The organism is Sphingomonas sp. PP-CE-1A-559, from assembly GCF_004340965.1.
Lineage (GTDB): Bacteria > Pseudomonadota > Alphaproteobacteria > Sphingomonadales > Sphingomonadaceae > Sphingomonas.
Window position 1 is genome coordinate 171,782 of record NZ_SLYA01000001.1, and the last position, 115,343, is coordinate 287,124.

At 64.9% G+C, this 115,343-nt stretch carries 83 protein-coding genes and 2 tRNA genes (2 of these 85 running past the window's edge); 46 read left to right on the plus strand and 39 right to left on the minus strand.

All coding sequences use genetic code 11. The features are described from left to right. The 5 genes from glgA to C8J42_RS00760 form a co-directional block, all read right to left on the minus strand. Positions 1 to 94, minus strand: partial view of a glycogen synthase GlgA gene (gene glgA / locus C8J42_RS00740; RefSeq protein WP_133018561.1) — the 5' end (the start) only. The gene continues 1,352 nt to the left of window position 1, outside the view; 94 of the gene's 1,446 nt are visible here — the first part of the coding sequence; its start codon is at positions 92 to 94; its stop codon lies beyond the left edge, outside the window. Positions 95 to 251: 157 nt separating this feature from the next. Continuing rightward, positions 252 to 1,514, minus strand: coding sequence for a glucose-1-phosphate adenylyltransferase (gene glgC / locus C8J42_RS00745; protein WP_082441369.1), 1,263 nt, complete (start codon positions 1,512 to 1,514; stop codon positions 252 to 254). A gap of 86 nt (positions 1,515 to 1,600) precedes the next feature. Continuing rightward, positions 1,601 to 3,763, minus strand: coding sequence for a 1,4-alpha-glucan branching protein GlgB (glgB, locus tag C8J42_RS00750; protein ID WP_133018562.1), 2,163 nt, complete (start codon positions 3,761 to 3,763; stop codon positions 1,601 to 1,603). After that, the gene (locus C8J42_RS00755) at positions 3,760 to 6,156 is read right to left on the minus strand and encodes a glycogen/starch/alpha-glucan phosphorylase (RefSeq protein ID WP_207897065.1); all 2,397 of its coding nucleotides are present in this window, start codon (positions 6,154 to 6,156) and stop codon (positions 3,760 to 3,762) included. The genes glgB and C8J42_RS00755 overlap by 4 nt, the downstream gene beginning before the upstream one ends. 185 nt (positions 6,157 to 6,341) lie before the next feature. Continuing rightward, a tRNA-Tyr gene (locus C8J42_RS00760) sits at positions 6,342 to 6,428 on the minus strand. Between the two features lie 161 nt (positions 6,429 to 6,589). Here C8J42_RS00760 and rlmB point away from each other — a divergent pair. Next, positions 6,590 to 7,333 (plus strand): 23S rRNA (guanosine(2251)-2'-O)-methyltransferase RlmB, encoded by a 744-nt coding sequence (rlmB, locus tag C8J42_RS00765; RefSeq protein WP_056055070.1) that lies wholly within the window; start codon positions 6,590 to 6,592, stop codon positions 7,331 to 7,333. 164 nt (positions 7,334 to 7,497) lie between these two features. On the opposite strand, the gene C8J42_RS00770 is transcribed toward rlmB, so the two are convergent. Continuing rightward, on the minus strand, positions 7,498 to 7,815 hold the full coding sequence (locus tag C8J42_RS00770; RefSeq protein WP_056055072.1) for a 2Fe-2S iron-sulfur cluster-binding protein: 318 nt from the start codon (positions 7,813 to 7,815) through the stop codon (positions 7,498 to 7,500). Between the two features lie 60 nt (positions 7,816 to 7,875). Here C8J42_RS00770 and C8J42_RS00775 point away from each other — a divergent pair, with 60 nt between their 5' ends. Further along, entirely contained in the window at positions 7,876 to 8,499 is a 624-nt protein-coding gene (locus C8J42_RS00775; protein ID WP_133018564.1) for a DNA-3-methyladenine glycosylase, read from the plus strand. A gap of 317 nt (positions 8,500 to 8,816) precedes the next feature. Continuing rightward, on the plus strand, positions 8,817 to 10,133 hold the full coding sequence (locus C8J42_RS00780; protein ID WP_133018565.1) for an Nramp family divalent metal transporter: 1,317 nt from the start codon (positions 8,817 to 8,819) through the stop codon (positions 10,131 to 10,133). A 62-nt stretch (positions 10,134 to 10,195) separates the two neighbouring features. On the opposite strand, the gene C8J42_RS00785 is transcribed toward C8J42_RS00780, so the two are convergent. Continuing rightward, positions 10,196 to 10,642, minus strand: coding sequence for a hypothetical protein (locus tag C8J42_RS00785; RefSeq protein ID WP_120299454.1), 447 nt, complete (start codon positions 10,640 to 10,642; stop codon positions 10,196 to 10,198). A 121-nt stretch (positions 10,643 to 10,763) separates the two neighbouring features. On the opposite strand from C8J42_RS00785, the gene C8J42_RS00790 reads away from it, so the two are divergent. Then, the gene (locus C8J42_RS00790) at positions 10,764 to 11,411 is read left to right on the plus strand and encodes a hypothetical protein (RefSeq protein ID WP_133018566.1); all 648 of its coding nucleotides are present in this window, start codon (positions 10,764 to 10,766) and stop codon (positions 11,409 to 11,411) included. Positions 11,412 to 11,417: 6 nt separating this feature from the next. Here the strand turns inward: C8J42_RS00790 and C8J42_RS00795 are convergent, their stop codons facing one another. Then, positions 11,418 to 12,383: a cation diffusion facilitator family transporter gene (locus tag C8J42_RS00795; RefSeq protein ID WP_133018567.1), complete on the minus strand. Its 966-nt coding sequence runs from the start codon at positions 12,381 to 12,383 to the stop codon at positions 11,418 to 11,420. Between the two features lie 340 nt (positions 12,384 to 12,723). Continuing rightward, positions 12,724 to 15,303 (minus strand): DNA mismatch repair protein MutS, encoded by a 2,580-nt coding sequence (gene mutS, locus C8J42_RS00800; protein WP_133019168.1) that lies wholly within the window; start codon positions 15,301 to 15,303, stop codon positions 12,724 to 12,726. Positions 15,304 to 15,590: 287 nt separating this feature from the next. Here mutS and C8J42_RS00805 point away from each other — a divergent pair, with 287 nt between their 5' ends. Beyond that, positions 15,591 to 17,846: an NADP-dependent malic enzyme gene (locus C8J42_RS00805; RefSeq protein WP_133018568.1), complete on the plus strand. Its 2,256-nt coding sequence runs from the start codon at positions 15,591 to 15,593 to the stop codon at positions 17,844 to 17,846. 165 nt (positions 17,847 to 18,011) lie between these two features. Here the strand turns inward: C8J42_RS00805 and C8J42_RS00810 are convergent, their stop codons facing one another. Then, positions 18,012 to 18,800, minus strand: a complete 789-nt coding sequence (locus C8J42_RS00810; protein WP_133018569.1) for an SDR family NAD(P)-dependent oxidoreductase — start codon at positions 18,798 to 18,800, stop codon at positions 18,012 to 18,014. Between the two features lie 131 nt (positions 18,801 to 18,931). On the opposite strand from C8J42_RS00810, the gene C8J42_RS00815 reads away from it, so the two are divergent. From C8J42_RS00815 to C8J42_RS00830, 4 genes are all read left to right on the plus strand, one after another. Further along, positions 18,932 to 19,759 carry an SDR family NAD(P)-dependent oxidoreductase gene (locus C8J42_RS00815; protein ID WP_133018570.1) on the plus strand — a complete coding sequence of 276 codons (828 nt, stop codon included), beginning with the start codon at positions 18,932 to 18,934 and terminating at the stop codon, positions 19,757 to 19,759. A 10-nt stretch (positions 19,760 to 19,769) separates the two neighbouring features. Continuing rightward, a complete protein-coding gene (locus C8J42_RS00820; RefSeq protein ID WP_243643974.1) occupies positions 19,770 to 21,218 on the plus strand; it encodes an MFS transporter in 1,449 nt (482 codons plus the stop codon). 204 nt (positions 21,219 to 21,422) lie between these two features. Continuing rightward, positions 21,423 to 23,303: a M1 family metallopeptidase gene (locus C8J42_RS00825; RefSeq protein WP_133018571.1), complete on the plus strand. Its 1,881-nt coding sequence runs from the start codon at positions 21,423 to 21,425 to the stop codon at positions 23,301 to 23,303. Positions 23,304 to 23,440: 137 nt separating this feature from the next. Continuing rightward, complete coding sequence (locus C8J42_RS00830; protein ID WP_133018572.1) at positions 23,441 to 24,058, plus strand: CHAP domain-containing protein; 618 nt, start codon at positions 23,441 to 23,443, stop codon at positions 24,056 to 24,058. A gap of 374 nt (positions 24,059 to 24,432) precedes the next feature. On the opposite strand, the gene msrB is transcribed toward C8J42_RS00830, so the two are convergent. The 4 genes from msrB to C8J42_RS00850 all read right to left on the minus strand — a co-directional run bounded on the left by msrB (position 24,433) and on the right by C8J42_RS00850 (position 28,521). After that, complete coding sequence (gene msrB / locus C8J42_RS00835; protein WP_207897041.1) at positions 24,433 to 24,921, minus strand: peptide-methionine (R)-S-oxide reductase MsrB; 489 nt, start codon at positions 24,919 to 24,921, stop codon at positions 24,433 to 24,435. A gap of 61 nt (positions 24,922 to 24,982) precedes the next feature. Next, positions 24,983 to 26,221 carry a cytochrome P450 gene (locus tag C8J42_RS00840; RefSeq protein WP_133018574.1) on the minus strand — a complete coding sequence of 413 codons (1,239 nt, stop codon included), beginning with the start codon at positions 26,219 to 26,221 and terminating at the stop codon, positions 24,983 to 24,985. Between the two features lie 141 nt (positions 26,222 to 26,362). Further along, positions 26,363 to 27,598, minus strand: a complete 1,236-nt coding sequence (locus C8J42_RS00845; RefSeq protein ID WP_133018575.1) for an ABC transporter permease — start codon at positions 27,596 to 27,598, stop codon at positions 26,363 to 26,365. Further along, positions 27,595 to 28,521, minus strand: a complete 927-nt coding sequence (locus C8J42_RS00850; RefSeq protein WP_133018576.1) for an ATP-binding cassette domain-containing protein — start codon at positions 28,519 to 28,521, stop codon at positions 27,595 to 27,597. The genes C8J42_RS00845 and C8J42_RS00850 overlap by 4 nt, the downstream gene beginning before the upstream one ends. Positions 28,522 to 28,565: 44 nt before the next feature. On the opposite strand from C8J42_RS00850, the gene queG reads away from it, so the two are divergent. The 10 genes from queG to C8J42_RS00900 all read left to right on the plus strand — a co-directional run bounded on the left by queG (position 28,566) and on the right by C8J42_RS00900 (position 40,098). Then, complete coding sequence (queG, locus tag C8J42_RS00855; protein WP_133018577.1) at positions 28,566 to 29,744, plus strand: tRNA epoxyqueuosine(34) reductase QueG; 1,179 nt, start codon at positions 28,566 to 28,568, stop codon at positions 29,742 to 29,744. 179 nt (positions 29,745 to 29,923) lie between these two features. Next, complete coding sequence (locus C8J42_RS00860) at positions 29,924 to 30,619, plus strand: hypothetical protein (protein WP_133018578.1); 696 nt, start codon at positions 29,924 to 29,926, stop codon at positions 30,617 to 30,619. Beyond that, positions 30,616 to 31,305 carry a terminase family protein gene (locus tag C8J42_RS00865; protein WP_347812394.1) on the plus strand — a complete coding sequence of 230 codons (690 nt, stop codon included), beginning with the start codon at positions 30,616 to 30,618 and terminating at the stop codon, positions 31,303 to 31,305. Before C8J42_RS00860 ends, C8J42_RS00865 begins: the two co-directional genes overlap by 4 nt. Before the next feature lie 170 nt (positions 31,306 to 31,475). Beyond that, the gene (locus C8J42_RS00870) at positions 31,476 to 33,437 is read left to right on the plus strand and encodes a DUF2460 domain-containing protein (RefSeq protein ID WP_133018579.1); all 1,962 of its coding nucleotides are present in this window, start codon (positions 31,476 to 31,478) and stop codon (positions 33,435 to 33,437) included. 175 nt (positions 33,438 to 33,612) lie between these two features. After that, positions 33,613 to 34,410 carry a DUF2163 domain-containing protein gene (locus C8J42_RS00875; RefSeq protein WP_243643975.1) on the plus strand — a complete coding sequence of 266 codons (798 nt, stop codon included), beginning with the start codon at positions 33,613 to 33,615 and terminating at the stop codon, positions 34,408 to 34,410. Continuing rightward, positions 34,407 to 34,778, plus strand: a complete 372-nt coding sequence (locus C8J42_RS00880; protein ID WP_133018581.1) for a peptidoglycan endopeptidase — start codon at positions 34,407 to 34,409, stop codon at positions 34,776 to 34,778. The genes C8J42_RS00875 and C8J42_RS00880 overlap by 4 nt, the downstream gene beginning before the upstream one ends. A gap of 1 nt (position 34,779) precedes the next feature. After that, positions 34,780 to 36,945 carry a phage tail protein gene (locus C8J42_RS00885; RefSeq protein ID WP_133018582.1) on the plus strand — a complete coding sequence of 722 codons (2,166 nt, stop codon included), beginning with the start codon at positions 34,780 to 34,782 and terminating at the stop codon, positions 36,943 to 36,945. Between the two features lie 22 nt (positions 36,946 to 36,967). Beyond that, a complete protein-coding gene (locus C8J42_RS00890; RefSeq protein WP_133018583.1) occupies positions 36,968 to 37,471 on the plus strand; it encodes a DUF2793 domain-containing protein in 504 nt (167 codons plus the stop codon). 119 nt (positions 37,472 to 37,590) lie between these two features. Then, positions 37,591 to 38,712, plus strand: a complete 1,122-nt coding sequence (locus C8J42_RS00895) for an OmpA family protein (protein ID WP_056060954.1) — start codon at positions 37,591 to 37,593, stop codon at positions 38,710 to 38,712. A gap of 567 nt (positions 38,713 to 39,279) precedes the next feature. Beyond that, on the plus strand, positions 39,280 to 40,098 hold the full coding sequence (locus C8J42_RS00900) for a shikimate 5-dehydrogenase (RefSeq protein WP_133019171.1): 819 nt from the start codon (positions 39,280 to 39,282) through the stop codon (positions 40,096 to 40,098). A gap of 5 nt (positions 40,099 to 40,103) precedes the next feature. Here C8J42_RS00900 and C8J42_RS00905 read toward each other — a convergent pair whose 3' ends face one another. After that, entirely contained in the window at positions 40,104 to 40,841 is a 738-nt protein-coding gene (locus tag C8J42_RS00905) for a folate-binding protein (protein ID WP_243643977.1), read from the minus strand. Positions 40,842 to 40,974: 133 nt separating this feature from the next. On the opposite strand from C8J42_RS00905, the gene pyrC reads away from it, so the two are divergent. Next, positions 40,975 to 42,024: a dihydroorotase gene (gene pyrC, locus C8J42_RS00910; RefSeq protein WP_133018584.1), complete on the plus strand. Its 1,050-nt coding sequence runs from the start codon at positions 40,975 to 40,977 to the stop codon at positions 42,022 to 42,024. Between the two features lie 109 nt (positions 42,025 to 42,133). Here the strand turns inward: pyrC and C8J42_RS00915 are convergent, their stop codons facing one another. Further along, positions 42,134 to 42,481: a hypothetical protein gene (locus C8J42_RS00915; RefSeq protein ID WP_133018585.1), complete on the minus strand. Its 348-nt coding sequence runs from the start codon at positions 42,479 to 42,481 to the stop codon at positions 42,134 to 42,136. 182 nt (positions 42,482 to 42,663) lie between these two features. Next, a complete protein-coding gene (locus tag C8J42_RS00920) occupies positions 42,664 to 43,467 on the minus strand; it encodes a DUF1134 domain-containing protein (RefSeq protein ID WP_243643980.1) in 804 nt (267 codons plus the stop codon). Positions 43,468 to 43,734: 267 nt separating this feature from the next. On the opposite strand from C8J42_RS00920, the gene C8J42_RS00925 reads away from it, so the two are divergent. The 3 genes from C8J42_RS00925 to C8J42_RS00940 all read left to right on the plus strand — a co-directional run bounded on the left by C8J42_RS00925 (position 43,735) and on the right by C8J42_RS00940 (position 47,750). Continuing rightward, positions 43,735 to 43,827: transfer RNA gene (locus C8J42_RS00925), tRNA-Ser, on the plus strand. A 1,465-nt stretch (positions 43,828 to 45,292) separates the two neighbouring features. After that, the gene (locus C8J42_RS00935; protein WP_133018588.1) at positions 45,293 to 46,210 is read left to right on the plus strand and encodes a XamI family restriction endonuclease; all 918 of its coding nucleotides are present in this window, start codon (positions 45,293 to 45,295) and stop codon (positions 46,208 to 46,210) included. A gap of 517 nt (positions 46,211 to 46,727) precedes the next feature. Further along, a complete protein-coding gene (locus tag C8J42_RS00940; protein WP_133018589.1) occupies positions 46,728 to 47,750 on the plus strand; it encodes a hypothetical protein in 1,023 nt (340 codons plus the stop codon). Between the two features lie 125 nt (positions 47,751 to 47,875). On the opposite strand, the gene C8J42_RS00945 is transcribed toward C8J42_RS00940, so the two are convergent. Together C8J42_RS00945 and C8J42_RS00955 are read right to left on the minus strand one after the other, a co-directional pair. Then, positions 47,876 to 48,478 carry a GIY-YIG nuclease family protein gene (locus C8J42_RS00945; RefSeq protein ID WP_133018590.1) on the minus strand — a complete coding sequence of 201 codons (603 nt, stop codon included), beginning with the start codon at positions 48,476 to 48,478 and terminating at the stop codon, positions 47,876 to 47,878. Between the two features lie 1,135 nt (positions 48,479 to 49,613). Beyond that, the gene (locus C8J42_RS00955; protein ID WP_133018591.1) at positions 49,614 to 49,793 is read right to left on the minus strand and encodes a hypothetical protein; all 180 of its coding nucleotides are present in this window, start codon (positions 49,791 to 49,793) and stop codon (positions 49,614 to 49,616) included. Between the two features lie 239 nt (positions 49,794 to 50,032). On the opposite strand from C8J42_RS00955, the gene C8J42_RS00960 reads away from it, so the two are divergent. From C8J42_RS00960 to C8J42_RS00975, 4 genes are all read left to right on the plus strand, one after another. After that, entirely contained in the window at positions 50,033 to 51,145 is a 1,113-nt protein-coding gene (locus tag C8J42_RS00960) for a ParA family protein (RefSeq protein WP_133018592.1), read from the plus strand. Positions 51,146 to 51,670: 525 nt separating this feature from the next. Continuing rightward, positions 51,671 to 51,946: a recombinase family protein gene (locus C8J42_RS20410; RefSeq protein ID WP_347812395.1), complete on the plus strand. Its 276-nt coding sequence runs from the start codon at positions 51,671 to 51,673 to the stop codon at positions 51,944 to 51,946. A gap of 963 nt (positions 51,947 to 52,909) precedes the next feature. Further along, positions 52,910 to 53,452, plus strand: a complete 543-nt coding sequence (locus tag C8J42_RS00970) for a recombinase family protein (protein WP_133018593.1) — start codon at positions 52,910 to 52,912, stop codon at positions 53,450 to 53,452. Positions 53,453 to 53,550: 98 nt separating this feature from the next. Beyond that, positions 53,551 to 54,474, plus strand: a complete 924-nt coding sequence (locus C8J42_RS00975) for a hypothetical protein (RefSeq protein WP_133018594.1) — start codon at positions 53,551 to 53,553, stop codon at positions 54,472 to 54,474. A gap of 344 nt (positions 54,475 to 54,818) precedes the next feature. Here C8J42_RS00975 and C8J42_RS00980 read toward each other — a convergent pair whose 3' ends face one another. The 4 genes from C8J42_RS00980 to C8J42_RS00995 all read right to left on the minus strand — a co-directional run bounded on the left by C8J42_RS00980 (position 54,819) and on the right by C8J42_RS00995 (position 58,534). Beyond that, the gene (locus tag C8J42_RS00980) at positions 54,819 to 56,207 is read right to left on the minus strand and encodes a hypothetical protein (protein WP_133018595.1); all 1,389 of its coding nucleotides are present in this window, start codon (positions 56,205 to 56,207) and stop codon (positions 54,819 to 54,821) included. A 340-nt stretch (positions 56,208 to 56,547) separates the two neighbouring features. After that, complete coding sequence (locus C8J42_RS00985; RefSeq protein WP_133018596.1) at positions 56,548 to 56,913, minus strand: hypothetical protein; 366 nt, start codon at positions 56,911 to 56,913, stop codon at positions 56,548 to 56,550. Next, a complete protein-coding gene (locus tag C8J42_RS00990; protein WP_133018597.1) occupies positions 56,913 to 57,104 on the minus strand; it encodes an AlpA family transcriptional regulator in 192 nt (63 codons plus the stop codon). The genes C8J42_RS00985 and C8J42_RS00990 overlap by 1 nt, the downstream gene beginning before the upstream one ends. Before the next feature lie 254 nt (positions 57,105 to 57,358). Beyond that, positions 57,359 to 58,534, minus strand: coding sequence for an integrase arm-type DNA-binding domain-containing protein (locus tag C8J42_RS00995; protein WP_133018598.1), 1,176 nt, complete (start codon positions 58,532 to 58,534; stop codon positions 57,359 to 57,361). Positions 58,535 to 59,395: 861 nt separating this feature from the next. Between C8J42_RS00995 and C8J42_RS01000 the strand changes: the two genes are divergently transcribed. From C8J42_RS01000 to C8J42_RS01020, 5 genes are all read left to right on the plus strand, one after another. Continuing rightward, complete coding sequence (locus C8J42_RS01000; RefSeq protein WP_133018599.1) at positions 59,396 to 60,571, plus strand: M48 family metalloprotease; 1,176 nt, start codon at positions 59,396 to 59,398, stop codon at positions 60,569 to 60,571. After that, complete coding sequence (locus tag C8J42_RS01005; protein WP_133018600.1) at positions 60,568 to 66,024, plus strand: AAA domain-containing protein; 5,457 nt, start codon at positions 60,568 to 60,570, stop codon at positions 66,022 to 66,024. The genes C8J42_RS01000 and C8J42_RS01005 overlap by 4 nt, the downstream gene beginning before the upstream one ends. A gap of 160 nt (positions 66,025 to 66,184) precedes the next feature. Further along, positions 66,185 to 66,859, plus strand: coding sequence for a response regulator transcription factor (locus C8J42_RS01010; protein ID WP_133018601.1), 675 nt, complete (start codon positions 66,185 to 66,187; stop codon positions 66,857 to 66,859). Further along, complete coding sequence (locus C8J42_RS01015) at positions 66,856 to 68,175, plus strand: HAMP domain-containing sensor histidine kinase (RefSeq protein WP_207897042.1); 1,320 nt, start codon at positions 66,856 to 66,858, stop codon at positions 68,173 to 68,175. The genes C8J42_RS01010 and C8J42_RS01015 overlap by 4 nt, the downstream gene beginning before the upstream one ends. 109 nt (positions 68,176 to 68,284) lie before the next feature. Beyond that, positions 68,285 to 68,566, plus strand: coding sequence for a hypothetical protein (locus tag C8J42_RS01020; protein ID WP_165895395.1), 282 nt, complete (start codon positions 68,285 to 68,287; stop codon positions 68,564 to 68,566). Positions 68,567 to 68,723: 157 nt separating this feature from the next. Here C8J42_RS01020 and C8J42_RS01025 read toward each other — a convergent pair whose 3' ends face one another. Further along, positions 68,724 to 69,377, minus strand: a complete 654-nt coding sequence (locus tag C8J42_RS01025) for an outer membrane beta-barrel protein (RefSeq protein ID WP_133018603.1) — start codon at positions 69,375 to 69,377, stop codon at positions 68,724 to 68,726. 67 nt (positions 69,378 to 69,444) lie between these two features. On the opposite strand from C8J42_RS01025, the gene C8J42_RS19970 reads away from it, so the two are divergent. Then, positions 69,445 to 69,597 carry a hypothetical protein gene (locus C8J42_RS19970; RefSeq protein WP_165895396.1) on the plus strand — a complete coding sequence of 51 codons (153 nt, stop codon included), beginning with the start codon at positions 69,445 to 69,447 and terminating at the stop codon, positions 69,595 to 69,597. A 13-nt stretch (positions 69,598 to 69,610) separates the two neighbouring features. Here the strand turns inward: C8J42_RS19970 and C8J42_RS01030 are convergent, their stop codons facing one another. From C8J42_RS01030 to C8J42_RS01045, 4 genes are read right to left on the minus strand one after another with little or no spacing between them, the layout of a single operon-like run. Next, entirely contained in the window at positions 69,611 to 72,841 is a 3,231-nt protein-coding gene (locus tag C8J42_RS01030) for a CusA/CzcA family heavy metal efflux RND transporter (RefSeq protein ID WP_133018604.1), read from the minus strand. 3 nt (positions 72,842 to 72,844) lie between these two features. After that, positions 72,845 to 73,999: an efflux RND transporter periplasmic adaptor subunit gene (locus C8J42_RS01035; protein ID WP_133018605.1), complete on the minus strand. Its 1,155-nt coding sequence runs from the start codon at positions 73,997 to 73,999 to the stop codon at positions 72,845 to 72,847. Next, positions 73,996 to 75,258, minus strand: a complete 1,263-nt coding sequence (locus tag C8J42_RS01040; RefSeq protein ID WP_133018606.1) for a TolC family protein — start codon at positions 75,256 to 75,258, stop codon at positions 73,996 to 73,998. The genes C8J42_RS01035 and C8J42_RS01040 overlap by 4 nt, the downstream gene beginning before the upstream one ends. 55 nt (positions 75,259 to 75,313) lie before the next feature. Next, positions 75,314 to 75,613, minus strand: a complete 300-nt coding sequence (locus tag C8J42_RS01045) for a hypothetical protein (RefSeq protein ID WP_165895397.1) — start codon at positions 75,611 to 75,613, stop codon at positions 75,314 to 75,316. A 277-nt stretch (positions 75,614 to 75,890) separates the two neighbouring features. Between C8J42_RS01045 and C8J42_RS01050 the strand changes: the two genes are divergently transcribed. From C8J42_RS01050 to uxuA, 5 genes are all read left to right on the plus strand, one after another. Next, a complete protein-coding gene (locus tag C8J42_RS01050) occupies positions 75,891 to 76,643 on the plus strand; it encodes a dienelactone hydrolase family protein (protein WP_133018608.1) in 753 nt (250 codons plus the stop codon). 510 nt (positions 76,644 to 77,153) lie between these two features. Next, positions 77,154 to 80,351, plus strand: a complete 3,198-nt coding sequence (locus C8J42_RS01055) for a TonB-dependent receptor (protein WP_133018609.1) — start codon at positions 77,154 to 77,156, stop codon at positions 80,349 to 80,351. Between the two features lie 252 nt (positions 80,352 to 80,603). After that, on the plus strand, positions 80,604 to 83,222 hold the full coding sequence (locus C8J42_RS01060) for a glycosyl hydrolase 115 family protein (protein ID WP_243643983.1): 2,619 nt from the start codon (positions 80,604 to 80,606) through the stop codon (positions 83,220 to 83,222). Between the two features lie 132 nt (positions 83,223 to 83,354). After that, complete coding sequence (locus tag C8J42_RS01065) at positions 83,355 to 84,125, plus strand: FadR/GntR family transcriptional regulator (protein ID WP_133019175.1); 771 nt, start codon at positions 83,355 to 83,357, stop codon at positions 84,123 to 84,125. 108 nt (positions 84,126 to 84,233) lie between these two features. After that, complete coding sequence (gene uxuA / locus C8J42_RS01070; protein WP_133018610.1) at positions 84,234 to 85,406, plus strand: mannonate dehydratase; 1,173 nt, start codon at positions 84,234 to 84,236, stop codon at positions 85,404 to 85,406. Positions 85,407 to 85,415: 9 nt separating this feature from the next. Here the strand turns inward: uxuA and C8J42_RS01075 are convergent, their stop codons facing one another. The 6 genes from C8J42_RS01075 to C8J42_RS01100 form a co-directional block, all read right to left on the minus strand. Then, on the minus strand, positions 85,416 to 86,216 hold the full coding sequence (locus tag C8J42_RS01075; RefSeq protein WP_120299426.1) for a FadR/GntR family transcriptional regulator: 801 nt from the start codon (positions 86,214 to 86,216) through the stop codon (positions 85,416 to 85,418). 431 nt (positions 86,217 to 86,647) lie between these two features. Continuing rightward, positions 86,648 to 87,958 carry a xylose isomerase gene (gene xylA / locus C8J42_RS01080; protein ID WP_133018611.1) on the minus strand — a complete coding sequence of 437 codons (1,311 nt, stop codon included), beginning with the start codon at positions 87,956 to 87,958 and terminating at the stop codon, positions 86,648 to 86,650. A gap of 6 nt (positions 87,959 to 87,964) precedes the next feature. Then, positions 87,965 to 89,410 carry a xylulokinase gene (gene xylB / locus C8J42_RS01085; protein ID WP_133018612.1) on the minus strand — a complete coding sequence of 482 codons (1,446 nt, stop codon included), beginning with the start codon at positions 89,408 to 89,410 and terminating at the stop codon, positions 87,965 to 87,967. Continuing rightward, complete coding sequence (locus tag C8J42_RS01090) at positions 89,410 to 90,546, minus strand: glycoside hydrolase family 43 protein (RefSeq protein WP_133018613.1); 1,137 nt, start codon at positions 90,544 to 90,546, stop codon at positions 89,410 to 89,412. Before C8J42_RS01090 ends, xylB begins: the two co-directional genes overlap by 1 nt. Positions 90,547 to 90,696: 150 nt before the next feature. Continuing rightward, the gene (locus C8J42_RS01095) at positions 90,697 to 92,340 is read right to left on the minus strand and encodes a glycoside hydrolase family 43 protein (RefSeq protein WP_133018614.1); all 1,644 of its coding nucleotides are present in this window, start codon (positions 92,338 to 92,340) and stop codon (positions 90,697 to 90,699) included. Between the two features lie 8 nt (positions 92,341 to 92,348). Next, a complete protein-coding gene (locus C8J42_RS01100) occupies positions 92,349 to 94,910 on the minus strand; it encodes a glycoside hydrolase family 9 protein (RefSeq protein ID WP_133018615.1) in 2,562 nt (853 codons plus the stop codon). Between the two features lie 218 nt (positions 94,911 to 95,128). Here C8J42_RS01100 and C8J42_RS01105 point away from each other — a divergent pair, with 218 nt between their 5' ends. The 8 genes from C8J42_RS01105 (at position 95,129) to C8J42_RS01140 (ending at position 106,681) form a co-directional block, all read left to right on the plus strand. Then, complete coding sequence (locus tag C8J42_RS01105; RefSeq protein WP_133018616.1) at positions 95,129 to 96,784, plus strand: carboxylesterase family protein; 1,656 nt, start codon at positions 95,129 to 95,131, stop codon at positions 96,782 to 96,784. A 34-nt stretch (positions 96,785 to 96,818) separates the two neighbouring features. Continuing rightward, positions 96,819 to 97,739 carry an alpha/beta hydrolase gene (locus C8J42_RS01110; protein ID WP_243643987.1) on the plus strand — a complete coding sequence of 307 codons (921 nt, stop codon included), beginning with the start codon at positions 96,819 to 96,821 and terminating at the stop codon, positions 97,737 to 97,739. 22 nt (positions 97,740 to 97,761) lie between these two features. Continuing rightward, the gene (locus C8J42_RS01115; RefSeq protein WP_133018618.1) at positions 97,762 to 98,487 is read left to right on the plus strand and encodes an acetylxylan esterase; all 726 of its coding nucleotides are present in this window, start codon (positions 97,762 to 97,764) and stop codon (positions 98,485 to 98,487) included. A gap of 13 nt (positions 98,488 to 98,500) precedes the next feature. Then, on the plus strand, positions 98,501 to 99,952 hold the full coding sequence (locus tag C8J42_RS01120) for a family 43 glycosylhydrolase (protein ID WP_207897043.1): 1,452 nt from the start codon (positions 98,501 to 98,503) through the stop codon (positions 99,950 to 99,952). Positions 99,953 to 100,163: 211 nt separating this feature from the next. Then, positions 100,164 to 101,678, plus strand: a complete 1,515-nt coding sequence (locus tag C8J42_RS01125; RefSeq protein WP_243644105.1) for an alpha-L-arabinofuranosidase C-terminal domain-containing protein — start codon at positions 100,164 to 100,166, stop codon at positions 101,676 to 101,678. Positions 101,679 to 101,685: 7 nt separating this feature from the next. After that, positions 101,686 to 104,040, plus strand: a complete 2,355-nt coding sequence (locus C8J42_RS01130) for a glycoside hydrolase family 95 protein (RefSeq protein WP_133018620.1) — start codon at positions 101,686 to 101,688, stop codon at positions 104,038 to 104,040. Between the two features lie 20 nt (positions 104,041 to 104,060). Further along, the gene (locus tag C8J42_RS01135) at positions 104,061 to 105,119 is read left to right on the plus strand and encodes an alpha/beta hydrolase-fold protein (RefSeq protein ID WP_347812396.1); all 1,059 of its coding nucleotides are present in this window, start codon (positions 104,061 to 104,063) and stop codon (positions 105,117 to 105,119) included. Next, the gene (locus tag C8J42_RS01140) at positions 105,116 to 106,681 is read left to right on the plus strand and encodes a glycoside hydrolase 43 family protein (RefSeq protein WP_133018621.1); all 1,566 of its coding nucleotides are present in this window, start codon (positions 105,116 to 105,118) and stop codon (positions 106,679 to 106,681) included. The genes C8J42_RS01135 and C8J42_RS01140 overlap by 4 nt, the downstream gene beginning before the upstream one ends. Positions 106,682 to 106,988: 307 nt before the next feature. Here the strand turns inward: C8J42_RS01140 and C8J42_RS01145 are convergent, their stop codons facing one another. The 5 genes from C8J42_RS01145 to C8J42_RS01165 form a co-directional block, all read right to left on the minus strand. Next, entirely contained in the window at positions 106,989 to 108,896 is a 1,908-nt protein-coding gene (locus C8J42_RS01145; protein ID WP_347812397.1) for an NPCBM/NEW2 domain-containing protein, read from the minus strand. Continuing rightward, complete coding sequence (locus C8J42_RS01150; RefSeq protein ID WP_133018622.1) at positions 108,893 to 111,565, minus strand: glycoside hydrolase family 3 C-terminal domain-containing protein; 2,673 nt, start codon at positions 111,563 to 111,565, stop codon at positions 108,893 to 108,895. The genes C8J42_RS01145 and C8J42_RS01150 overlap by 4 nt, the downstream gene beginning before the upstream one ends. Before the next feature lie 64 nt (positions 111,566 to 111,629). After that, positions 111,630 to 113,582 (minus strand): sialate O-acetylesterase, encoded by a 1,953-nt coding sequence (locus C8J42_RS01155; RefSeq protein WP_133018623.1) that lies wholly within the window; start codon positions 113,580 to 113,582, stop codon positions 111,630 to 111,632. A 16-nt stretch (positions 113,583 to 113,598) separates the two neighbouring features. Further along, entirely contained in the window at positions 113,599 to 115,140 is a 1,542-nt protein-coding gene (locus C8J42_RS01160; RefSeq protein WP_133018624.1) for a tryptophan halogenase family protein, read from the minus strand. Between the two features lie 63 nt (positions 115,141 to 115,203). Continuing rightward, positions 115,204 to 115,343, minus strand: the final stretch of a protein-coding gene (locus tag C8J42_RS01165) for a TonB-dependent receptor (protein ID WP_207897066.1). Its footprint extends 2,854 nt past the window's final position; the window shows 140 of its 2,994 coding nt (coding positions 2,855–2,994); its start codon lies beyond the right edge, outside the window — the gene reads right to left on this strand; the stop codon is at positions 115,204 to 115,206.

Below are 115,343 nucleotides of genomic sequence, written 5' to 3' on the forward strand. Positions count from 1 at the left end.
GCGCGAGCGCGGCCGGGAGCGCGCCGACGACGTCTGCGAGACCGCCGGTTTTTATGAGGGGGTAGGCTTCGGAGGCGACGGACAGGACGCGCATTATCTTGGCGCTCCGGTTGGTATGGGGCGGCTGCACCCCTCCCTGGAAGGGAGGGGCCGGGGGTGGGTCGGTGTGGGGCGTGCGAGCCGACTGCCAACGGGCCGACCCACCCCCAACCCCTCCCTTTCAGGGAGGGGGGCAGGTATCGCCAAGCGCATCACGCGGTGAGCCGGTCGATCATGGATTTGGTTACCAGCACCACGCCGTTGTCGGTGCGGCGGAAGCGTTGGGCGTCGGATTCTGCGTCCTCGCCTACGATCAGGCCGTCGGGGATTTCGACGCCGCGATCGACCACCACCTTCGACAGGCGCGCGCCGCGGCCGATCACGCAGTGCGGGAGGATCACCGCTTGATCCAGCATCGAATAGCTGTGCGCGCGCGTGCCGGTGAAGATCAGGCTGCGGTGGATCGAGGAGCCGGAGATGATGCAATCGCCCGACACGAGGCTCGACACAGCCTCGCCGCGGCGGCCGTCGTCGGCGTGGACGAACTTCGCGGGTGGCGTGACCTCCGAATAGGTCCAGAGCGGCCAGCTGCGGTCGTAGAGGTCGAGCTTGGGCACCACGTCGGTGAGATCGATATTCGCCTCCCAATACGCGTCGACCGTGCCGACGTCGCGCCAATAGGCCTCGACCTCGAGCCCCGAGCGGACGCAGCTGTCCGAGAAGCGATGCGCGACCGCCTTGCCGTTTTTAACGAGGTACGGGATGATGTCCTTGCCGAAATCGCGCGACGATCCGGGGGTTGCGGCGTCGCGACGAAGCTCCTCGAACAGCAGCTTGGTCGTGAAGACGTAGATCCCCATCGACGCCAGCGCGATGTCCGGATTGCCGGGGATTGCGGGCGGATCGGCGGGCTTCTCAACGAACGCGGTGACGTTGTCGTGCTCGTCCACGGCCATCACGCCGAAGCCGACCGCCTCCATCCGTGGCACTTCGAGGCAGGCGATGGTGACGTCCGCGCCGGTCTCGCAATGCTGTTGCAGGATCAGTTCGTAATCCATCTTGTAGATGTGATCGCCCGCCAGGATGACCATGTATTCGGGCGCGTGGCTCTCGATGATGTCGATGTTCTGGTAGACCGCGTCGGCGGTGCCCTCGTACCATTGGAACTCGCTGATCCGCTGCGACGCGGGCAGGATGTCGAAGCTCTCGTTGCGTTCCGAGCGGAGGAAGTTCCAGCCGCTCTGGAGATGGCGGATCAGCGAATGTGCCTTGTACTGCGTCGCGACGCCGATCCGGCGGATGCCCGAGTTGATCGCGTTGGACAGCGCGAAATCGATGATGCGCGCCTTGCCGCCGAAATACACCGCGGGTTTCGCGCGCGTATCGGTCAGCTCCATCAGGCGACTGCCGCGGCCGCCGGCCAGCACATACGCCATCGCGTCGCGCGCCAATGGCTGTCCCCGCCGTTCCACCATGTCAGTCTCTCCCTAAGTTCGGTTGTATAACGCCCTGTTACCCGGGGCTTGTTCCGTCGTTGCGCTAGATCGGTCTTCGAACTCGATCAGCCTTCGTATTCGAGCATGATCGTCGCGAGCGGCGGCAGCGTGACCCAGGCCGCGCCGTCCTTCGCGACGACGCCGCCGAGATTGCCGAGCCCGCTGCCCCAATAGTCGTGCGCGTCGCTGTTGATGATCTCGCACCAGCGGCCGTCGAGCGGCAGCGGTACGCGGTAGGGCGCGCGCGCGATCGGCGTCATGTTGGCGACGATCGCGATCGGCTTCGCGCCGGGGGCCTTGCGCAACCACGCGAACACCGAATTGGCGGCATCGTCGGCGACCAGCCATTCGAAGCCCTCCGCCTCGCAATCGCGCGCGTGCAGCGCCGGCTTCTCGCGGTAGACGGTGTTGAGGTCGCGGACGAGGTTGCGGATGCCCTCATGGCTGCGCGCGTTGCGCAGATCCCAGTCGAGCGCGCGCGCTTCCGACCATTCGCGACGCTGCGCGAATTCCTGCCCCATGAAGAGCAGCTTCTTGCCCGGATAGCCCCACATGAACGCGTAATAGGCGCGCAGATTGGCGAATTGCTGCCAGTCGTCGCCGGGCATCTTGGTCAGCAGCGAGCCCTTGCCGTGGACGACCTCGTCATGGCTGAGCGGCAGGACGAAATTCTCGCTGAACGCGTAGACGAGGCCGAAATTGATCTCGCCATGATGGTGTTTCCGGTGCAGCGGATCGCGCGCCATGTACTGGAGCGTGTCGTGCATGAAGCCCATGTTCCACTTGAACCCGAACCCGAGCCCACCGCTCTTGCCGTCGTCGCTCACAGGTGCGGAGACGCCCGGCCACGAGGTCGATTCCTCGGCGATCGTGAAGACGCCGGGGTGCTGGCCGTAGATCTCGCGGTTCATGTCGCGGAGGAACGCGACGGCCTCCCAGTTCTCGCGGCCGCCCTGCTCGTTGGGGATCCATTCGCCGGCCTTGCGCGAATAATCGCGGTACAGCATCGACGCGACCGCATCCACGCGCAGGCCGTCGATATGATAGCGCTCGGCCCAGAACAGCGCGTTATTGACGAGGAACGACGTCACTTCGCGGCGCCCGAAATTGTAGATCGCGGTGTTCCAGTCGGGGTGGAAGCCGAGCCGCGGGTCCTCGTGCTCGTACAGCGCAGTGCCGTCGAACTTCGCGAGGCCGAACGCGTCGGTCGGGAAATGCGCAGGCACCCAGTCGAGCAACACGCCGATCCCGGCGAGATGCGCGCCATCGACGAACCGCGCGAACCCTTCGACGTCGCCGAAGCGCGCGGACGGCGCGTAGAGGCCGGTGGTCTGGTAGCCCCAGCTCGGGTCGTACGGGTGTTCGCTGATCGGTAGGAATTCGATGTGCGTGAAGCCCATCTCGACCACATACGGGATCAGGCGGTCGGCGAGCGCGTCCCAGGTGAGGAACCAGCCGTCGGCATCGCGGTCCCACGATCCGGCGTGGACCTCATAAATGCTGATTGGCACACGGCGCGGATCGACCGAGGCCCAGTGCTTGCGGTGATCGGTGTCGGCCCAGTCGTGCGCGAGTTTCCGTGTGATCGAGGCGTTGGCGGGGCGGAGTTCGGCCGCGAACGCGAACGGGTCGGCCTTGAGTGGTTGCAGCTGGCCGTCCGGGCCGACGATCTCGAACTTGTACGCGCGGTATTCGGCGATGTCGGGGATGAAGATCTCCCATACGCCGACGTCGCCGCGCTTGCGCATCGCGTGGCGGCGGCCGTCCCAGTCGTTGAAGTCGCCGACCACCGACACGCGCTGCGCATTGGGGGCCCAGAGCGCGAAGTGGACGCCGTGCGCGCCTTCGTGCTCGATGAGGTGCGCGCCCATCTTGTCGTGAAGGCGGCGGTGCGTTCCCTCCGCCATCAGCAGGTCGTCGATCGGGCCGAGTACGGGGCCGAAGCTATAGGGGTCGGTGACCCACCACGAGATGTCGCCCGCCTCCGCATGATACTTCACCGGCTGTTGCGTGCCGTCAATCGGGCCCTCGAACAGGCCGCGATCGTCGATGCGGGGGAGCGTGCCGAGCGCGGTGCCGTCGAGTGCGTGCGCCTCGGCCTTGTCCGCGCCGGGCAGCCAGACGCGCGCGAACACGCCGGTCGGGCCGCTGTGGACGCCGAGCAGCGAGAACGGATCGTCGTGACGCCCTTCCAGCAGGGCAACGATGGCGCCTTCGGGTGGCTTCACATCACCGTCCAGATTTCCCGCGCGTATTCGCGGATCGTGCGGTCGGACGAAAACCAGCCGACGCGGGCGACGTTGCGGACGGTCGAGGCGACCCACGCGTCGCGATCGTTCCAGCGTGTGTCGACCGCGCGCTGCGCGGTTGCATAGCTGTCGAAATCGGCGGCGAGCATAAACCAATCGCCCTCGTACAACCCGCCCATCAGCCCGGCGTAGCGCGTCTTGTCGTCGGGCGAGAATACGCCGGACGCGATCGCGGAGACCGCCTGACGGAGTTCGTTCGAACCATCGATGACACTGCGCGGATCATAGCCGTTGGCGCGCTTCGCCTCGACCTCGTCCGCGGTCATGCCGAAGATGAAGATGTTGTCGTCGCCGACACGGTCCTTGATCTCGATGTTCGCGCCGTCGAGCGTGCCGATCGTGAGCGCGCCGTTCATCGCGAACTTCATGTTGCCGGTGCCCGACGCCTCGAGCCCGGCGGTCGAGATCTGTTCGCTGAGATCGGCGGCGGGGATGATCTTCTCCGCCAGCGACACGTTGTAATTGGGCAGGAACGCGACCTTGAGCAGGCCACCGACGGACGGATCGGCGTTGATCCGGCGCGCGACGTCGTTCGCCAGCTTGATGACGAGTTTGGCGTTGTGATAGCTCGACGCCGCCTTGCCCGCGAACAGCTTCACGCGGGGCGTCCAGTCCCGCTCGGGATGGCTGCGGATCTGATCGTAGAGCGCGACCGTCTCGATGATGTTGAGCAGCTGGCGCTTATACTCGTGGATGCGCTTGATCTGGACGTCGAACATCGCGTCCGGGTCGACGCGGAGCCCCATCGTCTCCTTGATGTGATTAGCCAGTGCCACCTTGTTCGAACGCTTCACGCTCGAAAAGCGCTCCCTGAAACCGGAGTCGTCCGCGAAAACATCCAGATCGACGAGCTTTTCGGCGTCGTCGAGGAAGCCGTCGCCGATCGCATCGCGGATCAGCGCGGTCAGGCCGGGGTTGCATTGCTGGAGCCAGCGACGCGGCGTGATGCCGTTGGTCTTGTTGTTGATCCGCGTCGGGTAGAGCTTGTGGAGATCGGCGAAGACCGTCTTCTTCATCAGCTGCGTATGCAGCGCGGCGACGCCGTTGACGCTGTGCGAACCGGCAAAGGCGAGGTTCGCCATCCGCACGCGCCGCTCGCCACCCTCGTCGATCAGGCTGATCGCCGAGATCGCGCGGTCGTCTATGCCGTCTGTGCCGCGCGCCTCACGCAGCAGCTTGGCGTTGATCGCGTAGACGATCTGCATGTGGCGCGGGAGCAGCCGTTCGAACAGCGGCAGCGGCCAACTCTCCAGCGCTTCGGGCAGCAGCGTGTGGTTGGTGTAGCCGAATGTCGCGCGCGTGATCTTCCACGCCTCGTCGAACGCGAATTCGTGGTGGTCGATCAGCAGCCGCATGAGTTCGGCGACCGACACCGCGGGGTGCGTGTCGTTGAGCTGGATCGCGGCCTTGTCGGGCAGCGTGCGGATGTCGCCGAAATACTGGATGTGGCGGCGGACGATGTCCTGGATCGACGCGGACGAGAAGAAATACTCCTGGCGAAGGCGGAGTTCCTGGCCGGCAGCGGTGGAGTCGTTGGGGTAGAGGACGCGGGTGAGCGTTTCGGCGCGCGTCTGGTCGGCGAGGGCGCCCGAGAAATCGCCGGCGTTGAAACGGTCGAGCTTGATCGGATCGAACGCGCTGGCGGTCCAGAGGCGGAGCGTGTTGACGTGCTTGCCGCGCCAGCCGACGACGGGGGTGTCGACAGCGGTGGCCTCGACCGCCTCGGACGGGCTCCAGTGAACCTGACCGTTGTCTGCGACCGTCACTTCGCCGCCGAAGCCGACGAAATAGGCGCTCTCGCGGCGTTCGAATTCCCAGGGGTTGCCGTGCGCGAGCCAGTTCTCGGGCATCTCGACCTGCCAGCCATCGTCGATCCGCTGGCGGAACATGCCGTTCACATAGCGGATGCCGTAGCCATAGGCGGGCAGCGCGAGGCTCGCCATGCTCTCCATGAAGCACGCGGCGAGCCGGCCGAGACCGCCATTGCCGAGCGCCGCATCGGGCTCGATCTCTTCGAGTTCGGCGAGGTCGACGCCGTGGAGCTTCAGCGCCTGCGTGACCTCGTCGTTGCGCTGGAGGTTGGTCACCGCGTCGCGCAGCAGCCGGCCGATCAGGAATTCGAGGCTGAGATAATAGACGCGCTTGGCGCCGGCCGCGTGCGCCGCCTTGGTCGAGGCCATCCAGCGTTCGACGATGTCGTTGCGGACGGTCAGGATCGTCGCGGCAAGCCAGTCGTGCGGGCGTGCGGCCTGCGCATCCTTGCCGATGCGGTGGACGAGCGTGTCGAGGATCGAGTCGGCCAGATCCTGGATGACGGGTGCTTGAACGGGCGGCTGTACGGCAGGATCTGAGGTCACGCGGTTTCCGAAATCGTTACGGTCGCGGCGATCCTAGCCGTCCGCGAGCCGATGTCACGCGGACTTCCTTCCCGTGATGGAAAAGAATGTTGCCGATCAATGCTTTGAATTTGGGATGATCCATCACCGCGCTGGGGCGGTGGTGGACAGGGTAGGGTTCGAACCTACGTAGGAGAAACTCCGGCAGATTTACAGTCTGCTGCCTTTAACCACTCGGCCACCTGTCCAGGCCGCTTTTGCAAGCGCCGCTCTTTCAAGCGAGGCGGCTCAATGGCGAAGCGCGCTCGGTGTGTCAACGCAGGTTTTGCGAAGTTTCGTGGTTCATAGTTGCCGCGGGAGCGGAATGCCGACAAGGACGCGGCATACACAGACACGATAGAGAGCGAATATGGCACGCAAGGGACACAGGCCGAGCAAGGCACCGGCAGGCCGCCCCCGCTTCTGGGGCAAGCACGCGGTGGGCGCTGCGCTCGCCAATCCGGAGCGCACGGTGCGCAAGATCCTCGGCACGCGCGAGGCGCTGGCCGGGTTCGACCTGCCGGCCGACGTGCCGGTGACCTATGCCGAGGCGATGGACCTGGCGCGGCTGGTGCCGGGTGATGCGCCGCACCAGGGCGTGGTGATCGAGGTCGAGCCGCTCGAGGACATGTGGCTCGCCGACCTGCTCGAGCACGGCAAGGACGACAACCGCCCGCTGGTGATCCTCGACGGCGTGACCGATCCGCATAACGTCGGCGCGATTCTGCGCTCGGCGGCGGCGTTCGATGCGTTGGGAATCATTACGCCGGACCGGAATGCACCGCCGGAGTCGGGGACGATCGCTCGGGCTGCGTCCGGGGCGCTTGAGTCGGTGCCTTGGATTCGCGTGGTGAACCTGGCGCGCGCTCTGGAAGAGATTGCGGCGGCGGGGTTCTGGCGGATCGGGCTTACGGGCCACGCGACGCAGACGCTGTCGGAAGCGATGGGGACGCAGCGGATCGCGATCGTGCTCGGCGCCGAGGGCGAGGGCATGCGCCAGAATACCGAGCAGCATTGCGACGAGCTGGCGAAACTGCCGATCTCGGAGAAGGTGGAAAGCCTGAACGTCTCGAACGCGGCAGCGATTGCGTTGTACGCGATAACGACGCGGTGACCCGAACTCCCTCGCCCCTACGGGGAGAGGGAAGGGGCCCGGCGCACTTGCGGTGGGAAGGGAGAGGGGAGTGAGGCTCGGGACTTGGATCCCAACGCCCCTCTCCCTTCCGTCGCCTGCGGCTTCTCCCTCCCTCTCCCCGTAGGGGCGAGGGACTCGGGAAATCAGTCCTCTTCGGCGATTCTTACCTTCAGGCCATCGAGCCCTTCAGTCAGTTCGATCTGGCACGACAGGCGTGAAAACTCATCACGATCACTCGTCGAATCGAGCAAATCATCCTCGTCCGGCCCCATCGGCTTCAGTTTGGCCGCAAAGTCCGGGTCGACATGGACGTGGCAGGTGGCACACGAGCAGCAGCCGCCGCACAGCGCCAGGATCTCGTCGATCCCTGCGTCGCGGATGACTTCCATCACCGAAAGGCCCGCCTCGCCAATGATCTCGCGTTCTTCCCCTTCGCGCGTCACGACGATAAGCTTGGGCATGTCATTCTCCGAAAAATCTTCGTGCGTTCATGCCGTTGCGCGAGCCAAGGATCAAGCATCATGGGCCTGAGCGCAGAGCAACTCGAAACCGCGATGGCGGCATTGTGCGAAATCGAGCCGGCGTTCGCGGTCGCGGTGGGCAATGCGGGCCACCCCGCACCGCGGATCAGCGAGCGCGGCTTCGCGACGTTGCTGCGGACGATCGTCGGCCAGCAGGTGAGCGTCGCCTCCGCGGCGGCGGTGTGGAACAAGCTCGATGCGGTGGTCGGCGGAGCGGGCGACCCGGTGAAGATCGCCGCTGCCAGCGACGAGTTGCTGAAGAGCGCAGGCCTCTCCCGCCAGAAGCTCGGCTATGCCCGCAGCCTCGCCGACGAGGTGACGAGCGGGCGGCTCGACCTCACCAACCTGCCCGAGGACGACGAGGAGGCGATCGCGGCGCTGGTCCGCGTGAAGGGGATCGGTCGCTGGTCGGCGGAGATCTACCTGCTGTTTGCGGAAGGGCGGACGGACATCTGGCCGGCGGGCGACCTCGCGATCCAGATCGAAGTCGGGCGTATCCTTGGCCACGAGACACGCCCGAGCGAGAAACTGACGCGAGAGGTGGCGGAGGCCTGGCGCCCGCACCGCGGCGCGGCGGCGATCTTCGCGTGGCATCATTACCAGGCGGACATGAAGGTCATCTGACTTTCTACTCCCCTCCCTGGAAGGGAGGGGGCGGGGGTGGGTCGGTTTTCGCATGTTCGCCGGGTTGGGGCTCGAGCGGGCCTACCCACCCCCAGCCCCTCCCTTCCAGGGAGGGGAGACGCTTCCCATATATTCGTTGCGTACCCGCGCACACGTCGGCCCAGCGAAAGCCGGCATCTCTCCATTCGAATGGCTACACCCGCCAACCGGAACACCCCAGTTATCAATGGAGTGACGGAACGGAGGTGAACGCGTTGTCGCCCGACTCGCCAGCCACGCCTTGTCCCCTTCCCCTCGTTCCGGCAAAGCACCCCCCGATGTCAGCCCCCAATCTCCCCGCGTCCGGCTTCGCCAACTCGCTCGCCGAGAGCCACCGCACCGTCGTCGTCCCCGAAGGCGCGTCGTTCTGGCGCCGCCTGTTCGCGTTCGTAGGGCCGGGCTACCTCGTCGCGGTCGGCTATATGGACCCGGGCAACTGGGCGACCGACATCGCCGGTGGCTCGGCGTTCGGGTACACGTTGCTGTCGGTCGTGCTGCTGTCGAACCTGATGGCGATGGTGCTCCAAGCGCTCTCCGCGCGCCTCGGCATCGTCGCCGGGCTCGACCTCGCCCAGGCCTGCCGCGCGCATTATTCGAAGCCGGTCTCCGTCGCGCTTTGGTTCCTCTGCGAGATCGCGATCATCGCCTGCGACCTCGCCGAAGTGCTCGGCACCGCGATCGCGCTGAAACTGCTGTTCGGGCTGCCGTTGGTCTACGGCGTCGTCCTCACCGCGCTCGACGTGTTCCTGATCCTCGCGCTGCAACGCTTCGGCTTCCGCAAGCTCGAGGCGTTCGTCGTCGCGTTGCTCGTGATCATCGCGGGGTGCTTCATCTTCGAGCTGTTCCTGGCGCGACCCGAGTGGGCGGGCGTGCTTGGCGGGCTCGTTCCGACGACGCAGATCGTCACCAACCCGGCGATGCTCTACATCGCGATCGGCATCCTCGGCGCGACCGTGATGCCGCACAACCTGTATCTCCACTCGTCGATCGTCCAGACGCGCGCCTTTGCCAAGGACACCGCGGGCAAGCGTGACGCGATCACGATGGCGACGATCGACGGCACCGTCGCGCTGGGTCTCGCCTTCTTCATCAATGCGGCGATCCTGATCCTTGCGGCGGCGACCTTCCACGTTGCCGGGCGCACCGACGTTGCCGAGATCGACCAGGCGTACCAGCTACTTGCACCCATGCTCGGGATGGGGGCGGCGAGCGTGTTGTTCGCGGTCGCGTTGCTGGCGTCGGGACAGAACTCGACGGTCACGGGCACGCTTGCGGGGCAGATCGTGATGGAGGGGTTCCTCAACCTGCGCATGCCGGTCTGGGCGCGGCGGCTGGTGACGCGGCTGCTCGCGATCGTGCCCGCGGTGTTCGTGGTCGGTGCTTCGGGTGATGCCGGAGCGACGAAGCTGCTGGTGCTGAGTCAGGTCGTGCTCAGCCTGCAACTCCCGTTCGCGGTGGTGCCACTGGTCAAGTTCACCGGCGACCGCACGATCATGGGTGATCTGGTCAGCCCGGGGTGGCTGAAAATCCTCGCCTGGGTGATCGCCGCGGTGATCATCGGGCTGAACGGCACGCTGCTGTACGGAATGCTCTAAACACGAAAACGGCGGCCGATCGCTCGGCCGCCGTTTCGTCATTGGCTAGCTTGGACTGAAGCTTAACGGCACTTCACGTTGCCGCGGTCGACCGAACGGCCGAGCAGTGCGCCGCCACCGGCACCTGCCAGCGTGCCGAGCGTGCCGCCACCGATCAGGTTGGCCAGCGCGCCGCCGCCGAGTGCGCCGATCACGAGGCCGGTCGTACCGTCGTTGCGCTTGCAATAGGCGCGGCCGTCGCGACCACGATAGATCCGGTCGTTGCGGCCGAGGCGGCGCTCACGGTACTTGCCGTCACGATAGCTGTTCGACGGATCCCAGTTGCGGTCGTCGCCACGCCAGTTGCGATCGTTGCCGCGGCGGTCGTTGTTGAAACGGCGGTCGTCACGATCCCGACGGTCGTTATTGTCGCGGCGATCGTCGTAACGCTGTGCCGTCGCGGCGGTCGGCAGCATGGCCGGCGCTGCGACGGCGACCGACATCAACGCTGCGATAAGATGCTTCTTCATGGGATAATCTCCTGATCTATGCCGGTGTAACTTGCGCCGCTCCGTAAAAGTTCATTCTTCGACATCCATGCGGGTGGCCGAGGGCTTGCACCGGTTTGCACCGGCCGATAGCAATCGAGCGATGAAGGTCGACGGCAACTATCGTGACGACGGGTTCGCACATCTTCGCGGACTGATACCGGTCGAGGTGACCGATGCTTTCCTCCGCCGGTTGAAGCAGGATCTGGCGCTGGACCGGGTGGATCTGAGCAAGGTCACGCAGCATCCCAATCTGCTGAAGCGTGCCGCGTTCGAGGTTTACGGCCGGCAATATCCGCCGATGTTGCAATTCCTCTGGGGACTGACGCCGATCGTGAGTCAGCTCGTCGGGCGCGACCTGTTGCCGACCTATGATTATTTCCGGATCTACCGCGAGGGCGACGTCTGCATGGTGCATTCGGACCGCCAGGCATGCGAGCACAGCCTGTCGCTGACGCTCGATTACAGCGACGGCGCGCCCTGGGATCTGGAGGTCGGCACGGAGCGGACCGAGCCGAGTGCGCGCGTTACCGACGACTTCGGCGCGGAACCATATGCGGGAATCGCGATGGAGGTCGGCGATGCGGTCCTGTACCAGGGCGTGCATCACCGCCACGGCCGGATGACGCCAAACCCTAACGGCTGGTCGGCGCATCTCTTCCTGCACTGGGTCGACCGTGACGGGCCTTGCCGCGACCAGGCGCTGGAAGGCGAAACCAGCCGCGCGAAGGCGGACTTCCACTTCATCTAACGTGCGTCAGACCTTGTCGGGGCTGGCCATCGAGCAGTCGTGGCCGCTCCCCGTCTCGACCTGCAACGTAGCGTGGCCGATGCCGAATTTGTCGTGGAGCATCGTCCTGGCGTTGCTGAGGAATTGGTCGCCGGGGTGGCCGCCGGGCATCACGAGGTGCGCGGTGAGGACGGGTTCGGTGGTGCTCATCGGCCAGATGTGGAGATCGTGGATCTCGGTGACGCCGGGCAGGCCGCACAGCGCCTCGTCGACATGGTCGAACTCGATTCCGCGGGGGACGGCGGACAGCGACATCTCGACGGTTTCGCGGAGCAGGCCCCAGGTCTGCCAGAAGATCAGGACCGCGATGACGATGCTCACCGCGGGGTCGATCCAGGTGAGGCCGGTGCGCCAGATCACGAAGCCGGCGATCACCACGCCCGCGGACACGAGCGCGTCCGCGGCCATGTGGAGGTACGCGCCGCGGATGTTGACGTCGCCCTTGCGGCCATGCGCGAACATCCACGCGGTGAACGCGTTGACGGCGATGCCGATGCCCGCGACCATCGACACGGTGAGGCCGGCGGTGGGTGCAGGATCGGAGAAGCGCTGCGACGCCTCGAGCACGATCGCGCCGAGTGCTACCAGCAGCAGCAGCGCGTTGGCCAACGCGGCGAGGATCGTCGAGCCCTTCAGCCCGTAGGTGTAGCGCTTGGTCGGTGCGGTGCGCGCGAGCATCGTGCCGCCCCAGGCGACGACGAGGCCGAGCACGTCGCACAGGTTATGGCCCGCGTCGGCGAGCAACGCGACCGAGTCGATGCGCAGGCCGACGATCGCTTCGACCACGACGAAGACGATGTTGAGCCCGATACCGATCGCGAAGGCGCGGTCGAACGACGCCGGGGCGTGGCTGTGGCCGCCGTGCGAGTGGCCCCCGCCGTGGCTGTGTGAGTGACCATGCGAATGGTCGTGCCCGTGATGATGTCCGCCCAAAGCCCGCGCTCCGCTAAATTCGGCCGCCGCCTAGCATCGACGTATCGTGAGATACTAGGACGTGAGAGACATTCTCGCACGTCGCCAATCACGCAGCAGTCCCCCCTCCCGGAAGGGAGGGGCAGGGGGTGGGTTGGCGCGTTTTTGCCGCAACCGTAAGGACATGCGGGACCCGACCCACCCTCAACTCCTCCCTTCCAGGGAGGGGAGCAGCTTACCTTGCCACCAACTCACTCCGTCACCCCGGCGGAGGCCGGGGCCCACCGTCTCGCGCATTCAATTCTCTCGACCATGCGGAACGGTGGATGCCGGAACGAGTCCGGCATGACGGTGGGAGCAGTCAGCCCTCGTTCGCAAGTGCCTTCAACCGGTACAGTGCGTCCAGCGCATCCCGTGGACTCATCGCGTCGATGTCGAGTTTCGCCAGATCCTCGCGCAACACGTCGCACGCCGCCTCCTCGACCTGCGCGGCGGCGGCGAACAACGGCAGGTCGTCCAGCCCAGCCGCCAGCCCCCCCGTCTTCGCACGCCCGGCCTCGAGCTTTGCCAGCACCGCCTTCGCGCGCGCCACCGTGATCGGCGACATCCCCGCCAGCCGCGCGACCGCGAGGCCATAGCTCCGATCCGCCGGCCCGTCGGCGAGCTCGTGGAGCAGCACCAGCTCCCCCTTCCACTCGCGCGCGCGGACGTGATGCAGTGACAGCGCCTCGCAGCGCTCCGCCAACCGCGTCAGCTCGTGATAATGCGTTGCGAACAGACACCTGCACCGGTTGTCTTCGTGGATCGCCTCGACCACTGCCCAGGCGATCGCGAGGCCGTCATAGGTCGAGGTGCCGCGCCCGACCTCGTCGAGGATCACGAATGAGCGCGGCGTCGCCTGCGCGAGGATCGCCGCGGTCTCGACCATCTCGACCATGAAGGTGGAGCGGCCGCGGGCGAGATTGTCCGACGCACCGACGCGGCTGAACAGGCGGTCGACCAGGCCCAGGGTGGCCTTGGTCGCAGGCACGTAGGACCCGGCCTGCGCGAGCACCGCGATCAGTGCGTTCTGGCGGAGGAACGTCGATTTACCGCCCATGTTCGGGCCGGTGACGAGCCACAGCCGCGACGCCTCCGACAGATTGCAGTCGTTGGCGACGAACCGGTCGCCCGACTTGGCCACCGCCGCCTCGACCACCGGATGCCGGCCGCCCTCGATCTCGAAACACGCGTGATCGACCAGCGAAGGCCGCGCCCAGGCGCCTTCCGCCGCGCGCTCCGCCAGTCCCGCCGCGACGTCGAGCCGCGCGAGCGCATCGGCCGTTGCCGCAATCGCCTCGCGCACGGCCAACGCCTGCGCGGTCAGTTCCTCCAGATGCGCCGCCTCCGCGGCCAGTGCATGCGCGCCCGACTGCGACACCTTCGCCGCGACCTCGTGCAGCGCAGGCGTATTGAACCGCACCACGCCCGCGAGCGTCTGGCGATGCGTGAAACCGCTCTCGGGCTTCATCAACGGGTCCGCCGCGCGCGCGGGGACCTCGACATGATAGCCGAGCACGCCGTTGTGGCGGATCTTCAGCGCGGTGACGCCGGTCGCGGTGCGGAACTCCGCCTCCAGCGCGGCGATCGCCCGCCGTCCGCCAGCGCCTGTATCGCGCAGGTCGTCGAGCGCGGCATCATAGCCCGCCGCGATATACCCGCCGTCCGATGCCTCGATCGGCGGCGACGGCACCAGCGCGCGCTTGAGCAGGTCGATCAGCGCGCCATGTCCGCGCAATCTCGGCGCGATGTCCCGGAGCAGCACCGGCGGGTCGACGATCGCATCCATCCGCTCGCCAAGGCTCCACGCGCCGTCGAGCCCGTCGCGCAACTGCCCCAGATCGCGCGGACCGCCACGTCCCGCCGCCAGCCGCCCGAGCGCGCGCCCGATGTCAGGCAAAGCCCGCAACGTCGACCGCAACCGCTCGCGCACCGCCTGGTCGTCATGGAACAGCCGCACCAGATCGAGCCGCGCATCGATCGCCGCCTTGTCCATCAACGGCGCACCGAGATCCGCGCCGAGCAACCGCGCGCCGGCCCCCGTCACGGTCCGGTCGACCGCGTCGAGCAGGCTGCCCTTTCGCACGCCACCGGTGGTGCAGGTCAACTCCAGGCTCTCGCGGGTCGCGGCGTCGATCGCCATCGTCTCCGCCGCTCGGCCGATCCGCGGGGGGCGCAGGAAGGGCATCGTGCCCTTCGCATTATGCTCCAGATACGCGACCAAGCCTCCGGCTGCGGCCAGCCCCGCGCGTCCGAACTGTCCGAACCCGTCGAGCGTGGCTACGCCGTATAGTCGCTTCAGCCGAGCCTCGCCCGCGCCGCTGTCGAAGTCGATCTTCGGCCGCAGCGTGGTAGCCGCCTCCTCGAACGCGCTAGCCTCCGATGCAACAACTTCGGCCGCACCGAGCCGCGCGAGTTCCGCCTCGACCGCATCGCCCGCAACTTCGACGATCTCGAACCGCCCGGTCGACACGTCCGCCGCGGCGATCGCCACCGACCCGCCCGCCTCGCCGATCGCCACGCACCAGTTATCCGAGCGCGCGTCGAGCAATGCCTCCTCGGTCAGTGTCCCCGCCGTCACCACCCGGACGATCGCGCGTGCGACGAGCGCCTTCGATCCACCGCGGGCTTTGGCTTCCGCCGGGCTCTCGACCTGCTCTGCGATCGCGACGCGGTGCCCGGCCTTGATCAGCCGCTGGAGGTACACCGTCGCCGCATGCACCGGCACGCCGCACATCGGGATCGGCTTGCCCTCATGCTCGCCGCGTGCGGTCAGCGCGATGTCGAGCACCCCCGCCGCGACCCGCGCATCGTCCATGAACAATTCGAAGAAATCGCCCATCCGGTAGAACAACAGGCAATCCTGCGCCTCCGCCTTCAGGCCGAGATACTGCGTCATCATGGGGGTAGGGGCGGGGTGCGACATCGGCGTCGATCTAGCGGGAGTTTGCGGGTTCGTCATCCGATTGGACGGCTTCCTTGTCCTGGTACCACCCCGGCGAAGGCCGGGGCCCAATTGGGGGACGGTAATAACGGAGCGCAGCGCGCTGTTACGACTACCTTTCCATTTGGACCCCGGCCTTCGCCGGGGTGGTGCTGTGAGGGGATGGGCGAAGTGTCCGGGGTGACGGATGTAGATCGCCTGCCTAGAAGGTGCCTTAAATCCCAACGACCGCGCGAGGCCCGCCCATGTCCGACGAAACGCTGCAATTTTCCGAACGCGAAGCCTTGCTCTTCCATTCGGAAGGCCGCCCGGGGAAGATCGAGATCATCGCGTCGAAGCCGATGGCGACGCAGCGTGATCTCGCGCTCGCCTATTCGCCCGGCGTCGCGGTGCCGGTGCAGGCGATCTACGACGATCCCGCGACCGTCTACGACTATACCGCGAAGGGTAACCTCGTCGCGGTCATCTCGAACGGCACCGCGATCCTCGGCATGGGCAATCTCGGGCCGCTCGCCAGCAAGCCGGTGATGGAAGGCAAGGCGGTGCTCTTCAAGCGCTTCGCCGACGTCGACGCGATCGACATCGAGCTGAAGACCGAGGACGTGAACCGCTTCATCGACGCGGTCGAGCTGATGGAGCCGACGTTCGGCGGGATCAACCTCGAGGACATCAAGGCGCCCGAATGCTTCATCATCGAGCAGGCCCTGCGCGAACGGATGAACATCCCGGTCTTCCATGACGACCAGCACGGCACCGCGATCATCACCGCCGCCGGCCTGATCAACGCGTGTTTGTTGACGGGGCGGAAACTGTCCGAGGTCAAGATCGTCGTCAACGGCGCCGGCGCGGCGGCGATCGCCTGCACCGAGCTCGTCAAGGCGATGGGCGTGCGCAGCGACAACGTCATCCTCTGCGACCGGAAAGGCGTGATCTACCAGGGGCGCGAGGGCGTCGACCAGTGGAAGTCGGCGCACGCGGCGGTGACCGAAACGCGCACGCTGACCGAGGCGTTGGTCGGCGCCGACGTGTTCCTGGGGCTCTCCGCGGCGGGATCGCTGACGCCCGAGATGGTCAAGGACATGGCCCCCGCGCCGATCATCTTCGCTATGGCCAACCCCGAGCCGGAGATCCGCCCCGAACTGGCGATGGCCGCGCGCCCCGATGCCATCGTCGCGACCGGGCGCTCGGATTATCCGAACCAGGTCAACAACGTGCTCGGCTTCCCGTTCATCTTCCGCGGTGCCTTGGACGTCCGCGCGACCGGCATCAACGACGCGATGAAGATCGCCGCGGCCAACGCGATCGCCGAACTCGCGCGCGAACGCGTGCCCGAGGAAGTCGCCGCCGCGTACGGCGTCAGCCACAGCTTCGGCCCGACGTACATCATCCCCGCGCCGTTCGATCCCCGCCTGATGGAGGTCGTCCCCGTCGCGGTGGCCAAGGCGGCGATGGCTTCGGGCGTCGCGACCAAGCCGATCCTCGACATTGAAGCCTACCGCCATTCGCTCCGTGCCCGCCTCAACCCGACCACCTCGGTCCTGTCGATGGCCTACGAAGGCGCCCGCGCGCATCCCAAGCGCGTGATCTTCGCGGAGGGGGAGGAAGAGGTCGTCCTCCGCGCCGCGATCGCGTTCAAGGAAGGCGGCTATGGCACGCCCGTCCTGGTCGGCCGCGACGACGTGCCTGACCGGTTGCGCGCACTCGGCGTCACCGATCCCGAGAGCTTCGAACTCCACAACAGCCGCGTCTCGCCGCTCGTTCCGCGGATGGTCGACTTCCTGTATTCGCGGCTCCAGCGTCGCGGGTACCTGCGCCGCGATTGCGAACGGATGGTCAACCAGGACCGCAATATCTTCGGCGCGCTGCTGCTCCAGCTCGGCGAAGGCGACGCGATGATTACCGGCATCACCCGCACCTACGGCGAGACGATGCGCCAGATCTACCGCGTGATCGATCCGGCTGCGGGGAAGACGCCGTTCGGCATCCATTTGCTGGTCGGGCAGAGCCACACGGTGTTCATCGCCGATACCACCGTCAACGAACGCCCGACCGCCGAGCAGCTGGCCGACTTCGCCGAACAGACGGCGGCAGTCGCGCGGCGGATGGGGCATGAGCCTCGCGTGGCGTTCCTAAGCTATTCGAACTTCGGCAATCCGAAGGGGGAGTGGCTCGACAACATCCGCGATGCGGTGACGGTGCTCGACGGGCGGAAGGTCGGGTTCGAGTATGAGGGCGAGATGGCGCCGGATGTCGCGCTGAACCCGAAGCAGCTGGCGAACTATCCGTTTGCGCGACTGTCGGGGCCGGCGAACGTCCTGATCATGCCCGGCCTCCAGTCCGCGCATATCTCGGCGAAGTTGTTGCGGGAACTGGGTGGGGATTCGGTGATCGGGCCGATGCTCATCGGGATGGAAAAGCCGGTTCAGGTTGCGCCGATGACGAGCACGGCGAGCGAACTGGTTACGCTGGCCGTTCTCGCTGCCGGCGGCATAGCGCGCTAACTAAAAGTCCCTCGCCCCTACGGGGAGAGGGAAGGGGCCCGCGGCACTTGCCGTGGGAAGGGAGAGGGGCGTGAGGCTCGGGACGGTTGATCCCAACGGCCCCTCTCCCTTCCGTCGCAAGTGCTCCTCCCTCCCTCTCCCCGGAGGGGCGAGGGACGCAGAACCTCAGGCGTCGATGCTTGTGCCCAGCGAAGCGTGCACCAGGCCGCCATCCACCGTGATCGTCTCCCCGATCACATAATCCCCCGCGCGGCTGGCCAGGTAGATCGCCGCCCCAGCCATATCCTCGTCCACCCCGACCCGCTTCGCCGGGATCCCCTGCGCCACCGCATCGCCGTGATCGCGCGCCGCCTTGTTCATGTCGCTCGCAAACGCCCCCGGCGCGATCGACGTCACGTTGATTGAATCCGTCACCAGCCGCGCCGCCATCCGCTTCGTCAGGTAGATCAGCGCCGACTTCGACGCATGATAGCTGTACGTCTCCCAAGGGTTCAGCCGCTGTCCGTCGATCGAGGTGATGTTGATCACCTTCGCAGGCTTCTCGCGCGAGCCCGACGCCTTCAGCGCTGCATGCAGCGCCTGCGTCAGGAAGAACGGCGACTTGACGTTCAGGTCCATGACCTTGTCCCAGCCGACCTCGGAAAACTCCTCGAACGGCACGCCCCACGCCGCGCCCGCATTGTTCACCAGGATGTCGAGCTTCGTCTCGTGCTCGGCGAACTGCGCGGCCAGCGCCTTGCACCCCGCCACCGTCGAGACATCTTGTGGCAACGCGATGCAGTTCGGCCCGAGTTCCGCGGCCGCCGCCTCGCACACATCGGCCTTGCGTGACGAGATATACACCTTCGCCCCCTGCGCGATGAAGCCGGCGGCGATCATCTTGCCGATCCCGCGGCTGCCGCCGGTGATCAGCGCGACGCGGCCGTCGAGCCGGAACAGGTTGGTCGTATCCATCACGCATCCTCCGAATGTTTGCCCGCTTGGTATCGCCGAGCGCCGCCCGCCGCAAACCCGTCTTTCGAACGAGGCGTCATTGACGAGTGCGAAGCCCGTACTATGCTCGCCAAAAGAGCAGGAGAGAGCGTGTGAGGTTTTCAGGCAAGCGGGCCGTCGTGACCGGCGGTGCGTCGGGTATCGGCCGAGCGACCGCGCTTCGACTCGCCGACGAAGGCGCGACCGTCCTGATCGGCGACATCGACGAGACCGGCGGCCGCGCGATCGCCGACGCATCGGGCGGCCGCATCCTGTTCCAGCGCACCGACGTGCTGGAGGCCGGTGATATCGAGGCGCTGATGCAGACCGCCGACGATGCGGGCGGGCTTGATATCCTGTTCAACAACGCCGGCGCGGGCGGCTCGCGCGATCCGATCGGTGAGATTTCGCCCGAGGATTGGGACCGGACGCAGGCGCTGCTGCTGCGCTCGGTCGCGCTCGGCATCCGCTACGCAGCACCGCTGATGGCGAAGCGCGGCGGCGGCGCGATCGTCAACACCTCGTCGGTGTCCGCGCTCGGCACCGGCTACGCGCCGACCGCCTATTCCACCGCCAAGGCCGGCGTACTCCACCTCACCAAGCAAGCCGCCGCCGATCTCGCGCAGCACAAGATCCGCGTGAACGCGGTCGTGCCCGGCTTCATCGTCACCAACATCTTCACGCGCACGCTCGAACTCGACGCCGCCAAGACGTCGCAGGCCGATGCGATGATCGCGCATATCGCCGCCGACGCACAGCCGATCCGCCGCCCCGGCACCAGCGAGGACATCGCCGCCGCGGTCGCGTTTCTCGCCAGCGACGACGCGAGCTTCATCACCGGCACGCAAATCCTCGTGGATGGCGGCATGACGATCGGCACGCGGCCGAGTTGGGACCCTGCGCAACCCTCGCTGTTCGCCATGCTCGACAAATTGAAGTGACCGCCGCGTCATGAGTGCACCCGCCCGCCGCCTCTCCAACGGCACGATGGCGAGCTACGGCTTCGGCGCGGTCGCGTACGGGGTGAAGGACGCCGGGTTCGGCACGTTCCTGCTGCTGTTCTACAACCAGGTTGTCGGGCTCCCGTCCGCCACCGTCGGGCTCGTCATCATGCTGGCGCTGCTGATCGATGCGTTCGTCGATCCGGCGGTGGGCTTCTTCTCCGATCGCACGCGGACGAAATGGGGCCGGCGGCACCCGTGGATGTATGCATCCGCGCTACCGATCATGATCGGCTGGCTGCTGCTGTGGAATCCGCCTGCGATAATGTCGGAGCCGCAGACGCTCGTCTGGCTGTTCGTCATGGCGGTGATCGTGCGCAGCGCGGTGAGTTGCTACGAGGTCCCCTCGGTCGCGCTGACGCCCGAGCTCACGTCGGGGTATGACGAGCGCACGCGGATCATGGCGTATCGCTATCTGTTCGGCTGGGTCGGCGGGTTGCTGATGCTGTTGTCGGCGTACCAGTATTTCCTCGCGCCCACCGCGGCGTTCCCGAACGGCCTGCTCAATCGCGCCGGCTATGGCGGCTTCGCATTGGCGGGGGCGATCTTCATCGGCGTCGCGATCCTCGTTTCCGCGCTCGGCACGCATCACGAGATCAGGCACCTGCCAAACCCGCCGATCGCCAAGCAGACCTTGCGCGAGTCCTTCGCCGAACTGCGCCAGACCGTGAAGAACCGCGCGTTCGCGATCCTGATGGCGGCGGGGGTGTGCGCGTACACGATCCAGGGCATCAGCTATGCGATGTCGAACTACCTCTACACCTATGTCTGGGGCTTCAAGGGTCCGGTGTTCGTCTATTTGACGATCGCTCTGTTCTCGGGCGTGTTCCTCGCGTTCCTCGCTGCGCCCCGGCTTGGTAGGACGGGGAGCAAGCCCAAGGCGGCGATGGGCGCAGTGCTGCTGGGTGCGGCGCTCAACACGTCGCCCTATTGGCTGCGGATGCTTGGCGTGTTTCCGGAGGTCGGCGAGTCCGCGCTACTGCCGATGCTGTTCGGGTTCTTCATCCTCGGCACCGCGTCGAACGTCACCGGGTTCATTCTCGGCGCGTCGATGATGGCCGACGTGGTCGAGGATTCGGAGGCGAAGACAGGTAGGCGGTCGGAAGGCGTGTTCTTCGCAGGCTCGTTCTTCGTCCAGAAATGCACGAGCGGGATCGGGATTTTCTTCGCGGGGATGATCCTCGCGGTGGCGGGGTTCCCGGCTAAGGCGACGCCCGGGACCGTGCCGGTGGAGACGATCGATCGGCTGACGTTGATCTACGCCGGTCTTTATATCGTGCTGGCGTGCGTCTCGGCGTTCTTCTTCTCCCGCTTTCCGTTCGGGCGGGTGGAGCACGAGGCGCGGTTGGCGCGACTGGCCGGCGCGCCCATCGTCGACGCAGCCCCACGAGAACCCTAATCTTCCCCCCTCCCTGAAAGGGAGGGGCCGGGGGTGGGTCGGCCGCTTGTCGATCGCTCCGTCGGCCAACAGGCCGACCCACCCCCAACCCCTCCCTTTCAGGGAGGGGAGCAGGACGATGACCGCCGCTCTTCCAGCGAGAGTGGCAGGGCGGTAGGACCGACGCTTGGCCTTCCCCCTTGGAACGGCGACATCGGAGTTCCCATGCGCGTCCCCGCTATAGCCACCGCCCTCGGTCTCGTCCTCGCATCCCCCGCCGTCGCGCAGACGATCGCCCCCATCTTCACCACCCCCGACGCGCACGACCCGCACAGCTACGCCCGCCCCGCCGAGGCGCGCGTCACGCACGTCGCGCTCGATCTCGCCGCCGACTTCGACACCCACGTGATCCGCGGCATCGCCACGCTCGACATCCTCGCGGCCCCCGGCGCGAAGCAGGTCGTGCTCGACGACAACGGCCTCAAGATCGTCAACATCACCGACGCCGCCGGCAAGCCGCTCCCCTACTCGGTCGGCACAGTCGACAAGATCCACGGCGCGCCACTGACCGTCACGCTCAACGGCGCCAAGAAGATCCGCATCGCCTACGCCTCGTCTCCCGACGCGAAGGCGCTGCAATGGCTCACCCCCGCGCAGACCGCCGGCAAGAAACAGCCCTTCCTGTTCAGCCAGGGCGAGGCGATCCTCAACCGCAGCTGGATCCCGACGCAGGACTCCCCCGGCATCCGCCAGACCTGGGAGGCCAAGATCGCCGTTCCCAAGCAACTCACCGCGGTGATGAGCGGGCTCGCGACCGGCAAGCCCACCTGTGTCGCGGATCGCTGCACCTTCGAATACAAGATGGACAAGCCCGTCGCGCCGTACCTGATCGCGCTCGCCGTCGGCGACATCGCGTTCAAGTCGACCGGCCCGCGCACCGGGATCTGGGCCGAACCCGCGACGCTCCCCAAGGCCGCGTACGAGTTCGGCGAGCTCGAGAAGTTCGTCGCCGCCGCCGAGGGGCTGTACGGCCCGTATCGCTGGGGCCGCTACGACGTGCTGGTCCTGCCGCCGTCGTTCCCGTTCGGCGGCATGGAGAACCCGACGCTCACCTTCGCGACGCCGACCGCGATCGCCGGTGACCGCAGCCTCGTCTCGCTGATCGCGCACGAACTCGCGCACAGCTGGTCGGGCAACCTCGTCACCAACGCGACCTGGGACGATTTCTGGCTCAACGAAGGCTTTACCAGCTATTTCGAGAACCGGATCATGGAAGCGCTCTACGGCAAGCGCCGCGCCGACATGGAGGCCGACCTCGCCTGGACCGACATGCTTGCCGCGGTGAAGGACGCCGGCGGCCCCGCCGCGAAGGACACGCAACTCCACCTAGACCTCGACGCCGCGCGCGATCCCGACGACGGCATGACGCAGATCGCCTACGACAAGGGCGCGGCCTTCCTCCGCACGATCGAGAAGCAGGTCGGCCGCGCACGGTGGGACGCGTATCTCCGCAGCTATTTCGACCGCCACGCCTTCCAGCCGCAGACTAGCGCGGGCTTCCTGACCGACCTCAAGTCGAAGCTGCTGACTCCCGCCGAAGCCAGGACGATCGGCGTCGACACCTGGGTCTACAGCCCCGGTATCCCGGCGAACGCGGTGCATGTCACATCCGCGGCGTTCCCCGCGGTCGATGCGGCGGCGAAGGCGTATGCCGCGGGTGGTCCCGTCTCGGGCGTGCCCGGCAAGGCTACAACGCAGGAGATCACGCGGTTCATCACGCAGCTCCCGCGGAAACTCCCGGCCGAGCGGTTGAAGACGCTCGATACCGCGTTCGGTTGGAACACGACGGGCAACGCCGAGATCCGCTTCGCCTGGCTGCAACTCGCGCTTGCCAATCACTATGCGCCCGCCGACGCCTCGGTCGAGCAATTCTTGACCTCGCAGGGCCGGCGGAAGTTCGTCGCGCCGCTGTTCCAGCAGCTGATGGATGCGGGCGACTGGGGTCACAAGCTCGCGATGGACATCTACGGCAAGGCGCGACCGGGCTATCATGCGGTCACGCAGGTCACCGTGGACCGCATAACCGGTTGGAAACTCATGAACTGAGCCAGTCTGGCTGGCCATTCGGGGCGTTGGTCGGCGCGGTAACACGCTTCGTCGGATATGGTTCCCGCACGGGTTCCAATTAAATCGAACCTCCCGTAGCCAGACTGCGACAAACGGGTTTTGGCCGGGGGGTCTCGATGAATTTCAAGGCGTTAGCAGCGCGTTTTGCGCTGGTGGTATCGTGCGGCCTGATGACGGCCACCCCTGCTGCGGCTCAGTTCTGGCAGTGCGTGACGTTCGCCCGCTCGGTTTCGGGGATCGAAATCCGCGGCAACGCGAACACCTGGTGGAGCCAGGCCGAGGGTCGTTACGAGCGTGGCCACACCCCGAAGGCCGGCTCGGTCCTCGCCTTCTCGCCGACCTCGCGGATGCGCGTCGGCCATGTCGCGATGGTCTCGAAGGTCGTCAGCGACCGCGAAGTCCTCCTTACGCATGCCAACTGGTCGCGCCCCGGTGCGATCGAGACCAACGTCCGCGCGATCGACGTCTCGCCCGCCGGTGACTGGAGCATGGTCAAGGTCTGGTACGGCCCGCAGGGCGACCTCGGTACCTCGGCCTATCCGACCAAGGGTTTCATCTATTCGGGCCACGCGCCTGCTGGCGATACGCTCGATGCCCAGCCTTCGTACCAGATGGCGAGTGCGAGCCACACCGTTTCTGCAACGCAGCGCGCCAATGCTGCGCAGCTTGCGACGATCCAGCACGGCCCGACCGATCCGCGCGGGATCTTTACGCTGGTAAACGAGGCGAACTGAGGTTTTTCCGTGCGGTGAAGTGCGGGGCTCGGTCCGGCATCCACGGCACTTGTTTTCTACGTCGTTAGTCTAGCGTTTAGCTACTGACCGCCCCCTGACAGTTAGGCGCCTCCACCTTTCCCCAAAGGCCACCTCCCCGGCGAAGGCCGGGGCCCAGTTGGAAAGGTCGCGGTAACAGACCGCCACCTTCGTTAGCCACGTCCCCCAACTGGACCCCGGCGTTCGCCGGGGTGGTGTCTTCTGAGGGCGATCACTGCTCTGCCACCTTCTTGTTCTCCCGCGAAGGCGGGAGCCTAGTCTGGACCCCCGCCTTCGCGGGGGAACACTCTATTTGCTCAGCAGTGTTACGCGCCGCATACGTTCAATGAGCGCCCTCAAGCCGCCTTGAACGTCAGCGCGTCGCCATTCATGCAATAGCGTTTCCCCGTCGGCTTCGGACCATCGTCGAACACGTGCCCGAGATGCCCGCCGCACCGCCGACAATGCACCTCGGTCCGCCCCATCCCCATTGTCGAATCCACCCGCGTCCGGACCGCATTCGGCAGTGGCTGCCAGAAGCTCGGCCAGCCTGTGCCGCTCTCGAACTTGGTCTTCGACGAGAAGTTCGGCAACGCACACCCGCCGCACGAGAAGATCCCCGCGCGATGCTCGCCGTTGAGCGGACTGGAATAGGGCACTTCCGTCGCTTCCTTGCGCAGCGTGTTGTACGCGTCGGGCGACAGCTTCTTGCGCCACTGCGCGTCGGTCAGCGTCACCTCGAACCGCTCGGCAGCCTGCGCGGGTTGCGACGTGCATCCCCAGAGCGCGAAGCCGGCGACGCCTGCTCCGGCAAGCGTGAGGAAAGCGCGGCGGTCCTGGGTCATGTTCGTCTCCATGGTTCGGATATAGGTACGGTCGAACCACCCGATAAGGTTACGCCAAGCCTCAGTATTTGCTGATTTCCACTGGTAGCGTGCGATAGCCGTGGACGAAGCACGCGGCGACCCGCGTCGGTTCGGCCAGCACGTTGATGCGCATGCGGCGGGTCGCCATTTCCTCCAGCAGGATCGCGATCTGCATTTCGGCGAGACGCGCACCGACGCAGCGGTGGATGCCGTGGCCGAACGCCAGATGCCGCCGCGCGTTCGGGCGATCCACCACGATCGCGTCCGCATCGTCGCCGAACACGCTCTCGTCGCGGTTCGCCGAGATGTACCAGAGCGCGAGCTTGTCGCCCGCCTTGATCCGCTGGCCCATCAATTCCGCATCGGCGGTCGCGGTGCGGCGCATGTGTGCGAGTGGCGTCTGCCAGCGCAGAATCTCGCTCACCGCGTTGGGGATCAGCGTCGGGTCCGCTTCCAGCTTTGTGCGCGACTCGGGGAACTTGTCGAGGCCGTAGGCGAGCGCGGACATCGAATTGCGCGTCGTGTCGTTGCCGCCGACGATCAGCAGGATGAGGTTCCCGATGAACTCGTTGTGATCCATGTGGCTCATCGCGTCCGAGTGGATCATCATCGAGATCAGGTCGGGCGTCGGCTCCTTGTCGATCTTCGCGTCCCACAAGCCTTTGAAATACGATCCACATTCGAACATGTACGCGAGCCGCTGGCCGCGTAGCTCCTCGTTCTTGACGATCTCGATATCGCCTGCCCAGTCCGACCATAGGGTCAGCTTCCGTCGGTCCGCCCAAGGGAAGTCGAACAGGATCGCGAGCATCTGCGTGGTGAGTTCGATCGCGACGGTATCGACCCAGTCGAACGGCGTGTTCCACGGCAGGCTGTCGAGCATGTCTGCGGTACGCCTGCGGATATCGCCCGACATTCGCGTCATCTCGCTGGGGGTGAAGGCGGGTGCGACGGTGCGGCGCTGGCCGGTATGCACGGGGCGATCGCGCGCGATGAACATCGGCATGCGGACGTCGCGCTCGGCGACGAAATCGGCGATCGTGATCCCGCCCGCTTCGGAGGAGTAGAGGTCGGGGAGCGATTCGACCTCGACGATGCCCTTGTAGGTGGAGACCGACCAATAGGGGCCGTAGTCGGACTGCTCGACATAGTGGACGGGGGCCTCGGCGCGGAGTTGCGCGAACGGCGCCTGCCAGAGGTCGTCGCGGTAGAGTTCGGCGCGGCTCACGTCGAGTGGATCGACCGTCTGTTGCGCCACGTCTCTTACCAGAGTCGCCATCGTTTCTCTCCCGTGTTTTGCCGCAGGAGAGGCTTTGCTGACACTTATGTCAATAGGCTCCGTTCTCCTGCGAACGCAGGAGTCCAGGACCGCGAGGGATGGCGTTCGTTACCCTGGGCTCCTGCGTTCGCAGGAGAACAATTAAGCGACTGCCTTGGCTTTGCGCCGCCAGAACGGCCTAGCACTTCCCGATTGCAGCACGCCGCGGCGGAACAGACGCGCCCCCACCGTTATAAAGATCGTCACCCACAGGGCCTGCCACCCGAGTGCGGCGACGTGTGGCCACAGTTCGGGCGAGTTTGCCGCGCGGCCGGCCATTGCGAATGGCGAGGAGAGGGGGAACAGTTCGGCGGCGGTGGCGAGCCAGCTTCCGGGGTGGGAGACCGCCGCGGAGGACAGTCCGAACATCGCGACCTGCAGGATCGTAATCGGCAGCGACAGCATCTGGATTTCGCGCATCGTCGTGGCCTGCGCGCCGACGCCGAGGAACACCGACCCGAGCAGCAGATACGCCATGCTGAAATACGCCGCGAACAGCAGCGCGAACATCGGCGCGCCCACCGCAGGTGTCAGGTCGCCCAGCGCGACCGCGGCGGCGGCGGGCATCAGCGACGTGATCTGCGTGACGACGGTGCCCCAGAACGCGACGAACAGCACCGCGACGCCGAACATCCCGATCAGCTTGCCGAAGAACACCGACTCGAGCGGCACCGCGGCGGCGAGCACCTCGATCACCTTGTTGTTGCGCTCCTCGGCCATCGTTCCGACGACCTGGCCCGACAGGAACAGCGTCAGGAAGAAGATCCCGAACACCGCGAAGAACGCCGACTGGTGCTGGCCACCGACCGAGGTGGTCGAGCGCGTGACCTGCGTCTTGGTCGCGGCGATCGTCGGCAGCGTGCCGCCGAGTTTCTGCGCGGCCAGCGTCGTCTGTGCGAGCAGCCCGAGATAATCCGCCGAGCGACGCCCGCGCGGCCCGTACAGGATCTGCGGCGCATTCAGCGGCCCGTACAGCACCGCGGACGCGTCGACATCCTTCGTCTCGAACGCCGCGCGCGCCTGCGCCGCGGGGTCGGCTTTGGGCGCGACGATCGACAGTTCGGGCGGGGCTTCCTCGTCGCGGAACATGCCGCGCAGGCGCTCGTCGGCGTCGTCGATCGGCCGCGCGGTGGCGGCGGAGACGATCGCGATGATCCGCGTCTTGTCCTGTGCGCCGCCGCTGACGCTCGCCGCGCCCAGTCCACCGATCGCGCCGAACGATCCCATGATGACCGGCGCGAACAGGAACAGCAGGAATATCGGGGTGAACACCGTGGCGATGAAGTCGCGGCGCGCGATCGTGAACGTCTGGCGGAGAGTCCGGCGAAAACGGCTCATGCCGCATTCTCCTTCGCGACGTCCGCATGCTGACCGACGATCCGGACGAACGCCTCGTGCAAGCCGGGCCGCTCGATCGACAGTCCCGAAATCCCGTATCCCGCGTCGATCAGTCTCACGAGCAAGCTCTCGATTCCTTCGTTCGGCAGCTCGAACCGCCAGCTATCCCCGTCCGCCACCGCATCCGCTGGCAACACACCGCGAACCGCCGGATCAGGCCGATGCGGCGTATAATGCACCCGTTGCGGCAATATCCCCCGCGCATCGGCCACGGTACCTTCGAAGCGCCGCTTGCCGCCGGCGATGATCGCCAGCCGGTCGCACAGCCGCTCGGCATGGCTCATGATATGCGTCGAGAACAGGATCGTCGCGCCGCGGTCGCGTTCGTTGAGGATCAGCTTCTCCAGCCGCTCCTGGTTGACCGGATCGAGCCCCGAAAACGGCTCGTCGAGCACCAGCAGGTCGGGCTGGTGCACGACCGAGCCGAGCAACTGCACCAGCTGTGCCATGCCCTTCGACAGCTTCCGGATCTTCTCGTCGACCGCATGGCCAAGTCCTGCCGCCTCCATCAGCACCACCGCCCGCTCGCGCCCGGTCTTCCAGTCGAGCCCGCGCAACGCTCCCAGGAACGCGATCGCCTCGCGCGCCTTCATCGCTGGATACAGCCCGCGCTCCTCGGGGAGATAGCCGACCCGGTCGCTCGCATCGCGCGGATTGTCGTAGCCGAGCAGCGTGCGGCTACCCTCGTCGGGCTCGATGATCCCGAGCAGCATGCGCAGCGTCGTCGTCTTGCCCGCGCCGTTCGGCCCGAGCACGCCGTACACCGAGCCGCGTGGCACCATCATGTCCACCCCGTCGACCACGCGCCGATCGCCGAACCGCTTCACGATCCCGTTCGCGGTGACCGCCCATTCATCGTTCACGCGCAATCTTCCTCCCGAGGGTGGCGTCGTGGTAGCGGGCGGACGTGGCGCAAGACAAGCTGGAACACAGGCTCAAGGCCAAAGCGGCGGAACTGGGCTTCGTCGCGTGCGGGATCGCGCATGCAGGCGCGGCGCCGCGCGCGGGCGAACGGCTCCACCAGTGGCTCGCCGACGGGCGCCACGGCGACATGATCTGGATGGAGGAGCGCAAGCACCACCGCGAAAGCCCCGCCGGCCTCTGGCCCGAAGTGCGCAGCGTCATCGCGCTCGGCATGAGCTATGCGCCAAAGGACGGTCCGTTGCGGCTCGCGGAGGAGGGCGGGGTGGGCCGGATCTCGGTCTATGCGCAGGGGCCGGATTATCACGACGTCGTGAAGCGGCAGTTGAAGGCGCTCGGGCGGTGGCTGGCGGCGGAAGCGGGGCGCGACTTGCCGCCGTTCGATTTGAAAGTCTTCGTCGACACTGCGCCGGTGATGGAAAAGCCGCTCGCCGAAGCCGCCGGGCTCGGCTGGCAGGGCAAGCACACCAATCTCGTCAGTCGCGAGCATGGCAGCTGGCTGTTCCTCGGCGCGATCTACACGACGCTCGATCTTGAACCCGACAAGGGCGGCGTCGACACCTGCGGCAGTTGCGACGCGTGCCAGACCGCATGCCCGACCGCGGCGTTCCCGCGGCCGTACCAGCTCGATGCGCGTCGCTGCATCTCCTACCTGACGATCGAGCATGCCGGCCCGATCCCGCACGAATTCCGCGCCGCGATCGGCAACCGCATCTATGGCTGCGACGATTGCCTGGCCGTCTGCCCCTGGAACAAGTTCGCTGCCGCGGCCAACGCGAACCTGGCGTTTCATCCTCGTGCGGAGTTGGTTGCGCCGGAACTTGCCGACATCCTGGCGCTGGACGATGCGAGCTTCCGCACGGTGTTCGCGGGCTCGCCGATCAAGCGCATCGGTCGTGCCAAGATGATCCGCAATGCCTTGATGGCGGCGGGGAACAGTAGCGATCCTGGCCTCGTCGAGGCCGTCGTCGAACTGTTGAGCGACGACTCGCCGGTCGTTCGGGGTGCGGCGATATGGGCATTGCGGAGACTGGATAGCGTGCGCTGGGGCAGCGAGCGCGGGCGTCGGTTGGCGGACGAGGGCGATCAGGGCGTGCTGGGTGAATGGGGGGCGGCCGCGGTCGATCGTGTCGCGCCTCTAGTCGAGCCACCCGCTGGCGAGTAACCAAACGGGTTAATTACCTTGACATCGTCACGCTCGTCTGGCACATAACGGGAACATCGAAAACTAGCGAGTCGGGCCGGGCGGTCTGGCTCTGGAAGCCGGGACGATCGGGGCGGGAGCCTTAATCGTCGCCGGCTTTCTGCGTTTGGCGGTGCGGTGCAGGCAAGCGGGGGCGCGGCATGGGGATCAAGAGCAAGGCGGCCGGGAACGCGAAGGTCGGCAGGATGGTCATCACGGGTGGGAAGAACCGGGTTCTTGTGGCCCGGAAACCCCGGGCGAAGGAATGGACACTCGAGCGGCAAGCCACGTTTCTCGAGGAATTGGCGATGACCGGCAACGTGACCACGTCTGTCGTCGTGGTGGGGATGTCGCTTGGCGGAGCCTATCACCGCCGCTCGCACGATCCTGCGTTTGCCGCAGCGTGGCAGGCGGCGTTGTCGCGCGGATATGACCGGTTGGAGGAACTGCTGTTGGCGACGTCGCTCGCCTCTCTGAATCGCGATGACGGGCGTCTTGGCGGGCAGGGCGACGACGACCCGAGCGATGGGGGTGTGGAGGCGCCCCGCAACGAGACGGTGGCGGTCGGCGACGCTGGTGCCGTCGGGGAGGCTGATGCCGTCGAAGACGCGGGTGCCGTCGAAGAAGGCGGCGGTGAAAAGCTCCGGGGCGGGGCTGCGGTGCCCGGTGCGGGGCTGATCAAGCTGTCGAGCGTGACGGCGATCCAGTTCGCGCTGGCGATGCTGAACCAGCATCGCGCGCGCGAGGCACGGGGGCGCCAGTCCAGCCAGACCTGTCGGGCGACATCGGTGGAGACCGATGCCGCATTGCTGAAGCTGCTGGACTCGCTGGCGCGGCGCCAGGCGCTCGCCTCTTGACGCGCTCGGGAAGCGGCGAAGGCGATCCGGGGGCGATCGGCCCGGCGCCGGTAGCCACGGTCGAACGCGACCTGGTGGCGGAGCTGGCCGACCTGCCGGTGGTGCACCGTGCCGGGATCATGCGGAAGCTGTCGGTCGGTCAACGCAACGAGTTGCGCGATCGGTGGCGGCATTGGGCGCATGACGGGCAATATCCACCCGAGGGCGACTGGCGGATCTGGCTGATCCGGGCGGGGCGCGGATTCGGCAAGACTCGGGCGGGCGCGGAGTGGGTGAGCCAGATCGCGCGCGACGATCCGACCGCGCGGATCGCGCTGGTCGGGGCGACGATTGACGATGTGCGGCGCGTGATGGTGCAGGGCGAGAGCGGCTTGATCGCGGTGGCGCACGACAACGAGGCGCTGACGTGGCGCAGTGCGGTCGGCGAAGTGCATTTCGGCAATGGTGCGAAGGCCTATGCGTATTCGGCGGAGGCGCCGGAAGCGTTGCGTGGGCCCGAGCATGGCTGGGCGTGGTGCGACGAACTGGCGAAGTGGCGCTACGGCGATGCGACCTGGGACAATCTGATGATGGGCTTGCGGTTGGCTATTACCGTCAATGCGGCTGGTGGGAGTGTGCCTGGGGTGTTGGCGCAGTCGAGCCGGCAGGTGGCGAGAGCGGTGAAGGCGGCTTTGGCGGTGGAGTAATGGCTTACCCTCTCCCCTTGGGGGAGAGGGAAGGAGGAGCGCTTGCGACGGGAGGGTGAGGGGTGGTTGGGATTGGTGTCCTTAGCCTCACTCCCCTCTCCCTCCCACGCGCAAGGGCGCGCGGGCCCCTCCCTCTCCCCGTAGGGGCGAGGGATAGTGAGGAGGATCTTATGGCGCATTGGCTTTGCTCGGGGCGGACTGTGCAGGTCGAGGGGCTTGTTTCTCGGTTCGATCCTCGGTTCTGGACGGTGGATTTTCCGCGGCCGATGATGGCGTCGGTGGTGACTGTCGGTCCTGACGCGCTGCGGGTGGATGCGGTGTTTTATAAGGCTGACGATCTGGCGGGGGTGATCTGGGAGGCGGTGGATCGCTTCGATCATCCTTTGCTCAAGTACGAGACTTCGCGGGATTTTCGGGACTGTCGGTTGCGGTTTCGGTGGCGGTCTTCGGGGGTGATGGCGTTGGATGCCATCAATGGCCCGACCTTGACGATCGAGGGGCGGGATGCGGCGGGGCGCGCTCGGTCCTGGTATGTGCGGTTGTGGAATTATGCGGTCGGGACGCCGGAGGATGCGGTCGTTTCGCTGGATTTCGCGGCGATGGTTGGCGGGTATGAACTGCCCGAGGACGCGGATCCGGTGTGGGCGGGGGATATCGACCGGATGTTCGTGTCGGTGGTGCCGCCGGAGTATAGCGAGGTCGATGCGCCGCTGGCCGCGCCGCGCGAGGGGTGGGTCGAGTGGACCGATCTCGTCTGCGAGGGGCCGGGGTCGGTGTTGGCGATCGGCGATGCCGTCGTGCCGGAGCACGGGGTTCGGATCGCGGGGGGGTATGACGACAGCTATAATTTGACGCCGGCGCGGCTGCTGCGGAATGCGCTGCATCTCGGGTACCGGGAGAGCATCACGCATTATGTCGGGATGAGCCATTATTTCCGGCTCGAGGGGGCAGGCGGCGGGCTCTACGTGTCGGCGGTTGGGGGCGTTTTGAACGTTGCCTGTGCGGCTTGGCATCGGGACTTTGCAGCGCGGGCGAAGGCGCTGGGGTTCGATGTGATCTGGTCGCTGAGTTACGAGCTGTTCGACGCGCATTGCTGGAATGACTGGAAGCAGCGGGCGGCGGATGGCGCGCCGGCGTTGACGGGGTGGGAGCCGCCTTCGACGTTGCTGTCGCCGGCGCATGGCGGGGCGATGGGGTATCTCCAGGCGGTCGCGCGCGCTTTTATGGGGATTGCGGTGGCGGCGGGGTTGGCGCCGAAGTTCCAGGTGGGCGAGCCCTGGTGGTGGGTGATGCCGGACGGGCGGCCGTGCTTCTACGATGCGAGTGCGGTGGCGGCGTTTGCGCCGGTCGAGATGGCGAGCATTCGTAGGTCGAAGACGCCTGCGCAGATCGCGACGCTGGATGCGGCGGGGGTTTGCCTGGCGGCGTCTACTGCGGCGCTGGTGGCGGCTGTGAAAGGGGCCGCGCTTTCGTTGGGAGCGGGGGGATGCGTGTCGCATCTGCTGACGTATTTGCCGACCGTGCTGGAGGCGAAGGCGCCGGAGGCCAAGCGGGCGAACATGCCTTTGGGGTGGGCTAGTCCGGGGCGAGAGGCCGAGGTGGCGCCTGGGTTTTCTACCGCGATTTTGACGAGTGCGGGGGGGCGGGAGGCTCGGAACGCGGCGTGGGCGGAGGCTCGGACGTCGTATGATGTCGGGCCGGGGTTGCGAAGCGAGGCGGACATCGCGGTGCTGCTTGCGTTCTTTCGGGCGCGGATGGGGGCGGCGCGGGGGTTTCGGTTGCGGGATCCTTTCGATTTCGATGCTGTCGGGGAGGTCTTGGGGGTTGGCGATGGGGTCTTGCGGCGGTTTGCCTTGGTGAAGTCGTATGGGGCGATGGAGCGGCGGATTACTCGGCCTGTTGCTGGCAGTGTTTCGGTGGCTGCGGGGGGCGTTGGGACTTTGGCGTTTTCCGTCGAGGCTGGGGGGTGGGTGGTGCTGGATGCGGCGCCTGCTCTCGGGGTGACGGTGACGGCGGGGTTTGCGTTCGATGTGCCGGTTCGGTTTGCGGAGGATCGGTTGAGTGTGGCGCGGGCTACGTTTCTGGCTGGGGTGGCGGCGAGTGTGCCGCTGGTCGAGGTTCGGGAGGCGTGATTTTTCCCTCTCCCCTGTGGGGAGAGGGAGGGAGGAGCCGCTTGGCGACGGAAGGGTGAGGGGTGGTTGGGATTTGTGTCCCTAGCCTCACTCCCCTCTCCCTCCCACGCGCAAGGGCGCGCGGGCCCCTCCCTCTCCCCGGAGGGGCGAGGGTATGCTTTCAGAGGAGACGCTCATGTTTCTGGTTTCTGAGCTGGCAACGATCGCGCTTTGCTGGCGGATCGAGCGGCGGGATGGGGTGGCGGTGGGCTTGACCGCGCATGATCAGGATCTGGTCGTGGATGGGCTGGTGCACCGGGCTGCGCCGGGAATGACGCCGTCTGCGATCCAGCGGAGTGAGGGGCTGGAGGCGGATACGATGGATGTGGCGGGGGCTTTGACGTCTGCTGCTATCGGCGAGCGGGATTTGTTGGCGGGGCGCTGGGATGGGGCTCGGGTGGTGCTGTTTGCGGTGGACTGGACCGATCCGGCTTCTCGGGTCGAGCTGGGCGAGGGGATTATCGGCGCTGTCGAACTAGGAGACGGCGGGTTCACGGCCGAGTTGCGGGGGGCGAGTGCTGCGCTGGATCGGGCGGTGGTGGAGGAGACTTCGCCGGAGTGTCGGGCGGAGTTGGGGGATCGGCGGTGCCGGGTGGCGATGGCGGGGCGGCGGCGGTTTGCTCGGGTGGTTGCGTGTGAGGAGGCGGTGGTGACGCTGGACTCCAGCGCGGAGGGGCTTGGGGGTGGGCTGTTGCGGTGGTTCGGGGGCGCGAATTGTGGGTTGGAGGGTGCTGTCGCTCGGGGTGTCGGGGTGGCGGTTACATTGCGGGCGGTGCCTTCGTTCGTCGTGGAGGCGGGGGTGTTGGTCGAGGTCGTCGAGGGGTGTGACAAGAGTCTGGCCACGTGTGCGGGGCGGTTCGGGAATGCGGTGAACTTTCGGGGGGAGCCGTATCTGCCGGGAATCGATCTGCTCACCCGGTATCCTGGGGCTTGAGCCGGATCGCGGCGGCTGCCGTTGCGGCGGTGGGGACGCGGTTTCGGTTGCATGGGCGGGGGGCGGATGGGCTCGATTGCGTCGGGCTGGTCGCGCTGGCGCTTCGGGCTGGGGGGTATCTCGGCGAAGTCCCGAGCGGGTATGCGCTGCGGGGTGGCGATTGGGGGTTGCTTGATAGGGTACTGGTGCGGGTTGCCGAGGCCGAGGCGGGCGACGTGCTGCTGATGGCGGCGGGGCCGGGGCAGATTCATCTGGGGATCAGGACGGTGGGCGGGTTCGTGCATGCGGACGCGGGGTTGCGGCGCGTGGTGGAGCGACCGGGGACGCCGCCTTGGCCGATCCTTGGGGTTTGGCGGATGGGGGGATGACATGGCGACCTTGGTATTGACCGCCGTGGGGAGCGCGGTGGGCGGGCCGATCGGGGGCGCGATCGGCGCCTTGATCGGGCAGTCGGTGGATCATGCGCTGTTCGGGCCGAAGCGGCGGGAGGGGCCGCGGCTGGTCGAACTCGCGGTGCAGACGTCGTCTTATGGGGCGCAGATCCCGAAGCTGTTCGGGACGATGCGCGTGGCGGGGACGGTGATCTGGGCGACCGACCTGATCGAGAGTCGGGCTTCGTCTCGCGCGGGCAAGGGGCAGCCGAGTACGTCCACCTACTCCTATGCGGCGTCTTTTGCGGTGCTGTTGTCGGCTCGGGCTATCCGCGGCGTGGGGCGGATCTGGGCTGAGGGGAAGCTGCTGCGGGGAGCGGCGGGGGACTTCAAAACGGCGACCGGGTTTCGGTTGCACCTTGGGGGTGAGGATCAGGCTGTGGATCCGTTGATCGCGTCCGCGGAGGGGGTGGCGACGCCGGCGTATCGGGGGGCGGCTTATGCCGTGTTCGAGATGTTGCAGCTGGCGGATTTCGGGAATCGGATTCCTTCACTGACGTTCGAGGTGATTGCGGACGAGGGTTCGGTGTTGGTGTCGACGATCGCGAAGGCGCTGGCGGGGGAGGTTTCGGGGACGACTGCGCTAGCGGTGGGCGGGTTTGCGGCGTCTGGCGGGAGCGTTCGGGCGGTGCTGGAGATGTTGGGGCAGGCTGGGGGCGCGTGGTTTGCTCCTGTCGGTTGCGGGTTGGTAATGCGGGATGCGGCGGGGGCGACCGTCGTCGTGGCTGATGAAGGGTTTGCGGTTGGCGGCAAGGGCGTGCGGCGGGCTCGGGCTCTGGCGGCGATCGAGACCGTGCCGCGGACGGTGACGGTCGGGTATTATGATGCGGCGCGGGATTACCAGGCGGGTTTGCAGCGAGCGCGGCGGCCCGGGGCTGGCGTGCGCGACTTGTCGGTAGAGGTGCCGGCGGTGCTGGAGGCGGGGGCGGCGAAGACGGTGGCGGAGGCTATGCTCGCGCGGGCCGAGGCTGGGCGGGTTCGGCGGACCGTGGCGGCGGGGTTCGGGGCGATGGGACTCGCGCCGGGGGCTTGCGTGACGATTGCGGGAGAGGGCGGCGGCGTCTGGCGGGTGGCGGACGTGAGTATCGAGGGGATGGTGACCACGCTGGGGCTGGTGCCGCTGGTGACGGCGTCGCTGCCTGCGACTGCGACTAGCGGGCGGGTGTCGGGGGCGGTGGATGCGGTCGTGGGGGCGACGATCCTGCGGGCGATCGAGGTGCCGGGGCTGGAGGAGGCTCCGTTGTCGGCGCCGCGGATGACGGTGGTTGCGGCGGGCTCGGGTGCGGCGTGGCGGCAGGCGGCCTTGCTCTACTCCGTCAATGATGGGGTGAGCTGGGTAGCGGCCGGGGCGACGGCGGCGCCGGCGGTGATCGGGACGATTGTGGTGGCGGCTCCAAGCGCGCCGGCGACGCTGGTCGATCTGCGGGGAGCGTTCGAGGTCGTTCTTGCGCACGCGGAGATGGAGCTGGGCGAAGCCGATGCGGCGGCGCTCGATCGGGGGGTGAACCTGGCACTGCTGGGCGACGAGCTGGTGCAGTTCGGGCGGGCGGAGCCGCTGGGCGGCGCGCGGTGGCGGTTGAGCCAGTTGCTGCGTGGGCGGCGCGGAACCGAGGCTGCGACTGGCGTGCAGAAGGTTGGGGAGCGGTTCGTGTTGCTCGAGACGGGGGCGGCTCGGGCGTTTGACTTGCCAGTGTCGGTGCTGGGGCGTGAGGTTCGTGTGATCGCGTCCGGAGTCGGCGATGATGCGGCGGTCGAGACGCGGTGCGTGATGCGCGGGGCTTCGGTGGTGCCGCCCTCGCCGGTGCATCTGCGATTTGCGAGTGAGGCCGACGGCAGTGCGACGGTGCGCTGGACGCGGCGGAGCAGGGCGGGATGGCGCTGGATCGACGGGGTCGATGTTCCGCTGGCCGAGGAGGTCGAGGCGTACCGGGTGACCGTAACGGCGGGCGGAACCTCGCGCGATGTCGATGTGGCGGAACCCTTTGTCTCGATCACGGCGGCGGAACGTGTCGGTTCAGTGAGCATCGCAGTCCGGCAGCGCGGCGTGTTCGGGGAGTCGCTCGCTGCCAACCTAATCGTACCGGAACTGATCGTACCGGCGTGATTCACCAACGGGGGAACGAATTATGAGCGACGACCGCACAGCGCGTCTGGCATTGCCATTGTTGCAGCCTGGCCAGGCGCAAAAGGAAGCGACGCATAACGAGGCGCTGACATTATTGGATCTCGCGGTGCAGGCGAGCGTGACGGCAGTGGGAACCAACGTGCCGCCCGCCGCGCCGGCCGCGGGCAGCGCGTGGATCGTCGGGACCGCGCCCACCGGTGGCTGGGCGGGGCAGGCGCGAGCGATCGCCGGGTGGACGGCAAGCGGGTGGCGTTTCCTGGTGCCGCGCGAGGGCATGACGGTGTGGAGCATTGCCGATGGACAGTCGGCGCGGTTCGATGCGGGCGCGTGGACGCTGGGGGTGCTGGCCGGTGGCCGAGTCTCAATCGGTGGAGTCGATGTGGTCGGCGCACGGCGCGCGGCTGTTCCGGATCCGGTCGGAGGAACCGTGGTGGATGCCCAGGCGAGAGCGACGATTGGTGCCATATTGGCAGCATTGCGGGGGCACGGATTGATTTCCGTCTAGAACACCCTGAAAACTGTGTCGTTCCAGCAACACTTCTAACTTTTGTCAGCTTGCGTGGAAACAAGCCCGAGGATAGGGAGTTTGCGATGTCCGTGTGACACTCATGAAAGGGGATTTATATGCGGAAGCTTGCCGTCGTTCTGGCACTCGCCTCCACCGCACTTGCCACTCCCGCCCTCGCCCGCGACAAGTCGTGGTACGTTGGCGTCGAAGGCGGTGCGATGATCGTTGAAGATATCGATTATGATATCGGCAACCTGAATAAGGCCGGTTCGGTCGATCATGACTATGGTTATGACGTCGACGCGGTCATGGGTTACGACTTTGGTGGTTTCCGTCTGGAAACCGAAGTCGGCTACCGTAAGGCAACCGTGGATGGCTACTCGTCGTCGACGACCACGCCTGTGTTCGGTGCAACCGGCGTTCGCGGCAACGCCGGCGCAAACAGCTACGACTACGCTGGTGGTTCGTCGTCGGCTCTCAGCTTCATGCTGAACGGCCTTCTGGACTTCGGTCCGGACGATGGCATCCAGGGCTTCGTCGGCGGCGGTGTTGGTGTTGCTCGCGTCAAGGCGCAGTACGCTCTCAACAACAACGGCGACTTCCTGAACGATTCGGACACCGTGTTCGCGTATCAGGGCCTGGCCGGTATCCGCGCACCGCTGACCGACCACATCGACGCGACGCTGAAGTATCGTTTCTTCAACGCCGAGAACGTCAAGCTGGTCGACGTTTCGAACCGCGTGTTCGACGGTCGCTATCGTTCGCACAGCATCCTTGGTGGTGTGACGTACAACTTCGGCGAGCCTGCTGCTCCGCCGCCGCCGCCGCCGCCGCCGCCGCCTGAGCCAGTCGCTCCTCCTCCGCCGCCTGCGCCGGTCGAAGTCGTCTGCTCGCCTGGTCCGTTCATCGTGTTCTTCGAATGGGACAAGTCGGACATCACGCCTGAGGCAGCGTCGATCCTCGACAACGCCGTCACGCAGTACCAGTCGTGCGGTAACGCACAGGTCATGCTGGCAGGTCACGCCGATAAGTCGGGTTCGGCATCGTACAACGTCGGTCTGTCGCAGCGCCGCGCAGATGGCGTGAAGGCATACCTGTCTTCGCATGCCATCCCGGACAGCGTCATCTCGACGGAAGCATTCGGCGAGAGCCGTCCGCGCGTCGAGACCGCCGATGGCGTTCGCGAAGTGCAGAACCGTCGCGTGGAAGTCACCTACGGTCCGGGTTCGGGCCAGTAAGACTTTCGCCAACCGGCTCTCGGGTCGGTTACGGAATGAAGATCGGGGAGGTCGGCGCAAGCCGGCCTCCCTTTTCTTTTGTGCTTCGCGCGGGGGTGGCCGGTCGCGAGGGCGGCGGCTTCGGCCGGCGTTGATTTGGTTCACGCGGAGACGCGGAGACGCGGAGAGTAAGGGCGGAGATGGATCGTGCGGGGGCTAAGATCGTCCGCGAAAGCGGCTTTCGATGATCGGCTTCGCCAAGGCGCGGCGATGACACAAAGCGCTGCCTAAACCTGCTTCTACTCTCCGCGGCTCCGCGCCTCCACGCGAACAAAATCGACGCTCCGATCTTTCGCTACGGCGGCATTTGACGAAACGTCGATGTGTTCACGCGAAGGCGCAAAGAGGGTTCGCGTGTAGCGGCGTTGATCGCTCTCTCGCGTAATCTTCAGTGCTGCCGCGGGTGCGGGAGGCGGAGCGCTTGGCTGGGGCCGACATCTTTGCGCCTTCGCGCCTTCGCGTGAACACATCTATCGACGCTTCACCGTGGCGGCTCGCGACTATAGTGAGAGCGGACTTAGCGAGGAGATGCAGATGAAACCGCTGATTGGACGCGACACGCGGCTGTGCATGTCGTTGTCGGCGCGGCCGGGGAATTTCGGGTCGCGGTTTCATAACCGGCTCTATGAGCTGGTCGGGCTTGATTTCGTCTACAAGTCGTTCTCGACCACCGACCTCGATGCTGCAGTCGGCGGGATCAGGGCGCTCGATATTCGCGGGTGTGCGATCTCGATGCCGTTCAAGGAGGCGGTGATCCCGCTGCTTGACGGGTTGGCGCAGTCGGCGAGCGCGATCGACAGCGTGAATACGATCGTCAACGATGACGGCGTGCTCACCGGCCACAACACCGATTATGGCGCGGTCGTCGATCTGGTTGTGGATCTCGATCGGGCTATGCCGTTCGTGGTGCGGGGATCCGGCGGGATGGCCAAGGCAGTCGCGGCTGCGCTCGGCGACAGCGGTTTCCGGGGTGGCACCATCGTCGCGCGGAACGAAGCGGCCGGACGCGCGATCGCGGATCGTTACGGGTTCAGCTGGGCGGCCGAACCGATTGGCGAGGCGGCGTTGCTCGTCAATGCCACGCCGCGCGGGATGACCGGGCCGGATGCCGACGTACTGGCCTTTCCACCGGCGATGATCGCGGCCTGCACCGTAGCGTTCGATGTTGTGCAATATCCGGTCGTGACGCCGTTTCTGAAAGCTGCGGGCGAGGCGGGCAAGCGTTGCATCACCGGGGCGGAGGTGGCCACGCTCCAGGCGTTGCAGCAGTTCGTGCTGTATACGGGCGTGACGCCGTCACCGGCTCAGGTAACGGACGCTGCGGACTGGGCTCGCGCGCATCCGTGAGCGAGTCAGTCGATGGGCGTTTCCGCTAGCGCCGTGGCCAGCCAGAGCGGAACGATGGCGTCGCCAAGTGCCTCGACGCGGCGATGCTCTACCATCAGACCGAGTTCGGGATAGGTCACGCGTGTCCGTCCGCTCGGTTCGGTGAACGGCGCGACGATCAGCCGGCGGTTGACCTTCGAGCGGTGGTGCATCCGCGCGGTGTTCTCTTGGCCGACGTAACATCCCTTGGTGAAGCTGACGCCGTTCAACTCACGCGCGTTGCATTCGAGCCATAACGTCTCGCCCGCGCCGAGTTCGCCGACGCCCTCGGTCACGCCAAGCGACAGGCGGTGGGCATGCCAGCCGATTGCCGGCTCGGCCGGTGGTTCGAGCCAGCGGCGACCAAGGTCCGCAAGCCTGGGATCGGGAACGCCGCGTTCGCCTTCTGGTGCCCAATGGACTGCAAGCTCGTCGGGAACGAGTGTGATCACGCGGCGCAGGCGGTAGAGCGAGAGGCGCTTCGTCAACGCGTCGGCTTGCGCAGCCTCGACGTCGATCAGTACGTCGGCGCCGTCGGCCCACAGAATGAAGTCGAACAGCACCTTGCCTTGTGGCGACAGCAATGCCGCCCAGGCGGGTGCGTCGGGCGTGAGCAGCGCCGTGTCGGCCGTGACCAGCCCCTGCAGGAAGCCGCGTACGTCTTCGCCGGCGACGCGGATCACGCTGCGGTCGGCGAGCATCGTTCCGGGAAGATCAGTGTCCATCCGTACCACCTAGTGCGTGCGGGGCGAATTCCAACCAAGGTATGATCCCGACCGAAGGCCGCATCCGCCCATGCGACGAAAACCCGCGTTCGTCCGTCTGGCGTCGGGGCACGTGCGCCGATAGGAAGGCGGCATGACCGACCGCCTCACGATCCGCCGCCCCGATGACTGGCACGTCCACCTGCGCGATGGCGCGATGCTGGAGGCGGTCGCGGCGCATACCGCGCGGCAGTTCGCGCGGGCGATCATCATGCCGAACCTGACCCCGCCGGTGACCTCGATCGAGGCCGCGAAGGCGTATCGGGGGCGGATCTTGGCGGCGTTGGCTGGCGGCAAAGATGGGGGCGTCGATTTCACGCCGCTGATGACGTGCTACCTCACCGACGGCACCGATCCGGCCGAGCTCGAACGTGGCTACGTCGAGGGCGTGTTCACCGCGTGCAAGCTGTACCCCGCGCACGCCACGACCAACTCCGCGCACGGGGTTACCGACATTCGCGCGCTGACCGGGGTGCTCGAGACGCTGCAGCGGATTGGCATGCCGCTGCTGATCCACGGCGAGGTGACTGACAAGTCGATCGACATCTTCGACCGCGAGGCGGTGTTCGTCGAGCGCGTGCTGACGCCGCTGGTGCGCGACTATCCGGGGCTGAAGATCGTGCTGGAGCATATCACGACCGCGGAGGCGGCGGCGTTCGTGGCCGAGGCGGATCATCCGATCGCGGCGACGATCACGCCGCAGCATCTGTTGATCAATCGCAACGCGCTGTTCGACGGCGGGCTTCGTCCCCACGCGTATTGCCTGCCGGTGCTGAAGCGCGAGACGCATCGGTTGGCCGTGCGGCGGGCGGCGGTGTCGGGGTCGCCGCGCTTCTTCCTTGGGACGGACAGCGCGCCGCATGTCGTCGGGGCAAAGGAATCCGGGTGCGGCTGCGCGGGGATCTTCAACGCACCGTTCGCGCTGGAGGCGTATCTGCGCGTGTTCGACGAGGAGGGCGCACTCGACAAGTTCGAGGGGTTCGCGTCGGAACATGGCGCGCGATTCTACGGATTGCCGCTGAACGAGGGGACGGTGACCCTGGTGCGCGGCGACGCCGAGGTGCCGGCTTCGATCGGCGCGGGGGATACGGCGGTCGTGCCGTTCCTGGCCGGAACCAATGTCGGGTGGCGGTTCGAGGGGTAGAGCGCGCCTAGATCCGTCATCTTGGGCTCGACCCAGGATCCAGAGCCATGAGTACAGGTTGATTTGGCTCTGGATCCTGACTTTCGTCAGGATGACGGACGGTTGAGATTTATGGTCGTGGGTCTGCCGTGAGCCGATCGAGCCACAGCCGCGCTTCCTTCTGCTCGCCGACTGCGCTGGCGCTGACCGGGCCTCGCGCGGCGAAGAAGTCGCGGTGGAGTGCGAAGGGTTCGAGCATCAAGCGTTCGCGCATCGAATCGATATCGGTGCCCATCTCGGTGAGGGTGTCGATCGTTGGGGCGATTGCGGCGCGGACGCGGCGATCCGGGGTGCGGTCGAACAGGCCCAGCGAACCGGCGGCGGTCTTCTCGAGCGCTGCGAGGAGGGTATCGCGGTAGTCGGTTTCGAGGTCTTCGCGCTGGGCGTCTAGACGGGCGAGGCGGTCGGGTTTTGCCATTTGCCGGGGGTAGCGTGCCTGGTGGGGGCGTCAACTTTTGGGCTTGGCTTTGGCGTTGTGCCACGAGCGATGTCGTTGTTTGGGCGCGCGCCGTGGGCAAAGCCCACGTCGTCGGACGGGGCCTTGCCCCGCCGGCCGGGCTTGTCGGAGTCAGCCGGGCGTGACCGGCTGCCCGACTGCGCCTAAAACGGCAGCCACCTGCTCTTGTGCGTGATGTTCATATACCCGACGTTGACGCCCGCGCGCCAGCCGACGCCGAGGCGGATCGGGATCAAGACGACGTTGCCGCGCCTCAAGTACGTCGCGGCGAAACCACCGACTAGGTACAGGCGGCCTTCGACTGCTGGGAAGCGTTTGTAGAGTTCTTCGGTGTCGTAGAGGTTGTAGACCAGCACGAAGACCTTGTTCGCGTCGCCGCCGACGTCGAAGCCGACCGAAGGACCGGTCCAGTAGACCGGCTGCTGCCCCTCGACCTTGTGGCTCATGATCCCCGAACCATAGCGGACGCCGAGGATGAACGCGCCCGACGCCTCTCGTCCGGCGATGTACGCGTTGGGCCGGCCCTGGTCCTTGAGGATCTTTTCGAGGAGGCCGCCCAGCCCGGCGGCGCCCTTGCCGAACACGCCTTCGCCTGCCGCGAGCAGATCGTCGCGTTCATAGGTGTCGGCAGCCTGCATCGTCGCCTCGGCGCGCGTCTCCGGGGGGCGTGTGGTGGCCGTCGTGACGGGCGGCGCGGAGTCCTGGACCGGGGTCTCCGGATACGCGGGGTCAGGCGCGGCCGGGCGCGACGGCTGCGTGGTCGCCTGCGAACGCGAGGGGGGCTGATAGGCGCGCGGCGCGAGATCGCCGTCAATCGCCTGGTTGGGATCGATCGTGCGGACCTGCGCGGACGCGCTCGCCGCGCCACCCACGGCACTCCCGCAAACGGCCGTCGCAATGGCACCAAGGCCAAGCCAGAAGCTACGCATGTCGATCCCCAAACCCATCGCAAACACAGAAGGCGCCCCGAAGCAGGGCCGTCAACCGCCGCGCCACGGGTTAACCCCTAAGCGACGAGTTAACCAGCGCAGGGCTTGCCGTGCAATGAACGATGGGCGCGAGCCTGTCGAATTCGAGCTAATTCGAGTGAATGGTCGGGTAGGCCGGACGAATGAGCTGCCTGAATCCAGAGAATGACGAATAACGCGCTGGACGCCATTACAGGCGTTGCCCCTTCCGCCCACCCTCGCTATAGCCCCGCATCTGCTGCAGCCGGAGACGTGGGTGAGTGGCTGAAACCAGCGGTTTGCTAAACCGCCGTACCGGGTTTACTGGTACCGAGGGTTCGAATCCCTCCGTCTCCGCCAGTGGCTGTCGCAAGTGACTGAAAACGCTCCACTTTATTTGAGCTTATGCGGTCTAGCCAACATTCTAACCAACATCGCGAATTGGTCGGTTGAACGTGAATTTGATTGTCACTTGTGTACAATAAGAACAAAAGAGAAACGCATCGTGCGTCCGATCTAGAGCGATCCGAACTTTCAGTTCGGCATTGCGGACCAAAGTAGCGGTGTCTACGATTCTTATTCTAGTCGATCCGCGTACTAACTAAACGTAGTGAAGGTTCCTAATGCGTGAAATGATATCTCTTTTCAGCGGGTTAGGGGGGCTGGATGTCGGGCTTGAAGAGGCCGGATGGCGTTGCTTGCATGCTAGCGACATCGATCCGCGTGCGGTTGAGAGTCTGAAGGCGAACCAAGGCTTCAAACTCTCGGAAGGTGTCAAGTTTCTGGAGCACGCACAGGTCGAGCAGGCTGACGTTTGTGCGCTTAACGGTAAAGCGTTACTCGACCAGCTCGGGCGTCGGAGAGGTGATGTCGAGCTCCTTGCTGGGGGGCCCCCGTGCCAATCTTGGAGTAGCGCGGGACATCAACTCGGGTTCAGCGACCCTCGTGGTATGCTCATCAACGAGTACCTGCGGCTCGCAGGGGAGCTTGATTGCCGTTACATACTTTTCGAGAACGTCCGAGGCTTGGTAACTGCGAGGGGGGCAGATGGTGTGCCGGGGTCGGCGTTAGCCCATCTGCGTGACCGCCTATTAGACCTTGGGTATCATACGAGCGTTGAACTACTCAATGCTGCCGATTTTGGGGTGCCACAGCGGCGAGTTCGTATCGTTGTCCTTGGCTATCGAGATGGCGATGCGCCGATACGTCCAGCGCCTACACATTCCAAGGAACGCGCACTTGGAACACGCAGCTGGCAAACGATGGACGAAGCATTGTGCAAGCTTGCCGCTTGCCGCGATGATGAGGTGATACGTCCAAGTGGTAAGCTTGCCGCCGAGCTAGCGTCCATTCAGCCTGGTTCAGGCGTGAAGAGTCCGGGTAAGAAGGAGTCAACCCGGCCCGGCGGACATTGGGGGTATAAGCAAGGCGCGTTTGTTGCCGACCTGGCACGTCCGGCGAGGACTGTAACAGCGAATGCCCAGCAGGACTGGATACGTGATCCAAAACTAGGACTACGACGTCTGACCCCGAGAGAATGCGCTACCTTGCAGACGTTTCCCGACGGTTGGATTGTTAAGGGTAATCGCGCGGACAGTTATCGCTTGGTTGGCAATGCCGTACCGCCACGCCTCGCTCGAGCAGTGGGTGAAGCCCTTCTGCTGGGTACCTGCCAGCAATCAGTCGCTGAAGAGCTGTGCGCCAAGACATTAGCCCCCCTGCCAGACAAGTTGCGCCAAGCTATCGAATATACGATGAGGGAAGAGCGTCGTAACGGCGCTTCTCGAAAGGCAGCTCCGGTTCGCCGCGTCCAGCGTGTGACTGCATGAACGCCATTGATCCAGAAGTCGCGGCGTACCATCTGCAGCAATCTAAGCGGGCTACGGAAATATACGTATCTGGTATGGCGCCAGAGCCACTTGCTCTCGAATGGCGGCAGGTAACGCGGACTGTCCGGAAGGCAATATTACGGACTATTATTGATACTAATGGGCTGCGAGACGTTTACGGAACTCTGACACAAACCGGTAAACATATCTTAGTTCTGCGGCATCTGTTCGCGCCGCCGATCAGTCAAGATCAGCTAAAGCTAGTCGCGCCACTTTACCCTAAGGGTGCTGAGAAACAAGGCAGTCGGTTGTCACAAGCGGCGGCGCAGCAGTTTGCTGAACAGTTTTCAAATAGGCGGGATAAGTTTCTAACACCTTGGCTGAACTCGAACGCCATGCCAACGCGCCAACAAGTCAAGCGTCTACTCGATACGGTAACGCCGATGATTAGTTCGCAGATTTTTAATACGGTTCGTCGCAACCGGTTATCTGACGAACAAGAATTGGCGGTAGAGCAAGTATTACAAGCTTCCGGCTGGGGTAGGGTAATGTCTACCACTCTCGAGTCTCCAAGTGACGTACCAGCAAAATCTTACATGCGTAAGACGAGGTGTAGATCAAGCAAGACCGCGACAAAAGAGGTCGATATTGCTTGCGGTGTAGACTCTAAGCTTATTCTTGCCATGGAATGCAAGGTATCTAACGACGCTACTAATTCGGTGAAACGAGTTAACGATGTCATGGACAAGGTTAAGTCGTGGAATGACACCTGGGCATCGTTCATACAGACAGCCGCCCTGTTTCAAGGGGTCGTCTTGTATAAGGACGTCGCGAGGATGTTATCCAGCGAAGTAGAGGTGTTTTGGTCTCACGACCTCGATCGTTTCGTGAAGTGGCTCGAGGATGCGAGCTAGCTTAGGATAGCAGTTTTACGAACATAGCCGCCCTCGGACGAGCGCTATGTCCGCGTCCACACCGAGCTTGCTGACACTCCATCACTGTGGAATGCTGTGACTGCAACCCGGCGCACCGCCCGGGTAAGGGCGAGAAACTATGCCAGCTTGCAGGACGCAGCTACATTTCAGCGCGAAGGGTTCGTTAGCCGAGCGAGAGGATTGGTGGTGGCTTTGCTACGATCCGGAATCGGCGGAGTTCTATGTCGAGCACGAGTGGGATCATATGGACCCATACCGTTTAGGAGAGGCTAGCAATAAGGGCACGAGTCGAATGTCGGTCGAGCAGTGGCAACGTGGTGGAGGCCCTGGTCTGACTGAATACGATACGGCGCGAGAGAAGCTGCTAGAAGAGTGTAGGAAGCAGTAGCCACCCAGTTTAGGCAAAGCCGCCGATGCCCTACGTCCGGTATCAGCGAAGAAGCAAAGAAGCTTAGCGGAGTGGCGATTGATGGCTCGAAGACCAAGGGTGCCGGGTATGCAGCCGGTGCCGATCCATAACGAGGATGAGGCCTGGGCGCTATTAGAGGACCTGCACAGTCGAGATTTCTCGGACGACAGCAGGTTGCCCGTCATCACGCAATGGCCTCGCTTCCACTTCAAGTTTTGGATAGCAGGTAGTCAGTTAGTTTTGACTCAACCTGTGATGCAGGCGATGGTAGATTACCAGACAAGCGTGAACCGCGCGTTCATGCTATTGCTGGAAAATACTCCGGTTCTGACCGGGCTCTCGGAGGAGGAGAGGAAAGAATTTGAGGTCGTGTTCGCTGTTAAGCGCGGAAGTACTGACCTTAGTTTTAATGCGCAGGAGTTAATCGAAAAGTTTATGGAGAAAGCTGTCGGCAAGCTTAGTGGCAAGCAGATTACCGTGATGGTAATCGCCTTTGCTGTTTTGTTTGCGGGCTATTCGGGATGGAACACCTACCTCGAGCACCAAAACGAAGTAGCTAAGGCTGAGACAGCTAGCCAATCCATGAAGGATGTACTTGCCGCGCAGAAGTTTGCTGACGAAACTGACCTAAAGAGAATGCGGATACTAGCTGATGCGTTGACCGCGGCTCACGGTAGCCATGCTCTGATAGAGGCCAGCGATGAGGGTAAAAAGGGTATCGTTAGGGCCGCAGCTAAGGTCCAAAATACCGAGATCGGCGGCAAGATGTTACCGCCTGAGGTTGCCCGTAGAATGGCACGGGCGGCACCGAGCGCGCCGGTAAAGAAGATGGTTGTCGCTGAGTATGACGTTCTTCGCGTCGATACCGATGTTCCAGACGGCTTTCGAGTGCGCCTGAAGAACACTAAGACCAATCAACTCGTATTCGCTTCACTCCGTGACGCCTTGGTATCCGAAGAGGATAGGGCTTTGATTCGTCGAGGAGAGTGGGAGAAGAAGCCAATCATTGCTAAGGTTCAAGAAACTTGGAGGCGTGGAAATTTGGCATCCGCTCGAGTAGAGCAGGTGATTGACGTTGTTGATAACGTAAGGGTTGCAAGCAAGCATTAGTATCTAATTAATCGCCAACAATTCGTATCGAGATTAGATTGTCGGCTTGATTATTATTAGCAGAACTTAACTGATGACGATATCATACTTGTCGTAGACCAAGTGTCTCGGCGTACTGTTGGGGATCAATCGGCAGCTTCTTTAAGCTCTAGGAGTGTTCGGCCCTCAAATTTCCAGTACTGTGGCCCTCGGATCGACTTCCAATGGTACCCTGCTTCGCGCGCCACAGCTAGAGCGGAGCCGGACAATGAACAAATCTCGCCCCTAAAGAGAACGTCGCGCGACGTTACTACCTGACAAGTAACGTCGTCGTTGAATACGGACTGAAGTACCGAACCTTCCGGTATCGGTAGCCCATTGAAGCTGAAATTGATATCGCGTCGGCGTTCTCGATCCAGAGCGTCCAGCTCTTCCTTTGAATCGGCTATATCGAACTGTGGTGTGACATTCGTCGCGTGAGCCATCTTGAGAATCGCTAGAGGTTTGTCTGGAGATAACCTGAAGAATTCTCGCCTTGGATTAACTCGTCGATCATCAAATGCTTCGTGAAGTGCTTTCTCCCAACCTATAGCATCTTCCACTTCTGCGGCATAAAATACCTCAAAAGGCAAAGGAACTCCGGACGCCGAACTTAAACTTCTGACACGCTCTTCTATAGCTCCTTCAGTGCGTCCAATTTTTATTAAGTCTGGCATGACCGGATTAGTTACTATGTAAACAATGCCCATGCTACGTTCGAACCTTTTCACGATACGACTAGGGTGTCAGCGATTCACCTGTTGCTGTCAGTTTAAGTTGCTTAATCGATCGTCGATGACGCGGTTGTGAGTGCGGGTACTCGGTCATGTCAGTCTTGCCATGCTCTACGGGAGCAAAAGTGGCCGGACAAGGCACGGTGTTGTCGAAGCCTAAATGCACATGCCTTAAGCGCGCGATGCCGATCTACCCTCATGCCAATGCTATTGACAGGTAACTCAACTTCTGACGTTTAAAAGTGACGCATTTCAGACTTGCCGAGAGGGCGTGTAGGAGGTGGCTCGGAAATGCGCCCCTCCCCGTTAAAGGCTCGGCTCCGTCCCCGTTATGCGCGGCGCGGCGCGGCGCTGCGCCACGGGGCCGGGGTTCGACTACAAGTTGAATTCGTCAGGCAGGGCCGCACGAAGCCTTCCCATGAGTGCCTCGCCCGCCGTTCCCAATGCCTCGGCTATCGCTATAAACTCGAGTACGTCGAGCCTTCGCTCTAGTTGCTCTATTTTGTTCACGAACGACGGTGGCTTGGAGAGCCTTCGTGCAAGCTCGCGCTGCGATACTCCTCTAGCCTTTGCTGCTGCCAGCGCTGCCTTAGTTCGGGAAGATTCGCTTCGCGCACCCGTTACGCCACCAGTGCCATCACGCCGACCGCGAGAGAGTTGGCACCGGGCATAGCTACGGCAACGAACAAAGTCCCGGAGTTCTGGAACTGCTTAAGGAAGGCAGCGTCACGCGACAGTCGGTCAAGCTTCGCGACGATAAAGGTTGCGCCAATAGCCCGACACAGGCGCAATGCTTCTTATAGCTCCGGACGATTGTCCAAGCGCTTGTCGGATTCGACGTCAACGACTTCCCCTGCAAGGTCCTACGATCCGCCGTTCAGGAAAGCGCGAACTGCAAGCTGCGTGCTTCGAGGCCAAGGCCGCTGCGACTGTGCTAGCTGTGCCAACCCTGTATTACGTTACGTGCTTGCCGGTCGCCATGCGTGTTGTTCATGTGCGTCAACGTTCGTTCTGCCGGATGGCCAATCCGCGTCAAGTCTCGTTGACCTGGATGCTCGCGTCTGCGAGGTCGGGTAATGCAAGACAAAGTCGATGTAGCAGTTGGTGCCGTTCAGGCTGTTCTGACGGCGTTGCTATCCTGGATTGTGCTTTCAGCGATATCAATCATAATATCCGGAAAGCTAATAGCTAAGCGTCTTCCCATCGGCTTAGGTGATGACGCTTTTTTCAAAGTCCCTCTTATCATATTCCGCATCGAAGCAAGAGGAGATGAGGTGACTGCAGGGTTCATATCGTTTCTCCTCAGTCTGGGATGTTGCTCGGTAATTGGTGGAAAAGCTCTTGAGGCTTACATAGAGTCTAACGTCGGTCTAAGTATCGGAGTATGGAGTTCTCTATGCAGTGTCGCTAGTATAGTTTCGTTATCTATGGCGACTATGATTCTAGTGATTGCCCCTCTGTTTAGAGGTAATCCGATCGTGTCAGAGAAGGATCGGGACGAGACCAATGATAGGTTGAAGGGAAGTTAATGTGAACACAATCCCCTCGGTGTCGATTGCCGAAGCGTCCAGGGCGTCAACTGCCATTGCTCTTGTCAGCGGGAAGGGGGGCAGCGGCAAAACGATGCTAGCGGTCGCATTAGCGCAAGGCGCTGCTCTTGCAGGTAAGAGCGTTGTGCTCATCGACACGGACTTCGCTACTGCAGGACTGACGTACTATCTGACATTCCGAGCATTTTCTAAAGCAAAGTTTGGCTTATTCGACTTAATATCGAAACCAGACGCCGTGTCTAATATGACCTCTTGGGCAGGGGTCGGCAATCCCCAAGCCGGGGATGAGAGATGGTTAGATGAAGTGCGACTGGTGCCTATTGGCGATCACAGAATTCCAGTGGATGAAGTCAGCGAAGGCATGATGTCCGCGTTTCGAAAGGCGTTAGAAGAGGCAAAGCGTATCGCTGACGTTGTTATTGTTGATTGCCGTGGCGGGATTGACAAGCAGTCTATCGCAGTTTCTATGATGGTTGATGAAGTACTAGTGGTTGTTGAAACAGATACGACATCAGTTCGCGCTTCCCAGCACTTAGCTGACGAATTCTTATCCTTCGGTATCAAGGACAAGATTGCCGGTTTCGTACTGAATAAGGTCCTTGATGATCCTACTAGTCTTGCTATGACGGCGAGCTCTTTGCTTCGCGTCGATTATTTAGGAGCGATCCCTTTCGATATCGATGCCACCCGATCATACATTCAGGGTAAAGTTCCCGACAGTTCGTCACTATTTTCTCGACACTGTTTCGCGGTAATTTCGAAGCTCATTCCAGGAATCACCTTGTATGATCGCCTACGGACTCTCTCGCCTGCAGATTTTAGCTCCGTTACGCTCAAGAGTCCTGAAACTCGACTTGGCGGCGTGATGATTGCGGCTTTCTCGATGTACATATCTGTTGGGTTGTTAGCTGTCGCATACGCAAAAGCTAGCGACGGCGTCGTAAAGTACCTACCAGGTATCGCGGCGTACGGATTGATATGCAACGTATTGGTATTAGCAGCGGTATCCGACCCAATAAAGCAAGTAATAGGTGGAATATTTAGAAGCTACAACCGCGTCTTCTCGACCGCTCTGAAGAAAATATACCGATAACCAATCAGATAGTACCTTCTATTAGGCGGGTTAGGCAGGGGACTTTCGACTCGAACAGCGATTGAGACGTTCAACGAAGTGATCCGCCTAGGATCTCTTACTGTGCCGTTCATTGAATCACGGCGCAGCCCAAGTTTGATTGTCCGGGGCTCCCGTAGGTTGGCTAAGCTAACGTCGTGCGAACTGCGGGGTGGTACCCGCCTCGAAGCTTTGGTCGAGCTATCGAAATCGGTTGGTTTCGAGTCCCCACCGCTGAGCGTATCTAGATTATGCCATACGGGTTCCGAAACGGCGACTAACGACGCACTGATCCGTTACGGGAGCCGCCCTATGCCGCGAACCTTTGCTTATTGCTGTGTCAGCACTGCCGATCAGACGACGGATAATCTGGTATGCGAGGTTGAAGGAGCTGGGTTCGCGGTCGCCGCTAAGCGCATCGTCGCGGAGACGGTGTCCGGGTAGATAGCAGCTCGGGAGCGCAAGGGTTTTACGGAGCTGGTCAACAGGCTCGAAAGTTAGGACGCATTGGCCATCTTGAAGCTAGACCGCTTGAGGCGTAGCGCGATCGTCCTCTGCAGCACCGTCGAAATGCTTGCACTCCAAGGGGCTCGCGTCCGCTGCCTCGCCCTAGGTGGCATCAAAGTGCCCAGTGCCGCGGGTCGGATCACGATGGGCGTGGCTGCCGCCGCTGCCGAGTGTGCACGATCTTCTGATCGTACGGACGCAAGCAGAGCGAAAGCCGCTGGTATGGCCCTAGGAAGGCAGCAGCGTCCTACCATGACAGCTCAAGAGGAAATGTAGCTGATGGGTTGAAGGGCGTCTCCTGGGGCACGTTAGCTGGTAAATACGACGTCTATCGCTGCCATCTCAAGAGTAGAGGAGAGAATAACAGAAATGCCCTGACGTTAATTAACTTGAAACCGGACTTTTACTTCTAATATTTGACGAGCTAACGACGAATAAAAGCTTATCTAATAGCTTCTTTAATAAGATGGTTTTAATTAATAATGTTTCGGGGGTTTGCTCGGGACGCTTTACGCGTGGAAACTTCTTAGCTATCGGGCATCCGCCTTCGTAACTCGGAATAAAGCCCATGCAGATCAGTCAGACGCCGATCCTATTTCACAGTCGATGCAAGCGCCTTCTGCTAATGTCCTCACTTCGCGCCTTGAAGCGAATGCCTAAAACGGAAGTAGCGAAGACACGAAGGTATATGGCCGCTGTCGATGCCTTCGTAACTACCCTCAGCGACCAGTTTGTTGGGGCGGCTTATACTCGGTTGACGGGTCTTCGTTTGGAACACGCAGTTTCCTTATATCCCAGCACGCAGGAGAGGTTGGCCGGCGTATCAATTCGCCTCACCTGCCCGCTAGGTGCGGACTATGCCTTCTTTCAAAGCGTTGCGCTCGCCCGTTGGAGCACCTGCCCCGTCGCAGGTGACCACGTTTACGTTGGTGATGATGATCCCCGTTATCCCGAGCACATTAGCGCTAGCCGGGGATGGTGGCAGCAGACCTTCGGCACTTAAGGCGTAAGCTATCACAGCAGTTGGCAAGGCCTTACGTTCTAATACGATGCACAGGTAAGGAAGATGCGCAGGGTCCGCGCCTGTGGATCACCTGCGCTTTGTAGAGATTGTTGGTCTGTTAGGGTAAACTCCTGCGAGACAACGGCGTGATACAACGGACTCGTACCAATAGGGTTGACTCAAGGGCTATGAGACACCTAGAAGCGACTCTCTAGAGGCTATTGAGACAAACTCCCATGACCACGATCATTGGCTACGCCCGCGTTAGCAGCGACGATCAGGATTGCTCGGTACAAGAGGATGCCCTTCGTGCTGCTGGTTGCACGTTGATCCGATCAGAGAAGAAGAGCGGCGCGACCACGGACGGGCGGCACGAACTCGATACTCTGCTGTCCTTCGTCCGGACGGGCGATACGCTTATGGTGACGCGCATAGATCGCCTTGCTCGTTCCGTGGCGGACTTGGAGAAGATCGTAGCGGCTTTGAAGGTTAAGGGAGCGTTCCTCCGCGCTACCGAACAGCCGATCGATACCTCCACCCCCGCTGGCCTGGCCTTCCTGCAAATGCTTGGTGTCTTTGCGCAGTTCGAAACCGCGATACGTAAGGAGCGCCAGCTGGAAGGCATCGCAAAGGCGAAGGCTAACGGTGTCTACAAGGGCCGTAAGCCTTCTGTGGACGTGGTAGCCGTACGGTCGCTACGTAATGAGGGGGTTGGTCCCAGCGAAATCGCCAAGCGCCTTGGGATCGGACGGGCAAGTGTCTACCGCTGTCTTGAGTAGCAGCTCTGCTAAAGTAGGGATATCCGTCCGCTTAGTAATGAGGCGATGTATAGAAGCGGGCTGCGTTGCTTTCGTATGCCACGATCAGAGGAATTTAAATGTCCGGTTCAGGTGAAAACGGTGCCCCCATAGATGAGATTGACACCAGCTCGGCTCCCGTCGTAGCGGACAGCCGGCGGACTTGTGGCATAATTATGCCGATATCAGCGATGCCTTCTGAGCCCGACGCTTACACAGCCGAGCACTGGTCGCGTGTGCGCAAGATATTGGAGAGGGCGATTGCCCGGGCGGGGTTTAAACCTCAATTAGTTTGGGAAAACACTGACGCTGATATCATCCAGTCTAAGATCCTTCGGAATATATACGAAAACGACGTAATAATCTGTGACGTAAGCGGTCTTAATCCTAACGTCATGTTAGAAACTGGACTGCGCCTATCTACAAAGCGCCCAACGGTAATTATAACCGATCTTGACGTGAAGCCACCCTTTGACATAGGAACTATGGCGTACATCGAATACCAGCGTGATCTTGAATATAATGCTATAGAAGGCTTTATTGAAAGGCTGGCTAAACGCATTAAGGAGGTTAGCGAGGCTTTCGATAAGGGTTCTTATATATCATTTGTTGAAAACTATCGGTTCGAACTGGTTACACCCGGGACCATTACGGTAAGTTCTGAAGACTTTTTGAAAGAGCGCATTGATGAGCTCGCCTCGATAGCACGAAGAATCGAGAGAGGTGGGGATGTTGGTGGTTCACGTACCGTACGATCTCTGAAGCAGTGGGAGCAAAACCACCGCTATATTAGGGTGACGGGGAAAATGAGCCAGAAGATTGCTGACGAGGTTGAAACCGAACTGGACGGCCTTGATGCATTTCACTTATCAAGGGTTATCCCAGTGTCGCCGAACGAGCACTTATTCGTCATCGAGGCTACGAAAGAGTCAACGCTTACCCCCGAAGACGCTGTAACAATCGTAAAGGCTTTGGTGAAGGCTGGTGAGGATCGCGATATTTAGTCCGTAAGTATCGGTCCGAGCGTTAGACGGCGATAATCAGTACCGTCCTTCAATGGTAAGTTGACTAGATACCGAAGTCCTAGAGAGCTGCGACCCTACCGTTACTAATGGACTCACAGTAAAATGCTCGAATTTACCTGGGTGTGAGGATTGGGATAACGGCGCATCTCTTTGACCGACCTCATGCGCGCTCCTGTTTAGACCCGTTACAGTGCTAGAGGACGGGACTGGTAGGTCTACCTATCTCCCGTCCCGATCTGGGCCTCATGGTGTGCGGCTGCCCGTCTAAATTGAATATTGCGTGCCTTGGGTTTTGGCGACGTAACGTCGTTGGTCCTACCGTCTTACTTGGCATTCATGATTGGTATAATTCCAACGTGCTTCTGAAACGCGTCGGATAGAGCCCGAGTTGCCACCCCCCGTGCGGAAACTTGTACTCGTATTGAATCGTGTACTGGCAGGGCGGGAATGCCATAGCGCACCGCCAGAGTATGCACCACTTCTACGACAGCGCAGCTTTCCCTGTATTGGAGATCACCCCATCGGATAGGGCTAGTCGCCCATTCAGACAGCTCGGGTAGCGCTTTTAGCATGAGGGCGTGCGTGTCTCGATAGGGATGGTCTAACTGTAGGTCGCCAGTCCCCCATTCGGACGCTCCATGCTTCTCATACCCATCTTGATACTTCCTTTTCACGTCCGAAGGCCATCGCACATGATGGCGATCGTGACCGAAGGTCATCACGACCCAACTCTTAGAGGCGAACCGCGAAAGACCGGGAATATCATAGGGGTCTGCAACGGGATCGAACTCAACTCCTGACAGCTTGCGGTAGATCGTAAGGAAGCTGGACCCGATATCGATTTCGACGGTGGCTTCCCCATTAAACCGGAAGGCCGATCGTTCGTCTCCGGGGGCTTGCTGGTAATTGTCCTTGCCGGCGCTGTATAACCGCCCACCCTTGTCCCATCCGTAGATCGGCAAGCAATCGCCTTGGCTGAATATGCGCTGGAAGAACCGATGCTGGTACGGCCCTAGATCCAAGTCCTGTCGAGCGAGGAAGGCATTGATGTCGTTAACGGTTTCCCCCAACGCTTGAACCGTTGAGAGGCCCTTGGGTATCGCTACGGCCTTGCCCGGAAGCTTTTTGCCTTTGAAGTGTTCGCTGGATGACCGCAGGAGGATGGGATTCGTTATCCTTCCCAATCGCGGCAGCGGCTGAAAGTGCTTGGCCCATGAACACGGTGTCACGCCGAACCCTAAAGCCATTTCTAGCAAGGCATTCGTTGCCCTAAAGCGCGTGGCGACTCCCGGTCGTCCTGCGCGGTCGGCTCGATATGCCTCCCCGGCGATGACTTCAACGAAGCCGTCGATCGCCATAGCGTCTACGACTTGCTTGAAGGAGGCATGGCCGACATGCATTCCGGTAAAGCTGGTCGTTGCCATTGAACGGTATCCGTATCTGTCAGGTCCTCCCGCCGCGATAGCAAGTAAATCCGATACCGTTGCGCCTACTGCTGTGAATAAGCGTTCAGTGGCCTTGTACTTCCGTCCTGCTGTGAAATAAACGCGATGTACTATTTCGTCCGTAAGGCCGACAGCCTCGAGCGACATCGGCTCGGCATCAAGGGATAGATACCGTTCATGGGCCGCATCCTTTCTTGTCGTTATTTTGTTACTTAGATTCTCATTTTCGAATAGAGTCTTATCGTCATGATTGGTATTATTGTTCATATACATCTATAGTTGGAATGGAGGGGGTTGGGGGTGGGGGTTGTCCATAGTAGAAGACAATTGGCGACGAACCGACGGAACGTTTAGCTAACTATAAGGGATGTTAACCCAGATGAGAGGTATCGCGTTTAAATAGGCGGCGCACGCAAGGTATGTTTAGAGCCGATTAAACCTAATGTTCGACGGGCCTGCCTATAGGAGGGCGAAACAATACTAAATGGATGGTTCGTAGGGCTGGTGTCTGCGAATCCGAGCTGATTTTAACGTAGGCTCGCACCAACGACGCCCCGCCGTCCGTGATAGGGCTCGGCGGGGCTGGCGATGGTGGTGCGTTAGATTATCAAGCTAAGGCTTTCACTTCGTCGTTAGTTGCTTTGCCTTGGTCGGCGGCGCGGACGATGAACCGGTCGATCATGCAGGCTCCGACTTCATCAACAGCGCTGCTGATGGCTGCTTCAAGCATGTCGGCGTCCCCGCCGTCGAAGCCCGTCCAGCCGTTGCCGCCGTTAGTCGTCAGTTGCCTAGCGGTGGTAACGATGAGGGTGCCGGTGCTGGCTATCGCCCCGAGCTTTCGCTCCCACACAAGCTCTACAGAGAGGACTAACGGGGGCTTCCGATCGTCATCGGGGAGGTTGCGGTGGATAGCTGCAATGAGGTCGGCATCACTGTGTTTAGTAAGTAAATCCGGTGTCAAGATATCGTACATTAGATCATCCCCCCGGTGGAGGCGGGTCGACTTGAAATCCAGTTATCTATAGCCGATGCGTGCCAAGCTACTGCGCGGCGCCCAATTTTAATGGGGCGCGGGAAGTTGCCTAGTGCCATCTCGTTATAGATTGTCGATCGGGATAGACCGACCCGGCTCAAAACCTCGGGTCGGCGTAATAAATTCGTCATTGTTTACTCCTCATGGTCGCAGGCAGCGCGGAATTGCGTTTCACCGGCGATGATGGAGGCGTTAGACGAATTGGAGTCAGTCACAAACCCTTGCTAATAGGCGACTTGCTTAGAGAACTGTCTAGTTACTTAGTCACATACTTAGTTGCAGGGCTTAGTTGGCGGACTTGTCCGCAAATCTGCTTGTTAGAGTCCGTGGTTGTCCTAACGAAGGCAGTTTCTTGAAGGCGAGGCTAATAGCAAGTTATTAGGCATCATTTTAAATACGCTGCCCAGTCGTCCATAAGGGCTCGCCGCTTCTCGAACAGGTCCGACCGAGCGTATGCAGCCTCGGCCTTGTCCTTGATGACGTGTGCAAGCGCGAACTCGATCACCTCGCGGGGGTGACTGGTCTGTTCTCCAGCCCAGTCTCGAAACGACGACCGGAAGCCGTGAGGCACGGCAGCGATGCCAAGGTCCTTCATAAGCTTAGATAGCGTCATGTCGGACAGGGGCTTTTTGTTCTTGGTGCCGGGAAAGACTAGATCGTCGTCGCGCTTCAATGTCTTCGCTTCCGTGAGGATCGCAAGGCAGCGGGGCGGCAGCGGGACGCGGTGAGGCTTCTTCGCCTTCATTCGCGCCGCCGGTATCGTCCAAATGGCACTCTCTAGGTCGATCTCACTCCACAGGGCCTCGCGTGTCTCTCCCGAACGTGTCGCCGTGAGGACAAGGTACTCGAAGGCCAGCTTCGTAGCGGTTCCGGCTTCGCTAGCGCTGACAGATGCTATTGCCGCTTTGACGGCTCCATACGGTAAGGCTTCGCGATGCTTAACCTTTGATCGGTCATGTTTCGGTAAGGCGCTGCCGATAGTCTCTGCCGGGTTGTCGGTTCGCCAGCCGTTCGCCATTGCCCATTTAAAAACCGAACCTACGCGTTGCTTTACTCTGCGGGCTGTCTCGGGACGCGAATTCCAAATTGGGGACAGGGCGGCGAGTACGTCCGCGCTGGCGACGGTGTCGATCCGCTTCGAGCCGAAGACAGGAAAGACATGTGTCGTCATCGTGTTGATCCACTGGTCGCCGTGCTTGTCGTTGCGCCACGTAGGCTTCGATAGTTCGTGAACCTTTTCGGCGGCAGCCTTGAACGACAGGACCTCCATAGAACGCTTTTTAGCCGCCAAGGGATCGCCACCCGCTCTAGCGAGCTTTCGGTTCTCTAGGGCCTTGTCTCGGGCTTCTGCGAGGCCGACAAGGGAGGCAGAGCCTAAGCCAATGTCTCGCCGCTTACCTTCGATCATCAATCGCTGTATCCAGCGCTTAGCGCCAGACGTGTCGATCTTTAAGTAAAGCCCGTTGCCGTCACCGTGGAGGCCGGGCGTCTTAATCGCCCGGACGGTTGCTGCCGATAGGCGCTTCTCTAAATGCCGTCCGGTAGGTTTGATGCCGCTCATCTGTCCCACATAGAGCCCAACATAAAGATTGGGAATAGGTCGGAATCAATCGGAACGCTTCGGACATCGAGTCCGTATAACTATTTGAAATCTATAGCATAGATGGAATTATTCGGACCTTACTGGATCATAGAGTGGCGGCCTCCGTCTCCGCCATTTTCGCCAACTCATCGACCCTGCCAGCTGGCGATCTCGCCGAGCTTCTAGTGCCGCGGTGACTGCTATTGGTAATGCCCACGTGTTGCAGCGCTGTGATCGTTTTGCGGCGTACGCCTACTCTGGTCCCTTCCGTTTTCTGATGTTGCTTCGAGAGCCTGGGCTTGAAGCGGGGGTTACGAGCACTGGACGGAGTTAAGGTGCGGGGCCGCATACTGGGGCGGTCGATGCCGTCCTCGAGATTACCGTGCTCGTAGATAGTGTGACGGTACCAAACCGGCATCCGAAAACTGCTATGAGGCGACATTTAGCGGACGGCTAATAACTGCCGTTGGATGTGTGTAACTGCATCGGCCGATTGCCGCGGACTGATGACGGATGTCGTTCAAGCATGCTTATAGTGTTTGTGACCAGACGGCGGCTATTGGCTGACTCGCTCTTTTGAACGTTTTCGCGCCATTCGTTGGCGATGCTGCCTCGTCGAGGGATTGGCACTGCCGGACGGTTCCAGATGCAGATTTCTTCGAACCATGCATCGTTGTGAGGAACGACGCTGAGGCGGCAAATCAGCGCGCTAAATCTAGCCGAAGATAAAATCGGTAGCTCCCGCAGATCCCTTACTCACCGGAAACGTCCGTTCCGGGAAAGACGTGGCTGGACGAACGTTGGCAGGAACCTAGGGTGGCGGCAGCCGGGGGACTGAATTTGACCGTTGTACCAACACTCGAGCCGCTTGCGTATCATCGGGCGGTCGTCGGATACCTGACCACGTTGGAGCCTGAGATCTGGGCATGGGCGATGGCGCAGGAGACGCGTGGGGAGCAGGTCGAAGAGGTGCGGGCGACGCTGTTGCGACAGAATTACCGGCTCGACGCCGCGGTGCATCCAGAGATCTACGAGGATTGTCGCGCCGTGCTGGTGGCGCTGGCGGTCGAGGCGCCGGTGACGATCTATCAGGCACCCGACAGCACGATGAACGCGGCGCTCTGGTATGTGCCCGGTGAAATCCACCTCGTGCTGTACGGCCCCGTGCTCGAAAAACTGTCGCGCGCGGAGCGTGTCGCGTTGTTCGGTCACGAACTGGCGCACTACAAGCTCTGGTCGATCGAGGGCGGGATCTATCATGTCGCCACCACGGTTCTCGATCATGTACTGGCCTATCCGAACGCGGCCCCCAGCCATGCGGAGACAGCGCGAATCTACCGGCTGACCACCGAGCTCTATGCCGATCGCGGCGGAGCGGTCGCGGCAAACGCCACAGCGCCGGCGATCGCGACGTTGGTCAAGACGATGACCGGCTTGCTGAGCGTCGACGCCGAGGCGTATCTGCGACAGGCGGCCGAACTCGAGGCGACCAAGCCGGTGGCGGAGGGCGTCACGCATCCGGAGATATTCCTGCGCGCGCAGGCGCTCGACAAATGGTGGCGGGCGGACGTCGATCTGGAGGAATGGCTGGCCGAACGCATCCGCGGGCCGCTGTCGATCGCGACGCTGGACCTACTGCGACAGCAGGACATGACCGCGATGACGCGCGCCGTTCTTGCCAAGCTTGCCAAGGACCCGGCGGCGGGGGGCGAGGCGGTGGCGGCGCAGCTGCGGCGCTATTTCCCAGATTGGGGACCCGACGAGACACCGATCGACGCCGCCGCGCTAGCTCCGGCCAGGATCGATGCGGCAACGCGCGAGTATCTGATCGCGCTCAGCTTCGATCTGGCGATGGCCGATCCCGACGACCGCGATGCGATGCTCGTGGCCGGTGCCCGGCTCGCCCAGGACTATGACGGGCTCGCTGCGTTTCGCGAGGCGCTCAAGCGCGATCTCAAGATGAACCGGCAAGCGATCACCCGCCTGCTCGCGCCGCTCGACAAGGTTTCCGCATGACCCAACCCGTCTTCACGCAGCCCGTCGTTACGCTGCGCCAGCGTCTGGCGGCCGATGGCGGTAGCGTGCCGTCCGAGGATCTGTTGCGCGCGGTGCTGCCGTTGATGCGCGAGGTCGACGCGCTGCACGCGCGCGGACTGGTCGCGGAGCTTGGCGACGAGGCGGTGGTCGATCGCGATGGCGAACTCGCGCTCGCCCGCCCCAATGGGCGCCCGCCGCAATTGAACAAAGCGGGCATCCGTGCTGCGCAGCCGCGCGTCTCGTCGGCGTTGCGGGTGATCGGTGAATACCGCGTCACAACCGACATCGAGACGGGATCGCAAGTCGACGATCTGCGCGCCGGCAGCCCGGATGGGGAAGGATCTGGTGCGGAACCGTCGGACGCGGTGAACCCCGCATACCTGATCGGCTATCGGAGTTGGGAGGAGCAGGTCGGCCATCACGACGAGCAGACCGATATCTTCTCGATCGGACTGATTCTCGCCAGCCTCGCGTGCGGGCTCGACTTCAACGACGAAACCGACGTCAGGCGCTTCTCCGCCGATCAAGGCAATCTGTTCAGGCTCAACGGTGCGTTGCATCCGGTGATCGCGTCGCTGATCGGCGAGATGACCGCGCTAAACCGGCACGAACGCGCCAGCGACCTGATGGCGGCGGCAAGCCGGCTGGAAGACTATCGCGATCAGCCGGTCGGGCTGGATGTGAACCGCGTTCTGGCGGGGGCGACCGGCGTGCCGAGCCGCCGCGCGGCTGTCCTCGCGCATCTGCGCGATCGGCTGTTCGACCTGTCGCGCCGCAACCGCCTGATCCATTTTCGCCCGACCCAGGCGACGGTGAACCTGACCGTCGCCAGCGTACCGATGGTGATGCGTCTCGAATCGATCCGTGCCGAACAGCTCTGCACCTGGGATGGCAAGTTCGCCGCCGAGGTGCTGGGCGGCGGCAAGATAAGTCTCGCGAAATGGTTGCGGTTCGAGGACCAGCCCTATCTTCCGTCGGCGTTCGACCGAGTCATTCAGGAGACGCGACGCGACCGCGCCGAATATGGTTTCAGCCATCTTAGGCTCGTCGTCGCCTATCTGCATTGGCACAATCTGAAGGAGTCGCCGGACGAGCGCATCCAGTCGCCGTTGCTGTGGCTGCCGGTCGAGGTCGCCAAGCAGAAGGGCGTGCGCGATCAATATTCGTTGCAGATTGCCGACACCGAGGCGGAGTTCAACCCGGCGCTTCGCCATTACCTACGGCAACTCTACGATATCCAGCTGCCCGAGCGGGTCGACCTGTCGCAGACGTCGATTGCGGAAATCCAGGCGGACCTGCTCGCGCAGATCCAGCGCACCGAGCCCGGCGTGGCGCTCGCGTTGAAGACCAAGCCGGAAATCCAGCTGATCCACCAAAAGGCCGTCCAGCGGTTGCGTGTGTTCCAGCGTCGTCGCGGCGCGACGGCCGGCAGCCCGGGGATTACGCGACCCGAGTTCAGCTACGATCGCGACGACTACCGCCCGCTCGGGCTCGCCTTGTTCGAGAAATACGTGAAGCCGAGCCCGCTGCCCCAGCGGATTGCAGTGGGTGCGGCGATGCCGCCACGGCCCGATCGCATGGCGGCGGAGGCCGAAGCGACGTCCTTCGCGCTGGCCGGTGGCGAAGGTCACCGGTTCTCGTGGGAGATCGACCTGACGCAGGTCACGCTGGCGAACTTCAATTATAAAAAGATGTCGCTGGTGCGCGACTATACCCAGCTGATCGACGACCGGGTCACGCCGCCGTCGTTCGACACGGTGTTCTCGATCGAGCCGCGCCCGATCGAGGCCTCGCCACCGCCGCCGCTCGCACCGTCCGATCTGTGGAGCGTGGTGCCCGCCGATGCGACGCAGGAGGCGGCGGTCTCGATGGCGCGGACCGGGCGCAGCTTCATCATCCAGGGGCCGCCCGGCACCGGCAAGTCTCAGACCATCACCAACCTGATCGCGGACTATGCCGCGCGCGGCAAACGCGTGCTGTTCGTGTGCGAGAAGCGCGCCGCGCTCGACGTGGTGTTCAACCGGCTGAAACAGGCCGAGCTCGATCGATTGGCGTGCCTGATCCATGATTCGCAGGAGGACAAGAAGAGCTTCGTCCTCGATCTGAAGGATTGCTACGAAAGCTGGAACAAGGCCGACGATGCGATCGACCATCATCGCGCCACCCGCGATCGGACGGTCGCGGCGCTGTCGAAGCATCTCGGCCGGATTGCGGCGTTCGATCGGGCGATGGCGCATCTGCCGACGGACTCGACGGTCACGCTGCGGGCGATGATCCGACGAATGCTCGCGCTGCCCGAGCCGACCGAGGCCGATCCCGTGACCCGCGAGCGCCTGCCGACACTGGCGGAATGGGACGCGCATCGTGCGTTGGCGGATCGCATCCACCGGACGGTCAGCGACGCGTTTGGTCTCGACAGCCTGGCCGAACACCCTTTCGCCAGACTGTCCTCGGCGACGATCGCCGACGAGCGATGCTATGCGCAGGTATCGGTGATGGTCGCAGACGGCGAGCAGCTGTTCGACCGGATCGATCCGATGCTGGAGGACGATGGCACCCTGGTGTCGGGGGATACCAGCCTGGCGGATGCGCTCGTCGTGGTGCGATCGGCATCGGCGGCGGTGCAGACGAACCTTGCGGGCAACATCGATCTGCTCGACCCGACCTCGGTCGCGTCGCGCGAGTTTCGCGACGCCAACGCAGCGTGTGCCGCAACTGCGTCGAAACACGCCGCGGCGGAGGACGCGGCAGGGCATTGGACCGATCCGCTATCGCCCGAAGATGCCCAAGCCGCGCTGGATCAGGCGCGTCGACAGGAGCCGGGCTTTTTCAAGTTCCTGAGCGGAAGCTGGAACCGCCTCAAGCGCACGATCCACGATCGCTACGATTTCTCGGCGCACGCCGTCGAACCCAGCATCACCGTCGTGCTCGAACGGCTGGTGGCACGCCAAGCCGCGGCGGCGGAGGACACCGCCGCGCGCGCTACGCTGAACGCGCGGTTCGCAACCGACGATGCCGATGCGCTGGCCGCACTGCGTGACAGGTGGTCCGACGATGCGGCGCCGGTGCTCGTCCGCCGCCTGGTCGCTAATGCGCAGGCTTCCGCGGATCCGGCCGCAACTCTCTTACGGGAAGCGCGCGCTAGCGCCGCCATCGAAGCGCTCGCCGCGCTATGCGATCGTCATCTCGTCGATGGCCAGGCCATGACGTTGAGCGCGCTGGCCGAGGCGATGCGCGACATGCGCGAGGGCCTCGACGACCTGCCGGACCTGTTGCCACTGCTGCGGGCGGCGGACCAGGCGGGGCCGCGGGTGGCCTTTGCCTTGCGAACGATGACGCTCGATCCGGCGCGTATCGAAGCACTCGTGCTCGACGAGGCGATCAGCCGCGCGTTGCGGGCGGAGCCGGCTCTGCACCGGTTCGATGCCACGCAACTCGCGTCGAGCGCGCGCCGGGCCGCGCGTGCCGGCGAGATCCTCCAGGACGACAACGCCGCCTGCATCCGCGCCACCGCGCAGCGCAAGTTCCGCGATCATGTCCGCCAATCGACGCTGTCGGTGACGCAGCTCGATGGCGCCGCGCGCGAGGCCAAGAAGATATACGCGACCGGGCGGCGCGAGCTGGAACACGAATTCGGCAAGACCATGCGCTATCGTTCGATCCGCGACCTGTCCGATGACGAAACCGGCGTGGTGGTCAACGACCTGAAGCCGGTATGGCTGATGAGTCCGCTGTCGGTATCGGACACGCTGCCGCTCCAGGCGGACCTGTTCGACGTCGTGATCTTCGACGAAGCCAGCCAGATCCCGATCGAGGAGGCGGTGCCGGCGCTCAGTCGCGCGCCGCAGATCGTCGTCGTCGGCGACGAGATGCAGCTGCCGCCCACCAGCTTCTTCGCCGCCGCGCGCGACGAGGACGAGATGCAGGTCACGGCGGAAGAAGACGGCCAGACGATGGCGATCCTGCTCGATGCCGCCAGCCTGCTCGCCCAGGCGGCGCGAAGCCTGCCCGCGACGTTGCTTGCCTGGCATTATCGCAGCCGGTCCGAGGCGCTGATCAGCTTCTCCAATGCGGCGTTCTACGATGGCCGGCTGGTCACCATTCCCGACCGGACGATCGCCGAGACCGGCGCGTCGCCGACGGCGGTGCGATCGGATGACGAGAGCGCGCCGATCGAAAGCGTCGATCGACTGCTGGCGCGTGCGATCAGTTATCACCCGGTCGCCGACGGACTGTACGACAAGCGCGCGAACCTTCCCGAGGCGCGCTTGATCGCGGCGATGGTCCGTGACCTGCTCGGCCGCGAAACCGGACTGAGCATCGGCATCGTCGCGTTTTCCGAGGCGCAGCAGACCGAAATCGAAAACGCGCTCGATGCGCTTGCCGCGGAGGATCCGGCGTTCGCCGCGCTGATCGAGGCGGAATATGTCCGGGAAGACGACGGCCAGGTGAACGGGCTGTTCGTGAAGAATCTGGAAAACGTCCAGGGCGACGAGCGCGACGTGATCCTGCTGAGCATCTGCTACGCGCCCGATCGCGCTGGGCGGATGGCGATGAATTTCGGCCCGATCAACCAGCGCGGCGGCGAAAAGCGCCTCAACGTGATCTTCAGTCGCGCGCGGCATCACATGGCGATCGTGTCCACCATCCGCGCCGAGGCGATCACGAACACGCACAACGACGGTGCGCGTGCGCTCCGCACGTTCCTGTCGTTCGCCGAAGCGCAGGCGCGCGGCGACGGACCGCACGGCCAGGCCATTCTCGCCACGCTCAATCCCGAAGCGCAGCGCGTTTTTTCCCGCGCGCCGGCACCGGACCCACTGCGCGATGCCCTTGCCGCGGCGCTGCGCGCGCGTGGCCATGTCGTCCAGGAATATGTCGGCAGCGCCAGCTTCCGCTGCGATCTCGCGATCGTCGCGCCCGACGGCAGGAGCCACGCGCTCGCCATCCTGCTCGATGGAGACGCCGGCGATGCGATCGCCGATCGCTACGTGTTCCAGCCGACGATCCTGCGGCGCTTCGGCTGGCGGGTGATCGATATTCCCTCGCATGCCTGGCTCCGCCAACCCGAGGCGGTGATCGCGCAGATCGAGGCGGCGTTGCGCGGCGACGAGAACGCCGTCGACGACGATCCGTTCGAGCCGGGGTCGGTATTGCCGCTACCCGTCGTACCCGTACCGTCCCCTGTCCCGGAAGCGCCTGCAACAGAGACGTCTGCGAAAGGCTTCACCACGTTCGAGTTCACGCAAGGGGCGTCCGACAAGTTCTGGAAGATCGCGGTGAACGGGGCCGACGTCACCGTCGTCTATGGTCGTCGCGGCACCAAGGGCAGTTCCGTCGTCAAGACCTACGAGACGCCCGAACGCGCCGCCCGAGAAGCGAACAAGCTGACGCTGGAAAAGACGCGCAAGGGGTATGTCGAGACCTCTTGAAACAGGTTTGTTGCCTGATGTTGTTTGAACCGGCCCGTCACGGCGAGCGCAATGTTGCTGCAATACACCAGGACCATATCGGAGGTTGATACGCGATCTTCTGGTGGGAACGCGTAGAGCGGCGGTTCGGCGTCGCAGCCCGTCTTCATAAGGTCCCTTGGTGAGAATCCTGATCGTCGAAGACGAAGTCGAATTCGCTGCGGCATTGTATCGTTCTCTCACCCGAGAACGCTTTGTCGTCGATCACGTCGATCGGTTGACGATGGCCCGGGAGGCGGCGCGGTCGGTGGCCTATGATCTCGTCCTGCTGGACAGGACCCTGCCGGACGGCGACGGGCTCTCGCTGGTCCCGTCGCTGCGAGCCGGCAATTCCGGACTTCCCATTATCGTGCTGAGCGCGCGCGGGGAAATATCGGACCGCGTTGCCGGACTGGACGAGGGCGCCGACGACTACCTCATCAAGCCGTTCGCGCTTGAGGAAATGTTCGCCCGCATTCGCGCGGTCAGGCGTCGCCCCGCGGACTTGGCCGTCGAGCAAATCCGGGTGGGCGCGCTCGTCTTCGATGTCGCCAACGACGAGGCCGTCGTTGCAGGCGTCAAGCTCGACCTCGTCCGGCGCGAACTTCGCGTCCTTGCGACCTTGGTCAAGCGTCGCGGCAGAACGGTGCTGCGGGAGTCGCTGGAGCACGCGGTGTACGGGTTCGATGACGAGGTACAGTCGAACACGCTCGACTCCCACATATCGCGTCTCCGTCGAAAGCTGGCCGAAGCGGGTGCGGGAATCGAGATCCACGCGATCAGAGGCGTCGGCTATTTGTTGAAAGCGTCGTCGTGAGCGCGCGGCCACCGTCGCTGAAGCGCGCACTGATCGTCAAACCGATGCTGATCCAGTTCGCGACGCTGACCACCATGCTCTCAGTGATCCTCCTCGTGTTCGTGCGGATGAGCAGCAACGTCGCGTATACCGAGGAGACGATCACCGGCGTCATCGCGCAGTCGATCGTTCGCCACGCCGATGGCCGACTGACGGTGCGCCCGACACCGGAACTGGCGCGATTGCGCGCGGAAACGCCCGGTCTCTGGTTCGTCGCTGAAGACGATCGCGGGCGCAACGTCACGCTTGGCCAGGTACCGCCGCCATACGCGCATTTCGGTGGTGCGCTGCACCGGCTTTCCTACATGCAGATCCGGGACCGGGCGCCACCCTATGGGTTGTCCGCGGTCATTCGACAGGAGGTTTCGCCGGCGGGCAAGCTGACGATCCTTGCGCACGGCAAGCTGACCGAGCTGACGGTCTCGCTACTCGTCGCGTTCAATCTCTTCAGCATCCTGGTCATCGTCCTGCTGGCGCTGGTCTCGCTGGTGGTCACGCCGTGGATCGTCAGGCGATCGCTCGCGGGGGTGAACCGGATCGCAGAGGAGGCGGGACGGATCGATGCCCATCGCCGCGGCTGGCGGCTGGGGGAAGATCAGGTGCCGATCGAGATCCTGCCGCTGGTTCGCGCGGTCAACGACGTTCTGCGGCGCCTCGACGAGGGATATGAGCGACAACGACGCTTCATCGCCTCGGCCGCGCACGAGTTGCGCACGCCGATCGCCATCCTGCGGATCAAGGTCGACGGCGCGGACGAGGCGGCGACGCGCAGCCTTGGCAGCGATGTGCACCGGCTCGCCAATCTTGCCGAGCAACTGCTCGATCTCCAGCGGCTGGATGTCGCCCGCGAGCAGGCCGATGTCGATCTCGTATCCCTGGTGAGACGAGTCGCCGCCGAACTCGCGCCGCTACTGATCGCCGCCGATAGCACGATCGAAGTGGTCGTCGTCGAACCGTGCACGATCTGCGGCGACGCGGGGCCGATCGAGCGCGTGCTGACGAATTTGGTGCAGAATGCGATCGAGCATGGTGGCCGTCACGTGATCGTCCGCGTGCTGGGCCATGGGTTCGAAGTCGAGGACGACGGCATCGGCATACCGATCGAGGAGCGCGAGCGCGTGTTCGAGCCCTTCCACCGCCTGAAGCCGAGATCCACGGGCGCCGGCCTCGGCCTGAACCTGGTGCGGCAGGTGGTCGAACTGCACGGCGGACGCGTGTCGATCCTCGCGGCACCGGTGAACGGCACGGTGGTGCGGGTCGAGTTTCTCGATCGATAACGGTGCTTGGCCGAACCATACACACGCAATGTTCGCCCCGCATCTGACCGCATCGGCAAGATCAGACCTGATCTGGACACGCCGTCGGCAGACATCCGGGGTATCTATGATGACATTGTATTTTCTGACGCCAATCCTGCGCATAGTGGTGCCGATCGTGACCAGCATTTTACTGGTCGTCGGCTTGAACGGTTGTGCCACGCTCGAGGAGCGGCGCCGTGTATCTCTGGCGCAGGATATCGATACCTGTGCCAGCTTTGGCGCGGCGTATGGGTCGCCGGACTATACGGGGTGCATGCTGACTCAACAGCAACGCCGTGACGCGCAGGGTGTCGAGGCCTTGGAACGGGCTCGCCTCGCCACGAGATCAACAAGACGATGCAGGACATGACCGACAGCCGGATCCGGAACTGCGAGCGTCAGCGGAAGCATGACCGCCCCGGCGCGCAACGAAGGACGTGTGCCTGATCCGCCACGATGAGCCTCTTCCGTTGGCCATTGGTGATTGAAACAGCGTCACCAATGGCCGACGGGTAGTTGCACGAGGATCAGAAGCCGGCGTTGATGCCGAACAAGACCTTCGATGTCGTCAGACCATTTCCATAGTCGATCTTGTTATATTCGGCCCGCAAGAACAGTCCGGAATACACGGCCGTCTCGATGCCGCCGCCAAACAGGAAGCCATTCTCGGTAACTTTGGCTTTCACGTCGCTGGTCGTGACGGCGCGAAAATCGGTCTTTTCGCGAACCTGGAGCAAACTATAGCCCACGCGGCCGTACAGCAGTATCTGTGGTTCGACGAGGAATCCTGCACGGCTCGAAACATCGAGCGACCAGCGCGGTTTCAGCGTGTAGACGCCCAATGCCTCGTCGGCCGAGAGATTGGTATCGCTGCGTCCAATCGCAACTTCGGACCCTATGACGAAGCTTTGGCCCAATTGGTTATCGTATCCCAAATGTAGGCTATACCCAATGCCGTCTTTTCTGCGATCGATGACAGAGGATAGGCGTGGCAGGTCATAGTGAACCGTCGTTCGTCTCCAGTCGGTATCAGCACCGATCTTGAAGCCGCTGAATGTCGGCTCAGCAGGCGTGTCCTGGGACTCCATCTGTGTTGGTTCCGGTGCGTGCTGCTGGACTTGCGCCGTGGCAGGTAGAGATATCGCCGCGCATATGCTCGTGACCAGGTATGAGATTTTCATCGAACGCCTTCCATTTGGTCTGGATCAGACCGTAAGAAGACTTTGTCCGCCGAGAATTGCGCAGGCATTGTGCGTTGGCCAGGCGCGCGAGGGCGGACAGTACTTTACACGCTGGAGCGCGGCAGTGACGTCGTGCCAGTGTCGGGAACAGGCGCAGTTCGGCGTCTACCGCGATCTCGTCGCCGCCGAGCCCGACCTCATCCCGCAACTCGGCGACTAGATTGCGAGCAGAGCTATCCCGATGATGTCTGCGTTCGCACCGTCGGAGCATCCGAACCTTCTAATCTCGCCGTCCATCCGCCGAAGCGGGCATAGAGCGTCGGCAGGACGAACAGCGTCAGCAGCGTGGCCGAGATCAGCCCGCCGATCACGACGGTCGCGAGCGGTCTCTGCACTTCGGCGCCGGCGCCGTGGCCGAGTGCCATCGGTACGAAGCCGAGGCTGGCGACCAGTGCCGTCATCGCGACCGGTCGCAGTCGCGCCAACGCGCCGTCGTGCGCGGCGCGTGTCCTGTCCATGCCGCGAGCCATCAGGTCGTGGATCGACGAGACCATCACCAGCCCGTTGAGCACGGCGATACCCGAGAGCGCGATGAACCCGACCGCAGCCGAGACGGAGAACGGCATCCCTCGAGCCACGAGCGCGAGGACGCCGCCGACGAGTGCGAGCGGCACGCCGGTGAACACGATCGCCGCGTCGCGGACGGAGCCGAGCGCGCCGTAGAGCAGCAGCATGATGACCGCAAAGCAGACCGGTACGACGAGCATCAGGCGGTCGCGCGCGGAGGCGAGGTTCTCGAACTGCCCGCCCCATTCGACATAGGTTCCGGGTGGCATCGTCACCTGCGTATCGATCGCCGCACGCGCGTCGGCGACCACGCCCGCGACGTCGCGGTCGCGGACGTTGGCCTGGATGACCACGCGGCGCTTTCCGTTTTCGCGGCTGATCTGGTTGGGGCCATCGACGACCGCGACGTCGGCGACGGTAGACAGCGGCACGAACCCACCTGCCGACGTCGGGACGGGGATTTGCGCGACTTGAGTGAGGTCCGATCGCGACGCTTCGGACAGGCGGATCACGACGGGGAAGCGCCGGTCGCCCTCGAAGATCATGCCGGCCTCACGTCCACCGATCGCGGCGGCGACGGTGTCCTGCACGTCGCCCGCGGTGACGCCGATGCGCGACATCGCCATGCGGTTCGGGCGGATGTCGAGCATCGGTAAACCTTCTGTCTGTTCGACGCGGACGTCGACGGCGCCGCGCGTCGCTGGCAGGACCTCGGCGATGCGGTCGGCGGCGGCGTTCATGCCACCGAAATCGTCGCCGAAGATTTTGACCGCGATGTCGCCGCGCACGCCGGCGATCAGTTCGTTAAAGCGCATCTGGATCGGTTGGGTGATCTCGTACGCGTTGCCGGGCAGCGTCGACAGTTGCTGCTCCATCCGCGCGACCAGCTTTTCCTTCGAAAGGCTCGGGTCGGGCCACTCGGCCTTCGGCTTCAGGATAACAAAGGTGTCGGTGGCGTTCGGCGGCATCGGATCGCTCGCGATCTCGGACGTGCCGGTGCGCGAGAAGGCGAAACGGACCTCGGGTTGGCGGGCAAGGACCTTCTCGACCTGGAACTGCATCGCTTGGCTCTGATCGACCGAGGTGCCGGGGATGCGGACCGCCTGGACGAGGATGTTGCCCTCATCGAGCTGCGGCAGGAACTCCTGCCCGAGCGTAGTGAAGGCAACGCCCGCCAGCGCGAGTGCGCCGACGGCGATGCCCAGCGTGATGCTCGGGCGGCGCATCGCCTTGCCGAGACCCGGTTCGTAGCGGCGACGCAGCCAGCCGATGATCCGGCTCTCTTTCTCGTCGACGGTTCGGCTGAGAGCGATCGCGATGGCCGCCGGGACGAACGTCATCGACAGGACGAAGGCGAAGACAAGCGCGATGATGACGGTCAGCGCCATCGGCTCGAACATCTTGCCCTCGACGCCGGTGAAGGTGAGCAGCGGCGCGTAGACCAGAATGATGATCGCCTGCCCGTAGACCGAGGGGCGGATCATCTCGCGCGCCGATGCCGCGACCAGATCGAGCCTTTGTCGCAGAGGCAGAGGCAGTGGCTCGCTGCGGCCGTGCTGCGCGTCGCCCAAACGGCGGAGTGCGTTCTCGACGATGATGACGGCGCCGTCCACGATCAGCCCGAAATCGAGCGCGCCCAGACTCATCAGGTTCGCGGACACGCCGGCCTTCAGCATGCCGATGCTTGTCAGCAGCATCGTGATCGGAATCACCAGTGCGGCGATCAGCGCCCCGCGAAAATTGCCGAGCAGCACGAACAGCACGACGATGACCAGCACCGCGCCCTCGGCGAGGTTGCGGGCGACGGTCGCGATCGTCGAATTGACGAGTTCAGTGCGGTTGAGCACCGGCTTCACCACCACGTCGACGGGAAGTGCGTGGCCGATCTCCTCAAGCCGCGTGCCGACTCCGGTCGAGACGGTGCGGCTGTTCTCCCCGATCCGCATAACTGCGGTGCCGACGACGACCTCGTGGCCGTTCTCCGACGCCGAGCCCATCCGCAATGCCTGGCCGGTGCGGACGGTGGCGATCTGGCTGAGCAGGATCGGCACACTTTCACGCGTCGCGACCACGGTGCGCGCGAGCTCGTCGGCGTTGCGGATCCGGCCGTCGGCGCGGACTGCGAGACCCTCGCCGTTACGGTCGACGATCCCCGCACCCGCGCTGGTGTTATTGCGTTCGAGCGCGGTGGCGAGGTCCTGGAGCGTGATCTTCATCGCCGCCATTCGCTGGATATCGGGGACGACGAGATATTGCTTGGTGTAACCGCCAAGGCTGTCGACCCCCGCGAGGCCCGCGCTGCTCTTGAGCTGCGGCGTGACGATCCAGTCCTGCACCGTGCGCAGATAGGTCGCCTTGTCGGGTTCGCTGACGAGGTGCTCGCCTTCCGGCGTTATGTAGCTGCCGTCCTTCTGCAGGCCGGGCTCGCCGTTGCGGTGGCGGACCTGGTCGAGCTCGCGATATTCGACCGTCCACATGAAGATGTCGCCGAGCCCGGTAGCGATAGGCCCCATCTCGGGCACCACGCCGTCGGGCAGATCCCCCTCGGCGGTCCGCAGCCGCTCCGCCACCTGCGACCGCGCGAAGTAGATATCGGTCTTCTCGTCGAACACCGCAGTGACCTGCGCGAAGCCGTTGCGGCTGAGCGACCGCGTGTAGTCTAGGCCGGGGATGCCGGCGAGCGCGGTCTCGACGGTGAAGGCGACCTGCTTCTCGATCTGGTCGGGCGACAGCGCGGGCGCGCGGACGTTGATCTGGACCTGGTTGTTGGTGATGTCGGGGACGGCGTCGATCGGCAGCCGCTGGATGGCGAACACCCCGGCAAGCGCCGCGGCGAGCGTGAGCAGCAGGACGAGCCAGCGCTTCTCTACGGCAAAGGTTACGATACGCGAGAGCATGGCCTAGTCCCCGTCCTGCGCCGCGCCCTTGCCGAGTTCGGCCTTGAGCGTGAACGAGTTGGTCGAGGCGATGCGCTCCTCGCCGGTGAGGCCCGCGGTCACGGTAACAGCGCCGCCATTGGTGCGACCAAGAGTCACCGGCGTCGCCCGGAAGCCGGTCGCGGTGCGGACGAACACGTGCGGCCGGTCACCGATCATCTGCACGGCGGCCGAGGGCACGGCGACGCTGCGGTCCCCGCTGGAGGGGAGAAGCACCGACACGCCGACATTCTCGCCGACGCGCCAGACGCCGCCCGCGTTGTCGATCGTCGCGATCACGGGGACGAGGCGCGTGGTTTCGTCGAGGATCGGCGAGACGAAGGTCACGCGGCCTTCCTGGCGGCGGTCGGAGGACGTGACTTCCACGCGGGCACCCGGCTTCACGCGGCCAGCATCCGCGGGAACGAGCGACATCGTCACCGACACCTTGGCGAGGTTGGCGACGCGGAAGATTTCGGCATCGGCGGCGACCTGTTGTCCCAGCGTGGCCGACCGGGCGATCACCTGGCCGGCAATGGGCGAGCGTACCGCGATGCGGTTGAGCGCACCGCCTCCGCCACCCGTGGCCGACAGCTGCTGCCTCGCGAGTCGGAGCGCGATGCCGGCCTCGGTCGCAGCAGTTCGGGCTGCGACAAGATCCTGTTCGGGCGATACGCGCTCGGCGAACAGCCGCTGTTCGCGGCGCAGGTTCGACTGCGCGAGCGCGGACCGCGCACCGGCGGCCTCGACCTCGGCGTTGAGCGACGCTGCCTCGCGGCTTTCGATGATCGCCAGCGTCTCGCCGCGGCCGATGGACTGGCCGAGGTTGCGGGTGAGCGAGACCAGCCGGCCGCCGATCGGCGCGGCCACGACCTGGACGCCCTGTGGATCGCCCTCGATCGTCGCGGGCAGTTCGATCGCGCCGGCGACGCCGCCGACGGTCGGGCGCGTGACCTCGATACCGGCGTCGGCGATCTGCTGTGCCGACAGGGTCGCGACCGTGGGATCGCCGGAAGCCTTCTCGGGGTCCTCGTTCGCCACCGCGTTGGCAGCGGGCGTCGGGTCGGGGGAGGGGCCACAGCCTGCGAATGCCAAGGCGGCAGCGGCAGGCGCGATCGTGCGCAAGATCGTGCGGTTCATCGGTCGGTGTCCCTGGCAATCGGCGCTTCGGCAGTCAGCCGTTCGAGGCGCGCACGTGCGTCGTGATAGGCGGCAAGCGCGTCGATCGCGGCCGTCCGTGTGTCGAGAAGCGTCCGCTCCGCATCGAGCAGGTCGAGCTGCCCGAACTTGCCTTCGCGGTAGCCGATGCGCGCGATCCGCGCCGCCTCCACGGCGGCTGTGAGCGCCGGCCCGGTCGCGTTGCGTGCCGTGGTCGCGGCATTCGCTGCCTCAGCCTGCGTGGTTGCGATGTCTTGCTCGGCATCGAGCAAGGCCATGCGGCGCAACGCGTCCGACTGGTCGCGCTGCGCATCGGCGACGGCAACCGCCGATCGACCGCCGTTGAAGACGTTCAGCGGGATCGAGACGCCGAACACCGCCGCGGTATCGTTGGTCTGCTCGAGCCGTCGTGCGCTGGCACTGAGCGTCAAGTCGGGCACGCGCTGGCTTCGCGCTAGCCGCACCTGCGCGGTCGCGGTGTCTAGATCCGCGCGGGCTGCTGCGGCGATGAGTGTCCCCGTTGAATGGGATGGCTGGAGGGGGCCGAGCGCGTCCACTAGCTGGAACCAGGAATCATCGAGCGCGCCGACCGGCATTCCAATAAGCCGGGCAAGGTTCGTCGCGGCGACGGCGGCTGAACGGTCCGCACGTTCCAAGGCGCCCTCGGCCGCAAGACGCGCAACGTCTGCACGCTGTTCCTCAAGCGGTGAGGCGCGTCCCGCCTGCACCCGAATCTTGGCGGCGCGGAGCACTTCGGCGGCAATCCCGACCTGATCGCGCGCGACCGCTGCACGACGTTGCGCGGCCACCCCGACGACGTATGCCTGCGTGACCCGCAGTCGGAGGTCGGCGCGCGCAATCTCTGCTGCGATACCTGCGCGGCCGATCTGCGCGTCGGCGAGCGCCACCCGGGCCTGCCGCTTGCCGCCGCGTTCCAGGGGCAGCGCCAACCCCAGCGTCGTTTCGGACGAGCGCAGGCCGCGATAGATCCCGGACCCGGCGACGTTCTCGGTCTCGGCGACGATCGACGGGTTCGACCGAAGCGCCGCGACCCGGCGCTGGGCCTCGGCCGCGCGAACGCCGGCGGACGCGGCATCCTGGAAGGGCGACGACGCGACGGCGCGGCCAAGCGCTTCTGCGAGCGTAAGGACCGGTTCCGCCAAAACCGGCGGACGGGTCTGGGCCTGCAGCGACGATGCGCAGGCGCCTGCGGCCACGATAGCCGCGAAAATACGATGCATGGGAATGCTCCTGACGAAGTAGACGCAGGCGCGCTCGGCGCACCCGATCGACGTGTCAGGCCCGGGGCGGTCTCAGCGCAGTGTCGGCGTTCCGCCCGACCAGCGCCGCGCCGTCGAAGGACGCGAGCGTGGCGCCGGTTGGACCGGTTATGCCGTCCAATGCGTCGGAGTCCGGCGCGCTCATATGGTGCGCGTGGCAACTGCCGTGATGATGCGGATAGCCCTTGTCGGCATCGGCCGCGACCTGATCGCCATCGCTATCGATATGCAGGGCAGCTTCGTACTGGCTGGTCTCGATGCAACCGCCAACCTCGGCCGCATGCGCCACGCCGACCCAAGTGGTCAGCACGAGCATCAGACAGGCAAGGAAGGGCAGGAGCCTACGCATCGCCGACCGAATAGCAGATGCTCGCGCTACTGTAACGGGCATCGTGGTAAAGCGGTGGCGGAGCAGGCGTCACGCCTGGACACGAGATGCGTGGCATGGCGGGTATCGACCGGCCCCATCTCGCCAAGTTCCGATCGAACCATCGACACTGGCCGCGTGCATTGGCGGCATACGCCGAATTTCCCGTGAACGAGCCTCGGCGATGCGGTAGCGCGGCTGGGCAGCTCTATTGGGATACCGCGCCATGATCATCTCCAGCGACGAAATCGTCGACCTGCCCTCGGCGGATGGTGGCGTGATGCGGGTTCACATGTTTCGCCCGGCAATCGAGGGGCGGTTTCCCGGGGTTTTGCTGTTCTCGGAAATCTATCAGGTGACCGCGCCGATCCGGCGGCTGGCGGCGTATATCGCGGGGCACGGCTACTGTGTCGCGGTCCCCGAGGTGTATCACGAGTATGAAGCGCCAGGGACCGTGCTGGCGTACGACACCGCCGGTACGGATCGCGGCAACGCGTTGAAGATCGCCAAGCCGGTTGCGGCGTTCGATGCCGATGCGACCGCCGGGCTGGATTTTCTCGCCGGGCACGCGGCCTGTACGGGGCGGCTTGCGACGGTGGGCGTGTGCCTGGGCGGGCATCTGGCGTACCGTGCCGCGCTAGATCCGCGCGTGCTGGCGGCGGCGTGTTTTTATCCGACCGATATCCATGCGGGATCGCTCGGGCTCGGCAAGGATGACGACAGCCTCGCGCGGATGGCGGACCTGAAGGCCGAAACGCTGCTCGTCTTCGGTCGCGCCGATCCGCATGTGCCGTTTGCCGGCCGGGCACTCATCCGTGCGCGCCTGGAAGAGGTCGGTGCGCGCTATGAATGGCATGAGGTCAACGCCGCGCACGCGTTCCTGCGCGACGAGGGGCCCCGGTACGACGCGGCACTGTTCGCGCAGGCGACCGGGTGGATGTTCGCATTGTTCCAGCGGGTTCTGTCTGCCTCCGACTGAGGGTCCAGCGCCTTGTGTACCGGTAGCGATCGCGTGATCTCGCTATTGAACGACGGCTGTCTGACGGGTGTGCCCTGATCTGACTGAGCCGTTCTCTACGACGCTTCGTCCGTAACCCGCCGACAGAAGCGATTTATGAATTTGCTACGGGATGACGATGCGCGTTCGGCGGCCATAATACTGCTCAACTCGCTGAAAAGTCGATGAGACCATCCTAGATCCCGAACCGGTAGAGCCGACCACGTAATATTGGCCTAACCGAACTATCTTGACTCGTCGACCAATAGCGGTGAGATAGCGCTATCAACGGACCCGCATAGACGGGCGTGACGAGGAATGGGGATGGCTTTTAACGCTATTGATGTCGCATGCCCGTCGACCAGTTGGTCGAGCCGGTGGAGTACGTCGCGCAGTACCTAGCGCCCGGCACCTGACGTTTTTCAAGCTTTCATAACAACGAGACGCTTCCTGCCGCCAGTCGGACAGCGAGGTTCGAAGAGGATCCTGAACATGACGCCTTTCAAAATGGCCCCTCGTCTTACGCGCGCAGCGCTCCTGTGTGCGACGACGATGGTAGCGCTGTCGTCGACCGTTGCGGCGGCGCAGACCATTCCGCCGACGCAGGACCCGGCACCAGCCGCGTCGCAAGGTGCCGCGCCCGCCACCGCCGGGCCGACCGCGCCTGCCGCGTCGCCAGCCGCGGCCCTGCCGGACTCCGACCAGACCCCCGGCACGATCGATGCGGCCGATAGCGGCGACATCGTCGTCACCGGCTATCGTTCGAGCCTCGCCAAGTCGACCAACGCCAAGCGCGCAGCGACAGGCTTCACGGATTCGATCTTCGCCGAAGACATCGGCAAGTTCCCCGACACCAACATCGCCGAATCCTTCAACCGCATCCCCGGCATCACCATCACGCGCGACGTGACCGGTGAAGGCACGAACGTCGCGATCCGTGGCCTCGGATCGAACTTCACGAACGTCACGCTCAACGGCGCGACGATCGCGGTGGCGTCGTCGGGCGCGACCGATGCGCAGGGTACCGATCGCTCGGTCGATCTCAGCTTCTTCCCGACCGACCTGTTCACCAAGCTGACCGTCAACAAGAGCTATACCGCGGACCTGCTCGAAGGCGGAGCAGCGGGTAACATCGACCTTCGTTCGGCGCGGCCGTTCGATCGCGCGACCTCGTTCCTCGCCTACAACGTACAGGGGACGAAGCAGTCGCCCGAGGACCGCATCGGTGCCCGCGGCTCGCTGATCGGTAGTTGGCGCGGTGACAAGGTCGGTATCCTCGCAGGCGTGTCCGCCCAGCGCCTGTTCACCGACACGCGCGGGTTCGAGACGATTGGCTATACCAATCCGGCGCTGTCTGCGGCGCAGTGCGGCGCTGCTTCGGGCTGCAACACGACGGGTGGCGGCAACTGGACGATCCCAGCCGTGGTGCCTGTCGGTGCCGGTGCGGGGCTGGTAGCCGGTACGCCGATCACCAGCGCGTTCCTGCTCGCGAACAACCCGGGTGCGACGATCCAGCAGATCGACAACGCATTGCTGCCGCGGCTCGGGCGTTCGACCAGCATTCGCGGTCCGCGTGACCGTATCAACGCGATCGTCAGCGCCGAGTGGCAGCCGACCGACACACTGCATTTCTACGTCGATGGCCTGTACGGCTACAAGAAGAACGACCTGACGCGCGAGAACATGGCGTGGATCGTCCGCAACGGCGCGATCATCCCGACCAACCTGACGTTCGACAAGGCCGACTGCACGATCGGCTGCGTCGTCACCGGCGGGACGTTCGCCAACGCGCAGTTCTTCAACGAATTCCGCCCGTACACCGAGACGACGAAGCTCTTCAGCATCAACCCCGGCGGCGAGTGGGAAATCTCCGACACGCTCAAGCTGAACCTGCAGGGCAATTACGCGCGCTCGACCTTCCACCGCGAGAACCCGTCGGTCGGCCTGACGACCCCGCTGGGTGTCGGCAACACCGTGACCTATTCGAACGACGGCAGCGGCATCCCGACGATCCAGAGCGCGCTGGACCTGAACGATCCGGCGAATTTCGGCTGGAATCCCGGCAGCCGCGTCAACATCTCCGACGAACGCCGGCTCAACAAGAGCAAGGGCGCGCGCGGCGACCTGACCTGGGGCAAGCCGGCCCTCAACCTGAAGATCGGCGGCGCGTTCGACGACGTGTCGCGCCGGATCAGCAGCAACGACAACAGCCAGGCCTACCAGAACGCGGTTTGCGGCAATAATCCCAGCGTGTTCGTCGCCTCGCCGAATTCGCAGCCGCCCTGCGAAGGCCTGAATGCGCCGGGGGTGATCCCAGCCGGCTACCCGACCTATCCGGGCTTCGGCACCGGATCGACCGCGGGCATGACCGGCCCGGTGACCTATGGTGGCTCGCTCGTTCCCAACTCGGCGGCCCCAAGCTACCTGACACCAGGGCCGGCCGGTTTCGTGACGGTCGACTGGCCGAAGTTCGCGGCTGCGACCAACTATGACTTCTACCACGACAACTCGCCGGAAAGTGGCGCGTCCACCACGGGCGCAAGCGGCGGCGGCATTCGCGAAGTGGTGAAGTCCGCGTTCGCCACGGTGAACGGCGAGCAGGACCTTGGCGGCAACATGCTGCGGTTCAACGTCGGCGTGCGCTACGTCAACACGATCCAGACGATCACGGGTCGCGTCTCGTTGCCCGATCCGCGCAATACGACCGCGACCGGCGTCGCGTTGCCGGACGGTAGCCGCTATCCGAACCTCGTCAGCATCGTGTCGACGCGCAACGTTTATTCGAAGTGGCTGCCCGCCGCGACCTTCGCCTACGACGTCAGCGAGCACGCGGTGGTCCGCGTCGCCGGATCGCGTACCATGACGCGTCCCGATCCGTCGGCGCAGCTGCCGGGCGTGAACTTCGGCGCGCCGTCGGCGGATCAGGCCTCGATCGGCAACCCGGCGCTCGAGCCGTACATGTCGACGAACATCGATCTGGGCTTCGAATATTATACCGGCCGCGAAGGCGTGGTCAGCTTCAATGCGTTCCGCAAGTCGATCAAGGGCTTCACGAACACCGCGATCAGCACGGTTCCGTTCTCGAACCTGTCGCAATACGGGATCACCTACGACACGCTGAACCCGACGCAGCAGATCGCGATCAACTCGCGTGGCGGCCCCGGCACCGCGCAGGTCCAGGTCACGTCGCAGGTCAACGTGGCGGACAAGCTGACCATCAACGGGCTCGAATTCCAGTGGGTCCAGCCGCTCGACTTCCTGACCAAGAATATCGGCATCACCGGGTTCGGCTTCAACGCCAATGCGACGGTCGTCGACCAGACCAGCAAGGGTGCGGCAACCGCGTTCGGCGTGGCGCCGTTCACCTACAACATCACGGGCTATTACGAAAAGCACGGCGTGATGCTGCGGGTGTCGACGACCTCGCGCGAGGGCTCGCAGAACAGCGGCGCGGCGCAGAACGGCATTCCGGCAGCGGCATTGTTCGGCACGGACTATACGACCTACGACTTCTCGTCGTCGTTCGACCTAGACAAGATCTTCGGTTTTGCCGGGGCGCCGCAGTTGACGGTCAACGTCGCGAACTTCACGAACGCTACGCTGCGGTCGTACTTCCAGTTCGAGAATGCGACCTTCACGCAGTACAAGCCGGGTCGTCAGTTCCTGGTCGGTCTGCGCGGGACCTTCTAGTAGACCAGACGGTGCGGTCGTGATGCGACCGCACCGTCGGTATCTACCTCAAGACGTGGTCGCGACCGGGTCTACGATCGCACCTATGATCGACAAGATCGGTTCGACGATACTAGCGCAGCCGGCGAGATTTCGCAGGTAAGACCCGACGGGCGCGCGGTCGGGCTACGGATAGCCGATGCGAGGTCCGCCAAGCGCAGTCAGCGGGTTTCACATGGGGCTGTCCGCCTGCTCACGACAGGAGAGACGACGATGTCACAGGCCGTATCACGCCGTACGCTGATGGGTGGTGCCGCATGTGGCGCTGCGCTCGCGACGCTGCCCTTGCTCGCTGTCGAGGCACATGCGACGCCCAACCCGCGGACCGCGTTTGCCTTGATCGAAAAGGGCATTCCGGCGGCAGTCATGATCGACGCCGACGCCGACAGTGCGGTCCGGCATGTCGCCAGCAATTTTGCGGCCGATTTGGAGAGGGTCAGCGGTACCGCTGCGCGCCTGACCGATGGCGCGAGCGGCGTTGTGCAGGGGCCGGCGGTTATCATTGGCGTTCTCGGCCACAGCGCCGTCATCGATCGTCTCGTAGCGGCGGGCAAGATCGCGGCCGCCGACCTGCACGGCGAATGGGAAGCGTTTCGGCAAATCGTCGTCGACGACCCGATGCCGGGCGTGTCGCGTGCGCTAGTGATCGTCGGGTCCGACCGGCGCGGCGCGGTGTACGGTACCTACGACGTATCCGAGCGGATCGGCGTTTCGCCGTGGCACTGGTTCGCGGACGTGCCCGTCCGTCGTCGGCGCGACGTGCTGATCCCTGCCGGCTCCAGGTGCGACCAGCCCAAGGTCCGCTATCGCGGGTTCTTCATCAACGACGAGGATCCTTGCCTCAGCGGCTGGGCGAAGAAGGCGTTCGGTGGCGTGAACGCGGCGATGTACGTGCACGTCTTGGAACTGCTGCTACGGATGAAGGGCAATTATCTGTGGCCCGCCATGTGGGGCAAGGCGTTCGCGGATGACGACCCCGCGAGCATGGTGCTGGCCGACGCGATGGGCGTGATGATGGGCAATTCGCACCACGAGCCGATGCTGCGCGCGCAGGCCGAATGGCATCGTCACGAGGACAAGGGCGTGACCGGCGGCGCATGGGATTACGACAGGAACGGCGCCAACCTGCGGAAATTCTGGCGCGGCGGGATCGAGCGCATGATGGCGAAGGGCGGCGGCCAGCATTACGACTCCGTCGTGACCGTCGGCATGCGCGGAGACGGCGACGAGGCGATGGCCGAGGGCACCGCAACCGGGCTGCTCGAACGCGTCGTCGCCGACCAGCGCAAGATCATCGCCGACGTCACCGGCAAACCGGCGACTGAGACGCCGCAGGTCTGGGCGCTCTACAAGGAAGTGCAGGACTATTACGATCACGGCATGAAGGTGCCGGACGACGTCACGTTGCTGTTCTCGGACGATAATTGGGGCCAGATCCGTCGCCTGCCCGATCCCGCCGCACCACCGCGAAAAGGTGGGTACGGCATCTATTATCACTTCGATTACGTCGGCGGTCCGCGCAACTACAAGTGGATCAACACCAACCAGATCGAGAAGACTTGGCAGCAGATGGACCTGGCGTACCGGCGTGGTGCGGCGCAGATCTGGATCGTCAACGTCGGCGATATCAAGCCGATGGAATATCCGCTGGGGTTCTTCCTGGCGCAGGCCTGGAACCCGGATGCGATGACCCCAGCCGCGGTTGCCGACTATCCGCGCGCATGGGCGACGGCGACGTTCGGCCCGGACCAGGCGCGCGCGATCGGCGAGATCGTTACTCAGTACAGCCAGTATGTCGCACGCCGAAAGCCCGAACTGATCGACCAGGACAGCTTCCCGCTAGGCGGAGTCAATCCCAAGGGCCTCGATGGCGGCGAGTTCGGCGCGATGGTTGCGCAGTGGGACGCGCTGGAGGCACGGATGCTTACGGTTCGCGCCACGCTGCGGCCGGATCAGCGCGACGCCTATTACCAGTTGGTCGAGTTTCCCGTGGCAGCCGTCGCGAACCTGTACCGGATGTATTACGGCACCGCGTGGAACCGGCTGCTGGCGTCGAAGAACGACGCCCGTGCCAATTATTTTGCCGATCAGGTCGAAACCGCTTTCCGGCGCGACGGCGAACTGACGCAGCGGTATCACGCGATCAACGGCGGCAAGTGGGACGGCATGATGGCGCAGGTCCATATGAGCTATGTTATCTGGAACGATCCCACCAAACAGACCATGCCGAGCATCGTCCGGGTCGGCGCCGATACGCCCGAGGCAAAGCGTCGGCAGCAGCCGGTCTTCGTTCCGACGCCCGCGACGCAGGCCGGTATCGTCGCCCTCGAAGCACCCGCGTTCAGTCGCGCGCGCGACGGCAAGGGGCTGCGCTGGACGACGATCCCGCATTTGGGTCGTACGGCAGGTGCAGTGATCGCGATGCCGCAGGGTCGACCGGCAACGCTGGCGAGTGACGGCGTCTGCCTGGAATACGACGTCACCGTGGCGAAGGCGGGACCGGCGACGGTGACGCTGTACCTCGTGCCGACGCTCGACACGTTCGTTCATGACGGGTCGCGGATCGGCGTGTCGATCGACGGCGGTGCGGTTCAGATCCTGCGTGCGGTACTCGAGCCTACCGGAGGCGATACGGACAATATTGCCAAGGCGCGCTGGGCGGATGCGGTGCGTGACAATGGCGTACGATTGTCGACAGGCCTTGGTGACGTCGCAAGCGGCCGTCATACGATCAAGATCTGGCGGCTGGACGACAATATGGTGCTCCAGAAGCTGGTACTTGCGACCACCCCGGTACCGGTGTCCTATCTAGGTGCGGTTCCCGTCGCCTGACGGAACGCGCCGCGCGCCTATCCCTTAGGGTATTCGACGATGCCAGTTTCCTTGGGAAGGGCGACGTAGTAGCATCAATACGCAGACATTAGATTGGTAAGTCCAGTGGCAAAGCCCGCCTCCCAGAACGCGCTGTTCGCGGTCGGAAAATACGACGCTCCCGCGAACGACCGCTTGTACCAGCGTCTGGCGCGGCGGCTGTTCGAGGAATTGGTCGCAGGCACCTACGCGATCGGCGATCGGCTGCCCGCCGAACGCGAGCTGGCGATCGACTACGGCGCCAGTCGCCCGGCGGTGCGTGAAGCCCTCATCGCGCTGGAAGTGCAGGGTTTTATCGAAGTCCGTGTCGGCTCCGGGGCGTATGTCTGCCGGCTGCCGGGGCAGGGCGAAGAGCCGGGTTTCGCGATTACCGCGTTCGAACTGACCGAAGCGCGGATCATGTTCGAGGGTGAGGCGGCAGCGCTCGCAGCGGTCCAGATCACCGATGCGGAGATCGACCTGCTCGACGGACTGGTCGAGGCCATGACGACCGAGAATTTGCTGACCGAAGTCACCGAGATCGCCGATCGCGATTTCCACATGGCGATCGCCCAGGCGACGCGGAATTCGGGCGTGGTTCGGACGATCGAGGATCTGTGGCATTTACGCTCGACGTCGCCCGAATGCGCGCTTCTCCATGCCAAGGCGCGCAACGCCAAAGTGCGGCCGGTCGTCGCCGAACATGCTGCAATCGTTGATGCTTTGCGCGCGCGCGACGCGGCGGCGGCGCGTGGCGCGATGCGCGCACACCTGACGTCGGTGATGGACCACCTCCTGTTCCAGACCGAAGAGATGGCAATGGAACAGGCTCGACTGGCGCTCGCGACGACTCGCCAGCGTTACGGCGGCGTTCCGACCATTTGATCCATATGGTGACCAAGCGCTTATAGGTTGTCAGACCAATTCGATCGTTGCTATCGATATTGAGAGCATGTGGCTGCACCGCCATGGAAAAACGGGGATGAGCGGCCGATGAAGATGACCCAGACCATGCGCTGGTTTGGCCCGAACGACCCGGTGCCGCTCGACGCCATCCGCCAGGCCGGCGCGACCGGGATCGTCACGGCACTGCACGAGGTCGCCAATGGCGACGTGTGGACCGTCGACGCCATCGCCGCGCGTCGCGTCATGATCGAGGACGCCGGGCTCGACTGGAAAGTGGTCGAGAGCCTGCCCGTCGTCGAGGATCTGAAGCGGCGCTCGGGCGACTGGGATCGGCTGATCGAGGCCTATGTTACCAGCCTGCGGAATCTGGCGGGGCAGGGCATCGAGGTCGTGACCTATAATTTCATGCCGTTGCTCGACTGGACGCGGACCGACCTGAGTTGGGCGTTGCCGGACGGCGCACGCGCGTTGCGGTTCGAGCTGCACGCGCTGGCCGCCTACGACATCCACATCCTGCGCCGCCCGGGCGCCAAGCAGGACTACGCAACCGATGTCGTCGCCATCGCCGCCAAGCGGTTTGCGGCGATGGACGGTGCGGCGCGTGCGACGCTGGAGCGGACGATCATCGCCGGGCTGCCGGGTAGCGAGGAGAGCTTCAGTTCGCCGCAGTTGCTCGAACAGATCGAGACCTATGCCGACATCGACGCGTCGCGGCTGCGCGAGAACCACGTCGCGTTCCTGGAGGCGGTGTGTCCAGTCGCCGAGGCGGAGGGCATCCGGCTGGTGGTGCATCCCGACGATCCGCCGTTCCCGATCTTCGGCTTGCCGCGTGTGGTGAGCACCGAGGCGGACGTCAGCGCGCTGTTCGCGGCGGTGCCGTCGGCCGCCAACGGGCTGTGTTTCTGCAGCGGATCGTTCGGTGTTCGTGCGGACAACGACCTGCCGGGGATGGTCCGGCGTCTCGGCGAGCGCATCGGCTTCGTGCATCTGCGATCGGTGCAGCGTGAACCCGGTGGCGCGTTTCACGAGGCGGCGCATCTGGAGGGCGATGCGAACATGCCCGCGATCATGACCGAACTGGTCGCGTTGCAGGCACGCACCGGGCGGTCGCTGCCGATGCGCCCCGATCACGGGCACCAGATGGTGGACGACCTCAACAAGCGGACCAACCCCGGCTATTCACTGATCGGGCGGTTGCGCGGGCTGGCGGAACTGCGCGGGCTGGAAACGGGTATCGCGCATGGCCGAGGCGCCGCGTAGGAACAGAGCCTACCGCGTCATCGCCAGCTGCGTATCGTCGAGCGCCAGGTCGACCAGCTTGCGCATCGCGGCGTTGGCGGCGGCGGGGTCACTCGCGGCGATCGCCTCGTACACGCGGACGTGATCGGGGATCGGGTTGCGCGGCAGCGAGCGGGTGCGCTGCTTGAACTGCGTCGTCCAGCTTACCGCCGCGCCGATGCTCGCGCTGAGCACGACGAGCGCGTCGTTGCGGGTCGCCTGCAACACCGCGTTGTGGAACTCGCGGTCGGCAGCGCGGCCGGCTTCGGTGGCCAGCGTGTGGCGTCGCATCGCGGCGAGCGACTCCTTCATCACGGCGAGGTCGGCACGATCGCGTCGCTCGGCGGCCAGCGCGGCAGCGGCAGGCTCGACGATCGCGCGCAACTCGAACAGCCCGCGGACGAAGTCGATGTCGGGTTCGCCCGCAAAGGCCCAGGCGAGCACGTCGGGATCGAGCAGGTTCCAGCGACTGCGCGGCAACACGCGGGTGCCGGTTTTGGGTCGACTTTCGACCAATCCCTTCGCCATCAGCACCTGGACCGCCTCGCGGTAGGCACTGCGCGACACGTCCAGGGCCTCTGAAAACGCGACTTCGCCCGACAATGTATCGCCCGGGAGATACTCGCCCGACAGGATCGCGGTGCCCAGCTTGTGCGCGATCGCGCCGTGCAGCCGCCGTCCTGTACCGCGGGGCGGGCGTGGCGGCGTAGCGCTTTCCGACGGTATCGCCGCATCGGACACGATTGGCGTATCCGACGACGGGCTCGTCTGATCGGGATTGAAGTTCGTCATTGGTAAGCTCCCATCACCGGGGTGATAGCCGCGTGACAATCGCGAGACGATAAGAGATTTTCTGTCTTGGGGGTCGGAACGCCCTGATACAGGCTGCATACGGTACGCGAGTCGGGCGTGCTGCGGTCGTCGGGGCCGCTGGTAGGTCGGCTGGATGCCCCTGCGTTCGATGACGCGCGGCTGGCCAGTCATCGTTCTCGATATAATCGACCGATCGGCTGTTCAGACAGTCGACCTATAATCCCTGAAGATTTCGGGATCTTAATCCTGCCGCGCATTTGACATCCGCAACATAGTTGCGGTCGATCAGCGGACCCGGATCGGTCGGCGAATGATACATCGTGCCGCGAGCGCCGGCAGCCGACGCGCATTTCCGCCCTCTCGGGACATGCCCGATCCCACGCCAGAGCGCAGGATCGGGCGGTCGTCGATCAGAGGACGCGGTTGATGAGGTTCTCGATCCGCTCCTGCTGGCCCGAGACCGGCTTCGGATCGATGCCGCGCTCGATCGCGAGGTCGGCGATGCCGGCGAGGTCTAGCCCACCGATCGCGCCACCGAACTCACCGTCCCAGCCGGCATAGCGCTTGGTCTTGATCGCATCGATACGGCCGTCTTCGATCAGCTTGGCGGCATTGAGCAGACCCTTGGCGACGACGTCGATCGCGCCGACATGACCGTAGAACAGGTCGGCCGGGTCCATGCTCTGGCGCCGCACCTTGGCGTCGAAGTTGAAGCCGCCGGTGGTGAACCCGCCGGCGCGGATGATCTCGAGATTGGCGAGCGTCAGTTCCTCGACCGAATTCGGGAATTGATCGGTATCCCAGCCATTCTGCGGATCGCCGCGATTGGCGTCGATCGAGCCGAAGATGCCGAGCGCCGCCGCGGTCGCGATCTCGTGCTCGAACGTGTGGCTGGCGAGCGTCGCGTGGTTCGCCTCGATGTTGACCTTGACCTCGTTCTCCAGGCCATAGCGCTTGAGGAAGCCATACACCGTCGCGGTGTCGAAGTCGTACTGGTGCTTGGTCGGCTCGAACGGCTTCGGCTCGATCAGGATCGTGCCGGTGAAGCCGATCTTGTGCTTGTGCTCAACGACGAGGCTCAGGAAACGACCGAAATTGTCGAGCTCACGCTTCATGTCGGTGTTGAGCAGCGTTTCGTAGCCCTCGCGACCGCCCCACAGCACGTAGTTCTGGCCACCGAGACGATGCGTCGCCTCGAGTGCATCGCGGACCTGCATCGCGCCGAACGCGAACACTTCCGGATCGGGGTTGGTCGCGCCGCCGGCGGCAAAGCGCGGGTGGCTGAACAGGTTTGCGGTGCCCCACAGGAGTTTCCGCCCCGACGCGGCCTGGAGCTGTTCGAGATGGTCGACGGCTTCGGCGAAGAACTTGCGGTGCTCGGTGATGTTGGCGGCGTCGGCCATCACGTCGACGTCGTGGAAGCAGTAATAGGGCACGTCGAGCGTCTTGAAGAACTCGAACGCGACCTCGCGCTTCATCGCAGCCGCTGCGCTGTCGTTCGCGCCGCGGTGCCACGGGCGATCGAACGTGCCGCCGCCGAACACGTCGGAGCCGGGCCAGCAGAAGGTGTGCCAGAAGCACGCGGCGAAGCGGAGGTGATCCTCCATGCGCTTGCCGAGGACAATCTTGTCCTTGTCGTAGAAGCGGTACGCCAGCTCGTTGGTGCTGTCGGGGCCCTCATATTTGATCTGGGGGATATCGGCGAAGAAGTCGGACATCAAAGCTTCCTACGATTTGGGGGTGATGCGGGAATAGGCTTGGCGGAACGCGGCCTTCTTCTCGGCGAGCGCCGAGACGAGGGCAGGGTCGGGGACGATGGTGTGCGAAACGGGGGGCGCGACGCAGATCTCCGCGGGATCGCCGCCGTCGACGCCGAGCTGGGCAAGGCGGGCGGCACCGAGCGCGGGGCCGACCTCGCCGCCCTGAAGGTAGACGAGTTCCACCTCCATCGCCGCGGCGATCACCTGGCCCCAGTAGCGCGAGCGGGCACCGCCGCCGATCACCGCGAGGCGCTCGACCGTCGTGCCGGCCTCACGCAACACGTCGAGACCGTCGGCGAGCGCGAATGCCACGCCTTCCAGCACCGCCTGCGACAGGCGGCCGGCGTCGGTGTCGTTGTCGAGGCGCAGGAACGCGCCACGCACCTCCGGATCGTTGTGCGGCGTGCGCTCGCCCGAGAGGTAAGGGAGGAAGATCTCTGGGCCACTGGCCGGACCAGCGGCCTCGGCGCGCGCGAACAGGTCGGCGGCACCGGCGGCACCGGTAATGCGCGCGACCCAGTCGATGCAGGACGCGGCCGACAGGTGGACCGACATCTGGTGCCACATGCCGGGTAGCGCGTGACAGAAGGCGTGGACCGCGCGCGCAGGATTGGGGCGGAAATCCTTGGTCGCGACGAAGATCACGCCCGACGTGCCGAGCGACAGCAACGCATCGCCGTCCTTGACCACCCCGACGCCGACCGCGCCTGCTGCATTGTCGCTGCCGCCTGCCGCGACCGGCACCTGCGGCATGCCCCAGAGTTCTGCGACCTCGGCAGTCAGCGTGCCGGTGATCGCCGACCCTTCGAACAAGGCCGGCATCTGCGCCTGCGTCAGCCCGCAGGCGGCGAGGATCTCGTCGCTCCAGCAGCGGCCGCCGACGTCGAGCCACAAGGTACCCGCGCTGTCGGAAAGGTCGGACGCCTTGTCGCCGGTCATCAGCAGCCGGACATAGTCCTTGGGCAGCAACACCGTCGCGATCTTCGCGAAGACCTCCGGCTCATGTTTGCGGACCCAGAGCAGCTTCGGCGCGGTGAAGCCCGGCATCGCGATGTTGCCCGAGATTTTGCGCAGGTTGGGAACGGCGCGTTCCAGTGCCTCGCATTCGGCAAAGCAACGTCCGTCGTTCCACAGGATCGCGGGGCGCAACGGCTTGTCGTCGGCGTCGAGCAACGTCGCGCCGTGCATCTGGCCAGCGAGCCCGACGCCGCGCACCGAGCGGCGGACGCTGGGGTCGATCGCCTGCACCGCGGCGATGGTCGCCTTCCACCACGCATCCGGATCCTGTTCGGACCACAGCGGATGCGGCCGCTGCACGGTCAGCGCGGCAGTGCCCTGGCCTACCACGCTGCCATGCTGGTCGAGCACCACGGCCTTGACACCCGAGGTGCCGATATCGATTCCGAGGAACATCAGTTGACGAACGGATCGATGGTCGGGATCGAGCCGTCGGGCGCGAACTTCAGTTCGGTCACCTTGACGTTGCGCAGGTGGTTCTTGTTGCTCATCTGCGTATCCGCATAGAACAGCCACCATTTCTTGTTCCATTCGACGATCGAATGGTGGCTCGTCCAGCCCTGTACCGGCTTCAGGATATGGCCGCGGTAGGTGAACGGGCCGTACGGGTTGTCGCCGGTCGCGTAGTTCAGGAAGTGCGTGTCGCCGGTTGAGTAGGTGTAGTAATATTTGCCGCCGCGCGTGAAGACCCAGGACGCCTCGAAAAAGCGGCGTTCATGGTCGCCGCCGAGCACGGGCTTGCCGGATTCGTCGAGGATCTGGACGTCGCGCGGGGTCTCGGCAAAACTCTTCATGTCGGGGTTGAGCTTGGCGATCTTGCCCGAGAGCGCAGGCTGGTCGTCCTTGCCGAGATCGGTGTCGGAGCCGTTGGCGTCGAACTTGCCATCCTTCCAGCGCTGGAGCTGACCGCCCCAGATGCCGCCGAAATACATGTAGCTCGCGCCGTTCGCGTCGGTGAACACTGCGGGGTCCATCGAGAAGCTGCCGGCGATCGGCTTGGGATCGGCCTTGAACGGGCCGACCGGGCTCTTCGAGGTGGCGACGCCGATGCGGAACGTGCCGAGGCCGTTCTTGTCGAGCTGTTTGTCGCGCGCCGGGAAGTACAGGTAATAGGTGCCGTTCTTGTAGGCGGCATCAGGGGCCCACATCTGCTGCGACGCCCAGGGCACGTCCTTCACGTCGAGCGCGACGCCGTTGACCTTCACCGGGCCGCCGATGCGGTCCATGCTCAGGACGCGGTAGTCGCGCATCGCATATTGGTTGCCGAGATCGTCGTCCGGGATCTTCACGTCGATGTCGTGGCTCGGATAGACGTAGATCTTGCCGTTGAAGACATGCGCCGAAGGGTCTGCGGTGTAGATGCTGGTGACCAGGGGCTGTGACAGATAGCGCTTGCCGTCGGGGCTGCGCGGTTCCTTGCCGGCGGATGCGGGCTTAGACGGGGCGTTGGCGCCATTGGTCTGGGCGAGGGCGATCGTCCCCGTTGCGGCAAGTGCGGCAATGACGAGCGTAGGCGCGAGGCTGAAACGCATCGGTCCGTGGTCCTTCCTAATGTTCACCATCTGATGTGGTGTCGAGCTTCGATGTGTTTGGGTAGCGCTACCGCACGAAACGTGTCAACTCTTAGCATGCCGAGCGGACGACTGTCGACACGACCTAGGTCGCATGTGGGCCTACGCGGCTCACTTCCTCCACGCATAGGGACCGACCAGCGTGCCGACGAAGCCGCCTGCGGTCTTGGTGCTGAGAACGCGCGCATCGACGTCGCGCGCGAGGGTCTTCTGGCCGCCGGCACCGTCATAGTCGAACGCCATCGTGCCGCCGTTCGCGCGGATCGTCAGCGTGACGAGGCCCGTGGCGGTGACGGGTGCGGAGGCGACCAGTTGTTCCGTGCCCTTGTCGGTGGTGTAGAGCGCGACGACGGGCTTGCCGGCGATCCGGGTGATGCCGAAGAACACATAATTCGCGTCGCTCTGCATCGCGACCAGGCCGGCGCGATCGCCATCGGTGTCGGGCGTGAAGCGGACCGTCGTCGACATCGTCGCGACGTGATGCTGCTGGCGGCGTCCGACGAACGACGGCACCTTCGAAAGATCGCCGATGCGTCCGCCGCGGTCGAGGATCAGGTCGCCGTGGTCGAGCCGGTAGAAGGGTGTCTTGGGCGTGCGTACGCCGACCCATTGCATCGCCAGCTTGCTACCGTCGAAGCTGTCGACATAGGCGAAGTCACCGCTGGTCGGGATGCGGCTGGGCGGGCTTGCTGGCAGCCTGGGCTTGGTGCCGACGAACGGGACCGGCTGGCCCTTCGGCAGGATGATCGGCCAGCCGTCCTTCCATGTTACCGGTAACAAGAACGTCTCGCGGCCGATATTGTAATAGTCGCCCTCGTACGGCCGCACGCCGAGGAAGGTCGCGTACCAGTCGCCGTTCTGTGTCTCGACGAGCTTGGCATGGCCAGTCGACGTGACCGGGTTGGGCCGCGCCGGGTCGAGATCGCGCTGGGTCAGGATCGGGTTGCCTGCGAACGGCACATAGGGCCCGCGGAGCGACTTAGAGCGCAGCGCGACCTGCGAGTGGTTTACGCTGGTGCCGCCCTCGGCCGCGGTCAGATAATAATAGCCGTCCTTGCGGAAGATGTGCGGTCCTTCGATCCACACGGGCTTCTTGGAGATGTCGACGCCGCCGTTGATCAGCTGCGTGCTGTCGCCGACCATTTTTCCCGCGCGCCAGTCATATTCCTGGATCCAGATCGCGCGGTGGCCATCGTAGCGCGCCGGCTCTGCGGGGGCGCGGTTGTTGACGATATACGCCTTGTCGCCTTCCCAGTAGATCGACGGGTCGATGCCTTCGAACGGCAGCCAGATCGGGTTCGACCACGGCCCCGCGGGGTCCTTCGCGGTGATGACGAAATTGCCTTTGCACTCGACGCACGTGTTGACGATGTAGAAGACGCCGTCGTGGTACGAGATGTCGGGCGCGAACACCGCCTGCGACGTGCGCATCCCGGTGAAGTCGAGTTGCTCCGGCCGGTCGATCGCATTGCCGATCTGAGTCCAGTTCACCAGGTCCTTCGACTTGAAGATCGGCAGGCCGGGGTAGTGCGCGAACGAGGAGAGGACGAGGTAATAGTCGTCGCCGACGCGCGTCACCGACGGATCGGGATAATAGCCCGACAGGATCGGGTTGCGATATTGATTGGGCCCGACGCTGACCTTCTCCTGCGTGTGGCCGTCATAGCTGAAGGTGCTGAACCGTGGTGCGTCGCTCGCGAAGGCGGGCGTTCCGAGGGCGATACCGGCGAGGAGTGCGAATTTCTGGATTTGCATGGCGGTTCTCACTTGGGTGCGCTGGCTGTCTGCGCTGGTTTCGATGCAGGCGCCGCGGCAAGTTCCTGCGCGGCTTGCGCGAGTTCGATCCACATCGCGCCTTCGGGGATGACGTATTCGTTCTCGCCCCAGAAGAACGGCCAGTCTTCATGGTTCTCGGGGAAGTCCGGCTTGATGATGAGCACGCCCGGCACCACGCCGCCGGCGATGAACGAGAAGTCGGCGCGGTTGTTGCCGTAGGCGACTTCCTTCGAGACGGTGCCGACCGCGGAGACGAACGACACGTCGGACGCGGGGTGGTTGCCGACCAGGAACTCGAGCCCGCGGAACACGGCGTCGGCGGGCATGATCTCCGGGAACGCCTTGTGCAGCGTGTACGCGTTCATCGCATAGCCGAGCACGGTGCCGCTGCCCGCCCATCCGCCGGTGGTGATCGGCACGCCGAACGGGTTGGCCTTGGCCGCGGTCTCGGTGGCGGCGGCATAGGCGCGCACCGTCGGGATCATTGCCGCGCGATAGGCCGGCGGCATGAACGGAATCGCCGCCACCGCATCGCGCAGAGTGAAGGCGAACGTCTTTTCCATCGTGGGCCACAGCGACTGGACCGCGGCGGCATAGCGCGGATCGCGCGTCGTGTGGAGCAGCTCGACCGCGGCGGAGAAGCGCTCGGCATCGAGCGGACCGCCGGTGGTGTTGCCGTGCTGGTACAGATCGGGCGCGTGCGATTGTTCCTCCGCCCAGGTCCGCGTCGCGATCCCGAGCGCCTTCTTGGACAGCGCGGGATCGACTTCGGCGAGCGCGCGCGAAGCGGCGGCGAGGCCTGCGATCGAGCCGTAGTTCAGCGCCGAGGCCTTGGTCGTGAACGCCCAGCGATCGTCGGGCGTCCCGCTGCGGCCACCCTTCTCCTCCCCGAGCTTTAGCGTGGGATCGTAGACCAGCCCGTCGGTCTTGGTCGAGGCATCGCCGAGATGCGTATATTGCGCCACATTGGGTTCGACGATGCCGTGGATCGCGTGGCCGACCGCATCGAACTGCGCGACGAGTTGCAGCGTGCCGTGGCGGATCTGCTGGACGAGATCAGGCGTGCCGTCGGGAACGTGGATCTCGGTCTTGCGCCGCGTCCAGTCGATCGCGGTCGTATCGCGCATCGGGTGCCAGCGCTCCCAGCTGTCGACCAGCGAACGGATCACCTGATATTGCGACTGGGTGCGGATGTCGTAGTCGCCCGCGTCGAACCATCCGCCGACCGCGAGGCCGGGGATGTGCTCGCCCGACTTGAACCTCGTGTCGGTCGTTGGCCCCTGCGCGTAGAGGTCGATATGCTCGTGGCCGGTCGGCGCCTGCCGCGCGTCGTCGCGGTGCGCGTCGCCGTGCCAGACGCGGTAGCCTTCGTTGACGAACATATGGTCCATCGCGACCGGAAAATAGACGTCGAGCGTCGGATGCCATGCGCCGGCATAGGCATCGGCGGCGATCCGGAACGGTGCGGTGCGCGTGGTGCCGTAGTCGAGCACATAGGTGCCGGGCTGTCGGACCGCGCTGAAATCGAGTTGCAGATAGCTGTAGCGGAGATACTCGCCCCAGCGCTTGGCGGGCGCGGTCGGCACGGGTGTCATGCTGCCATCCTCGCCGACGCGGAGCAGGCGCGCGGGGAGCAGGCGGCGATCGTTGCGGTCGAGCTCGATCGTCGCGACCTTCCGCGCGTCGGGCGTATAGCCGAGCTGCGAATGCGCGATCACCGGCGCGCGCAGCCAGCCCGGTACGCTGTTGGGCTGGATCATCCAGTCGAGCACGGTGCCGGTGCGCCCGGCCGGGAGCAGCGACCGGAGCACGAACCAGCCATTCTGCGCCTGGTTGCGGCCGTCGAACAGCTGCACCTCGGCGGTCGATCGGATCGTCACGCGGCGTGCCGGATCCTCGGGTGCGAGCACGAAGCGACTGCCTTTGGCGATCGCGGTCGGTTCCGCGCCGGGACCTTCTGCGCGTCCGCTTGCCGCGTTGCGCTGCGGCGTCTGGATCATCGCATCGGCCGGGTAGACCGGGAACGCGCCGCTGACTCCGTCCGCCATGTAGCTGTGGTGGAAATAGGCGGCGGGGAGGAATTCGAGGTTGAACCCGGCCTTGCCCGCGAGCGCGGCTGGCACGGGCTGGTCGAGGATAACCGACACGGCGACCGCGCCGCCGCGCTTTTCTGAGCGCACGCGGTAGCGCCACTTATAGTCGGGATATTCGAGCGTAACGGTAATCGCGCCGGTCGCCGCGTCGATCTTGCGGTCGACCAGGCGTCCGATCGCGTCCCATTGGCCGGGCGTCGACGACAGGCGGACGTCGCCGTTGGTGGCGATCCGTTCGCCCTGCTGGATGATCTCGACGCCACTAATCTTCGAGTCCGCGAACAGGCCGTCATACCAGTTGGAGAAGACGAGCACGTTGGCGGCCGGCGCCTCGTAATAACCGGCGGCGTTGAGCGTCAGGTCGGTCGATGCGACGCGCGGGCTTGTCTGAGCGATTGCGGGCGCGGCGCTCGCGAGCAGAGTCGCGATCAGGCAGAATGCGGATTTGGCCGCCATGGTTTTTCCTCTCCGGTATCGTCGTGCGGCGTTGGATTCGCCTGCTATTCCCGCGACTATAGCGCTAACAAACGCATACGCCACCCGCTGTCGCTGTTCCCATATGGACAGGATAGCGGTATCACCCTAATACTCATACAAGGTTGCAAAGGGCACGCGACGGTTCCGGTTTCGGGACGTCGGAGAACAGCCTGCACGCAATTGATAGGGAGAAGAGGATGACCGGGCCAACCGTCGATCGTCGTCGCGCGATGCTTGCATCGATCGCCACAGGGGCGGGGCTGATGCTGCCCGCGGTCGGGCGCGCGCGCGCTGCGCCTGGACCCTCCGCATCGCGCGCCGGGACCTGTTCCACGCCGCAATCGGCGATCGCGCGGACGCAATACGGTCCGGTTCGCGGCTATGTCTCGGACGGCGTCTACACCTTCAAGGGCGTGCCTTACGGGGCGGATACCGGCGGCGAAAACCGCTGGCTGCCCGCCAAGCCGCCGCAGCGCTGGACCGAAGCGCGCGACACGCTGTCCTACGGCGCGAACTGCCCGCAGACGCTGCATGATTTCAGCGCGGTAGAGCATACGTTTCTGCAGCAATGGACCGACGGGTTCATTGGCGAGGACATGCTGAAGCTGAACGTCTGGACGCCGTCGTTGTCTGGCAAGCGGCCGGTGATGGTGTATTTCCACGGCGGCGGGTTCGCGTTCGGATCGTCATACGAACTCGCCTCGCATGACGGCGCACAGATGGCGCGGCATCACGACGTCGTGCAGGTATCGATCAACCACCGGCTGAACGTGCTCGGGTTCCTCGACCTGACCGAGGTCGGCGGCGCGGCGTACGACACGTCGGTCAACGTCAGCATGACCGATTGCGTCGCGGCGCTGCGCTGGGTGCAGGAGAACATCGCGCGGTTCGGCGGCGATCCCGACACGGTGATGATCTACGGCCAGTCGGGCGGCGGATCGAAGGTGACGACGTTGCTCGGCATGGCGACCGGCAAGGGCCTGATCCATCGTGCGGCAGTGCAGTCGGGCGGCGGCGGGTCGCTGCCGACCGCAGAACAGTCGCACGATTTCTCGCGGCGCGTGCTGCGCGAACTGAACATCGGGTCGAAGGATCTGGGCGCGCTCCAGCGGATCGCGTGGAAGCCGTTGTTCGAGGCGGGCAACAAGGTCGCGAACGAGATCAACGGTCCGCGCGGGCCGATGGGGCCTTCGCTGACGCCGCGCGTAGGCTGGAACCCGACGCTCGACGGCAAGGTGATCGACGTCCGCTCCTACTCGGACATCGCGCCGGAGGTGTTGCGCGACGTGCCGGTGATGATCGGCAACGTCAGCGAGGAGGGGATGCGCTGGGGCTATGATCCTAGCGAGGCGCAGTGGCGGACCGATCTCACCACGCAGATGGGCGGCGACAAGGCCGGGCGGCTGATCGCGGCGATGAAACAGGCGCACCCGGAAAAGGCGGTGCGGACGCTGGCGTACGGCGTGCAAGGCCTGCAGAACCGCAACCGCGTGCAGGACATGGTCCGCCTGAAACACGCGCAGCGCGGCGCGCCGGTGTACCAATATCTGTTCCAGTGGCAGTCGCCGCAGCTCGGTGGCGTCGCGGGCGCATGGCACACCGCCGACCTAGCCTTCTGCTTCGACAACACCGCGCTCTGCGACCAGGGCACCGGCAATACGCCCGAAGCGCAGCGCGTCGCGCGGACCATGTCGACCGCGTGGGCGAATTTCGCGCGGACGGGCAATCCGAGCCAGCCGGGCTTGAGCTGGACGCCGACTGATCCGCAGCGCTGCCAGACGATGGTGTTCGATACCACGAGCCGCATGGTCGACGATCCCGAGGGCGCCGCGCGGCGTATCCTGCTGTCGTGACCGTGGTTTGATGTCCACTTTGGGAGAGAAGGCGATGCGTTGGTTGATCGGATTTGGGCTGTTTGCCAGCGCGCTGGCATTGGCGACGCCGGTGCTGGCGCAGGACGCGCGGATGACCGCGACGGCGGCGCCGGCCGAGCCGACGGCCATCCCGCTTAATACCGGCGGCGTGAAGGGGCAGGCCGCGCCCGAAGCTTGGTTCCAGCAGTACGGCGTGGCGATGACGCGCAACGTCACGTCCGCGACGCTGACGCCGTTCCTGCCCGATCCCGCCAAGGCGACCGGAGCGGCGGTGATCGTCGCGCCGGGCGGCGGCTTCCTGATGCTGTCGATGGAGAACGAGGGCTGGCGCGTGGCGAAGGCGCTCGCCGGCCGGGGCATCGCGGCGTTCGTGCTTAAGTACCGGTTGAAGCCGACACCGGCGGACATGGGCGGGTTCGAGCAATCGGTCACGGCCATGTTCGCCGGTGCCGCGCAACCGCAGCGGCGGATGAGCCCGGACGAGGCGATCGCCGGGCTCAGCGACCAGATCGCCGATGCGCGCGCTGCGGTCGCGCTGGTGCGGACGCGCGCGACCGAGTGGAAAATCGACCCCGCCCGCGTCGGCATGGTCGGCTTTTCGGCGGGGGCGATGACGACGATGGCGACCGCGCTGGCTGCACCCGACACGCATCTCGCCTTCATCGCGCCGATCTATGGATCGATGGAGGCGGTGAAGGTGCCGGCCGACGCCCCGCCGCTGTTCGCGGTGCTCGCCGCCAACGACCCGCTGTTCGCCAACAAGGGATTCGGCCTGATCGAATCCTGGCAGAAGGCGGGGAAGCCGGTCGAGTTCCACCTTTACCAGGCAGGTGGGCACGGCTTCGGGCTGGGCAAGAAAGGCACGACCAGCACCGGCTGGTTCGAGGATTTCATGCACTGGCTCGACGCCAACGGCATGCTCGTACGGCGATGACACGATGCAGGGGGAGACGGATATGACGCGCTTCACGAGGGGGCGTGCGATCGGGCTGCGCGCTGCGCCGCTGTTGGCGCTGGGTGCGCTGGCCGGGATGTCGTCCGGCGCGAACGGACAGGATACGGCGCCGGCACTGGCGACCGGTCTCGCGCCGTATTTCCAGCCGGTGACGCAAGGGCCCACGACGCCCGACAGCGACGGGTTCCTGCGTCGCTGGCTGTTGCTCGAGCCGATCGACAAGCCCAACCGCAGCAATACGGGCTTCACCGCCACCTATGTCCGGCAGGCGCTGACCACGCAGTATTTTCCCGGCCAGTTCACGGAGATCCCGCGCGACGGCCAGGTCGTGAAAGCGGCCCAGCCGCTACGCTGGCACGCGCTCGATTCCGGCGCGTTCGACGTCAAGCTGTTCAGCTTCGCCAAGGGTCTCGGCAAGCCGACCTACGGCGTGATCTTCTGGGCGGTGACGATCGTCGACAGCCCGCGCGAGATGCGCGACGTGCGGCTGGCGGTCGGGTCGAACTCGGCGTCGATCTGGTGGCTGAACGGCAAGGAGGCGGCCGGGCTGTTCAACGATCGCCGCATGGTGATGGACGACGTGCTGTCGGACCGCGTGACGCTGCGCAAGGGCCGCAACGTCCTGCGCGGCGCGGTGATCAACGGCCCCGGCCTGAGCGACTTCTGCGTCCGCTTCGTCCACGAGACCGGTCGGCCGATCACCGACCTCAAGACCGATGTCCGCTAGCATGGAGACCCTCATGACGCGTCTTGCCGCCGCCGCTCTCGGGCTGTCCGCGATCCTGGCCGCCGGGGCGTCGCCCGCCGCCGCGCAGTTGCAGGGCGAGACGTTCATCCACGATCCGTCGACGGTGACCGAGTCCGACGGCAAATACTACACGTTCGGCACGCGTGGCGGTGGCCTGGTCTCCGACGACGGCTGGACGTGGCGCAGCGGCCCCGAGCGTCCCGGCGGCGGCGTCGCGCCCGACGTGATCAAGATCGGCGACCGCTATTACGTCGCCTATGCGGTCGGTGGCGGCGGTATGTCCGGCGGGCATGCGAGCCAGGTCAAGATCATGTGGACGCTGTCGCTCGATCCGAAATCGCCGCGGTTCAAACATCACGACGTCGGCGTGGTCGCGTCGAGCGACGGGGTGGAGACCGCCGACGCGATCGACCCCGCATTCCTGTACGTCGACGGCCATTTGTGGCTGACTTACGGCACCTATTTCGGGCCGATCCGCATCGTCGAGCTCGATCCCAAGACGGGCCTGCGCGTCGCAGGCAATCAGCCGGTCGACGTCGCGATCGACATGGAAGCCACCGCGATGATGCACCGCGACGGCTGGTATTATTTGCTCGGCACGCACGGGACGTGCTGCGACGGGCCCAATTCGACCTATCACATCCGCGTCGGCCGATCGCGTAGCCCGCTCGGGCCGTATGTCGATCACATGGGGACGCCGCTGCTACGCGGCGGCGGCAAGCTGGTCGTCAGCGCACGCGGTCGCACTATCGGCCCCGGTCATTTCGGGCTGATCGAACTCGACGGCGGCGTCGAGAAATTCTCGATGCATTACGAAGCGGACATGGATCGCAGCGGCCGCAGCGTGCTGGGGATAGAGCCGCTCCGCTGGACCGACGGCTGGCCGGTCGCGGGGGAGAATGTCGTCCCCGGCACCTATGAAGTCGCCTCCGAACGCAGCGGCTACGCGCTCGGCCTCGCCACCGATGTCGTCAGGATCGCGTTCGACCCGCGCCGCGCCTTCATGGCCAAGCCGACCGATCCGGTCAGCCCGATCCCCGACCAGACGTTAGCGCAGGATTCAGCGGGTTGGCCGCAGGGCCGCATCCGCGTCGATCTTGCCGACTATATGAACCGCCCGCATCAATTGTGGACGATCGCGCCGGCGGCGGGGGGCGGCGGGTATTTTGGTGCGCCCTATTACACGATCACGATCGCCGGGACCGCGCGCGTCCTCGCGGCGACCGGGCAGGGCGAGGTCGAGACGGTGCCCGCATTCACTGGCGCGACCGAGCAGTTGTGGCGGATCGATCAACTCACGGACGGCACCTACCGGATCATGCCGAAGACTGCCGCTGGTGGTCGTGCGGGTCTGGCACTCGTCGCGATCGGCGCGAGTACCCCGACGCTGGCCAAGTTCGATCCGGCCAGCCCCGCCGGGCGCTGGAGCTTCAAGCGACCGTAGCCGATCCCGGCCGACGTTGACGCCGGCCGAAATTGAACTACTCCTACAAGTATCGAAACGATCGGGCTGCCGAATGGTGGCCGAAAGGGAGAGTATGGACCTGTTGACGCAACGCACTTCACAGTTGGGTTCCGGCCAGACGCGCGGGTTCAAGCGCGCGATCGCCGCGCTGACGTTCGCGCCGCTGATGCTAGCGGGCGCAAGTATCGCGATGCCCGCGGTGGCGCAGGACGCCGCGGCACCGACCGTGACGGCGACGCTGCAGGCGGACAAGCCGGGTGCGGTCGTCCACCGCGATGTGTTCGGGCAGTTCGCCGAGCATCTCGGCCACGGCATCTATGGCGGGATCTGGGTCGGCAAGGGCTCGCGCATCCCCAATGACGGCGGCTATCGTCGCGACGTGCTGGACGCGTTGAAGGCGATCAACGTGCCGATGGTGCGCTGGCCCGGCGGCTGTTTTGGCGACGAATATCATTGGCGTGACGGGATCGGTGCGACCAAGGCGCGCCCGACCAAGGTCAACACCAACTGGGGCGGCGTCAACGAGGACAACGCGTTCGGCACGCACGAATATTTCGGGTTGATGGACCGCCTTGGCGCGAGCACCTACGTCTCCGCCAACGTCGGCAGCGCACCGCCGTCCGAGACCGCGCAATGGGTCGAGTACATGACCGCCGCGAAAGGCACGACCGTGCTGGCCAAGGAGCGCGAGCGCAACGGTCACGCCGCACCGTGGAAGATCCAGTATCTCGGCATCGGCAACGAGCTGTGGGGCTGCGGCGGCAACATGCGCGCCGAATATGCCGCCGACCTGACCAACCGCTATGCGCAGTTCGCCAAGTCCGCGAACGGACCGATGCTCAAGATCGCGAGCGGCCCGAGCGACTCGAACTATGAGTGGACCGAGGCGATGATGCGGATCGCCGGCAAGAACATCGATGGGCTGGGGCTGCATTACTACACGCGGCCGCGCGACAAGGACTGGAAGGACAAGGGCGCGGCGATCGGCTTTCCCGAGCGCGAATGGGCGACTACCATGTCGCACACGCTGGAGATGGAGGAGTTCATCACCAAGCATTCGGCGATCATGGACAAGTACGATCCGGCCAAGCGCGTGATGCTCGCGGTCGACGAATGGGGCACGTGGTACGATCCGACGCCGGGCAGCAATCCCGGTTTCCTCGAGCAGCAGAATTCGTTGCGCGATGCGGTGGTCGCCGGGCTCAACCTCAACATCTTCGCGCATCATGCCGATCGTGTCCGGATGGCGGCGATCGCGCAGATGGTGAACGTGTTGCAGGCGATGCTGCTCACCGACGGCGCAAAGATGGTGAAGACGCCGACCTATTGGGTGTTCGACCTCTACAAGCCGTGGCAGGGCGCGACGTCGTTGCCGATCCAGGTGACCTCGCCCTGGTACCACAAGGACGAGGTGGCGGTACCGGCCGTCAGCGCGTCCGCGGTGCGCGATGCGGCGGGGCAGGTGCATGTCGCGCTGGTCAACCTAGATCCGAATCGCGCGATGCCGGTGTCGGTGTCGCTCGCCGGATTGCAGGCGACGCAGGCGAGCGGGCGGATCATCACCGGCACCGCGATGGACGCGCATAACAGCTTCGACGCGCCCGACACGGTCGTGCCGCAGCCGTTCACGGGTGCGCAGGTGACGGGCGGCAATCTGACGCTCACCGTACCGGCGAAGTCGGTGCTGGTCCTCGACCTGCGCTGATCGGGCGATGACCGTCGAACCCACGCGTCGCGACATGCTGGAAGGCGCAGCGGCGGTCGCCGTCGCTGCGCTTGCCGGGCCCGGTGCCGGACCGAGTCAGGCTTGGGCGGCGGCACCGGCAGATGGTCCGCGGCTCTGGTATCGGCAGCCCGCAGTCGCCTGGACCGAGGCGTTGCCGGTTGGCAATGGCCGGCTCGGCGCGATGGTGTTCGGCGGGACCGCCAGCGAGCGGTTGCAGCTGAACGAGGATACGCTGTGGACCGGGGGGCCGTATGATCCGGTCAACCCGGCGGCGCACGCGGCGCTGCCCGAGGTGCGGCGGTTGATCGACGCGGGCAAGTTCGCCGAGGCGCAGGCGCTCGCCAATGCGCAGGTCATGGGCCTGCCCAAGACTCAGATGGCGTACCAGCCGGTCGGCGACCTGATGCTGGAGATGCCCGGCGGGTCGGGGGCTGTCGGCGACTATGTCCGGCAGCTCGATCTCGATGCGGCGGTCGCGACCACCAGTTTCACGATGGGCGGCACGCGGTTTCGGCGCGATGTGTTCGCGTCGCCCGAGGATCAGGTGATCGCGGTGCACTTGGTCGGTGATCGGCCGTTCGACCTGCTGGTGGGGCTCCAGTCGCCGCAGCTTGGCGCGAGCGTCTCGATCGACGGTGCGACGGTGACGCTCGCCGGCCATAATGGCGAGCGGGCGGGGATTGCGGGGCGGTTGCGGTTCGTGGCGCGGGCGCGCGTTTCGACGGTGGGCGGTGTCGTCTCGAACGATGGCAACCGGGTTCGCATCACGGGAGCACGCACGGTCACGGTGCTGGTGGCGATGGCGACCAGCTATCGCCGGTTCGACGATGTTAGCGGCAATCCGGACGCCGCGACGCTTGCCACGCTCGATCGTGCCAGCCGTCGCGGTGTCGAGCGGATCCGCGCGGAGACGAGCGCCGCGCACCGTGCGCTGTTCCGTCGCGTGACGCTCGATCTCGGACGCACGGCGGCGGCGGACAAGCCGACCGACGAGCGCGTCCGTGCCAATCGCGCCGCCGCCGATCCGGCGCTGGCGACGCTGTATTTCGACTATGGCCGCTATCTGCTGATCGCGTCGTCGCGACCGGGGACGCAGCCGGCGAACCTCCAGGGTATCTGGAACGACGCGATCAAGCCGCCGTGGGAATCCAAATACACCGTCAATATCAATACCGAGATGAACTATTGGCCGGCGGAGGCGACCGCGCTGGCCGAGTGCACCGCGCCGCTGGTGCAGATGGTGCGCGAACTGGCCATCACGGGTGAGCGCACCGCGCGGACGATGTACGGTGCGCGCGGGTGGGTGTGTCATCACAACACCGATCTGTGGCGCGCGACGGCGCCGATCGACGGGGCGCAATGGGGGCTGTGGCCGACCGGCGGCGCGTGGTTGTGCACGCATTTATGGGATCGCTACGATTACGGGCGCGACCTCGATTATCTGCGGTCGGTCTATCCGCTGATGCGCGGGGCGGCGTTGTTCTTCCTCGATACGCTGCAGACCGATCCGGCGACCGGCGCGCTGGTGACCAACCCGTCGCTGTCGCCCGAGAACATCCATCCGGCGGGCGCATCGATCTGCGCGGGGCCGGCGATGGACATGCAGATCCTGCGCGATCTGTTCGATCAGGTCGGCCAGGCGGCGGCGTTGCTCAAGATCGACGCGCCGTTTGCGGCCGAAGTGGCGGCGGCGCGCGCGCGTTTGGCGCCCGATCATATCGGTGCACAGGGCCAGCTTCAAGAATGGCAGCGCGACTGGGACGCGGCGGCGCCCGAGCCGCACCACCGCCATGTCTCTCATCTCTACGGCCTGTTCCCGAGCGACCAGATCGATCTCGACCGCACGCCTGCGCTGGCACAGGCGGCGCGGCGGTCGCTCGAACTGCGCGGCGATGAATCGACCGGCTGGGCGACCGCGTGGCGTGCGAACCTGTGGGCGCGGCTGCGCGACGGCGATCACGCGCATCGCATCCTCGCGTTCCTGCTCGGTCCCGAGCGGACCTATCCCAATCTGTTCGACGCGCATCCGCCGTTCCAGATCGACGGCAATTTCGGCGGTACGCGCGCGATCGCAGAAATGCTGATGCAGAGCCGTGGCGACGAGATCCTGCTGCTGCCGGCGCTGCCGAGCGCTTGGCCCGCGGGGTCAGTTACGGGGCTGCGCGCGCGGGGGCGGTGTTCGGTCGATCTGCGCTGGCGGGAGGGCGAACTGGTCGAGGCGGTGGTTCGTAGCGAGATACCGGGGCGTCGCTTGATCCGGCTCGGCACGCGGCGGGTCGAGGTCGTGCTGACCCCGGGGAAAGCGGTGAGGCTTCGCGGCAACGGCCTCGTGCACGTGTGAACAAGCAAAAGGGGATTTCCGTGAAAGCGCTTCTCGTTGCACTCGGCACTGCGTTGATGCTGTCGACCGGCCCCGCTTCGGCGCAGGTCAAGACGCCCGGGCCGCCGCCGGTTGCTGGTGCGAAACCGGTGACTATCGAGCGGATCACCGTCCACTCACCCGCGGTCGAGGGCAATCTCGAAGGCGAGAGCCCGGACCGCGCGGTGCTCGTGGTCCTGCCGCCGAGCTATCGCGCCAACCCGACGCGGCGCTTTCCGGTGGTCTATGCCCTCCACGGCTATTCGATCGGCGCGGAGCAGTGGATCGGCGAGATCCACGTGCCGCAGACGATCGAGGGCGCGTTCGCGGAAGGCGCGCGTGAGATGATCGTCGTGATTCCCGACAGCAAGACCGCGCATAACGGCTCCTTCTATTCGAGTTCGGTGACGGTCGGCGATTTCGAGACGTTCGTCGCGCGCGATCTGGTCGGCTATGTCGACGGCCATTACCGGACGATCGCGGACCGCCGCAGCCGCGGGCTCGCGGGGCATTCGATGGGCGGCTACGGGACCGCGCGGATCGGCATGAAGCATCCCGAAACGTTCGGCGCGCTCTACATGATGAGCCCGTGCTGCCTCTCGACGCGCGCGCTCGGCACACCCGATGCGGCGACCGAGACGGCGATCCGCGCGCTGCGTTCGCCGGCGGACAGCGCGACCCTGTCATGGGGGCAGCGCGCGCAACTCGCGACGGCCGCGGCATGGTCGCCCAACCCCAAGGCGCCGCCGCTGTATCTCGACCTGCCGGTCAAGGACGGCGTGGCGCAGCCCGACGTGCTCGCGCGCTGGGCCGCCAATGCGCCGCTGGCGATGCTCGACCAATATGTCGGCAATCTGCGGCGCTACGCCGCGATCGGGATCGACGTAGGCGACCGCGACGGGCTGAAGGACGATGCCGGCAAGCTCCACGCCGCGCTCGACAGCTACGGGATCGCGAACAGCTTCGAGGTGTATCCGGGCGATCATACCAGCGGCGTCGCGGGGCGCGTGCAGGACACGATGATGCCGTTCTTCTCGCGCGCGCTGGCGTTCGGCAAATGAGGATCGCGGTGGCGGTTGCGCTGGGGCTGCTGGCGACCGCCGCGTCGGCGCAGGTGTGGCGATCGGACCAGGGCGACGGGAGCTTCCGCAATCCGGTGCTGTTCGCGGACTATCCCGATCCCGATATCATCCGCGTCGGCAGCGACTATTATTTCGCGACGACGACGTTCGCGAACACGCCCGGCATCACGATCCTGCACAGCCGCGATCTGGTCAACTGGACGCTCGCCTCGCACCTCGTCGAGCGGCTGGAGGGCAAGCCCGAATACGACCTGAAGGGCGGCAACGCGTACCGGCACGGGCTCTATGCCTCGTCCTTGCGCTATCACGCCGGCACCTATTATCTCGCCAATACGCCGGTCGGGCAGAAGACGCGGATCTGGTACGCCAAGGACGTGCGCGGGCCGTGGCGCTATCACGAACTGGAGCGCGAGGCGTTCGATCCGGGGCTGTTCATCGAGCCGGACGGGCGCGCGTACCTGGCGACCGCGAGCACCGCGGACGGCACGATCACGCTGCTGACGCTCGACAAGGACTTGGCGCACGTCACCGCGTCGCAGAAAGTGCATTATATCAAGGGCGCGGAGGGGTCGAAGATCATCCGGCGCGGTGCGTATTACTACCTCTTCAACGCGCTGCCGCCACGGCTGGGGCTGACCGTGTCGCGGTCGCGTAGCCTGTTCGGGCCGTGGGAAACGCGCGACCAGATCGACGACAAGACCGGTGGGCACCAGGGTGCGCTGGTCGACCTGCCCGATGGCCGCTGGTTCGGCTTCGTGATGGAGGATAGCGGCGCGATCGGGCGGATGACGAACCTCAGCCCGGTGTTCTGGCAGGACGACTGGCCGGTATGGGGGACGCGCGAGGCGCCCGGTCGCGTGCCGCGGCGTGCGGCGAAACCGATCCTGGGTGGGGCCTTCGCGGAGCCGGCGACGTCGGACGATTTCGGGAAGCCGAAGCTCGGGTTGCAGTGGCAGTGGAACCACAATCCTGAGCCTTCGCGCTGGTCCTTGTCCGAGCGGCCGGGGTGGCTGCGGTTGAAGCCGACGATCGCGACCGGGTTCTGGAGCGCGCGCAATACGCTGGTGCAGAAGGGACAGGGGCCGGCGAGCCGAGGCGAGGTGAAGCTCGACATCCGCCATCTGGCACCGGGGGATCGCTGCGGGTTTGGGACGTTCGGGCAGTTCAGCGGGAATATCACGGTGCAGGGCGCGGCGGGCGGCAAGGCGACGCTGGCGATGGAGGTGACCGAGGACACGGTCGCCGGTGCCCGGACCGAGGTTCGCGCCACCGCGCCTTTGCCGCGGACGGAAGCGCTGTGGTTGCGGACCGACATGGACTTTACGACCGACCGTGCGCGTGTGGCGTATAGCGTGGATGGACGGCGCTGGACCGGGCTGGGCGGCGACTTCCCGCTCGCGTTTGCGTGGCGGACGGGGACGTTCCAGGGGGAGCAGATTGCGGTGTTCTGCTATGCGCCGACGGCAAGCCGGGGGTGGCTGGATGTCGACCGGTTCACGCTTTCTGCGTTACCGCCGGGCAAGCCGGAGCGGGTGCGTTAGGGTCCTTTCACACCCTCCCGTTCGTGCTGAGCGAAGTCGAAGCACTGCCCTCAACGGGTGTTACGCCTGTGGAAAGGGACCCTTCGACTATGCTCAGGGCGAACGGGAGGGGGGCTTCTCATCCCTGTTTGCTGAGCGTGACGTCCGCCGAAGCTGCTGGTTAAGGTGTGCTGGCATTTGGACTGTCCACACCTCTCCGTTCGTGCTGAGCGAAGTCGCAGCACTGCTCTCAACGGGCGTTCACGCCTGTGGAAAAATACCCTTCGACTGCGCTCAGGGCGAACGGGAGAGGGGGCCTCTCCCATCGCTATTTGTAGAGCGCAGCGTCCGCCCAGATTGCAGGTTGGGGCGCGCCAGCATTCGCCGCCGCACCACTCCCCCGCGCCACAAGTTCGACGATCCGAACACCCGCGAGCTTCGCCTCCAGCGGTACCGCCGCCTCACCAAACCCCATCGGCCGGGACTTGGCGAGCAGGCGACCGTCGCCCCAGATTTCGAACACCGTCGTGCCCGAGCGCGGCTGGCCGGAATCGTTGATGCCGACCTTGGCGGCGAACCGCGCATAGCCCTGGTTGCGCACTTCGAGGCGGGAGTTTGCGAGCACGCCGATCCCCGTGTCGAAGTCGGTGCCGGCCACGCGCAACAGCTTGCCATACGGCGCGCGGTCGGCTTCGGCGCCGCCCCAGCCGCCATATTGCGGGTGCTCGCCGCCGCCGCGCGTGCCCGTCCACGGCGTGATCGACTGGTAGATCGTCGGATCCGGCTGCGGCACGACCACGCCGTCGGTCGCCGGATTGACGCGGCCGGTCTGCTCCGAAAGGTACAGCCCGCCCGGCAACCGCCGCTTGCCGGTCGCGCGGAAGATCAGCGTCTCGTGCGGCGCGAGCGTCACCGCGATCTCCTTGCGGAAGCTCTGCTCCTTCTTGGTCCAGAGGTCCTTCAGGCGCACATCGGCGGTCGGCAGCATCTTGAGCTGCTCGGCGGTCAGCACGGCCTTGGCGGGCGACGCGGTGCGGTTGGACAGTGCGACGCCCTTGCTGCCGTCCGCGAGCGTCTTGACGAAGGTCTGCACCTCCGACGAGTCATAGGCCAGCACCGCCTGGTTGCCCGCCGAATCCTGGTTCAGCGCAACGATGTCCGCGTTGCCGAAGATCGCGAGCAGGTCCGGTGTCAGTTTCCGGAGATCGTAGCCGATGATCAGCGGCGCGTTGAGCATCGCCCACAATGCGAAGTGCGAGCGTGCCTCCGCGCTGTGTACCGCGTCGAAATCGCCGGTGCCGACGAACAGCATGTCGGGGTCGTTCCACGATCCCGGATGCGCATAGAGCGCGCGGTGCGTGACGGTGTCGAGGTTGGTCAGCATTCGTGGCCAGACCGGCTGGATGTCGTCGCTGGTGCGCGATGTGTTGCCGACGTCCTTGCCCCAGGCGCGCACGTCGCCCGCGCCCCACAGGCACAGCGAATAGATATACGGGCGGTCGCCGGCGTGCGTGTGCAGCGCGGCGTGAACCTGTTCGTAGAGGCGGCGGATGCCGGCGATGTCTGATCCGCCGAGCGACTGCATGTCGACGAGGGGCGTGAGGGCTCGGTACAGGCCGGACTTCACGCGCGGTGCGTCCACCGGGAGGCCGCGCGCACCGCAGCCGTCGACCTTCAGGAAATCGAAGTTCCATTCGGCGAAGAACAGCGCGATGTCCTGGTCGACATGACCGTACAGCCCGACCTCGCGCTCGGCGACGCTGCCCTCGGGCTGGTTCTTGAAATCGGGGGTGTAGATCTGGCCGCAGGTGTTGCGGCCGATGTCCGAATAGATGCCGACCTTGAGACCCATCGCGTGGAGGCGGTCGGTGAACGGGCGGAAGCTGGTGTCCGCGCCGATCGCGGCGGACGGGAAGTGGCTGGTACGGATCAGCAGCCGGCCGTCGGGTTGGCGACGCTTCAGCCACCAGCCATCGTCGATATTGACGTAGCGATAGCCGATGTCGCGCAACTTGGTGTCGATCAGCGCCTGCGCCGAGGCGAGCACCTTCTCCTCGTCGACGTCGCTGTTGAAGGCGTTCCACGAACTCCAGCCCATCGGCGGCACGGCTGCCGAGCCGTCGGTGTTGGCGCTCCATTTGCCGGTCGGGGTCAGCGGATCCGCCAGTGCCGCGATCGGCGTGCAGAGCGCGACCAGCGCGGTGCCGAGCGTCGCGAGTGTCCGGACGCGGCTCACTTCGGCAGCTCCGCCGACTGGCGCGCGGTGAAGCTGGCGGTCTGCCCTGCGGCCCCCGTGCCGGGCTGTCCCGCGCCGACCGTCACGCGGTAGGTGCCGGCGGCCACCGAGCGCGCGCCGTCCAGCGCGACCGAGCTCAGATCGCGCGGCGACAGGTCGAACGTCAAACTGCGCGCTTCGCCGGGGCGGAGTGCGACGCGCTGGAACCCGCGCAGCGCGATCCGCGGGGTGCCGGGCCGGTCGGGGAAGTCGAGATAGAGTTGCGCGACCTCCTCGCCCGGCCGATCGCCTTGGTTGGTCAGTCGCGTGGTAACGCGCAGGCCGTTCTCCGCGCCGCCGCGGGAGGGCGTGACGGTCAGCGGCGCATAGCCGAACTTGGTGTAGCTGAGCCCGTGGCCGAACGGATAGACCGGCGTGCCCGCGAAATAGCGATAGGTGCGGCCCTTCATCGCGTAATCGCCGAACGGCGGCAGGTCGCCGACGCTGCGATAGAAGGTGAGCGGCAGGCGGCCCGACGGGTTGGTGCGTCCGGTCAGGATGTTGGCCGCAGCGGTGCCGCCGGTCTCGCCCGGATACCAGGCCTCCAGCACGGCCGCGGCGTTGTCCTTCGCCCAGGCGAGGTTGATCGCGCTGCCGTTCATCGTGACCAGCACGATCGGCTTGCCGGTGGCCTTGGCCTGTTCGAGCATAGCGATCTGGTCCGCGGGCAGGTCGAGCGTCGTCTTGTCGCCGCCCGAGAAGCCCGGCACCGTCACGCCGGTTTCTTCCGCCTCGAGGTCGGAGGTGAGGCCGACCACCGCGACCAGCACGTCGGCCGCGGCGGCGGCGCGACGAAGCTCGGCGGACGGTGCATCCGACACGCGCTTCCACACCAGGTCGATCCCGCTGCCCTCGGCGCGGATCGCATAACGCCTGCCGCGTTCGAGTTTCAGCGTCGTCATGCCGGGCAGGTCGTTCCAGCGTGCCTTGCGCCGGTCGGAGATCATCTTGCCGTCGAGCGTCAGCGTACCGCCCGACCCCGACAGGCCGACGCGGTAGGTGCCGCTTTCGGGGGGCACCAGGAAGCCGGTCCATTCGGTGCGGTGGACGTCGGTGACACGCGCCAGATCGAGGTTGCGATCGCCGACGTCGGGCTCGATGCGGGTCACCACCGGCTGCGCCTGATACTTGGCGGCGGCGACGAGCTTCTCGCGCGTGCCGCGGGCATATTGCGCGGGCATCGGCGTCGTCGGATTATAGTAGCGCGCGAGCAGGCCGGGCTTGCCGTCGGGTGTAAGCAGCGCGGACGTCGGCACGCGGTCGCCGTCCGTGACGGACTCGCCGAACGGCACGAGCGTGACCTGGCTCGCACCGAGCGCGGTCCGCAGCCCCTCCAGCACCGATACCGGCGCGCCCGAAAGCGGCGACGAATAATTGCCGCGCAGCACCCGCGTGGCATCGCCGAGCGGGCCGATCACGGCGAGCTTTACGCCGGGCTTGAGCGGCAGGATGCCGTCGTTCTTCAGCAGCACCATCGATCGCTCGGCCGCCGCCAGCGCCAGTCGCCGATGTTCGGGCGCACCGACCACGCTGGTTGGCAACGCTTTGGGGGCGCCGGCAAGTCCGCGCAGGTCGCCGTTGCGGTACCGCGCGGCGAACAGGCGGACGAGGCTTTGGTCGACGTCAGCCTCTGTGATCAGGTCGCGGTTCAGCGCTTCGCGGTACCGGGTCTCCAGGCTCGCGGTATCGCCCAGCGTCTCGCCATTGCACTCGTTGTCGACGCCCGCGCGCATCGCGGCGGCGACCGCGGCGGCGCTGTCGGGGGCGTATTTATGGTTGTCGGCGATGTCCTTCACCGCGTCGCAATCGGACACGACATAGCCCTTGAAGCCCCATGCCCCGCGCAGATGCTCCTTGAGCAACAGGTCGCTGGCGCAGGCCGGCTGGCCGTCGATGCGGTTGTACGCGCACATCACCGAGCCTGCGTGCCCGTCGACAAGCGCCGCGCGGAACGCGGGGAGGTAGGTGTCCTCCAGATCGTGCGCGGAGATGTAGACGTTGGCCTGATGGCGCGTGCCCTCGGGGCCGCTGTGGACCGCGAAGTGCTTGGGCGTGGCGATCACCTGCGGGCGATCGGGATTGGGGCCCTGCATCCCGGTCACGAACGCAACGCCCATCGTCGCGGTCAGGAACGGATCCTCGCCATAGGTCTCCTGCCCGCGGCCCCAGCGCGGGTCGCGGAAGATGTTGATGTTGGGCGACCATGTGTCGAGCCCGGTGCCGATATGCCCGTTCCTGCCGGTCTCGCGGCCGAGCGTGTGCAACCCGCGCACCTCCGCGCTGATTGCGCCCGCGACGTCATGGACGATCGGCGCGTCGAAGCTTGCGGCGAGGCCGATCGGCTCGGGGAAATTGGTGGTCGCGAGCGGCCCCAGCGCGCCGTGCAGCGACTCGGTCCACCAGTTGTACGCGGGCACGCCGAGCCGCGGGATCGCGGGCGCGACGTTGAGCAACTGCGGCAATTTCTCGTCGAGCGTCATCCGCGACACCATCGTCCGCGCCATCTGCTCGGCGGGGTCGGGCGTCGTCCGCTGGCTCGGTGCAGCGGACGGCTCGCGCGCTATCGCCGGGGAGAATGCGAGCGCGAGCCCGGCCGTCGCCAGGGCTTTCGCCTTTATGGTCATGCGCATCGTCAGTCTCTCCCGTTGCGGCGCGCGTTGGCGGCCGTTCTTGTTCTTCGCACCCGTTCGGGGCTTATCGCGCCGGCAAGACCGGTACTTCGAACGTGCCGACGGGCAGCGGTGCGTCGTCGGCAAGGTTGGTCGCCGGGGCGTCGGCCCAGGCATAGCGGACGCGTGTGACGGGTTGGCCATCGCCGGGCAGCGTTACCTCGGACCCCGCGACCTTGCCCGCAACGTAGCGGCAGGTGCCGACCGCCGCGCCGCACAGTTCGAAGCCGATCGCCTGCGCGGCACTGCGGGCATGCAGCGCGCCCGTCACGCCGCTGAACCGCACCGTGACGCCGCCATCCGCACTACGCCGCGCATCCGCGACGGCAGGGCCGGACGGCGCGATTTTCTCGCCGTAGACCGCGGCGCGCATCACGCGCGCGAGCCTTTGCCCGACCTCGTGTTTCTCGCCGGGATGGATGTCGAGCGTATCGCCAAGGTCGAGTGCGACGGCGATACCGGCATGCTGGTCCGCCGCCGCGACGCGTCGCTGTGCATCGCGGACGTCACCCCAGCCGCTCTCGCTCGGCGCGATCGCCGGGCTGCCGTAATTGGCGAGCTGGACGATGCCGAACCCGGTTGCGGGTGTGCCGAAGCGGTGGCGCCAGTCGGCGATCAATGCGGTCATCCGGCGGTCGTAACCGGGGATGCCTGTGTCGGACTCGCCCTGGTACCAAGCCATCCCGGCGAACTTCGTGCTGCCCAGCGGCGCTATCATCGCGTTGTAGAGCGTGCCGGCGCCGTTGATGTCGTCCCACGGCACGCGCGGTGCGGCACCGGCGAGCCGCTTGGCGATCGCATAGCGCCAGCCGGTGCCGAGCGGCACGCTGGTCCCGTCGGCGAACGACAGCCGCATCGAATCCGCAGGGCCGGTCATCCCGCCATAGGCATAGACGTCGTCGTCGTTGACGGTGATCACGTTGCGCCCGGCCTTCAGGCTGCCCGCGGGCAGCGCGTAGACGCGCGATTGCGACGCGAGGCTGCTGCCACCGACGCCTACGCCGTTGACCCAGGTGCGGTCCGCGTCGTCGACCATGCCCAACACCAATGCCGCCGGGCCGCGTGCCTGCTCGGCGGTGAGCTGGACCTCGTGCTGGTACCAGATCATGCCGTTGTAATCGGCGAGTGCGGGCACGCCCCAGGTCTCGAAATTGGTCATTGCGGGCACCGGATGCCAGTCAAGCGCGGCATCCGGCTGCCACGGCTCGCGGCCGGCGGCGTCGCCCGAGCCGTCGCGCCACCAGCTTTCCCAGATCGTCGATGCCTGCCGGTTGGCGGCGGCGGGATCACGGGCATAGAGCGCGAGCAGGTCGGCGGGGGCGCCAAGCCCGGCCTGGCGCAGCGCGGTATCGCTCATCCACGCGCTGATCCGCGACCCGCCCCAGCTCGAATGCACTGCACCGATCGGTACGCCGGGCGTACGGCGCAGCGCCTGGACCATGTAGAAACACGCGGCGGAGAAGCTTGGCGCGGTGGTCGGGCCGGACACCGCCCAGCGGGGCTGTTCGGCAAACCGCGCGACCGGTGCGGCGGCGGAGACCTTGGCGATCGTCAGCAGGCGGAGCTTGTCGTCGACTTCCGGGTGCGCGTCCGGAAACAGACCCTGTCCCTGCTCGACGCGGAGTTCCATGTTGCTCTGGCCCGAACACAGGAACACGTCGCCGACCAAGATATCGCGTAGGACCGCCGCACCGCTGGGGGCGGCGATCGTCAGGTCGTACGGACCGCCGGCGGGGAGGGCGGGGAGGCTCGCCGAAAAGCTGCCGTCGCGCGCGGCCTTGGCGGTGACGCTGCGCCCGGCCAGCGTGATCATCACGGTCTCGCCGGCCGCGGCCTGCCCGGTCAGGACGATGGGCTGGCCGCGCTGGATCACCGCGTGATCGCCCATGACGCCGTCGAGGCGCGGAGACGCCGACGCGGCGGTCGCGCCGATGGTGAGGATCGCGCCGATGGCCAGGCACGCTGTGACGGTCCGCATACTATTCCCCTGACGGCTAGATCGGCTGGAGGCCGTGGCGTTTGATACGGTCGATGAGATCGCGGTGGCCGGGCAGGCTGCTCACCAGCCGCTGCGTCTGCACCTGATTGTCGTGCCGCGCGCGCCGAGCCAGCGCGACATCGTCGTCGATCGACCCCGGCATCACCGCGGTCCGCGCCCCCATGCCGTACAGCACGTACTGATAGCTCGCCGACGGGAAGACCTCCTCGGCGCGGTCGAATTCGTCATGGACCCAGGGCGACTGGAACCGCCACAGCTCCATCAGGCCTGCCAGCCGGTCGGGAATCGACTCCGGCCGGACATTGTCGCGCCAGAACGCGGTGTCGGTCCGCTTGGTCAGCGCATAATGCAGCTTGAGGAAATCGATGATCCGGCCCCAGCGATAGTGCGCCGTGTCGTTGAAGCGGTGCGCGACGACGTCCATCACTTCGCGACACGCGGGCATCTGCTCGGCGATCATCTTCGCCGACAGCTCGATCAGGACGATCGCGGAGGCCTCCAGCGGTTCGAGGAACCCCGCGGCGAGCCCGACCGCGACGCAGTTGCGCACCCAGAATTGTTCGCGGTGGCCGGCACGGATCGCCAGCCGGCGCGCGGTCAGGTCGCGCGCCGCGGGACCGATATAATCGCGCAATTCCTGCTCTGCGGCGTCCGCGCTGATGTGGCTGCTGGAGAAGACATGGCCGACCCCGCGCCGCGTCGGCAGGCCGATGTCCCAGATCCAGCCGGCCGACTGCGCGGTCGAGATCGTGTGGCTCGCGATCGGTGCGTCGGGCACGTCATAGGGCACCTGCATCGCCAGCGCGGTGTCGCAGAACAATATGTCGGTGCAACTGCGGAACGGCACCTTCATCGCGCCGCCGATCAGCAGCGCGGCGAACCCGGTGCAATCGATGAACAGGTCACCCGCGATCGAAACGCCCTGTTCGGTATCGAGGGTGGCGATGTCGCCGCTCTCGTCGAGATGCACCTCGGTGACGTCGGCCTTCACATGGCGGACGCCGAGCGTGTCGCAGCAATGCCGCTGGAGAAAGTGCGAGAACTTCCCTGCGTCGAGATGATACGCGTAGTTCGCATGGCCGTCATACTCGGGCGTCGCGATCGTCTTGGGGCCGAGCCCTTCGTCGCAGATCCGGCCCTGCGGCGTGACCGTGTCGCAGAACGTCGCGCTGCCCTCGTCCGCCAGCCAGTGCGGCGCAAGGTTCACCTGGCCGAAGTGCTGCGGGAGCATCAGCGGGTGGTAATAGCCGTCGTCCGGCGCACCGGTGGTCCACCGATTGAACCGCGCGCCCTGCTTGAACGACGCGTCGCACTGCCGGAACAGCTCGGTTTCTGACACGCCCATCTTCTTGAGCGTCGAACGCAGCGTCGGCCACGTCCCTTCGCCGACGCCGATCGTCGGCACGTTGGGCGATTCGACCAAAGTGACGGTGAATCCGTGCTGGCGCCGCGCCTGGTGCTTGGCCGCGATCACGCCCGCGGTCAGCCACCCTGCGGTGCCGCCGCCGACGATAACGATGTTCTGAATTTCGTGCATGGTGCAGCGTAATCGAAAAAAGGCGGAGCACGAACAGGTCGTGCTCCGCCAGTGGGAGGGGGATCAGAAGTGGAAGCGGACGCCCGCGGTGTAGCGGCGGCCGTAATCGAACACGTCGAGCAACTGGTTGTCGTAGCGCCCGTGCGTGCTCTGCTGGTTGTTGTTGACGTTCAACGCTTCGGCGAAGACGCTGACCTGCTTGT

Bases quoted from the DNA above. Each gene is read 5' to 3' on its own strand.
- C8J42_RS00900 (WP_133019171.1), top strand. From the start codon at position 39,280: ATGCAGATGAAACCGCTGATTGGACGCGACACGCGGCTGTGCATGTCG.
- C8J42_RS01060 (WP_243643983.1), top strand. From the start codon at position 80,604: ATGTCACAGGCCGTATCACGCCGTACGCTGATGGGTGGTGCCGCATGT.
- C8J42_RS01100 (WP_133018615.1), bottom strand. From the start codon at position 94,910: ATGGCGGCCAAATCCGCATTCTGCCTGATCGCGACTCTGCTCGCGAGC.
- C8J42_RS01120 (WP_207897043.1), top strand. From the start codon at position 98,501: ATGACGCGTCTTGCCGCCGCCGCTCTCGGGCTGTCCGCGATCCTGGCC.
- C8J42_RS01125 (WP_243644105.1), top strand. From the start codon at position 100,164: ATGCCCGCGGTGGCGCAGGACGCCGCGGCACCGACCGTGACGGCGACG.
- C8J42_RS01150 (WP_133018622.1), bottom strand. From the start codon at position 111,565: ATGCGCATGACCATAAAGGCGAAAGCCCTGGCGACGGCCGGGCTCGCG.
- C8J42_RS00790 (WP_133018566.1), top strand. From the start codon at position 10,764: ATGAAGGTCGACGGCAACTATCGTGACGACGGGTTCGCACATCTTCGC.
- C8J42_RS00825 (WP_133018571.1), top strand. From the start codon at position 21,423: ATGCGCGTCCCCGCTATAGCCACCGCCCTCGGTCTCGTCCTCGCATCC.
- C8J42_RS00980 (WP_133018595.1), bottom strand. From the start codon at position 56,207: ATGAACAATAATACCAATCATGACGATAAGACTCTATTCGAAAATGAG.
- C8J42_RS00905 (WP_243643977.1), bottom strand. From the start codon at position 40,841: ATGGACACTGATCTTCCCGGAACGATGCTCGCCGACCGCAGCGTGATC.
- C8J42_RS01140 (WP_133018621.1), top strand. From the start codon at position 105,116: ATGAGGATCGCGGTGGCGGTTGCGCTGGGGCTGCTGGCGACCGCCGCG.
- C8J42_RS00840 (WP_133018574.1), bottom strand. From the start codon at position 26,221: ATGGCGACTCTGGTAAGAGACGTGGCGCAACAGACGGTCGATCCACTC.
- C8J42_RS01040 (WP_133018606.1), bottom strand. From the start codon at position 75,258: ATGCATCGTATTTTCGCGGCTATCGTGGCCGCAGGCGCCTGCGCATCG.
- rlmB (WP_056055070.1), top strand. From the start codon at position 6,590: ATGGCACGCAAGGGACACAGGCCGAGCAAGGCACCGGCAGGCCGCCCC.
- C8J42_RS01050 (WP_133018608.1), top strand. From the start codon at position 75,891: ATGATCATCTCCAGCGACGAAATCGTCGACCTGCCCTCGGCGGATGGT.
- C8J42_RS01090 (WP_133018613.1), bottom strand. From the start codon at position 90,546: ATGCGTTTCAGCCTCGCGCCTACGCTCGTCATTGCCGCACTTGCCGCA.
- C8J42_RS00860 (WP_133018578.1), top strand. From the start codon at position 29,924: ATGGGGATCAAGAGCAAGGCGGCCGGGAACGCGAAGGTCGGCAGGATG.
- C8J42_RS00995 (WP_133018598.1), bottom strand. From the start codon at position 58,534: ATGAGCGGCATCAAACCTACCGGACGGCATTTAGAGAAGCGCCTATCG.
- C8J42_RS00975 (WP_133018594.1), top strand. From the start codon at position 53,551: ATGTCCGGTTCAGGTGAAAACGGTGCCCCCATAGATGAGATTGACACC.
- C8J42_RS00870 (WP_133018579.1), top strand. From the start codon at position 31,476: ATGGCGCATTGGCTTTGCTCGGGGCGGACTGTGCAGGTCGAGGGGCTT.
- C8J42_RS01045 (WP_165895397.1), bottom strand. From the start codon at position 75,613: ATGCTCGTGCTGACCACTTGGGTCGGCGTGGCGCATGCGGCCGAGGTT.
- C8J42_RS00985 (WP_133018596.1), bottom strand. From the start codon at position 56,913: ATGTACGATATCTTGACACCGGATTTACTTACTAAACACAGTGATGCC.
- C8J42_RS01155 (WP_133018623.1), bottom strand. From the start codon at position 113,582: ATGCGGACCGTCACAGCGTGCCTGGCCATCGGCGCGATCCTCACCATC.
- C8J42_RS01075 (WP_120299426.1), bottom strand. From the start codon at position 86,216: ATGACGAACTTCAATCCCGATCAGACGAGCCCGTCGTCGGATACGCCA.
- mutS (WP_133019168.1), bottom strand. From the start codon at position 15,303: ATGATGACGCAGTATCTCGGCCTGAAGGCGGAGGCGCAGGATTGCCTG.
- C8J42_RS00810 (WP_133018569.1), bottom strand. From the start codon at position 18,800: ATGGATACGACCAACCTGTTCCGGCTCGACGGCCGCGTCGCGCTGATC.
- C8J42_RS01020 (WP_165895395.1), top strand. From the start codon at position 68,285: ATGACATTGTATTTTCTGACGCCAATCCTGCGCATAGTGGTGCCGATC.
- C8J42_RS00940 (WP_133018589.1), top strand. From the start codon at position 46,728: ATGCAGCCGGTGCCGATCCATAACGAGGATGAGGCCTGGGCGCTATTA.
- C8J42_RS01035 (WP_133018605.1), bottom strand. From the start codon at position 73,999: ATGAACCGCACGATCTTGCGCACGATCGCGCCTGCCGCTGCCGCCTTG.
- C8J42_RS00780 (WP_133018565.1), top strand. From the start codon at position 8,817: ATGTCAGCCCCCAATCTCCCCGCGTCCGGCTTCGCCAACTCGCTCGCC.
- C8J42_RS00805 (WP_133018568.1), top strand. From the start codon at position 15,591: ATGTCCGACGAAACGCTGCAATTTTCCGAACGCGAAGCCTTGCTCTTC.
- uxuA (WP_133018610.1), top strand. From the start codon at position 84,234: ATGAAGATGACCCAGACCATGCGCTGGTTTGGCCCGAACGACCCGGTG.
- C8J42_RS00890 (WP_133018583.1), top strand. From the start codon at position 36,968: ATGAGCGACGACCGCACAGCGCGTCTGGCATTGCCATTGTTGCAGCCT.
- C8J42_RS00955 (WP_133018591.1), bottom strand. From the start codon at position 49,793: ATGAACCCTGCAGTCACCTCATCTCCTCTTGCTTCGATGCGGAATATG.
- C8J42_RS01030 (WP_133018604.1), bottom strand. From the start codon at position 72,841: ATGCTCTCGCGTATCGTAACCTTTGCCGTAGAGAAGCGCTGGCTCGTC.
- C8J42_RS01055 (WP_133018609.1), top strand. From the start codon at position 77,154: ATGACGCCTTTCAAAATGGCCCCTCGTCTTACGCGCGCAGCGCTCCTG.
- C8J42_RS00885 (WP_133018582.1), top strand. From the start codon at position 34,780: ATGGCGACCTTGGTATTGACCGCCGTGGGGAGCGCGGTGGGCGGGCCG.
- C8J42_RS01160 (WP_133018624.1), bottom strand. From the start codon at position 115,140: ATGCACGAAATTCAGAACATCGTTATCGTCGGCGGCGGCACCGCAGGG.
- C8J42_RS01110 (WP_243643987.1), top strand. From the start codon at position 96,819: ATGCGTTGGTTGATCGGATTTGGGCTGTTTGCCAGCGCGCTGGCATTG.
- C8J42_RS00785 (WP_120299454.1), bottom strand. From the start codon at position 10,642: ATGAAGAAGCATCTTATCGCAGCGTTGATGTCGGTCGCCGTCGCAGCG.
- C8J42_RS00770 (WP_056055072.1), bottom strand. From the start codon at position 7,815: ATGCCCAAGCTTATCGTCGTGACGCGCGAAGGGGAAGAACGCGAGATC.
- pyrC (WP_133018584.1), top strand. From the start codon at position 40,975: ATGACCGACCGCCTCACGATCCGCCGCCCCGATGACTGGCACGTCCAC.
- C8J42_RS01095 (WP_133018614.1), bottom strand. From the start codon at position 92,340: ATGCAAATCCAGAAATTCGCACTCCTCGCCGGTATCGCCCTCGGAACG.
- C8J42_RS00935 (WP_133018588.1), top strand. From the start codon at position 45,293: ATGAACGCCATTGATCCAGAAGTCGCGGCGTACCATCTGCAGCAATCT.
- C8J42_RS01105 (WP_133018616.1), top strand. From the start codon at position 95,129: ATGACCGGGCCAACCGTCGATCGTCGTCGCGCGATGCTTGCATCGATC.
- C8J42_RS00830 (WP_133018572.1), top strand. From the start codon at position 23,441: ATGAATTTCAAGGCGTTAGCAGCGCGTTTTGCGCTGGTGGTATCGTGC.
- C8J42_RS00820 (WP_243643974.1), top strand. From the start codon at position 19,770: ATGAGTGCACCCGCCCGCCGCCTCTCCAACGGCACGATGGCGAGCTAC.
- C8J42_RS00915 (WP_133018585.1), bottom strand. From the start codon at position 42,481: ATGGCAAAACCCGACCGCCTCGCCCGTCTAGACGCCCAGCGCGAAGAC.
- C8J42_RS01025 (WP_133018603.1), bottom strand. From the start codon at position 69,377: ATGAAAATCTCATACCTGGTCACGAGCATATGCGCGGCGATATCTCTA.
- C8J42_RS00895 (WP_056060954.1), top strand. From the start codon at position 37,591: ATGCGGAAGCTTGCCGTCGTTCTGGCACTCGCCTCCACCGCACTTGCC.
- C8J42_RS00845 (WP_133018575.1), bottom strand. From the start codon at position 27,598: ATGAGCCGTTTTCGCCGGACTCTCCGCCAGACGTTCACGATCGCGCGC.
- C8J42_RS01115 (WP_133018618.1), top strand. From the start codon at position 97,762: ATGACGCGCTTCACGAGGGGGCGTGCGATCGGGCTGCGCGCTGCGCCG.
- msrB (WP_207897041.1), bottom strand. From the start codon at position 24,921: ATGACCCAGGACCGCCGCGCTTTCCTCACGCTTGCCGGAGCAGGCGTC.
- glgC (WP_082441369.1), bottom strand. From the start codon at position 1,514: ATGGTGGAACGGCGGGGACAGCCATTGGCGCGCGACGCGATGGCGTAT.
- C8J42_RS00875 (WP_243643975.1), top strand. From the start codon at position 33,613: ATGTTTCTGGTTTCTGAGCTGGCAACGATCGCGCTTTGCTGGCGGATC.
- C8J42_RS00990 (WP_133018597.1), bottom strand. From the start codon at position 57,104: ATGACGAATTTATTACGCCGACCCGAGGTTTTGAGCCGGGTCGGTCTA.
- xylB (WP_133018612.1), bottom strand. From the start codon at position 89,410: ATGTTCCTCGGAATCGATATCGGCACCTCGGGTGTCAAGGCCGTGGTG.
- C8J42_RS00945 (WP_133018590.1), bottom strand. From the start codon at position 48,478: ATGGGCATTGTTTACATAGTAACTAATCCGGTCATGCCAGACTTAATA.
- C8J42_RS00775 (WP_133018564.1), top strand. From the start codon at position 7,876: ATGGGCCTGAGCGCAGAGCAACTCGAAACCGCGATGGCGGCATTGTGC.
- C8J42_RS00920 (WP_243643980.1), bottom strand. From the start codon at position 43,467: ATGGGTTTGGGGATCGACATGCGTAGCTTCTGGCTTGGCCTTGGTGCC.
- C8J42_RS00970 (WP_133018593.1), top strand. From the start codon at position 52,910: ATGACCACGATCATTGGCTACGCCCGCGTTAGCAGCGACGATCAGGAT.
- C8J42_RS01005 (WP_133018600.1), top strand. From the start codon at position 60,568: ATGACCCAACCCGTCTTCACGCAGCCCGTCGTTACGCTGCGCCAGCGT.
- C8J42_RS01130 (WP_133018620.1), top strand. From the start codon at position 101,686: ATGACCGTCGAACCCACGCGTCGCGACATGCTGGAAGGCGCAGCGGCG.